General features: G+C 71.4%; 100 protein-coding genes (2 of these 100 only partly in view). 29 read left to right on the forward strand and 71 right to left on the reverse strand.

Going from position 1 to position 115,091, the window contains the following annotated elements; genetic code table 11:
* Together RBR11_RS14885 and RBR11_RS14890 are read right to left on the reverse strand one after the other, a co-directional pair.
* Positions 1–80, reverse strand: partial view of an ABC transporter permease gene (locus RBR11_RS14885; protein ID WP_308490155.1) — the 5' portion only. 847 nt of this gene lie to the left of the window's left edge; 80 of the gene's 927 nt are visible here — the first part of the coding sequence; the start codon lies at positions 78–80; its stop codon lies off the left edge, out of view.
* On the reverse strand, positions 77–931 hold the full coding sequence (locus tag RBR11_RS14890; RefSeq protein ID WP_308490156.1) for an ABC transporter ATP-binding protein: 855 nt from the start codon (positions 929–931) through the stop codon (positions 77–79). The genes RBR11_RS14885 and RBR11_RS14890 overlap by 4 nt, the downstream gene beginning before the upstream one ends.
* 178 nt (positions 932–1,109) lie before the next feature.
* On the opposite strand from RBR11_RS14890, the gene RBR11_RS14895 reads away from it, so the two are divergent.
* On the forward strand, positions 1,110–2,747 hold the full coding sequence (locus RBR11_RS14895; RefSeq protein ID WP_308490157.1) for an ATP-binding protein: 1,638 nt from the start codon (positions 1,110–1,112) through the stop codon (positions 2,745–2,747).
* Entirely contained in the window at positions 2,744–3,436 is a 693-nt protein-coding gene (locus RBR11_RS14900; RefSeq protein WP_308490158.1) for a response regulator, read from the forward strand. The genes RBR11_RS14895 and RBR11_RS14900 overlap by 4 nt, the downstream gene beginning before the upstream one ends.
* 105 nt (positions 3,437–3,541) lie before the next feature.
* Here RBR11_RS14900 and RBR11_RS14905 read toward each other — a convergent pair whose 3' ends face one another.
* The 15 genes from RBR11_RS14905 to RBR11_RS14975 form a co-directional block, all read right to left on the reverse strand.
* On the reverse strand, positions 3,542–4,741 hold the full coding sequence (locus RBR11_RS14905) for a metal-dependent hydrolase family protein (RefSeq protein WP_308490159.1): 1,200 nt from the start codon (positions 4,739–4,741) through the stop codon (positions 3,542–3,544).
* 11 nt (positions 4,742–4,752) lie between these two features.
* Positions 4,753–5,550, reverse strand: a complete 798-nt coding sequence (locus RBR11_RS14910; protein ID WP_308490160.1) for an ATP-binding cassette domain-containing protein — start codon at positions 5,548–5,550, stop codon at positions 4,753–4,755.
* Complete coding sequence (locus RBR11_RS14915) at positions 5,547–6,587, reverse strand: ABC transporter ATP-binding protein (RefSeq protein ID WP_308490161.1); 1,041 nt, start codon at positions 6,585–6,587, stop codon at positions 5,547–5,549. The genes RBR11_RS14910 and RBR11_RS14915 overlap by 4 nt, the downstream gene beginning before the upstream one ends.
* 1 nt (position 6,588) lies before the next feature.
* Positions 6,589–7,476, reverse strand: a complete 888-nt coding sequence (locus RBR11_RS14920; protein WP_308490162.1) for an ABC transporter permease — start codon at positions 7,474–7,476, stop codon at positions 6,589–6,591.
* The gene (locus RBR11_RS14925) at positions 7,473–8,390 is read right to left on the reverse strand and encodes an ABC transporter permease (protein ID WP_308490163.1); all 918 of its coding nucleotides are present in this window, start codon (positions 8,388–8,390) and stop codon (positions 7,473–7,475) included. The genes RBR11_RS14920 and RBR11_RS14925 overlap by 4 nt, the downstream gene beginning before the upstream one ends.
* Before the next feature lie 65 nt (positions 8,391–8,455).
* Positions 8,456–10,018: an ABC transporter substrate-binding protein gene (locus tag RBR11_RS14930; RefSeq protein ID WP_308490164.1), complete on the reverse strand. Its 1,563-nt coding sequence runs from the start codon at positions 10,016–10,018 to the stop codon at positions 8,456–8,458.
* 164 nt (positions 10,019–10,182) lie between these two features.
* Positions 10,183–11,208 (reverse strand): YncE family protein, encoded by a 1,026-nt coding sequence (locus RBR11_RS14935; protein WP_308490165.1) that lies wholly within the window; start codon positions 11,206–11,208, stop codon positions 10,183–10,185.
* Positions 11,209–11,608: 400 nt separating this feature from the next.
* Entirely contained in the window at positions 11,609–13,528 is a 1,920-nt protein-coding gene (locus tag RBR11_RS14940; protein WP_308490166.1) for a S53 family peptidase, read from the reverse strand.
* 265 nt (positions 13,529–13,793) lie between these two features.
* A complete protein-coding gene (locus tag RBR11_RS14945) occupies positions 13,794–15,443 on the reverse strand; it encodes an ABC transporter substrate-binding protein (RefSeq protein ID WP_308490167.1) in 1,650 nt (549 codons plus the stop codon).
* Positions 15,444–15,496: 53 nt separating this feature from the next.
* Entirely contained in the window at positions 15,497–16,297 is an 801-nt protein-coding gene (locus RBR11_RS14950; RefSeq protein ID WP_308490168.1) for an ABC transporter ATP-binding protein, read from the reverse strand.
* Positions 16,294–17,331 (reverse strand): ABC transporter ATP-binding protein, encoded by a 1,038-nt coding sequence (locus RBR11_RS14955; RefSeq protein WP_308490169.1) that lies wholly within the window; start codon positions 17,329–17,331, stop codon positions 16,294–16,296. The genes RBR11_RS14950 and RBR11_RS14955 overlap by 4 nt, the downstream gene beginning before the upstream one ends.
* Positions 17,328–18,197: an ABC transporter permease gene (locus RBR11_RS14960; RefSeq protein WP_308490170.1), complete on the reverse strand. Its 870-nt coding sequence runs from the start codon at positions 18,195–18,197 to the stop codon at positions 17,328–17,330. The genes RBR11_RS14955 and RBR11_RS14960 overlap by 4 nt, the downstream gene beginning before the upstream one ends.
* Positions 18,194–19,204, reverse strand: a complete 1,011-nt coding sequence (locus RBR11_RS14965; protein ID WP_308490171.1) for an ABC transporter permease — start codon at positions 19,202–19,204, stop codon at positions 18,194–18,196. Before RBR11_RS14965 ends, RBR11_RS14960 begins: the two co-directional genes overlap by 4 nt.
* Positions 19,201–20,871 (reverse strand): amidohydrolase, encoded by a 1,671-nt coding sequence (locus RBR11_RS14970; RefSeq protein WP_308490172.1) that lies wholly within the window; start codon positions 20,869–20,871, stop codon positions 19,201–19,203. Before RBR11_RS14970 ends, RBR11_RS14965 begins: the two co-directional genes overlap by 4 nt.
* Before the next feature lie 25 nt (positions 20,872–20,896).
* Positions 20,897–21,967, reverse strand: coding sequence for a C45 family autoproteolytic acyltransferase/hydrolase (locus RBR11_RS14975; RefSeq protein ID WP_308490173.1), 1,071 nt, complete (start codon positions 21,965–21,967; stop codon positions 20,897–20,899).
* A 138-nt stretch (positions 21,968–22,105) separates the two neighbouring features.
* On the opposite strand from RBR11_RS14975, the gene RBR11_RS14980 reads away from it, so the two are divergent.
* Entirely contained in the window at positions 22,106–23,149 is a 1,044-nt protein-coding gene (locus tag RBR11_RS14980) for a LacI family DNA-binding transcriptional regulator (protein ID WP_308490174.1), read from the forward strand.
* A gap of 58 nt (positions 23,150–23,207) precedes the next feature.
* Here RBR11_RS14980 and RBR11_RS14985 read toward each other — a convergent pair whose 3' ends face one another.
* The 4 genes from RBR11_RS14985 to RBR11_RS15000 all read right to left on the reverse strand — a co-directional run bounded on the left by RBR11_RS14985 (position 23,208) and on the right by RBR11_RS15000 (position 25,886).
* Positions 23,208–23,546 carry an SHOCT domain-containing protein gene (locus RBR11_RS14985; RefSeq protein ID WP_308490175.1) on the reverse strand — a complete coding sequence of 113 codons (339 nt, stop codon included), beginning with the start codon at positions 23,544–23,546 and terminating at the stop codon, positions 23,208–23,210.
* 201 nt (positions 23,547–23,747) lie between these two features.
* A complete protein-coding gene (locus RBR11_RS14990) occupies positions 23,748–24,410 on the reverse strand; it encodes a response regulator transcription factor (protein ID WP_308490176.1) in 663 nt (220 codons plus the stop codon).
* Positions 24,407–25,594, reverse strand: coding sequence for a sensor histidine kinase (locus RBR11_RS14995; protein WP_308490177.1), 1,188 nt, complete (start codon positions 25,592–25,594; stop codon positions 24,407–24,409). Before RBR11_RS14995 ends, RBR11_RS14990 begins: the two co-directional genes overlap by 4 nt.
* Positions 25,595–25,694: 100 nt before the next feature.
* Positions 25,695–25,886, reverse strand: coding sequence for a hypothetical protein (locus RBR11_RS15000; RefSeq protein ID WP_308490178.1), 192 nt, complete (start codon positions 25,884–25,886; stop codon positions 25,695–25,697).
* Between the two features lie 108 nt (positions 25,887–25,994).
* Between RBR11_RS15000 and RBR11_RS15005 the strand changes: the two genes are divergently transcribed.
* The 6 genes from RBR11_RS15005 (at position 25,995) to RBR11_RS15030 (ending at position 31,368) form a co-directional block, all read left to right on the forward strand.
* On the forward strand, positions 25,995–26,393 hold the full coding sequence (locus RBR11_RS15005) for a RidA family protein (RefSeq protein ID WP_308490179.1): 399 nt from the start codon (positions 25,995–25,997) through the stop codon (positions 26,391–26,393).
* A gap of 114 nt (positions 26,394–26,507) precedes the next feature.
* On the forward strand, positions 26,508–27,479 hold the full coding sequence (locus RBR11_RS15010; protein WP_308490180.1) for an ABC transporter ATP-binding protein: 972 nt from the start codon (positions 26,508–26,510) through the stop codon (positions 27,477–27,479).
* Positions 27,476–28,300, forward strand: a complete 825-nt coding sequence (locus RBR11_RS15015) for an ABC transporter permease (protein ID WP_308490181.1) — start codon at positions 27,476–27,478, stop codon at positions 28,298–28,300. Before RBR11_RS15010 ends, RBR11_RS15015 begins: the two co-directional genes overlap by 4 nt.
* A 12-nt stretch (positions 28,301–28,312) precedes the next feature.
* A complete protein-coding gene (locus tag RBR11_RS15020; RefSeq protein WP_308490182.1) occupies positions 28,313–29,530 on the forward strand; it encodes a sensor histidine kinase in 1,218 nt (405 codons plus the stop codon).
* Positions 29,527–30,153 carry a response regulator transcription factor gene (locus RBR11_RS15025; protein ID WP_308490183.1) on the forward strand — a complete coding sequence of 209 codons (627 nt, stop codon included), beginning with the start codon at positions 29,527–29,529 and terminating at the stop codon, positions 30,151–30,153. The genes RBR11_RS15020 and RBR11_RS15025 overlap by 4 nt, the downstream gene beginning before the upstream one ends.
* A gap of 72 nt (positions 30,154–30,225) precedes the next feature.
* Positions 30,226–31,368, forward strand: a complete 1,143-nt coding sequence (locus tag RBR11_RS15030) for a xylanase (protein ID WP_308490184.1) — start codon at positions 30,226–30,228, stop codon at positions 31,366–31,368.
* Positions 31,369–31,405: 37 nt separating this feature from the next.
* On the opposite strand, the gene RBR11_RS15035 is transcribed toward RBR11_RS15030, so the two are convergent.
* Positions 31,406–32,581 (reverse strand): glycosyltransferase, encoded by a 1,176-nt coding sequence (locus RBR11_RS15035; protein ID WP_308490185.1) that lies wholly within the window; start codon positions 32,579–32,581, stop codon positions 31,406–31,408.
* A gap of 169 nt (positions 32,582–32,750) precedes the next feature.
* Between RBR11_RS15035 and RBR11_RS15040 the strand changes: the two genes are divergently transcribed.
* Both RBR11_RS15040 and RBR11_RS15045 read left to right on the forward strand, forming a co-directional pair.
* On the forward strand, positions 32,751–33,014 hold the full coding sequence (locus tag RBR11_RS15040) for a glutaredoxin family protein (RefSeq protein ID WP_308490186.1): 264 nt from the start codon (positions 32,751–32,753) through the stop codon (positions 33,012–33,014).
* A 224-nt stretch (positions 33,015–33,238) separates the two neighbouring features.
* On the forward strand, positions 33,239–35,014 hold the full coding sequence (locus RBR11_RS15045; protein ID WP_308490187.1) for an aldehyde dehydrogenase family protein: 1,776 nt from the start codon (positions 33,239–33,241) through the stop codon (positions 35,012–35,014).
* A 22-nt stretch (positions 35,015–35,036) separates the two neighbouring features.
* Here the strand turns inward: RBR11_RS15045 and RBR11_RS15050 are convergent, their stop codons facing one another.
* A complete protein-coding gene (locus RBR11_RS15050; protein ID WP_308490188.1) occupies positions 35,037–35,789 on the reverse strand; it encodes an SDR family oxidoreductase in 753 nt (250 codons plus the stop codon).
* Between the two features lie 72 nt (positions 35,790–35,861).
* Here RBR11_RS15050 and RBR11_RS15055 point away from each other — a divergent pair, with 72 nt between their 5' ends.
* Both RBR11_RS15055 and RBR11_RS15060 read left to right on the forward strand, forming a co-directional pair.
* On the forward strand, positions 35,862–36,734 hold the full coding sequence (locus RBR11_RS15055) for a sigma-70 family RNA polymerase sigma factor (protein ID WP_308490189.1): 873 nt from the start codon (positions 35,862–35,864) through the stop codon (positions 36,732–36,734).
* 137 nt (positions 36,735–36,871) lie between these two features.
* Positions 36,872–37,336, forward strand: a complete 465-nt coding sequence (locus RBR11_RS15060) for a recombinase family protein (RefSeq protein ID WP_308490190.1) — start codon at positions 36,872–36,874, stop codon at positions 37,334–37,336.
* A 65-nt stretch (positions 37,337–37,401) separates the two neighbouring features.
* Here the strand turns inward: RBR11_RS15060 and RBR11_RS15065 are convergent, their stop codons facing one another.
* The 30 genes from RBR11_RS15065 to RBR11_RS15210 form a co-directional block, all read right to left on the reverse strand.
* On the reverse strand, positions 37,402–38,166 hold the full coding sequence (locus RBR11_RS15065; RefSeq protein WP_373889805.1) for a hypothetical protein: 765 nt from the start codon (positions 38,164–38,166) through the stop codon (positions 37,402–37,404).
* Positions 38,154–39,884: a serine/threonine-protein kinase gene (locus RBR11_RS15070; RefSeq protein WP_308490192.1), complete on the reverse strand. Its 1,731-nt coding sequence runs from the start codon at positions 39,882–39,884 to the stop codon at positions 38,154–38,156. Before RBR11_RS15070 ends, RBR11_RS15065 begins: the two co-directional genes overlap by 13 nt.
* Positions 39,881–41,290: an FHA domain-containing protein gene (locus tag RBR11_RS15075; protein WP_308490193.1), complete on the reverse strand. Its 1,410-nt coding sequence runs from the start codon at positions 41,288–41,290 to the stop codon at positions 39,881–39,883. Before RBR11_RS15075 ends, RBR11_RS15070 begins: the two co-directional genes overlap by 4 nt.
* Positions 41,290–42,117, reverse strand: coding sequence for a PP2C family protein-serine/threonine phosphatase (locus tag RBR11_RS15080; RefSeq protein ID WP_308490194.1), 828 nt, complete (start codon positions 42,115–42,117; stop codon positions 41,290–41,292). Before RBR11_RS15080 ends, RBR11_RS15075 begins: the two co-directional genes overlap by 1 nt.
* Positions 42,114–43,334, reverse strand: a complete 1,221-nt coding sequence (locus RBR11_RS15085; RefSeq protein WP_308490195.1) for an RDD family protein — start codon at positions 43,332–43,334, stop codon at positions 42,114–42,116. The genes RBR11_RS15080 and RBR11_RS15085 overlap by 4 nt, the downstream gene beginning before the upstream one ends.
* The gene (locus tag RBR11_RS15090) at positions 43,331–45,784 is read right to left on the reverse strand and encodes a transglutaminase TgpA family protein (protein ID WP_308490196.1); all 2,454 of its coding nucleotides are present in this window, start codon (positions 45,782–45,784) and stop codon (positions 43,331–43,333) included. The genes RBR11_RS15085 and RBR11_RS15090 overlap by 4 nt, the downstream gene beginning before the upstream one ends.
* Entirely contained in the window at positions 45,781–47,055 is a 1,275-nt protein-coding gene (locus RBR11_RS15095; protein WP_308490197.1) for a DUF58 domain-containing protein, read from the reverse strand. The genes RBR11_RS15090 and RBR11_RS15095 overlap by 4 nt, the downstream gene beginning before the upstream one ends.
* 95 nt (positions 47,056–47,150) lie before the next feature.
* Complete coding sequence (locus RBR11_RS15100; protein ID WP_308490198.1) at positions 47,151–48,122, reverse strand: AAA family ATPase; 972 nt, start codon at positions 48,120–48,122, stop codon at positions 47,151–47,153.
* Between the two features lie 46 nt (positions 48,123–48,168).
* Entirely contained in the window at positions 48,169–54,276 is a 6,108-nt protein-coding gene (locus RBR11_RS15105) for an Ig-like domain-containing protein (RefSeq protein WP_308490199.1), read from the reverse strand.
* A 440-nt stretch (positions 54,277–54,716) separates the two neighbouring features.
* A complete protein-coding gene (locus RBR11_RS15110; protein ID WP_308490200.1) occupies positions 54,717–55,211 on the reverse strand; it encodes a hypothetical protein in 495 nt (164 codons plus the stop codon).
* Positions 55,212–55,342: 131 nt separating this feature from the next.
* Positions 55,343–55,789 (reverse strand): hypothetical protein, encoded by a 447-nt coding sequence (locus tag RBR11_RS15115; RefSeq protein ID WP_308490201.1) that lies wholly within the window; start codon positions 55,787–55,789, stop codon positions 55,343–55,345.
* Between the two features lie 251 nt (positions 55,790–56,040).
* Positions 56,041–56,628, reverse strand: coding sequence for a hypothetical protein (locus RBR11_RS15120; RefSeq protein WP_308490202.1), 588 nt, complete (start codon positions 56,626–56,628; stop codon positions 56,041–56,043).
* A gap of 121 nt (positions 56,629–56,749) precedes the next feature.
* Positions 56,750–57,247, reverse strand: coding sequence for a hypothetical protein (locus tag RBR11_RS15125; RefSeq protein WP_308490203.1), 498 nt, complete (start codon positions 57,245–57,247; stop codon positions 56,750–56,752).
* Entirely contained in the window at positions 57,247–58,092 is an 846-nt protein-coding gene (locus RBR11_RS15130) for a hypothetical protein (RefSeq protein WP_308490204.1), read from the reverse strand. Before RBR11_RS15130 ends, RBR11_RS15125 begins: the two co-directional genes overlap by 1 nt.
* A gap of 156 nt (positions 58,093–58,248) precedes the next feature.
* Positions 58,249–58,815, reverse strand: a complete 567-nt coding sequence (locus RBR11_RS15135; RefSeq protein WP_308490205.1) for a hypothetical protein — start codon at positions 58,813–58,815, stop codon at positions 58,249–58,251.
* A gap of 464 nt (positions 58,816–59,279) precedes the next feature.
* Positions 59,280–59,567, reverse strand: coding sequence for a hypothetical protein (locus tag RBR11_RS15140; protein WP_308490206.1), 288 nt, complete (start codon positions 59,565–59,567; stop codon positions 59,280–59,282).
* Between the two features lie 112 nt (positions 59,568–59,679).
* Positions 59,680–60,219, reverse strand: a complete 540-nt coding sequence (locus tag RBR11_RS15145) for a hypothetical protein (RefSeq protein ID WP_308490207.1) — start codon at positions 60,217–60,219, stop codon at positions 59,680–59,682.
* Between the two features lie 104 nt (positions 60,220–60,323).
* On the reverse strand, positions 60,324–64,277 hold the full coding sequence (eccCa, locus tag RBR11_RS15150) for a type VII secretion protein EccCa (protein ID WP_308490208.1): 3,954 nt from the start codon (positions 64,275–64,277) through the stop codon (positions 60,324–60,326).
* On the reverse strand, positions 64,274–65,668 hold the full coding sequence (locus RBR11_RS15155) for an RDD family protein (protein ID WP_308490209.1): 1,395 nt from the start codon (positions 65,666–65,668) through the stop codon (positions 64,274–64,276). The genes eccCa and RBR11_RS15155 overlap by 4 nt, the downstream gene beginning before the upstream one ends.
* A complete protein-coding gene (locus RBR11_RS15160) occupies positions 65,665–67,092 on the reverse strand; it encodes a hypothetical protein (protein ID WP_308490210.1) in 1,428 nt (475 codons plus the stop codon). Before RBR11_RS15160 ends, RBR11_RS15155 begins: the two co-directional genes overlap by 4 nt.
* A 145-nt stretch (positions 67,093–67,237) precedes the next feature.
* On the reverse strand, positions 67,238–67,546 hold the full coding sequence (locus tag RBR11_RS15165; RefSeq protein WP_308490211.1) for a hypothetical protein: 309 nt from the start codon (positions 67,544–67,546) through the stop codon (positions 67,238–67,240).
* A 112-nt stretch (positions 67,547–67,658) separates the two neighbouring features.
* Positions 67,659–67,868: a hypothetical protein gene (locus RBR11_RS15170; RefSeq protein WP_308490212.1), complete on the reverse strand. Its 210-nt coding sequence runs from the start codon at positions 67,866–67,868 to the stop codon at positions 67,659–67,661.
* A gap of 50 nt (positions 67,869–67,918) precedes the next feature.
* On the reverse strand, positions 67,919–69,232 hold the full coding sequence (locus RBR11_RS15175) for a hypothetical protein (RefSeq protein ID WP_308490213.1): 1,314 nt from the start codon (positions 69,230–69,232) through the stop codon (positions 67,919–67,921).
* Positions 69,229–69,558, reverse strand: a complete 330-nt coding sequence (locus RBR11_RS15180) for a hypothetical protein (protein WP_308490214.1) — start codon at positions 69,556–69,558, stop codon at positions 69,229–69,231. The genes RBR11_RS15175 and RBR11_RS15180 overlap by 4 nt, the downstream gene beginning before the upstream one ends.
* Positions 69,558–69,959 carry a YbaB/EbfC family nucleoid-associated protein gene (locus RBR11_RS15185; RefSeq protein WP_308490215.1) on the reverse strand — a complete coding sequence of 134 codons (402 nt, stop codon included), beginning with the start codon at positions 69,957–69,959 and terminating at the stop codon, positions 69,558–69,560. The genes RBR11_RS15180 and RBR11_RS15185 overlap by 1 nt, the downstream gene beginning before the upstream one ends.
* 124 nt (positions 69,960–70,083) lie before the next feature.
* Positions 70,084–71,328, reverse strand: coding sequence for a hypothetical protein (locus tag RBR11_RS15190; protein ID WP_308490216.1), 1,245 nt, complete (start codon positions 71,326–71,328; stop codon positions 70,084–70,086).
* Positions 71,325–72,728: a S8 family peptidase gene (locus RBR11_RS15195; RefSeq protein WP_308490217.1), complete on the reverse strand. Its 1,404-nt coding sequence runs from the start codon at positions 72,726–72,728 to the stop codon at positions 71,325–71,327. Before RBR11_RS15195 ends, RBR11_RS15190 begins: the two co-directional genes overlap by 4 nt.
* Positions 72,728–73,084, reverse strand: coding sequence for a hypothetical protein (locus RBR11_RS15200; protein ID WP_308490218.1), 357 nt, complete (start codon positions 73,082–73,084; stop codon positions 72,728–72,730). The genes RBR11_RS15195 and RBR11_RS15200 overlap by 1 nt, the downstream gene beginning before the upstream one ends.
* Before the next feature lie 137 nt (positions 73,085–73,221).
* Positions 73,222–73,512 carry a WXG100 family type VII secretion target gene (locus RBR11_RS15205; protein ID WP_308490219.1) on the reverse strand — a complete coding sequence of 97 codons (291 nt, stop codon included), beginning with the start codon at positions 73,510–73,512 and terminating at the stop codon, positions 73,222–73,224.
* A 30-nt stretch (positions 73,513–73,542) separates the two neighbouring features.
* The gene (locus RBR11_RS15210; protein ID WP_308490220.1) at positions 73,543–73,860 is read right to left on the reverse strand and encodes a WXG100 family type VII secretion target; all 318 of its coding nucleotides are present in this window, start codon (positions 73,858–73,860) and stop codon (positions 73,543–73,545) included.
* Between the two features lie 244 nt (positions 73,861–74,104).
* On the opposite strand from RBR11_RS15210, the gene eccD reads away from it, so the two are divergent.
* The 3 genes from eccD to RBR11_RS15225 are packed head-to-tail and all read left to right on the forward strand — an operon-like array spanning position 74,105 to position 78,036.
* Positions 74,105–75,436, forward strand: a complete 1,332-nt coding sequence (gene eccD, locus RBR11_RS15215) for a type VII secretion integral membrane protein EccD (protein WP_308490221.1) — start codon at positions 74,105–74,107, stop codon at positions 75,434–75,436.
* 3 nt (positions 75,437–75,439) lie between these two features.
* Positions 75,440–76,756 (forward strand): type VII secretion protein EccB, encoded by a 1,317-nt coding sequence (gene eccB, locus RBR11_RS15220; RefSeq protein WP_308490222.1) that lies wholly within the window; start codon positions 75,440–75,442, stop codon positions 76,754–76,756.
* A complete protein-coding gene (locus RBR11_RS15225) occupies positions 76,753–78,036 on the forward strand; it encodes a S8 family serine peptidase (protein ID WP_308490223.1) in 1,284 nt (427 codons plus the stop codon). Before eccB ends, RBR11_RS15225 begins: the two co-directional genes overlap by 4 nt.
* A 6-nt stretch (positions 78,037–78,042) precedes the next feature.
* On the opposite strand, the gene RBR11_RS15230 is transcribed toward RBR11_RS15225, so the two are convergent.
* The 5 genes from RBR11_RS15230 to RBR11_RS15250 all read right to left on the reverse strand — a co-directional run bounded on the left by RBR11_RS15230 (position 78,043) and on the right by RBR11_RS15250 (position 81,447).
* The gene (locus RBR11_RS15230; protein WP_308490224.1) at positions 78,043–78,492 is read right to left on the reverse strand and encodes a hypothetical protein; all 450 of its coding nucleotides are present in this window, start codon (positions 78,490–78,492) and stop codon (positions 78,043–78,045) included.
* Positions 78,489–79,181, reverse strand: coding sequence for a hypothetical protein (locus RBR11_RS15235; protein ID WP_308490225.1), 693 nt, complete (start codon positions 79,179–79,181; stop codon positions 78,489–78,491). The genes RBR11_RS15230 and RBR11_RS15235 overlap by 4 nt, the downstream gene beginning before the upstream one ends.
* Positions 79,182–79,210: 29 nt before the next feature.
* Positions 79,211–79,528, reverse strand: a complete 318-nt coding sequence (locus tag RBR11_RS15240; protein WP_308490226.1) for a hypothetical protein — start codon at positions 79,526–79,528, stop codon at positions 79,211–79,213.
* 2 nt (positions 79,529–79,530) lie between these two features.
* On the reverse strand, positions 79,531–80,280 hold the full coding sequence (locus RBR11_RS15245) for a hypothetical protein (protein ID WP_308490227.1): 750 nt from the start codon (positions 80,278–80,280) through the stop codon (positions 79,531–79,533).
* A gap of 162 nt (positions 80,281–80,442) precedes the next feature.
* Positions 80,443–81,447 (reverse strand): DUF5684 domain-containing protein, encoded by a 1,005-nt coding sequence (locus RBR11_RS15250; protein ID WP_308490228.1) that lies wholly within the window; start codon positions 81,445–81,447, stop codon positions 80,443–80,445.
* 158 nt (positions 81,448–81,605) lie between these two features.
* Here RBR11_RS15250 and RBR11_RS15255 point away from each other — a divergent pair, with 158 nt between their 5' ends.
* Positions 81,606–82,169 carry a hypothetical protein gene (locus RBR11_RS15255; protein ID WP_308490229.1) on the forward strand — a complete coding sequence of 188 codons (564 nt, stop codon included), beginning with the start codon at positions 81,606–81,608 and terminating at the stop codon, positions 82,167–82,169.
* Between the two features lie 73 nt (positions 82,170–82,242).
* On the opposite strand, the gene RBR11_RS15260 is transcribed toward RBR11_RS15255, so the two are convergent.
* The 10 genes from RBR11_RS15260 to RBR11_RS15305 all read right to left on the reverse strand — a co-directional run bounded on the left by RBR11_RS15260 (position 82,243) and on the right by RBR11_RS15305 (position 93,398).
* Positions 82,243–82,812, reverse strand: a complete 570-nt coding sequence (locus tag RBR11_RS15260; protein ID WP_308490230.1) for a DNA-3-methyladenine glycosylase I — start codon at positions 82,810–82,812, stop codon at positions 82,243–82,245.
* Positions 82,813–82,961: 149 nt separating this feature from the next.
* The gene (locus RBR11_RS15265; protein ID WP_308490231.1) at positions 82,962–85,037 is read right to left on the reverse strand and encodes an acyl-CoA dehydrogenase family protein; all 2,076 of its coding nucleotides are present in this window, start codon (positions 85,035–85,037) and stop codon (positions 82,962–82,964) included.
* A 461-nt stretch (positions 85,038–85,498) separates the two neighbouring features.
* Positions 85,499–87,550, reverse strand: coding sequence for a DNA helicase RecQ (recQ, locus tag RBR11_RS15270; RefSeq protein WP_308490232.1), 2,052 nt, complete (start codon positions 87,548–87,550; stop codon positions 85,499–85,501).
* A 253-nt stretch (positions 87,551–87,803) separates the two neighbouring features.
* Positions 87,804–88,568, reverse strand: coding sequence for an ABC transporter permease (locus RBR11_RS15275; protein ID WP_308490233.1), 765 nt, complete (start codon positions 88,566–88,568; stop codon positions 87,804–87,806).
* Positions 88,565–89,380, reverse strand: a complete 816-nt coding sequence (locus RBR11_RS15280; protein WP_308490234.1) for an ABC transporter ATP-binding protein — start codon at positions 89,378–89,380, stop codon at positions 88,565–88,567. Before RBR11_RS15280 ends, RBR11_RS15275 begins: the two co-directional genes overlap by 4 nt.
* Positions 89,377–89,748, reverse strand: coding sequence for a DUF1048 domain-containing protein (locus RBR11_RS15285; protein WP_308490235.1), 372 nt, complete (start codon positions 89,746–89,748; stop codon positions 89,377–89,379). Before RBR11_RS15285 ends, RBR11_RS15280 begins: the two co-directional genes overlap by 4 nt.
* Position 89,749: 1 nt before the next feature.
* Entirely contained in the window at positions 89,750–90,103 is a 354-nt protein-coding gene (locus RBR11_RS15290) for a PadR family transcriptional regulator (protein WP_308490236.1), read from the reverse strand.
* A 210-nt stretch (positions 90,104–90,313) separates the two neighbouring features.
* Positions 90,314–90,754: a hypothetical protein gene (locus RBR11_RS15295; RefSeq protein WP_308490237.1), complete on the reverse strand. Its 441-nt coding sequence runs from the start codon at positions 90,752–90,754 to the stop codon at positions 90,314–90,316.
* A gap of 357 nt (positions 90,755–91,111) precedes the next feature.
* Positions 91,112–92,275: an acyl-CoA dehydrogenase family protein gene (locus tag RBR11_RS15300; protein ID WP_308490238.1), complete on the reverse strand. Its 1,164-nt coding sequence runs from the start codon at positions 92,273–92,275 to the stop codon at positions 91,112–91,114.
* A gap of 172 nt (positions 92,276–92,447) precedes the next feature.
* The gene (locus tag RBR11_RS15305; RefSeq protein WP_308490239.1) at positions 92,448–93,398 is read right to left on the reverse strand and encodes a M15 family metallopeptidase; all 951 of its coding nucleotides are present in this window, start codon (positions 93,396–93,398) and stop codon (positions 92,448–92,450) included.
* Between the two features lie 97 nt (positions 93,399–93,495).
* Between RBR11_RS15305 and RBR11_RS15310 the strand changes: the two genes are divergently transcribed.
* Positions 93,496–95,640: an intein-containing Rv2578c family radical SAM protein gene (locus tag RBR11_RS15310; protein WP_308490240.1), complete on the forward strand. Its 2,145-nt coding sequence runs from the start codon at positions 93,496–93,498 to the stop codon at positions 95,638–95,640.
* A gap of 160 nt (positions 95,641–95,800) precedes the next feature.
* On the opposite strand, the gene RBR11_RS15315 is transcribed toward RBR11_RS15310, so the two are convergent.
* Positions 95,801–96,634, reverse strand: coding sequence for an aggregation-promoting factor C-terminal-like domain-containing protein (locus tag RBR11_RS15315; RefSeq protein ID WP_308490241.1), 834 nt, complete (start codon positions 96,632–96,634; stop codon positions 95,801–95,803).
* A gap of 251 nt (positions 96,635–96,885) precedes the next feature.
* On the opposite strand from RBR11_RS15315, the gene RBR11_RS15320 reads away from it, so the two are divergent.
* Positions 96,886–97,365: a GNAT family N-acetyltransferase gene (locus RBR11_RS15320; protein WP_308490242.1), complete on the forward strand. Its 480-nt coding sequence runs from the start codon at positions 96,886–96,888 to the stop codon at positions 97,363–97,365.
* Between the two features lie 111 nt (positions 97,366–97,476).
* Here the strand turns inward: RBR11_RS15320 and RBR11_RS15325 are convergent, their stop codons facing one another.
* Positions 97,477–99,672, reverse strand: a complete 2,196-nt coding sequence (locus RBR11_RS15325; RefSeq protein ID WP_308490243.1) for a DEAD/DEAH box helicase — start codon at positions 99,670–99,672, stop codon at positions 97,477–97,479.
* A 284-nt stretch (positions 99,673–99,956) separates the two neighbouring features.
* Between RBR11_RS15325 and RBR11_RS15330 the strand changes: the two genes are divergently transcribed.
* The 10 genes from RBR11_RS15330 to RBR11_RS15375 all read left to right on the forward strand — a co-directional run bounded on the left by RBR11_RS15330 (position 99,957) and on the right by RBR11_RS15375 (position 114,691).
* Positions 99,957–100,859, forward strand: coding sequence for an aldose 1-epimerase family protein (locus tag RBR11_RS15330; protein WP_308490244.1), 903 nt, complete (start codon positions 99,957–99,959; stop codon positions 100,857–100,859).
* A 253-nt stretch (positions 100,860–101,112) separates the two neighbouring features.
* On the forward strand, positions 101,113–101,868 hold the full coding sequence (locus RBR11_RS15335; protein ID WP_308490245.1) for an IclR family transcriptional regulator: 756 nt from the start codon (positions 101,113–101,115) through the stop codon (positions 101,866–101,868).
* 273 nt (positions 101,869–102,141) lie between these two features.
* Entirely contained in the window at positions 102,142–103,449 is a 1,308-nt protein-coding gene (locus RBR11_RS15340) for an XdhC family protein (RefSeq protein WP_308490246.1), read from the forward strand.
* On the forward strand, positions 103,440–104,516 hold the full coding sequence (locus RBR11_RS15345; RefSeq protein WP_308490247.1) for an FAD binding domain-containing protein: 1,077 nt from the start codon (positions 103,440–103,442) through the stop codon (positions 104,514–104,516). The genes RBR11_RS15340 and RBR11_RS15345 overlap by 10 nt, the downstream gene beginning before the upstream one ends.
* Positions 104,513–107,344 carry a molybdopterin-dependent oxidoreductase gene (locus RBR11_RS15350; RefSeq protein WP_308490248.1) on the forward strand — a complete coding sequence of 944 codons (2,832 nt, stop codon included), beginning with the start codon at positions 104,513–104,515 and terminating at the stop codon, positions 107,342–107,344. The genes RBR11_RS15345 and RBR11_RS15350 overlap by 4 nt, the downstream gene beginning before the upstream one ends.
* A complete protein-coding gene (locus RBR11_RS15355; RefSeq protein WP_308490249.1) occupies positions 107,341–107,988 on the forward strand; it encodes a nucleotidyltransferase family protein in 648 nt (215 codons plus the stop codon). The genes RBR11_RS15350 and RBR11_RS15355 overlap by 4 nt, the downstream gene beginning before the upstream one ends.
* A gap of 49 nt (positions 107,989–108,037) precedes the next feature.
* Entirely contained in the window at positions 108,038–109,534 is a 1,497-nt protein-coding gene (locus tag RBR11_RS15360) for a xanthine dehydrogenase small subunit (RefSeq protein ID WP_308490250.1), read from the forward strand.
* Positions 109,531–111,918 carry a xanthine dehydrogenase molybdopterin binding subunit gene (gene xdhB / locus RBR11_RS15365; RefSeq protein WP_308490251.1) on the forward strand — a complete coding sequence of 796 codons (2,388 nt, stop codon included), beginning with the start codon at positions 109,531–109,533 and terminating at the stop codon, positions 111,916–111,918. The genes RBR11_RS15360 and xdhB overlap by 4 nt, the downstream gene beginning before the upstream one ends.
* Positions 111,919–112,057: 139 nt before the next feature.
* Positions 112,058–112,888, forward strand: coding sequence for a xanthine dehydrogenase accessory protein XdhC (gene xdhC, locus RBR11_RS15370; protein WP_308490252.1), 831 nt, complete (start codon positions 112,058–112,060; stop codon positions 112,886–112,888).
* Positions 112,889–113,056: 168 nt separating this feature from the next.
* A complete protein-coding gene (locus RBR11_RS15375; RefSeq protein ID WP_308490253.1) occupies positions 113,057–114,691 on the forward strand; it encodes a phospholipase C in 1,635 nt (544 codons plus the stop codon).
* A 193-nt stretch (positions 114,692–114,884) separates the two neighbouring features.
* Here the strand turns inward: RBR11_RS15375 and RBR11_RS15380 are convergent, their stop codons facing one another.
* A protein-coding gene (locus tag RBR11_RS15380; protein ID WP_308490254.1) for a YciI family protein crosses the window boundary here: on the reverse strand, positions 114,885–115,091 show its 3' portion. It continues 135 nt past the right edge of the window; only the last 207 of its 342 coding nucleotides appear in the window; the start codon falls outside the window, past its right edge; its stop codon occupies positions 114,885–114,887.

A 115,091-nucleotide genomic window follows, 5' to 3' on the forward strand; every position in this document is an offset into this window, starting at 1 on the left:
AAGTTGCGCGGATCGTCGGCCGCATAGCCGAGCTTCCCGGTGATGTCCGTCTTCGGCGGAACGGAGAGCACGTCGTTCATGCCGCCACCCCCGCCGTCTTCGCATAGGCCCGGTCGACCTCGTCGCGCAGCGACTCCCAGATCTGCCCCTGCAGTTCGAGGAAGCGCTCCTCGTGCCGGATCTGCTGCACGTCACCGCGCGGCCGGGGAAGGTCGATCTCGAACACGTCCTTCACGGTGCCGGGGCTCGAGGTCATGATGACCACCCGGTCGGCGAGCGCGACGGCCTCGTCGAGGTCGTGCGTGATGAACAGCACGGAGGGCCGCAGCTCCTCCCACAGGTGCAGCAGCTCGGTCTGCATGATCGCCTTGGTCTGCACGTCCAGCGCCCCGAACGGCTCGTCCATGAGCAGGATCCGCGGCCGGTTGATGAGCGCCGCAGCCATCGCGACGCGCTTGCGCATGCCGCCGGAGAGCTGATGCGGGTAGCGGTCCTCGAAGCCGGCGAGGCCGACGCGGCGCAGCCAGTCGAGGGCGAGCGCGGTCGCCTCCTTCTTCGGCGTCCCGGTGAGGATCGGGCCGATCATGACGTTGTTCAGGACCGTCTTCCACGGGAACAACGAGTCGGCCTGGAACATGTAGCTCACGCCCTGCGTGATGCCGTCGACGATCCGTCCGCCGACGCTCACGGATCCGGCGCTCGGCCGTTCCAGCCCCGACACCTGCGCCAGGGTGGTGGACTTGCCGCAGCCGGTCGGCCCGACGATCGCGCAGAACTGCCCCGGCTCGACGGTGAGGGTCACGTCGCGGATCGCCGTGAAGGTCTCGCCCTTCGGCGTGAGGAAGCGCTTGCTCAGACCGACGATGTCGATCCGTGCGGCCTCGCCCCCGCTGCCTCCAGCGACGTGCGCCGTCGCTCGTGTGTCACTCATGTCAGACCTCTCTGTCTTACCCGCATCGGCTCCTGCGCCGTGCTGTGAAACGATGCTCGCCCCGCGGGTCCACCCCCGTCGCGCTTGCGCGCATTGCCGCCCGTTGTGCGCGTTGCCGTTCTTTTTGCGCGTTCTGCGCAGCCTTCGGGTGCCCGCCGTGGTGAGAGAATCCGATGTGATGCGACGACGGATCCGACGACTCTCGACCCTGATCCTTCTGGCTCAGGTCGGGATCCTCAGCGCCTCGCTGCTGATCGGATTCGTGCTGTTCGCGTGGACCGCACGGGCGAACCTCACCTCCGACTACCAGGCCCGGGCCGCGGACATCGCGCAGGCGTTCGCCGACGTCCCCGACGTGCAGCGCTGCCTCGCGACGCCGACCGCGGACTGCGACCCGGATCTGCAGCGCCTGGCCACCGCGACGTCGAAGCGCACCGGGGCGGCCTACGTCGTCGTCATCGACATGGACCGGGTGCGGCACTCGCACCCGGATCCGGCGCTGATCGGGCAGAAGGTGTCGGAGGACGTGGTCGCGCGGGACGGCAGGGTGCACCTCGGCACCGACATCGGATCCACCGGCACGACCGCGAACGCGCGCGTGCCCGTGTTCGGGATCGACGGCGGGACGTCCGCGAGCGATGTGATCGGCGAGGTGTCGGTCGGCATCCGCGAGTCCAGCGTCGCCGCGGAGCTGCTCGGGCAGCTGCCGCTGTACGCGGCCTGGCTCGTCCTCGCGTTCGGGATCGGCGCGATCGTGTCGTTCGGCCTCGCGAGCCTGCTCAAGCGCCGCACGTTCGGGCTCGAGCTCGACGAGATCGCCCGGCTGCTGCAGGAGCGCGAAGCGACGCTGCACGGGATCCGCGAGGGCGTCATCGCGATCGACCCGCACGGCCGCATCACCGTCGTGAACGACGAGGCGCAGCGGCTGCTGCACCTGCCCGAGGGGGCACGAGGGCGCCGACTCGACGACGTGCTCGCGGCGAGCCCGATCCGCGATGCCCTCACCGGCACGTCCGAGGTCAAGGACGCGATCGCGGTGACCGACACCGGCGTGCTCGTGCTGAACCGGATGCCGGTGACGCTCGCCGGCCGCCCGCACGGCGCCGTGCTCACGCTGCAGGACCGCACCGAGGTGACCGCGCTCACCCAGGAGCTCGACGGCGAGCGCAGCTTCGCCGAGTCGATCCGGGCGCAGCAGCACGAGTTCTCGAACCGGATGCACGCGGTCGCGGGCCTGCTCGAGCTCGGCCGCCCCGAGGAGGCGCTGCAGTACCTGAACGAGATCCGCGGCACCTCCGCCGACCTCGATCGCACGCTGCGCACGCACGTCGCCGCACCCATGATCGTCGGGCTGCTGCTCGGCAAGGCCGCGGAGGCGACCGAGCGCGGGATCGACCTCGTGATCTCCCCGGAGACGGATCTGGGACCCGCGACGGACCGGCTGCAGGCGCTCGTCACGATCCTGGGCAACCTGATCGACAACGCCTTCGACGCCCTCGCCGACTCCCCCGCCCCTCGCCGCGTCGTGGTCGAGGTCGTCGAGACGCCGCGGTCTCTCACCGTCCGCGTCTCCGACAACGGGCCGGGGGTGCCCGACGGATCGGTGCAGCGGATCTTCGAGAGCGGCTACACCACCAAGCGCGGATCCCTCACCCGGCACAGCGGGCTCGGGCTGTCGCTCGTGCACACCACGGCGCTGCGGCTCGGGGGTACCGTCACCGTGGAGAACCACGACGGGGCCGCGTTCACCGTCGTCGTCCCCCGCGGCACCGGGCATCAGCCGGTCGCCGCACCGGCAGAAGGAGGTGCGGAATGAGCGCGACGGAATCCACCGTGCTCGTCGTCGACGACGACTTCCGGGTCGCGAACGTGCACGTGGGGTTCGTGGAGGCCGTGCCGGGGTTCCGCGTGATCGGTCAGGCCGGATCCGCCGCCGAGGCGCTGCGGCAGGCGCGCGAGTTACGGCCCGACCTCGTGCTCATGGACGTGTATCTGCCCGACGGCGACGGCCTGGAGGTCGTGCGGGAGCTGCTCGCGGATCCGGATCCGCCCGCCGTGATCGTGATCTCGGCCGCGAACGACCTGGGCACCGTGCGCCGGGCCGTGCAGCTCGGCGCCCTGCACTACCTGGTCAAGCCGTTCGGATTCGCGGAGCTGTCCGCCCGCCTCACCGCGTTCCGGGACGCGCAGGAGCGGATCGCCGCGCTCGGCGCCGCCGCGACCCAGGACGACGTGAACCGCCTGTTCGATCTACTCCGCCCCGCGCCTGCAACCCCGGTCGAGGAGGGGCGGCGGCTCGCGCCGACGCTGCAGGCCGTGCGCGACGCGGTGGCCGCGAGCGGAGCGGACGCCTCTGCGCAGGAGGTCGCCACCGCGATCGGGATCAGCCGCGCCACCGCGCAGCGCGCGCTCACCCAGCTCGAGCAGTCGGGTGTGCTGCGCCTCGAGCTGCGGTACGGCAGCACCGGCAGGCCCGAGCACCGGTACGCCGTGCGGAAGCAGTGAGCGCGACAGCCCCCTGATGGCCCCGAGACCGAACCCGGCGCGCGAGACCGAGGGAATCGCGCGCGGTCTCGATGCGCAGGTTCGGTCTCGCGGACACCCGGTCGGTCAGGGACGGACGATCGGATCGCCGTCCGTCAGGATGAAGCGCAGCGCGGTGCCGGAGGACAGGACCGTGATGTCCGCCAGCGGATCGCCGTCCACCGCGATGAGGTCGGCGCGGGCGCCCTCGCGGACGACGCCGACGCGGCCGGTCTCGCCGATGATCTCGGCGCCGACGACGGTGGCGGAGCGGATGACGGAGAGCGGATCCTGCACACGGCCGCGGATCGCGAACTCCTCCAGCTGGAAGGCGAGTCCCTCGCCGTGCAGATCCGTGCCGTAGCCGATCTTCACCCCGGCGCGGTCGGCGAGCGCGAGCGACTCGAGGCCGCGTTCGAACACGTCGACGACCGCGGCGCGCTTGCCCGCGTCGAGGTGCCGGCCGGTGTGGCCCTCCACGATGGCCCAGAACGTCGCGAACGTCGGCACGTAGAACGCGCCGCGCTCGAGGAAGAGCGCCACGCACTCGTCGTCGAGGAAGTTGCCGTGCTCGATCGTGCGCACGCCCAGGCGCAGCGCCCGCGCCACGGCCTCGGCCGAGTAGACGTGCGCGCCGACGTAGCGGTGCGCCAGGTTCGCCTCATCGACCGCGGCGACGATCTCGGCCTCGGAGAACCCGAGCGAGTCGATCCGCATCTTCGAGATCACGCCGCCGGAGAGCGTCAGCTTGATGTGGTCCGCGCCGTCGCGGAGCTCCGCACGCAGCGCCCGGCGCACCTCGGCCTCGCCGTCGATGACGCGGGTCAGCGCATGCCCGCCGGTGGGCGCGAAGATCGGGCCGCCGGCCTTGAGGTGCGGCCCGGTGATGAGCCGCTCCTCGATCGAACGGCGCAGACCCGTGTCGGCGCCGCCCATGTCGCGCACGGTCGTGAAGCCGCGCAGCAGCATGCGGTGCAGCTCGCGGGCGGTGCGTGCGGCGTGGTAGCTGGGCGTCCAGGAGAGGATCTCGGTGAAATCGCCCGAGGCCTGCGTGACGTGCGCGTGTGCGTCGATCAGGCCGGGCAGCACCGTCGTTCCGGCGAGCGAGTACTCGGCGGCGCCGGGCACGCTGCGGGTCGACGTCGAGATCTCGACGATCTCGCCGTCCTGCGCGACGATCGTGCGAGGCGACGACACCTCGCCGGTCTCGACGTCGAGGATCGCCGCGTCGCGCAGGACCACCGTCGAGGGGGCGGGAGCGGATCCGGGATCGTTCCTCAGCGGCATCGCGGATCCTCTCAGACGAAGTCGACGTGCGGGATCGAGTCGAGCAGCGTCCGCGTGTACGGGTGCTCGGGGCTGTCGAAGACCCGCTCGATCGGACCCTCCTCGACGAACTGCCCGGCCTGCATGACGACCACGTCGTCGGCGACGTGCCGCACGACGGAGAGGTCGTGCGAGACGAACAGATAGGACAGGTCGAGGTCCTTCTGCAGGTCGTCGAGCAGGTTCAGGATCTGCGCCTGGATCGACACGTCGAGCGCCGACACCGGCTCGTCGAGCACGAGCACCTTCGGGTTCAGGGCGAGCGCCCGGGCGATGCCGACGCGCTGCCGCTGACCGCCGGAGAACTCCCCCGGCCGCCGTGCCGCCATCTCGGCGCTCACGCCGACCCGGTCGAGCAGCTCGTCGATCGCCTTGCGGTCGTAGGTGCCGGTGATCCGCAAGGGCTCGGCGACGATCTCGTGCACGGTCATCCGCGGGTCGAGGGCCGAGTACGGGTCCTGGAACACCATCTGCATCCGACCGCCGAACTGACGGCGCTGCCGCGGCGGGATCCGGGTGATGTCCTGTCCGAAGGCGCGGATCGTGCCCGATGCGACCGGGCTGAGCCCGAACAGCGACCGGATCAGGGTCGACTTGCCGCAGCCGGACTCGCCCACGAGACCGAGCGTGCGGCCCGCGGTGAGCGTGAGGCTCACGCCCTTCACGGCCTGCACTCCGCGGCCGCGGCGGATGGCGCCGCGACGACCGTAGGTGACGTGCAGGTCGGTGACCTCGATCAGCGGTTCGGCGTTGAGAACGTCCGACATCATGCCTCCGATCCGACGGACTCGACGGGCTCGACGGGTGCGGCCTTGCCCACCTCGTCGGCGAAGTGGCACGCGGAGCGCGAGCCGTTGGGCCGCAGTTCGAGCGTCGGGCGCACGTCGACGCAGATCGAGCGTCCGCGGGACAGCTCGCAGCGCGGCGCGAACGCGCAGCCCGAGGGCCGGGACCGCGGGGAGGGCGGGTTGCCCGGGATCGCATAGGCGCGCTCGTCCCGTTCGGTGAGCTGGCTCTTCAGCAGGCCCTGCGTGTAGGGGTGGGTCGGCGACAGGAAGATGTCGCGCGTCGTACCCGACTCCACGATCCGGCCGGAGTACATGATGAGCATGCGCGACGCGTTCTGCGCGGCGAGGCCGAGGTCGTGCGTGATGAGGATGAGCGCGGACGACAGCTCGGCGCGCGCCTTCTCCAGCGTCTTCATGACCTGCGCCTGCACGGTCACGTCGAGCGCGGTCGTCGGCTCGTCGGCGATGAGCAGCGCGGGGTCGTTCGCCATCGCCATCGCGATCACGGCGCGCTGGCGCATGCCGCCCGACCACTCGTGCGGGTAGGCGTGGGCGCGCTTCGCGGCCTCCTTCACGCCGACCCGGCCGAGGAGGTCGTGCACGCGTTCCTTGGCCTCGGCGTGCGACACCTTCTGGTGCAGCCGAATCGCCTCGGCGAGCTGCGATCCGATCCGGCGCAGCGGGTTGAGCGCGGTCATCGGATCCTGGAAGATCATGCCCATGTCGCGGCCGCGGATCTCGCGCATCTCCCGCTCGCGCAGGCCGACGATGTCCTTGCCGCGCCACCTGATGGATCCCTCGGCGACCTCGAGGCCGTACGGCAGCAGGCCCATCACGGCGAGCATGGTGAGGCTCTTGCCGGATCCGGACTCCCCGACGATGCCGACGACCTCGCCGTCGTTCACGGTGAACGACACGTCGTCGATGAGGCGGACCGTGTGCCCGTCCGGGCCGGTGGTGGTGACGACGAGCCCCTGGACCTCCAGGAGCGGGGGCGTCTCGATCATCTCTGCAGGCATGTCACCGCACCTTCCGGAGGGGCTGGGTGCTCTCCGCCGTGAACCGCTGGCTGAAGAAAGTCGTGCCGCCGACGACGAGGAAGATCGCGAGACCCGGCAGGATCACCTGCCACGGCGAGAGGCGCATGTACTTCTGCCCCTCGAGCACGAGCCCGCCCCAGGTCGGCTCGGGCGGCTGGATGCCGAGGCCGAGGTAGTCGAGGCCGGCCTGCAGCAGGATCACGGTGGCGATGCTGGTCACCGCGACGATGAACATCTGCGGGAGCACGTGCGGCAGGATGTGCGTGCGGATGATCCGCAGCGACGAGGCGCCGAGCATCCGCGGGGCCATCACGAAGTCGCGGCCCCGCAGCGAGAGCGCGGTCGCGCGGGCCAGGCGGGCGAAGCTCATCCAGTGCGTGAGTCCGAGCACGAGGATCATCAGCAGCGCGCTCGGTCCGAAGATCGCCGACAGCGCGATCAGCAGCAGCACGGCCGGCAGCGCCAGGCTGACGTCGGTGACGAGGGCGATCACGTTGTCCGCCCAGCCGCCGAAGAACCCGGCGAGCAGGCCCAGCACCGTGCCGACGAAGAAGTTCACGAACACGATCGCGGCGGTGATGAGCAGCGTGGTCTGGCCGCCCGCGGCGACCCGGCTGAGCAGGTCGCGGCCCACGACGTCGGTGCCGAGCGGGTGCTTCGGGTCGATGAACGGCCCGAGGCGGGCGTGTGCGAGGTCCTGGCTGAGGGGGTCGAAGCCCGGCCAGAAGTGCGCGCCGATGATGGCGAGGATCACGAGCAGCACGATGGCGCCGCCGAGGGTCGAGAGCCAGCGCCCCTGCCGGCGGCTGAGCCGCGGACGGCGGCGCACCGGGGCGCCCACCTGGGCCATTGCCACTGTGTCGGTCATGCGAGTTTCACTCTCGGATCGATGAGCGAGTAGAGGAGGTCGACCACGACGTTGACGACCACGAAGAGGAGCACCACGACGAGCAGGCCCGCCTGCACGACCGCGAAGTCGCGCTGGCTGACCGCGCTGATCAGCGCGACGCCCATGCCGGGCCAGGCGAACACCTGCTCGACGATGATCGTGCCGCCGAGGAGGCTCGCGAGGTTGAGGCCGGCGACGGTGAGGATCGGCAGGAACGCGTTCGGCAGCATCTCCGTCGCGACCACGGCCGCGTGGCTCTTGCCGCGCGCGTAGGCGGTGCGCACGTACTCGGCGGTGGTCTGCTCGCTGAGAGCCGAGTCCAGCAGGCGCACGTACAGCACGAACTGGGCCGTCGCGATCGTCGCCACCGGGAGGACGAACGAGGGCAGGCCGGTGTAGCCGAGGCTCGGCAGCCAGCCGAGGGCGACCGCGAAGATCAGCACCAGCAGCACGCCGAAGAAGAAGTCCGGCACGGACGAGCGCAGCGCGCCGCCCCACACGAACATCGCCCGCAGCGTGTGGCTTCCGGTGATGTGGATGAGCACGGCGGCGACGACCGCGAGCACGAGACCGATCGTGAACGAGGTCAGCGCGAGCGTGGTCGTGGCGGGCAGGCGCTCGAGGATGATCCCGATCGCCGTCTGGCTGGGATTGCGGTACGAGACGCCGAAGTCGCCGTGCAGGAGCCCGGCCAGGTAGCGGACGTACTGCACGCCGAGCGGGTCGTTGAACCCGAGCTTGCCGTTCAGGGCGTCGATCTGCTGCGCGGTCGCGCCCTCGGTGAGGATCAGCGCGGCCGGCTTGCCGGAGGCGCGTCCCAGCACGAAGGCGATCGTCACGGCGACGAACAGTGTGACGACCGCCTGCAGGATGCGGCGGATGACGTAAGACATGGGATCTCCAGGGGGATGAGATCAGTGCGGGGACCCGAGGGAGGGAGCAGGCCCCCGCACCGACGTCACTTGCCCGAGCGGCCGACCTCGGCGGCTCGGTAGATGCCGTCGACCGCCGGAGACCAGTCGATCGTGTTCACCGAAGCGTACGTGTTGGTGTTCTGCCAGAGGGGGACGTTCGACACGTTGGTCGCGTTCCACTGCCAGATCCCCTTGAACACGTCGGTGCGCTTGTCGGCCTTGGCCGCCTGCTGGTCGAGATAGGCCTTCGCCATCTCGGGGCTGCGCGCGTAGTCCTCCGGACCGCCGGCGAGGAGCTGGCTGACGACGACGTCGCCGTCCATGCTCGAGGGCGCCCAGGCGTTCAGGTAGAGGCCCGTGATCTGGTGGTTGGCCAGGCTCAGGCTGAGGCTGGACTGCTCGGATCCGACCAGCTTGATGTTCAAGCCGGCCTTGCCGAGGTCCGCCGCGATCGCCTGCGCGACCTCGGGGTCGGTCGGGGATCCGCCGGTGCTCGCGTACTGCAGCGTGATCTGCTCGCCGTTGTAGCCGGAGTCGGCGACGAGCTTCTTCGCGGCGGAGAGGTCGTACTTCGGCACCGGGAAGCCGTCGACGTAGCCGGCGACGCCCTTGGCCACGATCTCGCCGGTGGGGGTGGCGTAGCCGTTGAGCAGGTTCTTGACGATGGAGTTGCGGTCGATCGCGAGCGGGAGGGCCTGGCGCAGCTTGAGGTTGGACAGCGCGCCGGCGGTGGTGTTCACGCCGATGAACGCGACCTGGTTGGATGCGGCCTCGACGACCTTGGCGTTCGCGGCGCCCTTGAACACGGGCACCTGGCTGGCCGGGATGATCGCGGTGTCGAGCGTGCCCGACTCGACGCCCGTGACGCGGGCGTCCGGCGCGCCGACGAACGAGAACGTGATGTCCTTGATCTTGGCCTTGGTGCCCCAGTAGGAGTCGTTGCGGGTGACCTTGTAGTCCACGCCGTGGTCCCAGGCGACGAACTTGTACGGGCCGGTGCCGACCGGCGCGGTCGGGAACTTGTCCGGACCCTCGGCCTCGTACACCTTCTCCGGGACGATGCCGATCGTGGCGACCTGGTTGAGCCAGGCGCTGAACGGGTTCTTCAGGGTGAACACGACGGTGTTGGCGTCCGTCGCCTCGACCTTGTCGACCATGGCGATGGCCACGCGGTTGGTCGACTTCGCGCTCGCGAGGATCTTGTTGTACGTGTAGACGATGTCCGACGCCTTCATGTCGGATCCGTCCTGGAACTTCACGCCCTTGCGGATCGTGAAGGTCCACACGTCCTGGGTGGCGTTCGACTTCCACTCGGTCGCGAGGCCGGGCTGGATCTTGCCCTTGGAGTCGATGCGGGTGAGGCCGTCGAACACGGCGTAGTACATGTTCCACGCCGAGATCGACCGCATCATGATCGGATCGATGTTGGCCGGCTCGGTCGGCATGGCGAGGGTCGCGGTGCCGTTGCTGACGGATCCGCCTCCGCCGCTGCCGCTCGTGCTCGACGGGGTGGCGTTGCCCATGCAGCCGGCCAGCAGGACGGAGCTGACGGTGAGCGCGACGCCGAGCGCCGCAAGGCGTCCACGATGCTGTGTCTTCGTTGACATTCCTGGTTTCCTTTCGTCCGTCACTGAGCTTTGGTGGGGGCCTTGGCGCGTGCGGGAAACTGATCGGGTAGCAGAAGTAGTGTGTAATACATTACCTCTGCTACCCGATAATGGTATACAAATTTCTCGATGTCAAGGGATTCGCCCCTCGGCATCGGAGCCTCTCAGGAGGCGATCAGGACGCCCATCTGCGGCATGTCCGGAACGGCGATCTCGTCGAGTTCGAGCGAGTCCAGGTCGACGATCGCGAGGCCGTTCCACGGGCCGCGGCTGGTGGATCCGCCGGTGAGGATCGCCTTGCGCCGGCCGTCCGGGGCGTCCAGCCACTCGATGACGTTCTCGTGCCCCTTCTCGAGCGGCAGCAGGGTCTCCTCGCCCGAGGCGATGTCGCGGATCGTCAGGCTCGGGCCCTTGGTCGCGCCGCCGATCGGGCCGACGCCGACCACCATCAGGCGGCCGTCCGTGGTGAGGCCCACGCCGTGCTGGTGCGAGTCGCCGGTCATCGGCTGCGTCTCGTAGGTGCGGGTCTCCGGCGAGTACACGACGAGGCCCTGGCCCTGGTAGGGCAGGTAGAGCGTGCCGTCCTCGGCGACCGCGGCGTAGTGCGGCTTGTAGTGCGACATCAGGCCGCCCTCGGTGCCGAACGGCGCGATCTCGGTGCTCGTCACGACGTGCTCCGGGACGGTGATCGTGTTCAGGGTGAACGAGTCGTGGTCGATCGTGTAGACCTCGTGGCCGGACGGCGAGATCTGCACGTCGAACGGGCGCAGGCCCACCTCGAATGAGTCGGTGAACGCGCCGGTCGCGGTGTCGAAGCGCTCCACGGTCGAGTTCAGGCCGGTGCGGGTGATCGCGACGTAGACGGCGGATCCGTCCGGGGTGACGACGACGCCCGTGCCGCCGGGGCGCTCCTCGCCGTACTCGATCACGGAGGGCTGCGCCTGGAACGGGACGAGCGCGAGGCGCTCGCGCGAGTCGAGGTCGACGACCGCGAGGCCCACGGCCGTGCTGACGTAGGCGCGGCGGGACGCGTCGTGCACCGCGACGGCCCAGGGGGCCGCGCCGACGACGGTCTCGGACTGCACCGGGGCGTCGGGGCTGGTCAGATCGACGAACGCGATCTTGTCGCCGTGGCTCTCCGTGACGACGAAGACCGTGCCGTGGCCGGGTCGGGTGGTGCTGGTCACCATGTGTACTCGCTTCCTCGGGGGGTCCCCCCGGATCGACTCGGCTCCGGCGAGCTGCGGAGCGACGGGAGGATCCCGGAACGGAAGATGCAGCGCCGCATGCCGTCGGCGACGGACTTCTGCCCGTCGGTTCGAGTGGTTTCCAAAATGGTATGCCAATTTCGCGCCGGTATACAACGACGCCCACCCCGTCCCCACCGCACCCGCCCACCCGCCCCGTCCCCACCGCACCCGCCCGCCCGCCCGGATCCGCGATCTGGCCGCGAAACCGAACCTGGGTTGCGAGACCGAGGGATTCACACGGGGTCTCGCGACGCAGGTTCGGTCTCGCGGCCAGGGGGGTAGATGAAGAGGGTGCCCGCTCGGGGTCGAGCGGGCACCCTCCGGTCGATCGGGCGAGTGGCTACTGCACCCAGCCGGCGCGGGGGCTGCCCCAGCCGGTCTCGGTGTCCCACCCGGCGCCGACGGTCAGCGTCGTCGTCGCGCCGTTGAACGTGCGCACCGAGTAGGTGTAGCCGCCCGTGGCGTCGACGCCGTTGACGTAGTCGACGCGGATCGCACCCTTGTCGATGTCCGCGCCGGTCACGTCGTGCATGCCCTTGCCGTGCGTGCTGTAGATCACCGGGTTCAGCAGCCCGAGGCCGGTGCCGCCGTTCGCCTGGATCTTCAGCGCGGTGATGCCCGCGAACAGCGGCGAGGCGAGGCTCGTGCCGCCGATCCGGTAGGTGTCGTACGCGGCCTTGCCCGTGAAGGTCTGCGTCTGGCCGACCAGCATGCCCGTGGTCGGGTCGCCGTCCATCGAGACGTCCGGCACCGCGCGCCCGCCGTTCGGGCTGCTGATCCCGGCCGCCGTCTGGTACGCCGGCTCCGGGATGTTCGACGAGTATCCGCCGCCGCCGCCATAGAGGAACGAGGTGCTCAGAGTCCAGGCGCCGCCCTTCAGCACGTACTTCGAGGTCTGCCACCCGGTCTCGCCGGTGACGCCGGCATCCGTGATCGCGGTGGAGGTGCCGCCGACAGCCGTGACGAACGGGTCGGACGCGGGGTAGTCCGTCTGCGGGGAGCCGACCGCGGCCGCCTCGTCTCCCGCGTCGCCGCTGGAGAAGACGTAGCTGATGCCCTGGGTGGCGCCCTGCAGGAACGCCGTCTCATAGGCGAGGAACAACGCCGGCTTCACGACGTCGCCGACCCCGCCCCAGGAGTTGGTGACGATGCTCGCGACGTTCTCGTCGTTGATCTGCGTGAACGTGTCGAGCAGGTCCGCGTCCAGGCAGCTCTTCGCCCCGTAATAGCGGATGTTCGCGGCGGGGGCCATCGCGTGCACGGCCTCGACGTCGAGGGTCTGCTCGCCGTACCAGCCGGGCATGCTGCACTGGTGACCCGACTTGGTGCTGTTCACGTTCGTGAAGGCGTTGGGCAGGTTCTCCGAGAACTGCCCCGGCGCGAACGGCTGGTCTCCGTTGTCGGACGCGTACCTGTTGGCGTCGGCCTCGAGGGTCGGCGAGACGTACGCGTCGGTGATCGCGACCGTGACGCCCTTGCCGTCGAAGCCGCCGGTCAGGCCCGCCTCGTAGGCGTTGCGCAGCTGCGGGCCGGTGTACCCGCACGGCGAGTACGGCAGGCTGGAGCCGTCGAACTTCGGGAGCAGGGTGCCGTCGGGCGTCGGCAGGTTCTGCGGCGTCGCGGAACCGTAGGTCTTGCCGCAGATCGGCGGGTTGCGGAACCCGGCGTCCGGCGGGGCCGGCTTCTGGGTCTTCGGGTCGACGTAGGACGGGGTGGTGTCGAGGCCGTCGACGGCGATGACCGTCCCGGCGAGCGCGGCCGGCGTCGTCGCCGCGCCGTCGGGCGCCTGCACCGTGAGCCCGTCGTGCGTGTAGGTCGAGATCGTGACGCCGAACGCCTTGTTCGCGTTGCCGACGCCGCCGGTCACGTCGATGTAGCGGTGGCTCGCGCCGACCGTGGTCTTGAGGCCCGCGCCCTGCAGCCAGCCGGTCACCGCGTCGACCGTGGACTGGGTGGCGTCGAACTTCGCGTGGTACTGGTCCGCCGAGAGGAACTGACGGTATTGCGCGGATCCGGGCGTCGACACCGCCGTGGCGAGGGCGGAGAGGGCGTCCATCCCGCCCTGCGGGGCGAGGTACACGCGCGCGCTCACCGCGCCGCTGGCGGGGCCCACCTTGCTGCCGTGGCTGAGCCAACCGGGTGTGGAGTTCGGGATCGGGGAGTCGGGCGGCGGGGCGGCGTAGGCCGCGCCGGTCCCTCCGAGGGCTGCGACGACGGTGGCGACGACGGCGAGCGAAACGCCGAGGACTCTTTTGCGCATCCGGGATCTCCAGACATTCGGTTGACGGCCCTCGGCGGTCGCCGGTGACCGATGGAAACGCTAATCCTCCGCAACCGGCGGCGCGAGAGGTATCGGCGCGCCTCGCCCCGGCTCACAGCAGGCCCATCGGATTCTCCCAGCCGGCGCATTTCCGTCGGGGTTCCGCCGGACGGACAGCCCCGGTGCCGCCCTCGCGAACGACGGTGCGCCGCGCGGGAAGAGGATCCCGCGCGGCGCACCGCCGTTCCGTGAGGAGAGCGACCGGCTACTTCCCGGTACCCCCGAGGTAGGCCGCCCACGGGTAGAACGTGTAGTCGAACGCGGCGGGAGCACCCGTGATCCGCTTGCCGAGCCACACGTCGTTGGTGAGGTCGATGCCCGGGAACATCGGGGTCATCTCGTCGTGCAGCTTCTTCTCGATGTCGACCACGATCTTGGCGCGCGCCTTGTCGTCCTTCTCGGCGATCGCCGTGCCGTACAGGTCGTCGATCCCGGCGTACTTGGACTGGTTGAACGACGCCCCGGTGACCGCGGTCAGGCCGAGCCAGTCCAGCGGGTTCGGGATGTTCGGCCAGAACTGCGTGTACAGCAGGTCGGTGTTTCCGCGCGTCGCGGGGTCGTAGAGGTAGTTCGAGTACCCGGTCGCCGGGACGACGTTGAGCTTGAAGGTCAGCCCGATCTTGTCCGCGGCCGCCTTGATCGCCAGACCCAGCTGCTGCGTCTCTGCCTGCTGCGGCACGACGAGGCTGATCTCCTTGGACTTGACGTCGGCGGGCACGCCCGCGAGGAGCTTCTTGGCCGCGTCGATCTGGGCGGTGCCGTCGGTCTTGACGGTGTCGGCGTAGGCGTTCAGCTCGTCCTTGGCGAAGCCGTAGACCGCGCGGACCGTCTGCAGCGCGCTGGGCGTGCCCTGGCCGCCGTAGACCGTCGTGCCGATGCCCTTCCAGTCGATCGCCATCTGCAGCGCCTTGCGCACGTCGGCGTTGCCCATCGCGCCCGTGGTGTTCGCGACGACGAGCGTGACCTCGAGCGGAGCCGGGCCGTTGAACACCTTGCCGGCCGGGGAGGCCTTGAGCTGCGGGAGCCCGGCCGTCGGCGGGTTGTAGGTGCCGTCGATCTGCCCGGACAGCAGGCCCGAGGTGATCGCCGAGTCGTCGGTGAGGAACGTGAAGTCGATGTTCTTCACCTTGAGCGGCAGGTCCTTGTTCCAGTAGGCGTCGTTGCGGGTGACGCTCACCGACTGCCCCTGGGTCCACTTCACGAACTTGTACGGCCCGGTGCACATGAGGCCGACGGCCGGGGTGCCGACCTTGTCGCCGTTCGTCTCGTAGAACTTCTGCTGCACGACGACGCCGGCGTAGCTGGCGAGCTCTTCGTTGAAGAGGTAGTCGGGCGTCTTCAGCTTGACCGTCACCTGGTGGTCGCCGGTCTTCGAGATCGTGTCGACGCTGCCGAACAGGTAGCCGTAGAAGGCCGTCTTGTCGGTCATCGAGTGCTGCAGGCTCCACACCACGTCGTCGGCGGTCATCGGCGAGCCGTCCCAGAACTTCACGTCGTCGCGCAGGTCGTAGACCCAGGTGAGCGGATCCGGGTTCGAGAACGCCTTCGCCAGGTTCGGCTTGATCTGGAAGTCGGGGGTCTGCGCGAGCAGGTTCTCGCACATGTTCGAGTTGATCATGTTCGGCGTGTAGTCGGCGCCGTGGTACGGGTCGATGGTCTGCGGCTCGCCCTGGAAGACGTTCCACGAGATCTTGTCGACCTCGGCGGTGCCCTTCGGGGTGAGGGTGGTCAGCTGCGATCCGGGGGAGGCGGCCGGGCCGGTGTGCGCGCCGCCGGAGCAGCCTGCCAGGGTGAGGGCGAGCGCGGTGGCGGTCGCGACGACCGTCAGCCGGGCGCGCGTGCGTGTGATGTGCATGGGGGTGGTGCTCCTGTTCATCGTCGAGCAGTGGTTATCGGGTCGAGCGGTGGTCATCGGGTGCTGGAGGCGGGTTCCCAGCCTTCGCGCGGCACGGAGTCGCGCAGCAGCCGGGTGTAGGGGTGCTGAGGATCGTCGAGGACGTCGGGGGTGGGTCCGTGCTCGACGACGGCGCCGTGGCGCATGACGATCGTGTCGTCGGTGATCTGCCGGATCACCGCGAGGTCGTGGCTGATGAACACGTAGCTCACGCCGCGGCTCTCGCGGATGTCCGACAGGAGATTGAGGATCTGCGCCTGGATCGACACGTCCAGCGCCGAGACGGCCTCGTCGAGGATGAGGATCTCGGGCTCGGCGGCGAGGGCGCGGGCGATCGCGACGCGCTGCCGCTGGCCGCCGGAGAGGGACCGGGGCAGCGCGTTCAGCTGGCGCTCGTCGAGCCCGACGAGGTCGGCGAGCTCGCGCACGCGCCGGGCCGTCTCATCGCGGCCGAGGTGGAAGTGCGCGCGCACGACCTCGGCGAGGCAGTCCCCGACGCGCTGGCGCCGGTCGAGCGAGGTGTACGGGTCCTGGAACACGATCTGGATGCTCCTGCCGCGCTCGCGCAGCCGCCGGGCGCTGCGGGAGGGCACGGTGCGGTCCTCGCCGCGGAACAGGATCCGCCCCGCGGACGGCCGCTCCAGGCCGATGATCATCCGGGCGGTCGTGGTCTTGCCCGATCCCGATTCCCCCACGATGCCGAGGGATCCGCCGGCGTGCAACGCGAAGCTCACGTCCTGCACGGCCACGGCCTGCGCCCGGCCCCGGCCGAACGTCTTGGACAGATGCTCGACGACGAGCAGCGGTTCGTTCATCGGGCGACCTCCTCGGCGATGGCGGCGTCCGGCCCGGGCGCGGGCTGCAGCAGGGTCCCGCGCAGCTCGTCGGCGCGCACGCAGCGCGTCTGGCCGGCCTCGCCGATCTGCAGCAGCTCGGGCACGCCGGCGCGGCACCGGTCCTGGGCGAACCGGCAGCGCGGGGCGAACGCGCAGCCGTCCGGGGCCTCGTAGGCCGTGGTGGGGTGGCCGGGGATCGCGGGCAGCCGCACGGCGCGGCGGTCGATCTCCGGGCGGGCCTGCAGGAGGGCGGCGGTGTACGGGTGCAGCGGATCGCGGTGCAGCTGAGTCGAGCGCTGCCGCTCCATGACCTGCCCGGCGTACAGCACGATCGTCTCGTCGCACACGGCGCCGGCGAGTTCGAGGTCGTGCGTGATGAAGAGCATCGCCATGCCGTGCTCGCGCTGCATCCGGCGCAGGATCGCCATCACCTCGGCCTGCGTGGTCACGTCGAGGGCCGTGGTGGGCTCGTCGGCGAGGATCAGCCGCGGGCGGGCCGCGACGGCGGCCGCGATCATGACCCGCTGGAGCAGCCCGCCGCTGAGCTCGTGCGGGTACTGCCGCATGCGGCGTTCCGGATCCGAGATCCCGACCGCGTCGAGCAGCTCGACGGCGCGCTGGGCGGCCGCGGCCTTCGGCATGCGCTCGTTCGTGCGCATGGCCTCGGTGAGGAAGTCGCCGATCCGGCGGACCGGGTTCGTGTAGGCGCGGGCGTCCTGGAAGATCATCGCCACGTCGCGGGCCCGGTAGGCCCGCAGCGCCTCCGCGCGCAGGTCGAACACGGCGGATCCGTCGAAGTCCACCCGGCCGGACACCTCGGCGCCGTCGGGCAGCAGCCGGGCGATCGTACGCACCGTCATCGACTTGCCGGATCCGGACTCGCCGACGAGGCCGAGCGTGCGCCCCTCCTCGATCTCGAACGCGACGTCGCGGAGGACCGTGCGCAGCTCGCCGGCGACGGGCAGGCCGACGGTGAGGTCCTCGACCCGCAGCAGCGGCGTGGACGCGGTCATGCGCGGGCCTCCGAACGCTCGGTGAGACGGTCGCCCAGCACGTTCACAGCGGCGACGGTGATGACGATGAGCACGCTCGCGTAGAGCGCCTCCTGCGGCTGTCCCTGCAGCACGCCGGCCATGCCGGTGCCGACCATGGCGCCCCAGTCGGCGGTCGGCGGCTGCACGCCGAGGCCGATGAAGGAGAGACCGGCGAGGTCCATGAGCGCGAAGCCGAACGCGAGGGTCGCGTTGGCGACGATGAGCCCCGATACGTTCGGCAGGATGTGCCGCAGCGAGATCCACCAGCCGTACAGGCCCTGCACGCGCAGCGCGGCGATGTACGGCAGCGAGCGCTCCCGCAGGGCGGCGCTGCGCACGATCCGGGCGATGTACGGGATGTACGCGATCGACAGTGCGACGACGGCGGCGGTGAGGCCGGATCCGAACAGCGCGGTGGCGAGGATCGCGAGCAGCAGGCCGGGGAACGCGAACACGGCGTCGATGACCCGGACGACGGCCTGGTCGAACCAGCCGCCGAACCAGACGGCGGTGAGCGCGAGCGCGGTGCCGAGGATCGTGGAGAGCACGACGACCAGGAACGGCCCGATGAGCGCGGTCTGGGATCCGGCGATCAGACGGGAGAGCAGGTCGCGCCCGCTCGCGTCGGTGCCGAGCAGGTGCGTCGCGGAGGAGCCCTGGTAGGCGCCGGACAGATCGACGGCGTTCGGATCCTGCGGGGAGATCACTGGGGCGAGCAGCGCGATCAGCACGATCGCGGCGAGCGCGCCGACGGACACCCAGCCCGAGGCGGAGATCGAGCCGGGGCGGCGGATCCGGCGCGCGGGGCGCGTGGTCGGCCGGCCGGCGGCGGTGACGGCGGTCATGAGTCCTTCTTTCCCAGCGGCACGCGTGGATCGAGCAGCGTGTAGGCGAGGTCGATGAGGGTGTTCAGCACGATGAAGGTCGCGACGTAGACGAGGCAGATCGCCTGCACGACCGGGAAGTCCTTCTGCTGCACGGAGCTGACGAGGAACTGGCCGAGGCCGCCGAGCTGGAAGACCTGCTCGACGACGACGCTGCCCGCGATGAGGCCGGCGATCGTGAGGCCGGCGGCGGTGAGCACGGGCATCGCGGCGTTGCGGATGACGTGGCGACCGACGACGAACCGGCGCGGGAGCCCGCGGCTGATGGCCGTCTGCACGTGGTCGCTGGAGAGCTCGGAGCGAATCGCGGCCTGCGTCATCCGGGCGACGAAGGCGACGGAGGCGAGGGCGAGCGAGACCGCGGGGAGCACCGAGTGGTACACCGCGTCGCCACCCGGATCGCCGGCCCCGAACACCGGGAACCAGCCGAGGTCCACCGCGAACACGATGATGAACACCACCGCGGCGACGAACGTGGGCACGGCCATGGCGGCGGTCGCCGCGACCATCGTGGAGCGCGACAGCCAGCCCGGCTTGAGCCCGGCGAACGCGCCGAGCAGAAGGCCCACGACGAGCACGATCACGGCGGCCATCACCACGAGCAGCGCGGTGGCCGGGGCGCGGGCTCCGATCAGGGTCGACACGGGCTGGTTGTAGATGATCGACCTGCCGAAGTCGCCGTGCAGCACGCCGGCGAGCCAGCGCAGATACTGCAGCCAGACGGGGTCGTCGAGGTGGTACTCCAGACGCAGCGCCGCGATCGCGTCGGCGCTCATGGTGCGGCCGTGCGTGAGGAACGTGATCGGGTCGCCCGGGGCGGCGTAGAGGGCGCCGAACACGACGAGGCTCGCGACGAACAGGGTGGCGAGCAGGCCCAGGATCCGCCCGGCGACGAAGCGGAAGACACCCCATCCGGGCCCGCGGCGGGTGGCGACCTGCTGGGCCGCGACGACGGTGGTCTCGCTCACGACGCCACCTCCGCGAGGAGGGCTCCCCCGGGTGCGGCGTTGGGTGCAGCGGCAGCCGCGGCGCGGTGCACCGTGCGGCCGCCGACGACCGTGCGCACGACGCGCGCCTCGAGCAGCTCGTCCACCGGGCGCGTGAAGACGTCGCGGTCGAGCACGATGAAGTCGGCGTGCAGGCCGATCGCGAGGCGGCCGTGCGACTGCTCGGAGCGGCTCGCCCAGGCGGCGTCGCGGGTGGCATGCCGGATCGCGTCCGCGAGCGGCAGCGCGTACCGCGCGACGTTCGCCGGCAGCGACGGATCGAACGCCGAGCGCCGGGTCGCGGCGATGAACATGTTGGGCAGCGGGGCGTGCGGCGATGTCGGCGAGTCCGTGCCGAACACCAGCCGCGCGCCGGCCTCGGTCATCTCGGGCCATGGGAAGCCGCGGTCGGCACGCGCGTCGCCGAGCATCCGGCGCCAGTTCTCCAGGTGCGCGGGGTCCGCGTGCACGGGCTGCATGCTCGCGACGATCCCGAGCGCGGCGAGGCGCTCGATGTCCGCGGTCTCGACGACCTCGAGGTGCTCGATCCTGTGGCGGCGCTCGCGCGGTCCGTTGACCGCCACGGCGTGCTCGACCGCGCCGATCGCGATCCGCACGGCCTCGTCGCCGATCGCGTGCATCGCGACCTGCAGGCCGGCGGCATCGGCGGCCGCGACCACGGGGGCGAGCTCGGCGAGGCTCCAGACCGGGTCGGCGTTCGAGCCGTCGGCGTAGGGCCGGCCGAGCGTCGCGGTGCAGCCGTCGACGGTGCCGTCGACGATGACCTTGATCCCGGTGACGCGCAGGAACGGCGTCGCCTGCGCGGCCGCGAGCGCGGCGGCGTGGGCGACCTGGGCGAGGTTCTCGGCCTCGTCGCCGGTCGGCGTCACGCGCCAGAACCCGGCGATGCGGGTGGTCAGCGTTCCCGCGGCGTCGGCGCGGCGCATGGTCTCGTAGTCGTCCGGCCCGAGGGCCATGTCGGTGCTGCCGGTGACGCCGGTCTCGGCGTAGCCCGCGAGCACGGCGCGGAGGGCGGCGTCGCGGTCCGCCGCGGTGGTGAACCCGTCCAGCACGGGCCAGACCAGACGGTGCATCGCGGTCTCGTCGACATAACCGGTGGCGTGGCGGTCCGCGTCGCGGTGCACGGTGCCACCGGGCGGCGATGCGGTGGCGTCATCGATGCCGACCTCGGCGAGCGCGGCGGTGTTCAGCCAGATGGAGTGGAAGTCGTAGGTCTGCGCGTAGACGGGGCGCTCCGCCACGACCGCGTCGAGCATCGCGCGGTGCGCGGTGCCGCCGGGGAGGTCGCCGTGCTTCCACCCGGTCGCGTGGATCCGCGGGGCGTCGGGGTGCTCCTCGGCCCAGGCGGCGATGCGCCTCTGGATCTCCTCGAGCGAGCCCGCACCCCACAGGTCGACCTGCTCGGCGGCCTCGCCCGTGCCGACGATGTGCGCGTGCCCGTCGACGAAGCCGGGGAGCACGGTCGCGCCGTCCAGGTCGTGGATCCGGGCGTCGGATCCGGCCACCCGCTCGGCGGTGGCATCGTCGCCGACGTAGGCGATCCGGTCGCCCTCGACGACCAGGGCCTCGGCCCAGGGGCGCCGGTCGGCGGTGAAGATCCGCGCGTTGCGGTACAGATCGGTGGACATCGTCGTCTTCCTCTCTCTCAGCGGTCTAGAACCGGTCGAGGCCCTCGCGGGCCGCTTCGTCGGGGGTGCCCGCCCGGTAGTCCAGGGCGAAGCCGGGCACGTCGAGCGACACCGTGAGCAGGGTGCCCCACTGCTCGTGGGCGGGGGACGCGGCATCGGGCCGCATGCACACGATCGCGCCTGCGCCATCGGGGCCGCAGAACGCGCCCGCCCGCTCCACGGCGGTGCGGCCGACCATGGCCGCACTGGCCGCGCTGGCGTGCGCGTAGCGCTCGGTGGAGACCGAGTCGGCCGTGATCGCATCGCCCTGCGCCAGCACGGGGTCGAGGAAGTGGTTCGTGTGCAGGATCCAGCCGTTCGGATCCGGATCCACGACCGCGACGCCCGCGGGCGCCATCTCGATCGACGCGGCCCGCGCCGTGCCGCCGTGGAAGGATGCGACGGTGAGCACGGTCGACGCGCTCACGGTGGCCGAGGCGGCGATGTCGTGCGCCTCGGCGATGGTCGCCGCCTCCTCGAGCACGCGACGGGCGATCGCGTGCACGGGAACGCCCGCGCCCGCGCCGTCGGAGCGGTGCCGGAGGATGTTGAAGTGCATTCCGAGACCGGCGTCGTTCACGCCGATCTTCGCCGCGGTGCCGAACTCGGTGAACAGCTTCACGCCGCGTCCGGCGGCGGTCCGGAACGAGAGCAGCAGCCCCTCCGGGGTCAGCGTGTCGTGCCAGTCCCAGGTCTGGATGGTCTCCGGCGCGCCGCCGGCGGGCGGGGCGAGCACCGCGGTCGTGCATTCGCCGACCCCGGGGGCGGTGGCGAGGATCTCGGTGCGCGCGCCGACGGCGGCGACGCGCCAGCTCTCGAGCCCGGCCGCCTCGGCGATCGCGTCGGACTCCTCGGCCAGTCCCGGAGCCCAGGCCCGGAGCGCCGCGTGGCAGCCGTCCGCGATCGCCCGCACGTCCTCGTCGGCGATCCCCAGCAGCGCGAAGTGCGCGAGGTAGCGATCGCTGGTGTCCCGGATCCGCGCGGCGTGGCGCGCGCCGATCTCGAGACCGCGTTCGCGGGGCTCCGTGGCGGACGTGGACAGGGTGTGCAGCTTCATCGCGGGGGGCCGGCCTCTTCTGGTTCTCGCCCGTCGACTGTGGCGGGCGAGTTCACGCTAGAGGTATGAAACGTTTAATACAATCGGATCGAAACACGGTCGCCCCGGCGGCCGGAACCGAGCGGGGAAGGGGCCGCGATGGCGCGATCCAAGGGCGTCACGATCCACGACGTGGCGCGGCGCGCGGGGGTGTCGATCGCCGCCGTCTCGATGGCTCTGAACGACACCGGCACGCTCAGCGCCGCCACCCGGCTGCGCATCCGCGGGGTCGCCGAGGAGATGGAGTACCAGGCCGACGCGCTCGCGCGGGGCCTGCGACGCTCCTCGGTGGGTGCGATCGGCGTCGTGATGCGCTCGCTCGATGCGCTCGGCCAGTACGCCCCGCGCGGCGTCGACGTGTTCACCCGGTACATCGGCGCGGCCTCGTCGCAGGCGATGGATCGCGGGCTCAGCCTCATGCTCGTGCCGGATCCGACCCGCCGGCCGACGCCCCCTCTCGCGCTCTCCCTCGACGGCTACATCGTCGCGATGCCGCACGTCGACGATCCGGTCGTCCGCCTGTTCGAGCGCCGCGGGATCCCCTACGTCACGCTCGGCCGCGATCCGAGCCGGCCCGACTTCGTCGACTGGGCGACGGAGGACGACGCGGTGACGATCCGCCGCGTGCTCGACCACTTCGAGGCGGGAGGCGCGCGCAGCGTCGCGCTCGTGCGCGGCACGGATCCGAACGCCTGGAACATGGACAGCGAGGCCGTCTACCGTCGCTGGTGCACGGACCGCGGGATCGCGTCCCGCGTGCTCGAGGTCCCGGAGGGCGACGGCCAGGAGGGCGGCGAGCGCGCCGCTCACGCGATCGTCGACGCCGCGGTGCCGGACGCCGTGCTCTGCCTCACCGGCCGGCACGCGGCCGGCGTTCTCACGGGGCTTCAGGCCCGCGGGGTGCGCGTGCCCGAGCAGACCATGATCGCCACGGCGTCGGACTCGGAGCACACCCGGCACAGCCGGCCGGCGATCTCGGCCGTCGAGCTGAACCCGGTGGCGACGACATCGGCGGTCCTCGACCTGCTGCAGGCCCGGATCGCCGGAGAACCGAGCGCCGGGCCGATCCTGACGAGCGCGCGCTTCCGGGTGCGGGCGTCGAGTCGTCGTACGCCGCACACGCCGCAGACGGAGGCGCCGTGACATGACGAAGCGCCGGCCCCACTCTGCGTGGGGCCGGCGTCGGTGTCATCCGCCGGGTTCAGGACTCCGGACGGTTGGCGCGCAGCACCTCGAGCCGGGCGCGGTACTCGGTCTCGTCGATGTCGCCCTTGGCGAAGCGATCCGCGAGGATCTGCTCCGCACTGCGGCTCTGCGACTTGCCGACCCAGGGCGCCTGAGCCCCCGGGGCGCCCGGGGCGCCGTGCCAGCCCCACGGTCCGTAGCCCCAGTGACGGCGGCGGACGATGAGGGCGATGAGCAGGCCCACGATGATCAGGAACATCAGCGGACCGATGATGAACAACGGCCAGAAGAAGGGGTGGAACCCCATCCCCATCGGGCCGGGATGCGCGGCGAGGGCCGCGACGGTTGCGAGCATGATGCCCTTCCTTCGAACGGATCGGCCGCATCTCGACCGATACCCCCAGCCTCGCCGTCCGAGCCCCGGAGCGAATCCGGCCCGGGGAGTGATTCCTCCTGCTCCGCAGGGAGTACGGATCCGGTTTCGAGGAGCGATGTTTGCTGTCCAACGGCCGAAAACGGAGCAAACATCGCTCCTCGAACCGGGACGGCGACGCCGCTACTGCCAGCCCGGGGCGACGAGGCCCGTCTCGTACGCGATCACCACGAGGTGCACGCGGTCGCGGGCGTGCAGCTTCGCCATGATCCGGGACACGTGCGTCTTCGCGGTGAGCGGGCTCAGGTACAGCCGCTCGGCGATCTCGTCGTTGGTCATGCCCAGCCCGACGAGGCGCAGCACCTCGCGCTCACGGTCGGTGATCCCCTCGAGCACCGCGGTGGCAGGGGCCTCGCGCAGGCCGACGGCGAGCCGCTGCAGCAGCCGCTTGGTGACGCCGGGGGACAGCAGCGCCTCCCCCTCGGCGACGACGCGCACCGCCCGCACGAGATCGGCGGGCTCGGTGTCCTTGACGAGGAATCCGGCCGCGCCGGCGCGCACGGCCCTGGCCACGTAGTCGTCGAGCTCGAACGTCGTCACGATCACGACGTGCACGCCCGCGAGGCGCGGATCCGCGGCGATCTGCTCGGTCGCCCACAGCCCGTCGCCCTCCGGCATCCGGATGTCCATGAGCACGACGTCGACGGGCGTCTCCCGGATCCGTTCGAGCAGCTCGATCCCGCCTGCCGCCTCGGCGACGACCTCGATGCCGGTCTCGGCGTCGAGCAGCGCGCGGAACCCTGCGCGCACGAGCAGCTGGTCGTCCGCGAGCGCGACCCGGATCATGAGGCCCTCCCCCATGGCAGGGAGGCGACGACGAGCGCGCCCCCGTTCTCGCCGTTCATGAACGCGATCCGGCCGCCCAGCAGCGCCGCCCGCTCCCGCATGCCGAGCACGCCACCGTGACCGGAGGTGCCGGGATCCTCGGATCCGAAACCCTGACCGTCGTCGGCGACCGTCACGACGAGCCTCGGATCCGGATCCTCCTTGCGCTCCAGCGCCACGCGGACGTGCGCGGCCTGCGCGTGCCGGACGGCGTTGGTGAGCGCCTCCTGCACGATCCGGTAGGCGGCGAACTGCGCGGCGCGGCTCGGAGCGCGCTCGCCCAGCCGGTCGTCGAGCGCGATGTCGAGACCGGGGGCGGTGAGGCCGGCGATCAGCCGGGGCAGTTCGGCGAGCTCCGCCTGCGGCACGAGCGGCGCCTCCCCGTCGCGGAGCACGCCGAGCACGCCGCGCACCTCCTCGAGCGCGAGCTTCGAGGTGTTCTTCACGTTCTCCAGGGCCGTGCGCGCCTGCTCGGGATCCCGGTCGAACAGGTGCAGTCCGACGCTGGCCTGCACGTTCATCTGCGACAGGGCATGCCCGAGCACGTCGTGCAGCTCCCGGGCGATGCGCACGCGCTCGCGCTCCTCCGCGCTCCGCTGGCGGTGCTCCGCCTCGACCCGCATCGCGGCGTAGCGGGCTCCGCGCCCGCGGATGAACGCGCCGACCGCGAAGCAGATCCCGAGCGCGACCGTCGCCGCGACGATGATCCCGGGATGCCAGATCCGTCCGACGGCGACGCCGACGAGGATCGCGGCGGTCCACCCGGCCGCGACCGACGCCCCCGCCCACACCGCCGCCCCGCGGGCGACCGCCCCGACGACGGCGAAGGCCAGCGCGACGTACGGCGGACCGTACACGGGGGTGATCAGCACGTCGAGCAGGGCGAGCCCGGTCACGACCGCGACCGTGGGGCCCGGGTGGCGGCGCGCGAAGAGCAGCGCGAGGGGACCGGCGACGGCGAGCGCGAGGTGCAGGATCATGCGCCAGTGCAGGCCGTAAGGACCGGCGTGCGCGGCGATCCAGAGCGACGCGGGAACCTGGATCAGCAGGCTGATCACGACCGGGATGATCAGCCGCACCCGTGCGGGCGGTCCCCACTCCGCTCGGCCCGCGAAGGCGGGGTCGAAGTGCAGCGGATCCGGCATCCTCCGATGCTAATCCGGCCGGCTGCGCGGCGGATCCGCCCGCCGGGTGCTCCCGGTCTACTCCCCGGGGAGTAGGGGGACGGTCCGGGTCAGACCGGACTCAGTTGTCCCAGGAGCGCGTGCGCTTGGTGGCGCCGCCGTGCTCGCGCATCATGTAGGCGAGGGCGCCGCTGATGAGGAGGATGCCCGCCACGAAGACGACGCCCTGCCAGGCGGGCAGGCCGCTGGCGATGCCCAGGCACAGGATTCCGCCGACGAACAGTACGACGAACACGATGTAGTGAAGGATCACGGAACAACCTCCTGCTGTTGGGCCTCTCGATCCTACCGCGCCGCGGGTCCGCCCGATTCCCGTCGGGCGCCCCGGGGAATGTCCGGGGCCGTCGCTACGCTCGCGGGCATGAGCATCTCCTATCCGCACGTCGAGGGGCTCGTGCAGAGCCCGGGTTTCAGCCATGTCGCCGTGATCCCGCCCGGGTCGACGATCATCCACGTCGGCGGCCAGAACGGCGTGGATGAGACCGGCGCGGTCGTGTCCGGCGACGTGGCCGTGCAGTCCGCCCGCGCCGTGGAGAACGCCGAGGCCGCCCTCGCCGCGGCCGGGGCCACGCTCGCGGACGTCGTCGGCTGGACGGTCCTCATCCACCAGGACGCCGATCTCCGGGCCGCGTACGGAGCCGTCGGGCCGAAGCTCGCCCGCGCCGGCGCCCCGCCGCTCGTTACCGCCGCCCGTGTGGTCGGTCTGGGCGTCCCCGGCGCCCTCATCGAGCTCGGCGCCGTCGCAGCGCTCGCGCCCTGACGGCCGGCCGTCGAGAGCCGCAACGGGCCCGGATCCACGTCATGACGGATGTCATAGGAGATCCGTGACATCGTTCATCGTGCGCAGACCCGTGCACGGCGCAGACTGGAGAACATGAACGAGACACAGACGGCCTCGACCGTCACTCCGCCCCGGGCCGGCGCCGCGCCGCGCTCGGCGATCGAGGCGACGGGGCTGACCAAGCGCTTCCGCGGTTTCACCGCCGTCGACGGCGTGGACATCGAGGTCGCGCAGGGCGAGGTGGTGGCCTTCCTCGGCCCGAACGGCGCCGGCAAGACCACCACGATCGACATGCTCCTCGGCCTCTCCCAGCCCGACCACGGCGCGGTGTCGCTGTTCGGGCTCCCCCCGCGGCAGGCGATCGGCCGCGGCCTCGTGTCCGCGGTCATGCAGACCGGCGGCCTGCTCAGCGACGTCACGGTCCGCGACACCATGAAGCTGACCGCCTCGCTGTTCGCGCACACCACGAGCATCGACGCCGCACTCGAGCGGGCCGGGATCGGTGACATCGCCGACCGCAAGGTGCAGAAGTGCTCCGGCGGGCAGCAGCAGCGGCTCCGCTTCGCGATGGCGCTGCTGTCGGATCCGGGCCTCATCGTGCTCGACGAGCCGACCACCGGGATGGACGTCGAGGGCCGGCACTCGTTCTGGCAGGCGATCCACGCCGACGCCCAGCGCGGCCGCACGGTGCTCTTCGCGACGCACTACCTCGAGGAGGCCGACCAGTACGCCGACCGGATCATCCTCATCCGCAAGGGGCGGATCGTCGCCGACGGCACCACCGCCGAGATCAAGGCGATGGCCTCGGGCCGCACGATCGAGGCGGAGTGGAGCGACACCGACGGGTCCGCCCGGGCCGAGATCGCGGCACTCGCCGGCGTCGAGTCCGTCGACGTGCGCGGCCCGCGCATCATCATCCGCGCGAACGACTCCGACGTCGTCGCGCGCCACCTGCTGACCCGCACGTCCGCGCGGGACGTCACGATCACCAGCCAGAACCTGGAGCAGGCGTTCCTCCGCCTCACCTCTACCGAAGAACTCGGCGACGACACGGAGGGGGAATGACCATGGCCACCGTCACCGAGCGCCTGGATCGGATCGATCCGAACTCCCGGCGCGTCCCCGCCCTCGGCGGGTTCAGCCTCACGTTCCTCGGGATCGAGCTGAAGCGGCTGTTCCGCAACTCCAGCGTCGTCGTGTTCACGCTGATCTTCCCGATCGCGATGCTCATCATGATCGGCCTGCCGAACAAGCACACCGCGGTCACCCCGGTCCCGGTCAGCCAGGGCGGCATGTCGGCGGCCGTGCCGATCATGATCTCCATGGCCGTGTACGGCGCCATGGTCGCCAGCACCATGACCGGCGTCTCGGTCGCGGCCGAGCGCGCCCAGGGCTGGAGCCGCCAGCTGCGGCTGACACCGCTGAACCCGGTCGTGTACATCCTGGTCAAGGTCGCCTGCGGCATGGTCCTCGGCGCGATCGCCGTGATCGTGACGATGATCGTCGGCGTCGCCCTCGGCATCACCGCCCCGCTCGGCAACCTCATCCCCGCGGGCCTGCTCGCCTGGCTGAGCTCGCTCATGCTGACCAGCCTCGGCCTCGCGGTCGGCTACGCCTTCCCCGCGCAGAACGCGATGCGCTATCTCGGCCCGATCCTGCCGATCCTGAGCTTCATGGGCGGCCTGTTCGTCCCGCTCGCGATCATGCCGCAGGCGATCCAGATCGGCGCGAAGTTCACCCCGCTGTGGGGCATCGCGAACCTGTCCCAGAACGCGGTCATGGGCGTCGCCCCCGACGGCTGGTCGGTGCCGAACCTGGTGGTCTGGTTCCTCGTCTTCACGGGCCTCGCCGTGCTGATGTTCCGCCGCGACACCAAGCGCGTCTGACGGCGACCGCCCGTGACGCGCGTGCGGCCGGAGACGGGGATCGCGGCTCCGGCCGCGGTTCCCGTCCCCCGCGCGTCCGGGTTCATGGAGCCGCCCGCCGGCGCCCCCGCCGGGGGATGGGGGAGATTCCGCGCCGGGTTCCTCGCTCCGGGATCGCGGTTCTGGTACCCCGGCGCGGTGATCAGCCTGCTCTTCGAGTTCGGGTTCGTGGTCATCCCGCTGCTCGTCCAGGCGCCGACGGCGGCGGCGTGGGCGTGGTCGGGTGCCGTGCTCGTGTTCGGGCTGATGTTCATCGCCTCGGTCCCGGTCGCGATCTGGATCCGCTCGGGCTGGGAGTGGCTGCCGCCGACGGTGCTGCTCGTGGCGTCGGTGCCGTTCATCGTCTCGCTCGGATCCGGCATGACCGGCCTGTGGGTGTACGTCGCCGTGGCCGCGGCCGTATGCCTAGGCGGCACCACGGCCTCGATGCTCGCGATCGTCGCCCTCGCGATCCTGGCGTTCGTGGTCAACGCCGTGCTGATGGCCGGCGAACCGGCGGCGGCGTCCGCGGGGGTGGGGGCCTGGGCGATCCCGCTCATCATCGTGTCGGTCGGCACGCTGATGGCCTCCTTCGCCCGCAACCTCCGCACGATGCAGCAGCTGCGCCGGGCGCAGACGGCCCTCGCCGAGGTCGCCGTCGAGGAGGAGCGCAACCGCGTCGCCCGTGACATGCACGACATCCTCGGGCACTCCCTCTCCGCGATCGCGCTCAAGGCCGAGCTCGCCGCGACGCTGTCGGAACGGGATCCTCGGGCCGCCGCCCGCGAGATCCGCGAAGTGCAGGATCTCGCCCGCGCGACCCTGGGCGACATGCGCGCCGTGGTGTCCGGTCATCGCCAGGTGCGGATCGCGAGCGAGCTCGCCTCCCTGCGCACCCTGCTCTCCGCCGCGGGCATCGCCGCGCACCTGCCGACGACGACCGACGACGTGCCGGAGCGGAACAGGGAGCTGTTCGGCTGGACGCTCCGCGAGGCCGGGACCAACGTCATCCGGCACTCCCGCGCGACCGAGTGCTGGGTCGCGCTGACCCCCGGCCGCATCGTCATCGAGGACGACGGATCCGGTCCGCAGCCCGGCGGCGAGACCGGCACCGGCCTGCGCGGCCTCGCCGAGCGGGCCGCGGACGCGGGCGGCGCGCTGCGGATCGCCCGGTCGGCCCACGGCGGGTTCCTCCTGGAGGTGAGCGCGTGACGAAGCGCGAGGACGCGATCCGGATCCTGCTCGCCGACGACCAGGCGCTCGTGCGCGGCGCGCTCGCGACCCTGCTGGGGCTGGAGGACGACCTCGAGGTGATCGCCCAGGTCGGCCGCGGGGACGAGGTGCTGCCGGCCGCCGCCGAGCACCGCCCCGACATCGCCCTGCTCGACGTCGAGATGCCGGGGATCGACGGCCTCACCGCCGCCGCCCGGCTGCGCGCCGCGCACCCGGGGGTCCGGATCGTCATCGTCACGACCTTCGGCCGTGCGGGCTATCTCTCCCGGGCGCTCTCCGCCGGCGTGACCGGTTACGTCGTCAAGGACACCCCGGCCGCCGAGCTCGCCGACGTCGTGCGCCGGGTGATGCGCGGCGAGACCGTGATCGACGCGGCCCTCGCCACCGACGCGCTCACCGCCGGCCCGTCCCCGCTGACACCGAGGGAGGCGGAGGTGCTCGCCGCCGCCCGCGACGGCGGCACGATCTCCGACGTCGCCCGGGGCCTGCACCTGTCCGAAGGCACCACCCGAAACCACCTGTCGTCGGCCATGCAGAAGCTCGAGGCGCGCACCAGGGCCGACGCGGCGCGGATCGCCGAAGACCGCGGCTGGCTGCTCTGATCCGGGCGGCGGGCGCGTCAGCCTGAGCCTCCTGGTCCGGCGCGTTCAGCGGGATCCCCTACACTCTGGATCATGTCCGGCCCCTCCCCCGCGCCGCGACGCCCCTCCCTCAAGGTCACCCCTCGGCGTCGTGCCTGGATCACCCTCATCGTCGTGCTCTCCATCGCCGTCCTGGCACTGATCACGACCACGACCGTGCACGCACTGTTCGGCCCCGGCCCGTCCGCGAAGGTGGCGGCGCCGCACACGCCGACCCCGACGCTCACCCCGCTCACCCCCGCGCAGGCGCTGCTGAAGACCGCCGCCGATCCGGCGAGGGCGTGCGCCGTGTCGTTCCAGGGCGACGGGATCACGCTGCCGCCGATGCTGCAGACCGATGGTGCGCTGTTCACCGGGCTGCCCATCCCCGAGCGCGCCGGATCCGTGTTCGCCGGCTGGTACCCGACGCCCGCGGCCGCGCAGACGCAGACCGACCGGGTCAACGGATCCCAGCTCACGACCTGCACCGACCACGAGCGCACGCTGTACGCGGCGTGGACGACGCCCGAGCAGAACGCCGCGACGGCCGCGCGGATCCCGATCCTGATGTACCACCAGTTCACGACCAAGCCCGGCGGCGAGAACAACTGGCTCCGCAAGAACTACGTCTACATCGAGGACTTCAAGACGCAGATGGCGTATGTCTCGTCCCAGAAGTTCTACATGCCGACCTGGGACGAGCTGAACGCCTTCATCGACGGGAAGCTGTTCCTGCCGAAGCACTCCCTGATCATCACCGACGACGACGCGGATTCGACCTGGCTGCAGCTCGCGGTGCCGGTCGTGACCGAGAACAGGCTGCTCACCACGTCGTTCGTGATCACCAGTGCGCGTCAGGAGGGCTCTCCCTCCCCGTACGTGCTGCAGCGCTCGCATACGAACGACATGCACCGGCCCGGCGCGAACGGCAAGGGCCTGATGGTCAACGTGCCCGCCGACCAGGTCGCCGCCGACCTGGAGAGGTCCGCGCAGATCCTCGGCGTCAAGGAGGTCGTCGCCTACCCGTACGGCCACTACGACGCGACCGCCGAGGCGGGCGTCACCAAGGCCGGCTTCCTGCTCGCCCGCACGATCGAGTACGGCTATGTGAAGATCGGCACCCCGAAGCTCGAGCTGCCGGTGATCCGGATCAACTACGGCGACACGGTCGACGGCCTGAGGAAGAACATCGGCTGACGGGTTCGGTCGTCGACCGGGGGATCCGGTCGACGGGCTACTCCGCGGCGGCCTCGGCGTCGACCATGGCGCGCTCGACGCGGCGTCCGGCGCGCACCGAACGGCGCGGCGCGTAGACGACGAGCGAGTGGAACACGAAGCGCACGAAGAACGCGACCACGAGCGAGATCGCGGCGGCGAGGATGCTGGAGATGTGCCAGGTCTCGACCATGAGGGCGAGGATCGGGATCCGCAGCGCCGCCTCGACGTTGTTGAACGTGAACGACTGGGCGAACCGCACGCCGATGCTCGACGCCTCGTCGCGCATGTCGTTGAAGACGTAGCGCTCCTGCAGGATGAAGTTGCCGATGATCGTCACCTCGGCGGCGATCACGGCCGCCCAGATGTACTCCATGCCCAGGTGCGTGAGCGCCCACATGATGGCGAGGTTCGCGAGCGCGCCCACGCCGCCGATGATCGCGAAGAGGGACATCTTGCCGAAGCGCAGACGGGCGAGGTGCTTGAGGAAGGCCATGCCCTGCGCGAAGGAGGCCTTGGACTCGCCGTGCAGCCGTTCGCCGAACTCCATCGGCACCTCGGCGATGCGCACGTCGGAGCGCACGAGGATCTCGAGGAGGATCTTGAAGCCGTTCGGCCGCAGCGCGGCGGGGTCGATCCGCCGGCGGTCGACGAGGAAGTACCCGGTCATCGGGTCGGAGGCGCCGGAGAGCCGGATCGGGAACATCGCCTTCGTGAGCGTGGTGGCGCTGCGCGAGACCGCGACGCGCATCGCGCCGGCGAGCCCGCCGTTGTCGCCGCCGCCGATGTAGCGGGAGGCGATCACCACGTCGGCGTCGCCCTCCTGGTGCCGCTCGACCAAGTCGGGCAGCAGCTCCGGCGGGTGCTGCAGGTCGCCGTCCATCACGATGCAGACGTCGTGCGCAGCCGCGCGGATCCCCTCGACCACGGCGCCGCCGAGGCCGCCGACCGCGTCATCGCGGTGCAGGACGCGGACCGGGATGGACGCGGAGCGGGCGATCCCGCGAATCACGTCGGCGGTGTCGTCGGTGCTGTCGTCGACGAAGAGCAGTTCGACCTCGCGGCCGTCCATGGCGTCGGCGACGCGCGAGACGAGTTCGGCGATGTTGTCGCGTTCGTTGAACGTCGGCACGATCACCGTCGCTGAAGGGACGATCGTGGCCGAAAAGACCGCGTCCGAAGACGTGTCGCTCATGCCCCTCCTCTGACTCGTCCCTGACATGCTCCCATGCGAAGTCATGCGGAACCTGCGCCTTTCCTGTCAGCCCACTCTCCTCCGCCCGGGCGAACGGCGGGTGAATCCGGGTCGTCGACGCCCTCTGCGACCCGGCCCCCGCCCAGGAAACCCGCCCTATCCTGGAAGGATGACGATCCCTTCCTCTGACACCATCACCATGTTCGGCGCCGACTGGTGCGGCGACTGCCGCCGTACCAAGAAGCAGCTCGACGAGCTCGGCATCGAGTACACCTACATCGACCTGATCGAGGACCCCGCCGCCGCGGACGTCGCCAAGGAGATCTCCGGCCGCACGAACATCCCCGTGGTCGTCTACCCCGACTCCTCCCACCACGTGGAGCCGTCGAACGCGGACGTCGAGGCCAAGCTCCGCGAGCTCGCGCTGATCTGACCTGTCGCTGACTCCCCGTTTCGGGGCGTCTTCTCCCGTTTGGGGCGCAGTATGCCCGGGAATCCCGGCGTGGCGCGCCCCAAACCGTGAAATCACGCCCCAAACGGGTGAGACCTTCCGCCTGAGCCCCGGTCCCACGATTCGTGCGACCGGGTTCCTCCGGCATGGAGCTCCGCGGAGCCGGGTCGCGTAGGGTGAAAGCGACAGCGTCGAAGGAGATGACGATGCCCGAAACCCTCGCCGATGAGGTCCGTGCGCCGATCGAGGCCGCCATCGCCGCCCTGCAGACGGGCTCCCGCACCTGGTCCGCGCTCACCGTCGGGCAGCGGGTCACTCTGCTGCGCGGAGTGCGCCGCACGGTCGCGGCGAGCGCCCGTGACTGGGTGCGCGCCGCCGTGCGATCCAAGCAGCTGGCCGACGATCACGCCCTCCGCGGCGAGGAGTGGCTGAGCGGACCGTACGCGACGCTCGGCGCCGTGGACGCCTACATCGAGACGCTCGACCGGATCGCGGACGGCCGCAACCCGCTGGACGGGATCCGCGTCGACCGCACCACGAGCGGGCAGACCCGCGTGCACTCGTTCCCCCTCCTCGGGATCGACAAGGTGCTGCTCTCCGGCTACACCGGCGAGGTGTGGCTCACCCCCGGCGTCACGCCGGGCGACGCCCGGGCCCGGGCGGGCCTCGCCCAGCGCCGTCCCCTCGTCCGGCCGACGGCGGAGCCCGCCGAGGGACGGGAGACCGCGACCGGCGGGATCGGCCTCGTGCTCGGCGCCGGCAACGTCACCTCGATCCCCGTGCTGGACGTGCTGTACGAGCTGCTCGCGTTCGACCGGGTCGTGCTGCTCAAGGTGAACCCGACGCAGGACTCGCTCGTGCCCGTGTACGAGAAGGCGCTCGCCCCGCTCATCGCCCCCGGGTTCCTGCGGATCGTCCGCGGCGGATCCGACGTCGGCGCCCACCTGACCGGGCACGACGCATTCGCGCATGTGCACGTGACGGGATCCTCCGCCACGTTCGACGCGATCGTCTGGGGTCCGTCCGCGGGTGCCGGATCCGACCAGACCAAGCGCCGCAAGCGCGAGAACCGGCCCCGCCTGAAGAAGCCGATCACCGCCGAGCTCGGCGGCGTCTCGCCCGTCATCGTCGTGCCGGGCGAGTGGTCCCCGCAGGACCTCCGCTTCCAGGCCGAGCACGTCGCCACGATGCGCCTGCAGAACGCGGGGCACAACTGCCTCGCAGGGCAGGTCGTGATCCTCTCCTCCGACTGGGCGCAGCGCGACCAGTTCCTCATCGAGCTGCGCCGCGCCTACGCGATCGCCCCGGAGCGCCCGATCTGGTATCCGCACTCCTCCGACCGGATGGCACAGGCGTCCCGCGACTACCCGGACGCACTGGTGCTCGCCGATCGGCTGCTCGTCGAGATCCGCGAGGGCGACGACGCCACGGCGCTGGAGACGACGGAGTACTTCGCGCCGGTCCTCGGCGTGGAGCAGCTGCCCGGGCTCGGCCAGGAGTTCCTGGACGCGGCGGTCGCGCACGCGAACGAGAGGCTCGAGGGCACGCTGGCCGCGAACGTGCTGATCGACCCCACGACCGAGACGCTGCTCGGCGGCGGCTTCGAGCGCGCCATCACGGCGCTGCGCTACGGATCCATCGCGATCAACACCTGGACGGCCTTCGGCTTCGTCACCCCGACCGTGACCTGGGGCGCGTTCCCGGGGAACACGATCGACGACGTGGGCAGCGGGATCGGTGTCGTGCACAACGGACTGCTGCTCGCGGACGTGGAGCGCTCGGTCCTGCGCGGACCGTTCCGTCCGTTCCCGCGGTCCGCGTCGATCGTGCGCGACGGCGGCCGGTTCACGATCCTGCCGAAGCCGCCGTGGTTCGTGTCGTCGCGCACCGCGGCCGAGGTCAGCGAGGGCCTCACCCGCTATCGCGCCCGCGGCGGCGTGCTGGCCCTGCTCCGCACGCTCGTGCAGGCGATGCGGGCCTGAGCCGCCGATCCGGATCCGCCCGTCACGCCGCCTGGTCCGCCAGGAACTCGCTCCACGTGCCGGTGCCGCGCTGCACGGTGCCGCCGGCGAGGTTCGCCTCGCTGCGGTAGGCGCGGCCGACCGCGCCGGGCAGGCCGAACCGCAGGTGCGGACGACTCCTGCCGGGAAGCGCGTCGATGAGACTCTCCAGCGAGCGCACCTCGGGTCCGGCGAGGTCGGCGACCCGCCCCTGCGGAGCACCGAGGGCCAGCTCGACCAGCCGTGCCGCGACGTCCTGCACGGCGACGGGCTCGAGCCGCACGTCCTTCATGACCGGCACGATCGGCAGTTTCGCCATCGGGCGCACCATGCCGTACGCGAACGAGTGGAACTGCGCCGCACGCAGCACCGTCCACGGCACGCCGCCCGCGGCGAGGATCCGCTCCGCCTCCGCCTTGCGCCGGAAGTACCCGATCGGCATGCCCTCGGCGCCGATGACCGAGATCATCACGACGTGCCCGACGCCAGCGGCGCGCGCCGCGTCGACGACGTGCGCGGTGCCGACGTCGTCGCCCTTGGGGCCGCCGGCGAGGTGCAGCACGACGTCGGCGCCCGCCATCGCGGCGGCGAGCCCGGTGCCTTCGACCGTGTCCCCGGCCGCGTAGGTCACCCGCCCCTCGTCCGGGCGCGGGTGGCGGGTGAGGATTCGGATGTCGACGTCGTGCGCCGCGAGCAGGGGCACGACATGGCTGCCGAGGCCGCCGGTTCCGCCGGTCACGAGGATGGTGGTGGTCATGATCGCTCCTTCGTCACATCGGGGCCGCGTGCCCCGTCACCCTGATGACGGACCACCGAAGGAGAATGTGACATGCCCATCGATCCGGATCTTCTCGCCGCCGAGTTCGAGTCCCGCCGCCCGCGGCTGCGCGCGGTCGCGACCCGGCTGCTCAGCTCCAGCGCCGAGGCCGACGACGTGCTGCAGGAGGCCTGGCTGAAGCTGGCCCTCGCCGACGTCGACGCGATCGAGAACCTCGACGGCTGGCTCACTACGGTCGTCTCCCGGCTGAGCCTCGACGTGCTGCGGTCCGCCCGGGTCGCGAAGGCGGACCCGTGGGCGGTCGACGCCTGGGAGGAACGCGCGTCGGAGGATCCGGATCCGGCCGCCGTCGCGGCGGGCAACGAGCGCGTCGCCGTCGCCCTCGTCACCGTGCTCGACCTGCTCGCCCCGGCGGAGCGCCTGGCGTTCGTGCTGCACGACGTGTTCGGCCAGTCGTTCGAGGAGATCGGTGAGGCCCTCGGCCGCTCCCCCGCGGCGGCGCGGCAGCTCGCGTCGCGCGCCCGGCGCCGGATACGCGGGACCGACGCCCCGGCGCGCGTGCCCGCGGCACGGAGCAGGGCCGTGGTCGACGCCTGGCTGCTCGCGGTGCAGGAGGGCGATCTGAGCCGGCTGCTCGGCCTGCTCGACGAGAACGCGGTGCTGCACGCCGACTACGGCGCCTCCGCGGTGCGCCTCGAGGGCGCCGCCGAGATCGCCGCCTCCGCGCGCACCGCGGCGCATCTCGCGACCCACTCCGTGCCGGTGCTGCTGGGCGGGCGCCCGGGCGTCGCTGCCGTGCTGCGCGGGCGGGTCGTCTCGCTCATGGCCTTCGAGATCGACGGCGACCGGATCGTCGGCCTGGACGTCCTCGCCGATCAGGCGCGGCTCGCCGGCCTGGACGCCGCGACGCTGCTCGGCGCGTGACCGGCGCCGGAGCCTCGAGCGGACGCGGCGGTGCTCCACCGCACCGGCGGGAACAGCTGAGGGATCCTCTGCGAGCGTCCCCCGCGGAGCGATCCGCCCGCGGATCCAGGGCAGAATGGATCCCGAGGAGGTGCGACATGAGCGAAGCGACGCACGAACGCGACGAGACACTCGACGATGCGCTGACGAGCCCGCTGCACCTGCCGCACGCGGCCGCCGAATGCCCGAAGTGCTTCACCGAGCTGCAGCAGAACCGCGACTGGTGGTCGGCGAAACCGGACGGATCGCGCCTCGTCGGCCTCGTCGTCGCCCGCGAGGGCATGCCGTCCGTCGTGCAGCAGCGCGACGACCTCACCCGCTTCGGCGTGCCGATCGAGGGGTTCCGTCATCCGGCACCCGACATCCTGGAGAGCTGGACGGACCGGATCGCCCGGCTCATCGCCACGCTGCGCGCCGGCGATGTCCTCGTCGTCTCGAACGTGCACGCGCTCGGCCGCGACCGCGACGAGGAGACGAGCACGGTCGCCGAGCTGCGCCGTCACGGCGTGATGGTCAAGGTCCTCGGGCACAACGCGCGCCACCTCGCCGACGCCGGCCGCTGAGCGCCCGCCAGCCTCACCGCCGCAGGAAGCACCACCGGAAGGGACCAGGGCCCGCCGGCCCAGGCTCACTCGGCGTCGTTGCCGTGCAGGGCCTGGTCGAGCGCGACCCGCGCAGGGTCGATGAGATCCAGGTCCTCCCTGGTGACCAGCCGGGAGGCGATCACGTGCTCCACGAGCCGGGTGCGCCGGTTCGTCGCGGATCCGCGGGCACCGCCGCGCATGCCGGGCACACCGATCCGGTCGAACTTGTCGCACACGTTGTCGAGCTTGCGGTTGAACCGGGTGAGGGTCCAGCCCAGGCGATCCGCGGCGGCGGCGCTGGACGGGATCGAGCTCATCCCGCTGCCGTCGCGGCGCAGCAGCGGCTCGGCGAGGGCGAGCAGCAGCTGCTTCTGGCTGACCGTGAGCGGCACCTCGCCGATCGTCGAGTCGCCGATGCCGTCGAGCTCGGGCCGGGTGGGCCGGAACGTCGGCGCGGAGGAGAGGATCGTGAACTCGTAGGTCGTCGGCCCGGCCGAGAACACCACGGTCGTGGTCGCGAAGACCAGCGGCAGCCGGGCGCCCGGGGCGAGCCAGGCCTGCACGCCGCCGCTCGCGTCGGTCACGGTCGCCTGCAGCCGGGTGCCGATGTTCGCCAGCCACCAGAGCCCGCCGGACTCGACGATCTCGAGGAAGTGCCGGTGCAGGAACAGGTTGTCGTCGATCGCGAGATCGCCCTCGCGGCCGAGCACGAACCTCCCTCCCGGCGCGATCGTGAAGTACTCGCCGGCGAACTCGACGGTCACCTGCGAGGGCGCGACCGGATCCGTCCTCCCGGTCACGGGGTGCACCCCCGCACCGGCGACGAGCTGCGTCCGTCGGTGCGGCGCAGCTCCACGAGGATGCAGGTCTGGCCGCCGGTCTGCGCCGCCACGGTGACCGCGGTCGCGTCGACGAGCCTGGCCGGTCCGTCGCCGCTCAGCCTCACCTCGGTGACGGTGAACCGGTCGCCGGACTGCGGCTTCGGGTTCGTCCAGGTGAAGTGCACGCCGCCCGCGCCGTCCGGGGCGCCGGCGATGTCTTTCGGGGTCGGCACGATGTCGGCGAGCGGATCCTGCGGCTCGGACGTGACGGTTGGGCTGGACAGCGGCTTCGGCGGGTTCGCGTTCAGCAGGTCGACCGTCACGATCGACCCGCCGATCAGCACGACCGCGGCGGCCGCGGCGACGAGGCCCCAGAGCAGGCCCCGGCGGGAGCCGGGCGGTTCTGCAGCGGTGAGGGCGGCGGGATCGGCCGCGGTGCCGGGCTCCGGCGCGGCCGGCGCCGGCGGCGACGGCGGTTCGGCCGGGGCGCCGGGCCGGCGGGAGAGGCTCGTGGCGGACAGCGTGTGGCCGGTGGGGGCGTGGCCGGCGGGCTCCGGATCCAGCACCTGCGGCGGGCGCACCCGGGTCGGGTCGTCGTCGTCCGGGAGCGCGGGGGCGGTGGGGCGGACCACGGTCGCATCGGCGGCGTCGTGATCCTCGGCCGGTGCGGCGGGGGCGGGCCGGTCGAAGCGCGGGCCCGGGGCGGCCGGGGCCGCCGGCGGCAGCAGCGGGCTCGTCGTCGCGGAGGGCCGCGTCGCGGTGTGGCTCGGGTCGATGCTGATGACCTCGCGCACCCGGGTCAGACCGTCGTCGTCCTCCTCCGGCTCGGGCTCGAGCTGGTGGTCGTCGACGATGTCGATCGGCGTCACCGAGTGCGACAGCTCGATCTGGATCTTCTGCAGCGCCCGGGCGAAGGCCACCGCGCTCGGGAACCGGTCGGCCGGGTTCTTCGCCATGCCGCGCTCGAGGGCGCGGGTCAGGCTCTCCGGCGCGTCCGCGCGGCCGAGCGGCGGCAGCGGCTCGGCCTCGATCCGGCTGATCAGATCAGCCCCGCTGTTGCGCTGGCCGGGCTTCTCGAACGGGCTCCGCCCGGTGAGCAGCGTGGAGATCGTGGCGGCGAGCGCGTACACGTCGCTGCGGACCCCGCCCTGGGGCGGGTCGCCGAAGGACTCCGGCGGGGACCACGGGATCGACATGCCCGCCGCCTCGCTCACCGCGCCCGTGGTCGAGGCGATGCCGAAGTCGGTCAGGGCAGGACGGTTGTACGCCGTGACCAGGATGTTCGCGGGCTTGATGTCGCGGTGCAGCACCCCGGCGCGGTGCGCGGTCTCGACGGCGCCCGCGACCTGCACGCCGACCCGGAGCGCCTCGGCGACGCTGAACGGCTCCTTGCGGGAGCGCTGCTGCAGGTTCGGACGCGGGCAGTACTCCATCACCAGATACGGGCGGCCGTCTTCGGCGACGCCGGTCTGGTAGATCGTGACGATCGCGGGGTGCGTGGACAGCATCGCCATGACGTTCGCCTCGTCGGCGAACTCCTGGGCGGCGCCGGACGCGAGCCGGTCGGCGAGCAGCACCTTGACCGCGACCCGGCGGCGCGGCATCTGCTGCTCGTACAGGAACACGTCGGCGAAGCCGCCGGTGCCGAGCGGCTCGATGTAGTCGAACCCGTCGAGCCGGGGCGGCGGGGACGGCGGGCGGCTCACGGCAGATCCTCGAAGCCGACGGTGACCCCGTCGCCGAGATCGATCACGTCCCCGGTGACGACGACGGTCTGCTCGCCGGGGTGCAGGCGGACGGGATCTTTCCCCGGGCGCAGCAGTGTGGATCCGTTCGTGGTGTGCAGGTCGAGGACCACGACGGAGTCGGGTTCGGGCCGGATCTCGAGGTGGCTGCGCGAGATGTCCTGCTGCGGGCTGTCGACCGCGACGAGGTGCGGCAGCGTCGCGCCGGTCGAGCGGGTCGCACGCGGGCGGCGGCCGATCACGACGGTGCGGTCGAGCGCGATCACCTGGCCGGTGGACATGCGGATCCGCGGGCCGGCGGCCGGGACGACGGGGCCGGGTGCGCCGAAGCCGGGGACGGCGGAAACCGGCCCCGGACGGATCGGGTCGGGCAGGGCGGATCCGGCGGCCGCGCCCTCGGCGGCCTCGCGCAGGGCACGCGCCTGGGCGAGCGAGACCGTCGCGCCGTCGTGATCGCCGTCGTCTACGGCGTACACCTCGTCGGCCGGGTCGTCGAGGCTGCCGACCGGGCGCAGATCGAGGGTGTGCCCGCCGAGCGGCGGGGCGATCGTGTCGGCGGGCGGCAGGATCGTGTCGGCGGGCGGGGTCATCGCGGCGACCGAGAGGACCGTGTCGCCGGCGTCGTCGAGGTCTTCAGGCGAGGCCGGCGCCTCGTCGCTTACGGCGGAGTCGGTCGCCGAGCCTGTCGAAGCGTCCTCCCGTTCGGGCGACGTCCCTTCGACAGGCTCAGGGACCGGGACAGGCTCGGGGACCGGGGCGGGGCCCTCCTCCGGCGACGTCCCTTCGACGGGCTCGGGGACCGGGGTGGAGTCGTCCGCGAGAAGCGCTCCGAAGTCGGTCGCTGAGCTTGTCGAAGCGTCCTCGCGTTCGGGCGACGTCCCTTCGACAGGCTCAGGGACCGGGACGGGGGACGGCTCGGGGACCAGAGGCGGGGCGCCGAAGGCGGCGCGGGAGGCGCGGACGATGCCGGCCACGATCGGCAGGGCGACGGCATCCCCGCGGTCCTCGACGACGATCTCCGCACCGATCACGCCGGGCACGAAGCGCTCGCTCCACGTGGTGACCTCGGCGCCGGAGATCTCCTGCACGCCGGCCGCCGTGACGACCTGCGCACTGACCCGGCCGCGCACCGCGACCCGGGCGTCCTCGCCCTCGCGCACGATCGCCGCGAACGGCGGGATCGCCGCGAACGAGCCGCCGCCCGCCGCGGAGAGCGCGTCCACGATGTCGGCGAACGCGGTGTCGTCGGATCCGATCCGCTCCCACAGCCCGTCGACGAGCGTGGACGACGCGTCCGGCGGCAGTGCGACCACGGCCTGCGGGCCGATCAGCAGATACCAGGATCCTGCGCGGTACACGGTGTTCATCAGCGCATCCCTCCCATGGCCTCGGCACGCGGTCGCGTGTCGGAATCGATGTCGTCCTCGTCGGCGCCGTCCGCGGATCCTGCTCCGCCGGGGCGTGTGGTCACGTGGGTGGCGTCCACGACGATCGCGGTCACGTTGTCGCGGCCGCCGTGCTCGAGCGCCCGGTCGACGAGCCGGACCGCGGCCGCCTGGGGGTCCTCGATGAGGACGAGCGTCTCGCGGATCTCCTCGTCGCCCACCTCGGAGCTGAGCCCGTCGGAGCAGACCAGGATCCGGTCGCCCGTCGTCGCGGGGATCATCCAGTAGTCGGCCTCGCCGGTGCTGCCCGCGCCGATCGCCCGCGTGATGATGTTGCGGCGGCGGTCGCGCTGGGCGTCCGCGGCGAGCAGCTCGCCCGCGTCGATGAGCTCCTGCACGACGGAGTGGTCGACCGAGATCTGCTCCAGAACCCCGCCCGCGAGCCGGTAGGTGCGGGAGTCGCCGATGTTCATCGCGAGCCAGTAGCCGACGCCGTCGACCTCGGCGACGGCGACACCGCTGAGGGTGGTGCCCGCGCTCGAGGTGCCCTCGCCGGCGATCGCGTCGACCGCGGCGCGCGCCCGGGCGAGCGCGAAGCTCACGTCGTCGATGCTCAGCGTGGGGCGTCCGAGCAGGACGGCGAACTCCTCGACGACCGTGGCGCTCGCGACGTCGCCGGCGCGGTGGCCGCCCATGCCGTCGGCGACGACGAACAGCGGCGCCTGCGCGAGGAGCGCGTCCTCGTTCAGCGTCCGCCGGAGGCCGGTGTGCGTCGCGGATCCGGTGCGCACGACGATGGGTGCGGTCATGCGTAGCCTCCGATGGTCACGATCCGGTCGCCGATCTCGATCGCGTCGCCGAGGCGGATCCGCACGCGCTCCCCGGCCGGGCAGGCGATGCGCACGCCGTCGCGCACGACGGTCGTGCCGTTCGTGGAGTGCCGGTCCATGACCCACCCGCCGGAGGCCTCGGCCCCGGCCTCGAAGTGCGTCTTGGACAGCGACAGGGTCTCGTCGCGGACGACGACGACCGCCGCGCCCGGCTCGGGAGCGGGATTGCGTCCGAACAGCGTGCGCCCGGAGACCGTGGCCCTGGCTCCGTCGTCCCAGACGAACAGCAGGCGGTGGCCGGGGATGCTGATCCGGGTCTCCTCGAGGTCGTCGTCCTCCTCGGCGGGCCGGGCGACGGGCGCGGGATCCACGGCGGTCCACGCCGGGACGACGGACTCGGGGCCGGACGCGGGCGTCGGGGCAGGTGCCGGGACCGAGGGGCTGATCCCGGGGACGACCGTGATCATCGCGTTCTCGTCCTCGTGCGTGGTCTGTGCGGCGTGCGCGACCGCGGACAGCACCGTGGCGTCGTGCGGGTCGAACTCGTCGTCGAGGGCGATGACGGGCGCGTCGTAGGAGCCCGGGGCGGTCGGGAGGGTGTGGCCCGTGGGAGCGTACGAGGGCGCTTCGACGGGCCCAGGGACCGGGAGGGGCGAGGGCCCTTCGACAGGCTCAGGGACCGAGAGAGGGGAGAGCGAGGATCCTTCGACGGGCTCAGGGACCGGGAGGGCGGCGGCGGGGCGGGCGTCGAGCATGAGAGCGCCGGCGGCGCGGTCGTGCCACCCCTGGCTGCGGCCGGATCCGTCCATCAGCGGCGTGAAGCAGCCGACCACGATGGCCGTGCTCAGGCCGAACACGACGTTGCGCAGCAGCGCCCGGCCGAAGCCGAGCGGCGTCCCGGAGTCGGCGTGCACGAGCCGCAGCCTCAGCGCACGCATGCCGACGGATCCCCCCGCTCCCTGCAGGGCGCTGTAGACGAAGAACCAGGCGAGCGCGACGACGCTCGTCACGCCGAGCCCGAGCAGCGAGGCGCCGACCGCCGCCACGGCGCTGCCTGCAGACGCGGCGGTCGCCGTCGAGGCGATCCCGCCGACGAGGAGGATCGCCCACACGATCGCGGCGTCGATGACGTACGCGCCCACGCGGCGCGCGATCGGTGCGACCGGGAGCGCATCCGTTCCGGGGGACTGTGTCATGGGGTCTCGCTCTCGGCTCGGGGGCCTTCGCCCCGGGCAGGGGTGCTCTCGATCGTGTCGGCTCCGCTCGAGCCGCCGCCAGGACGGCGCCGGATCCGCTCCGCCGCGGCCTCGCGCAGGCTCTGCACGCCCGACGATATCCGCGATCCGCCCAGCAGCGAGCGCAGGCTCAACCGGGCGAGCATGCGCTTGCGGAAGCCGGCGGACGCGCTCAGCCCGCCGACGATGTCGTCGACCTCGCGCCAGAACGCGTCCACGTCCTCGACGGTGGGCTCGGACGGGCCGAACACCTGGGCATCGGCGTGGCCGGCGAGCACGGTGACCGCGGGCACGGTCAGCGCGGCCGCGACGGTCTGCGCCTCCTCGGCCCTCGTCGCACCCGCCGGGATCCGCGCGCCGTAGTCGACGGCGCGGTCGGTGAGCTCGTCCCAGCCCCCGCTGATCCGGTCGGCGGTGAGCACGGCGGCGCGGCGCTTGCGCCGGCGCGCGGCCTTCCATGCGCCGATCGCGACGAAGGGCGAGGCCAGGATCGCGAGCACCAGCAGCACGCTGCCGCCGATCGCGAGCACGGCGCCGAGCACGCCGAGGAACGCGTTCGGGCCGTCCTGGCTGCCGCGCTGGTCGGGCACGGTCGGCGGGAGGTCGACCGGCTCCTGCGGCGGGGGCGGCGGCTGCAGCACCTGCGGCTTCGGCACGACCTTGGGCTTGGTGATCTGGTCCTGCGGGACCTTGTCCTTCGGCGGGGTCGGATCGAACGCCACCCAGCCGGCCTTCTCGAAGTTGACCTCGACCCAGGCGTGCAGGTCGTCGCCGTTGGCCGAGAAGCTGCCGCTCTTGTCCGGCTTGTCGGGGTAGAAGCCCATGACCACGCGCACGGGGATCCCGAGGTCGCGGCCGGCGAGCGCCATCGCGACGGCGTACTGCTCGTCGTCGCCGATCATCTGCTCGCCGTTGAGGAGAGTCGCGATGCGCTCCTCGGTGTGCCCGGCGCGGGAGGGCGCCTCGCCCTGCAGACCGTGGCTGTAGTAGCCGCCGTCGGCGAAGTACTTCACGAGGGCGCGCACCTGCGCGATCGGCGTCTTCGCGTCCGCGACCGCCTCCGATGCGATGTTCGTGAGCTTCTCCGGGCCATCCGCCTGCTTCGGCATGTCGACGTGACCGAACGCGAGCCCGTCCAGCTCCTTGTCGCTCCACGTCTTCGGGATCACCGTGTCGACCGTGTACGTGTCGCCCTTGCCGACCTTGCGGGTGGAGACCGCGGTGCCGGTCGACTCGTTGTAGTAGGTGCTGCGGCGCAGCGCGTCGGCGTCGGATCCCGCGAACGCGATCCTGCTCACGTCGCCCGCGTCCGGCAGCCATACGCCCTTGTACGCGTCGATCGACACGGTGAGGGTGGCGTCGGCGCCGCGCGCATCGGCGGACATGTTGTCGCGGATCGGGCTGAACGCGCCGGAGGAGCCCACGCCCTTGTCCGACACGTCGTAGACGACGCCGTTGTAGGCGTCCATCGTGCCGATCCGCACGCGGGCACCCGAGGGCAGGCCCTTCACGGTGAACAGGGTGTCCTGGCGGTGGTCCTTCACGTACCCGCGGTAGGACTGCAGCGGGCTCGCGTACTGGTGCACGTCGAACGGCGGCAGCACGACGTCGCGGAACACGTGCCGCGGCTCGGCGAGCGTGGTCGCGGTCGCGGCCCCCGTCCCGGCGAGGCCCGCGACGACGAGCACCGCGGCTCCCGCGACGATCCGGCGGCGGCGCATGTGGGACGCGCGGGACGGATCCGCCTGGCTCACCGAGACGGCCGCGTCGGCGCTGGAGCCCGTCCCGCGCAACGCCAGCCAGCCAACGGCGACGAGCGCGAACACGACGCCCTGGGCGATGGGGGCGGCGGGATCCGGCACGCCCATCGCGATCACGAGCATGAGGTGCGCGCTCGCGGGGATCAGCGCCCAGGCGACACGCCGCAGCCGCAGCGCGAGACCGGCGGAGAGCACGGACGCCGCGAGCGCGGACAGGAACGGGACGAGCCCGTAGCCGTCGCCGACGGCCACCGGGGCGACCGTGGTGAGCATGGCCTTCCAGCTCGTGATGGCACCCGAGGCCAGCGCGCCGACGGTGCTCCCGGTGGGGACGACCCCGAACAGCGTGGTCTGCGGCAGCGCGAGCGCACCGCCGCACAGGAAGTACGCGACGAGCGCGAGGCCCGCGGTGGGCAGGATCCCCCAGCCGCGCCAGGCGCAGAGCAGGGCGACGCCGAGCCCGAGGACGAGACCGCCGATCGCCCCGGGCAGGTAGGCGGGCCCGGCGAACGAGGGCCACCAGCCGGCGATGCCGGCGCCGATCAGCAGGGCCACCGCGACGAGGTCGACGGCGACGCGGCGCGGCTTCAGCGGCACCCGCCAGGTCTTGGGCGTCTTCCGGGCCTTCTCGGCGGGAGCGGGGGCGGTCATGCGAGCACCTTCCCGAGGGCGAGCGGCAGCTGTTCGAGCGCTCCCACCGTGATGACGTCGGCCTCGCCGATCCGGCGCAGCGACGGGGCGGCGCCCAGGTCGGCGACGATCGTGAGCACCCGGGATCCGAACGGCAGCCGTGCGCACGCGGTGCGCAGCTCGTCGGGCGTCGTGCGGCTGCCGCAGACGAGCACGACCACGCTGGACAGCGGCATGTGCGCGGCGACGGTACCGGCGAGGGCCGACAGGCCGCGCCCCTTCGCGCGCCCCTCCTCGACGCCCGCGAGCGAGTCGAGCAGCTGCTTGCCGGTGCCGGACGGCAGGGCCCGACCCTGCACGCGCAGCTCGACGTGCTGCGAGTCGCGGATCGCGCGCAGCCCCACGGATCCGGCGAGCGAGATCGCCAGCTCGAACTCGTCGGGCTGGGCGTAGTCGGCGGCCGCGCGGCTCAGGCCGATGACGAAGTGCGAGCGCCGGGTCTCCTCGTACTGGCGCACCATGAGCACGCCGGTGCGCGCCGAGGAGCGCCAGTGCACGCGGCGCAGGTCGTCACCGGGCTGGTACTCGTTGAGGGCGTGGAAGGAGACGTCGTCGCGGGAGAGGTCGGCGGCGGGCAGACCGTCGAGGTCGCGCAGGAAGCCGAGGGACTGACCGTCGAACAGGATCGTGCGCGGGTGCACGAACAGGTCGATCGGCTCGTCGCGGCGGTGCGCGCGCTCGAAGAGACCGAGCGGATCGCCGCGCACGACGCTGACCGGGCCGACCGAGACCACACCGCGGCGGTGCGTGGGGATCGCGAAGAGCTCCTCCGCCTCCTCGCCGGGCGCGAGCCGCTTGATCCCGAACTCCCCGCGCCCTCCGCCCACGGGCAGCACGACGCGGGAGGGCAGGATCGCGCGCGTGCCGCGGTTCGCGAGCGTGAGAGCGCCGACCGCCCGCTCCCCCACGACGACCCGGGTGCGGGCGAGGTCGAGAGTGACGTCGTAGGCGGTGCGGCCGATGAGGAACAGCCCGCACAGCACGACCACGATCGCCAGCACGAGGGCGATCACCGCCGGCTCGATCCAGCCGAGCGGCAGGGCGACGAGCACGCAGACGGCCGCCGCGGCGAGCAGCACCCAGGCGAGAGGGCGCACCGCCGACGCGATCAGGCGCAGCCGGGCGCCGACGCGCGCGAGCACGAGGCCGGCGATGTCGCGCCAGCCCGCCTCGCGCCCGGAGGCGCGCGCGGGCGCGGCGCTCCGCGCCTCTGCCGTCGTGCTCGTGGTCATGCGCGTGCTCTCTGTGTCGGTCGGTCCCTGAGCCTGTCGAAGGGACCTGGGTTGGTGGGTGGCCCTACGACAAGCTCAGGGACCGGGGACGGGGATCAGACCGCGGCGCGGGCCTGCGGGGCGGGGATCTGGTCGACGACCCGGATGACGACGGTCTCGGGGGTCGTGCCGGCGAACTCCGCCTCGGGGTCGAGCAGCAGGCGGTGCATCCACACCGGCCGGGCGAGGGCCTTGACGTCGTCGGGCAGCACGTAGTGCCGGCCGTGCGCGGCCGCCCGCACCTTGGCGATGCGGACCATGGCGAGCGCCCCGCGGACCGAGACGCCGAGCCGGATCGCGCTGTCGGAGCGGGTGGCCTCGACGAGCTCGGCGATGTAGCGGAGCACGGCGGGCTCGACGTGCACGGACGCGGCGAGGTCGGCCATGTCGGCGACCGCGCTCGTGGTGATCACCGGGGAGAGCCGGGCCGAGGGGTTGCGCTCCGCAGCGCCGGCGAGGATCGTCGCGGTGACGTCGAGGTCGGGGTAGCCGATCGAGGTCTTGATGAGGAAGCGGTCCAGCTGCGCCTCGGGCAGCTTGTAGGTGCCGGCCTGCTCGATCGGGTTCTGCGTGGCGAGCACGAGGAACGGACGGCCGGTCTCGTGCGCGACACCGTCCACCGTCACCCGGGACTCCTCCATGACCTCGAGCAGCGCCGACTGGGTCTTCGGCGAGGCGCGGTTGATCTCGTCGGCCAGCACGATCGAGGCGAACACCGGGCCGCGGTGGAACTCGAAGGTGTGCGAGTTCTGGTCGTAGATCGTCACGCCGGTGACGTCCGACGGAAGCAGATCGGGCGTGAACTGGATCCGGGTGCTCGTCCCCTGCACGGTCGCCGCGATCGCCTTCGCGAGGCTCGTCTTGCCGGTGCCGGGCGCGTCCTCGAGGAGCACGTGCCCCTCGGCGAGCATCGAGGAGAGCACGAGGCCCACCACGTCGCGCTTGCCCTGCAGCGCCCGGTCGACGTTGTCGACGAGGCGGGCGAAGGTGCCCTGGAACCAGGCGGCCTGTTCGGGGGTCATCGTCATCGTGTGGGTCTTTCGTTGAGGGGTTCTGAGAATCGGACGGTGGGGATCACCAGGTGGCGGGCGTCGAATCGGAGGGATTGCCGCCGACGATCCTCACGAAGTGCTGCCCGGGGTAGCCGTTGTAGCACTGCAGCTGGACCGAGCCGTTGGCCGGGATCCTCACCGGGTAGCCGGCGTTGTCGGTGTAGCCGCCGTCCGGGCCCACGCACTGGATCTGGTACGAGCCGGCGGCGTAGTTGCTCACGTTGATCACGTAGTACGAGCAGCCCGAGGTGGCGCAGCCGGGCATGCCCTGGGCGCTCGAGCCCCGGGTCGTCCACGCCTTCGGCTGCGGCGGCGCGTCGGTCGTCGCCGAAGCGGTGGCGATCTGCGACGACTGCTGCGGGCTGGCCGAGTCGAACGCCTGGACGCGGATCGAGTGCGACTGCGAGTAGCCGTTGCCGACCGTCGTCGTGCCGTTCAGTCCGACGTTCTGCCAGGCGCCGCCGTCGACGCTGATCCTCATCACCTGGATGGAGCGGCCGTTCGGTGCCGGCGCCGACCAGCCGAGCGTGACGCTCGTGCCGTTGTTGGTCGCCGACGCGCCCGGCGTGCCCACCGGCCCGTACGGACGCAGCCCGCTCCGAGAGCCCGCCTGGCCCGGCTGGGACTCCTGCCCTGCCACGACCGAGTACGCGCGCACGGACACCGTGTAGGTGCCGTTGTTCGCCGCCGGGATGTTCCTGCCGTCCCAGTTGCGCGACCACGCACCGCCGGTCGAGTACTCGTAGTGGATCTCGGATGCACTCGCGCCGTTGGCGTCGGCGAGCGAATAGGTGACCGCGATGTTGTTGTTCCCCTCGGTCGCCGAGGTGATCGTCGTCGCACCCGGCTGGCCGAACGCGCGCCGCGCGTTGGAGGCCGCGGACCACACACCGGCGCCGGCCTTGTTGTTGCCGCGCACCTGGAACGTGTAGTCGCCCGTGGAGTTGTCGACGGTGACGTTCTGCGAGGTCGTCGTGCCGGCTATCCCGGTGATCGTCCGCACGACGGATCCGCCCTGCAGCACCTGCAGGTCGTAGCTCGAGATCGCATCGCCGTTCGCGCCGGCAGCGGTCCAGGACACCGTCATCTGCGACTGGCTGCCCACGCTCGGGGCGCTCTGCGCGGTGGGCGTGCCGGGCGCGGTGGGCGGTCCCGCCGGGATCTCGGTCGCCGACCAGCCGCTCCAGCTGGAGGGTTCGGGCGCCAGGTTCTTCGCCTGCACGCGCACCTGGTACGCAGCGCCGTTCTCCAGGCCGTCCCAGGTCAGCGAATTGCCGGTGACGCCGGTCTTCTGCGTGACGCCGTTCGGCGGTGCGGGCGAGATCTCCAGGGTGTACGACGACACCGGAGATCCGGGCGTGGTCGGTGTCGTCCACGACACCTGGAGCGACTTGTCGCCGAATTTCAGGGTCGGCGGGTTCGGGGTGTCGGGGCGCGCATCCGGACGCGCAGGTCCGGACGACGGCGACGGCCTGCCCTCGCCGACGCGGTTCGTCGCGGTGACCGCGAAAGTGTACGTCACGTTGTTGGTCAGCCCGTCCAGGGTGCACGTCGTCGACGCGCACTGCTTGGTGTACGAGCCGCCGCTGGTCGCGCGCACGGTGTAGCCGGTGATCTCGGCGCCGTTGTTCGACGGCGGAGCCCAGCTCAGCACCACGGTGCGGTCCTGCACACTCGTCACCTGCGGAGCACCCGGGGCGTCCGGGACGCCCTGCACGGTGACGACGATGCGGCCCTCGACCTCACGATCCGGATCCTTCGTCGCGTCCTGGATCCGGTAGGTGGCGACGACCTGCCCGATGAAGTCCTTGCTCGGCGTGATCACGACCTTGTCGCCCTGCACCGCGGAGGACGCGGTACCGGTCTGCACGTCGACCGCCATGATCTTCAGCGGCTTGTCCGGGAACGGGTTGATGTCGTTCTCGAGCACCGGGATCGTGACGGCCTTGCCCTGGTCGGCCTGAGGCACGGTGTCCTCGTTCGCGACCGCGAGCGGCCGGGTCGACGCGGCGACGGTGAGCGAGACCGTGCCGTCGACCGGCGTGGTCCTGCCGTCGGTGACCTTCAGCTGCACGGTGCCGGCGCTGCCCTTCGGCGTCGACGAGTCCGCGCTCACCTTCAGGGTGGAGCCCTCCAGGTTCGCCTTCAGGCCGCCGCCCGGCTGCTTGGCGATCTCGTACTTCAGGTTCTTCTCGTCGCCCGGATCCGGATCCTTCGTGAGCGCGGCGAGGTCGACCGACTGCGCGGGCTCGCCGGGCGCGACCGACACCTGCGCGTTCGTGAACGCCGGCGGCTGGTTGTCGGGCGGCAGCACGGTGATCGGGATGCTCAGCGTCGCCTTGCGACCCTTCGGGTCGTCCGGGCCGGTGCCGTCCGTGACCTCGAAGGTGAGCGCGTCGTCGCCGAAGTAGCCCGCCTTGGAGGTGTAGACGAGGGTGTGCTCGTCCTTGATCAGCGAGGATCCGTTCGCGTTCACCGCGCTCACCTTGCCGGCCTCGGTGATGCGCACCTGGCCGCCGCCGGCGACCGTGACGTACTGCGAGAGCGGCAGCTCCTTGGTCTCCCCGCTCTTCACCTCGAGCGGCTTCGTCGACTTCAGCGTGGGGGCGAGCTCGCTCAGCGCGGGGACGAAGACGAAGGCGGAGGCGGTCAGCTTGTCCTGGTCCGTGATCGTGTACTGGATCAGCTGGCGCTGGTCGGTGACCGTCACCTGGATCGTGCGGTCCGGCATGACCTTGGCGTCGCCGTCGGCGACGCTCAGCTGCAGGTCGTCGACCGTTCCGTCCGGGTCCTCGTCGTTCTTCAGCACCGGGACCTCGACCTGCAGGCTGCTGCCCTTCACGTCGGACGCCTGCACGCGGTCGTCGCGGGCGATCGGCGCGACCAGGGGCACGTCATCGGCGACCGTGATCTGCACGGGCGCGGTGGCGGTGGCCCCGTGCGAGTCGGCGACGGTGTACTGGACGGAGGTCTGCACCGGGTGGTTCGGGACCGTGACGAGCACGCGGTCACCGGACACCTTCGCGCTGAGCCCGTCGACCGGCGGCACCTCGAGGCCGTTCTTCACCAGGGAGAGCACGTCGCCGTCCGGATCGGAGTCGTTGGCGAGCACGGGCACGGCGATCGTGCGGCCCGGCCGGGTCACGATCGAGTCCTTCACCGCGTACGGGGGCTGGTTCACGCTGGTCCCGGGCGCGATCCCGACCCGGATCGTCGCGGTGGCCTCCTTGCCGAGTCGGTCGCGCACCTTGTACGTGAACGCGTCGACCCCGGAGGCGTTGTCGAACGCCTGGTAGGTGAGGTAGTTCTCGCCGATCTCGGTGACCTGCCCCTGCTTGGGGGCGGAGTCCAGGCCGACGAGCTCGACCGAGTCGCCCTCCGCATCCAGTCCGTCCAGCGGCACGGCGATCCGCACGCTCGTCCCGCTGAGCGCCCGCACGGTCAGGTCGTGCGGGCGGGGCGCGGTGTTCGTCTTCTCGTCGACGGGGAGGATCTGGATCGTGATGTACCCGGCGGCCTTCTGCCCGTTCGAGTCGACCGCCTCATAGGTGGCGTAGACCGTGCGCGGGGTGGGGCCGGCGCGGAAGCGGACCGTGTCCTGCGAGACGAACGCCTCGCCGTACTTCGGGTCGATCAGCGGCTCGACGAGCTTCGGCGCGACATGCAGGGTCGTGCCGGGGGCGTGCTTGTCGTTGGCCAGGACCGGGATCGTCACCACGTCGCCGGCGCGCACGACCGCGGTGTCGTCGTGCACGACCGGCGGCTCGAGTTTCGCCGGAGCAGGGATCGGGATGACGATGACGTCGCCCTCGGCGGTCTTCGACCCGTTCGAGATCTTGTAGCTGAACCGGACCTCCTGGTTCAGGTTGCCCTGATCCGTGACCCGGACGGTCTCGTGGTTCAGCACCGACACCGAGATCCCGCTGTGCGGAGGCACCGTCACCGACTGCACGACGAGGATCCCGCCGGCCGGGTCGATGTCGTTGTTCAGCACGCCGACGAGGACGTCGCCGCCCGCGGGCAGCAGCGCGACGTCGCGCACCGCGATCGGCGGGGCGGCCTCGGCGGTCTTGTCGAGCACGTCGATGCGGACCAGGCCCGGCACCGCGTTCGGGCCGGCGCTGGCGAGGTACTGCGCGTAGTACACGCCGGGCAGCGCCGCCTGGAACGTGAACGTGCCCTCGGCGAAGTTCGGGGTGAGCACGGCGCCGGGCACCTCGTCCACGCGGGCGAGGCGCAGCGGCTCGCGACCGGAGCTGGAGTCGTTCAGCAGGGGCGACACGGTGACCTGCTCGCCGGCGCGGGTGACGACGTGGTCGGCCTCGGTCTTCGGCTCCGTGGTGCCGGCGGGGCGCACATCCAGCCGGACCGTGCCGGTGGTCAGCTCGCCGAGCGCGTCGGCGACGACGACCTTGATCTCCTTGCGTCCGGGCATGCTCGCGATCGCGTGGTAGGTGAACTGCCCGTCGGGGGTGAAGTCGACCTGGTCGCCGGGGGCGGCGATCACGTCCTTCAGGTACATGTCGTCGCCGTCGGGATCGATCCAGTCCGGCAGGGCGTTGTACTTGACCGAGCCGCCGGCCTCGACGATCAGACCGGGCACGCGCTGCTGCTTGGGCGGGGCGTTCTGGCTCCAGTCGTGCACGTCGATCGTGACGGTCGCGGTGGCCTTCCCGCCGCGGCCGTCGTCGGCCTGGTACTGGAACGTGCCGGATCCGCTGGCCTTGTCGGGCACCGCGATCTGCAGTGCACCGCCGTTGTTGATCGGCTGCACCTCGCCGATCGAGGGCTGCGCCTGGGCGAGGGAGGCGACGAGCACGTCGCCGTCCGCGTCGCTGTCGTTGTCCAGCACGGGCAGCATCGTGGTGCGGCCGGGCCGGACGCCGAAGGTGTCGTCGCGGGCGACCGGCGGGGTGTTCTCCGGTGTGCGCTTGGGCAGGGTCGTCTCGACCTGGTCGTCGGCGGTCTGATCCTGCTTCTGGGTGTCGCCCTCCGGCGGCACGATGTCCTGCCAGTTGTCGACGCGCTGCAGGTTGTCGGTGGCGAGCCAGGCGGCGCCGCTCGCCGTGTCGTTGAGCACGACCACGTCGCGGTTCACCCGGAACACGAGCGACGTGCTGTGCTCGGCGCCTTCGATCGAGGTCTTCAGATCGTCCGCGGTGCCGACGCAGTCGCGGAGGAAGGTCGCGGATCCGCCCCACGCACCGTAGGTGCAGCCCTTCACGAACACCGGAGCGGCCGGGGCGCCGATGCCGCCGGCCTCCTTCACAGAGGGAGCGGATCCATCCAGCGGGACCGAGACGAGCGCATCGGCGGTCGCCAGCGCGACGGACGAGTTCTCGGCGGAGGCCTGCTGCAGCACGGCCGCGTCGGTGCTCTTCAGGCCCGCGCCCCTGGCGTCGGCGCCGTTCAGGTCGGTGCGGTGCCCGGCGGCGTAGACGGCCTTCGCCTCGGCGTCGAGGACGACCGGGGTGGCGCCGACGACCGTGATGCTCGGCTTCGCGCCCTGGCCGAGGTCGATCCCCTCGGTGGACGGCTTCTGCGGGGCGCCCTGCGCGTCGACGTGCACGGTGACGATCGCGCGGTCCTTCGCGGAGACGGCGTAGACCGTGCCGTCCTGGCCGACCGTGACATCGGCGTCGGGGCCGAGCACGGCGGACGGCCGGCTGCCCGTGGCCTTGAAGCCGCCGAGGGCGGAGGCCGGCAGCACCCAGAGCTTGCCGTCCTTCGGGGCGAGGATCGCGACGGTGGTGCCGCCGAGGGCCGTCTTCGCGCCGCCGGGCACCGCGACCGCGTCGCCCAGCGAGACCCGGGCCGGGTCGACCGCCGTCAGGGTCGAGGAGCCGTGGTCGGTGACGAGCACCGTGCCGCCGGCCTGCAGCACGTCGTAGTTCTCGCTCGCGGCGCGCAGGCCGCCGTCGAGCACGCGGGACTCGTTGTTGAAGTGCCCGACGAGCAGGCTCGCCGTCTTCGTGAGCCACACGCCGCCGTCATGCAGGTCGACCTCGGCAGTGGGGTTGCCCTCGTAGGCGAACGCCATGCCGGCGACGGCGATGGAGGCGGCTGTGACCGCTGCGGCGGAGGCGAGGCTCTTCGGACGCAGACGCAGCCACGCGAACGACTTCACCACGAAAAATCCCCCCGGACGTCACAGCGATCCCCCGACCGTGCACAGGAGGGGGATACGCGGGCGAGTCTACCCGGCGCCCCTGGACGCCCCGCGATGGGGAGAACTCCCCATGCCGGGGGCGCGCGATGCAAATCGGGGTCGTTGAGCGAGGACGGCGGAGCCGACCGAGACGAAACGCTGTTCTCCACTGTGCCTGCCGCTTCGCGCGCGACGAAGCAGATCCGCGACGATTCGGTTCACCTCCATGAAGGTGATCCTGTAGACCTCCATGCTGCCCATCTTCGGGAGGCCGACGAACCGATGCCTCGTTGTCGCGGAGATGAACCATCGGAACGGACCGTTCGCAAAGGCCGAGATCAGGCCAGCGGTGTGACGCGAGCCCCCAAAGCCACGGTCTCCTGCATCACGCAACGCCTCAACACATCAGCGCATGCGCCTAATCACTTCGAATGTGGCATCGCGTTCACGATTTCTTCGAGTTCAGATCGACGCGCGCCCCGTACAGCCCAACCATCTTTCGGCGTGATCTCGATCTCAACTTCCCGCCCGTCGTCAAGAACGAGCAAGATGTGATTGAAGGTGACTCTAGAGCGTCGCCCAATCGATACCCTCTCGATCTGGGAGCTGCTGAACGAGTGCGCCAGACGCGCGTTGGATCGCGTCGAAAGGGTTGTGCGTACGGAGAACACATCTACCCTGTCCGCATAGATGAACAGCCAACCGGGTGAAAGAACCTCGTTGACGGCGTCGCTCTTGGCGACATATGCCGTTCGAAGCAGCGCCCATTCACGAGGACTGGCAACAATCGCGGCGCGCCGGGCGTTGATCGACAACAGTCCCCATTGCCAAAGCTGACCAAATGCGCCGAGGAAGCAGATCGGAGCAAGACTGAGGCGAAGCCAAACCGGGACTTCCATCTCCGCGAAGATCGCCACATATAGGCAATATAGGCCAATGAGAAACGTTAGCCCAGCAAATGCAGTTCGTGCCGCAACACCAAGGGTGAGTCCGGGCTCAAATTCGCCACATTCTTAACTAAACTAAGCACCCCTGACCAATCGCTACTTCACACACGGTCGCTGGAACCGCCCGACGCCTCCCTAATCGCACTCGCGATCTCTTCCAACTCCCCTCGACGTGCTCCTCGTACCGTCCACCCATTCTTCGGAGTGATCTCGATCTCGACCTCGCGCCCGTCAGCGAGATTCATGAAGACATGGTCGAAGCCGACTCGGACACGTCGATCAACCGATACCTCCTTGATCGCGTCACCCGACAACGAGTACGCCCTTCGCGCCTTCGACCGGACAGAAAGGATCATCCGCACATCGAAGATCTCCAAGTGATCTGAAAAAACAAACACCCATCCCGGCTTCAGTCGATCAACGATCATGTCGTCTTTCAAGACGTAACCCATGCGGACCAACGCCCACGCAACTGGTTGCGCAAGACTCGCCGCATTGCGTGCATTTGTGGACATAAGACCCCACTGCCGAAGCAGCACAAATGCCATGACAAGAAACAAGACACCAACAACGAGAAGGTACCAGTCAGGATCTCCGGTCCCGGCAAAAAATGCGGCGGAAAAAAGAGCCCCACACGCGAGCACAAATATGCAGGCAAGAACTATTCTTGATACCACGGCCCAGGTCGCATCCGGAATATATGACGTCACAATCGTTCACCCTTTGCCCTGCAAGTCGGGCGCCCGTTCGCTCTCCGCCGCGAAGCGCCCGGTCCCCGCCGCACCCGACGCTCGCGCCATCAATACCGGCCGTACATGCCCACGCGAATCCAGCCGCGGCTGGCGTAGGGAACACCGGGGGCGCTCGCAGGTCGCTGCACCAAGACAGGACCGATCATCGTCCGAAGCGGGCCCGTCTCGGCCACGTCTGCCGAGGTCGGATCGGATGCTGCGATGTTTTGCGATGTCGAATCCTGGGCCTCGCGAGCTCCGTCTGGACGTGTGAACTTGCCGACCACCGAGTCCTTCGCAGCAAGCAACCAGGCGGCTGCCTCGGGTGACACGTCGAACTTCGGAGCGGGCGCGTTGGGCGCCGTGGACGTGTCGTAGATCGTCCGGTCCGGCAGCGGACGCGCCGGCTCCGACTCCCCGACCGGCACTTGCGGCACCATCGACGGCAGGTCTCCCACCGGGAGCGCCGGCAGATCCGTCACATCGAAGGGGCGTGCCGGTTCCTCGGACGGCGCCGGTTCGGGGGAAGCCGCAGGGTCCTCGGACGAGCGGGCCGCCGCGACGACCACCGACGCCGACGCCGACTCGGCGACCGTCAGTCCTGCCAGCACGGCAAGCAACCCAACAGCCGTAACGAGCATCGATCGGACCTTCATCACGAATCCCCCGTTCTGGAGCTATCCCCTGACGATCCATCCAGCGAACACCAAGGTTACACATAGTGAGCTTCCAGGTTGGCCACGTGGTGCCACAAGATGACAATCAAGAAGGCGGCGGTCATCCCTCAAGCAGCACGAACGCGACGCCCGCGACGAACCCGATCCCCCCGTATGCGAGCAGTGCCGTCCCGACGCCGATCATCACTCGATCGCGGGCGGGGATCACCACGCGGTCACCGACTCGCCAATCTTCGCGCCGCCTCCACGATCGGAAGATCATGCGGACGCCGGCCAGGACCGAGACGACTGCCGTGGCGTTCACGAGAGCCGCAATCGGCATCGCCCACTCACCGAGGCCCGCTGCCACCGCATCGAAGACCAACCCGGAGTGCCGCAACGATGCCCGGACGGACGGAAATGCCGGGAGCGTCACAAGAAATACCCCGAGCAAGAGCTGCATGACACCGATCACGACCGGATACCACGGCCGCTCGCTAATTCCCCCCGGCACAGCCCCGGCGCGGACCATGTTTTCGGTTACGCGCCGGCGGAAAATGACCATCAGCACGCTCGACACCATCAGGACAACGCCGAGAACGACGAGAACGACCGACATCACATCTCCTGGGATTCATCCAGAAGCCGAAGAACCGCACCGACCTCGCGCCTGCCTCCGCCGTATCGCGGGGAGAACCGGTGCGGGTTCACGAGGACGACCTCGAGCCGGGTCCCTTCATGCCCGACGAGAACGAGTGTGGGGTAGCAGCCAAACCGCCGCGCGTGCTCCGCTTGTCCCATCGACTCCGGAAACGACGAGAGGGCCGGTCGTTCGTCTGGCACGCCGAACGGATACTGCTGCACGCTGACTCTGCACCCATCGAACGTGAGGACCCCGCGCGCATAGGACGCCACCAGGGTCCGATCCCGCCCGACGAGCTGTGCCGAGTCGTAGGGGATGGCCACGGCTCCGCTCGTTGCCGCGACCCGCCGCGCCCAGCGACGCAGTCCGTCCCCGCGCAGCATCACGACGGCGAGCGCGACCACCGTGTAGAGCAGCATCACCACGGTGGTGCCCATCTGAGCGGTCGTCAGTCCTCCGGTGACGACGAACGGCGCGGCCGACAACGCAGCCAAACAGAGGGGCACCGCCCAGAGGGCGTAGTCCGAGATCCGAGTCCGATACTGCAGGGGCACTGTGCCTCCGCCAGTGGCGATCTCCGCACCCCACCAGAGCCGGTAGTTCCGCGCCTTCTCTGCGCTGAAGAACATCAGCCCGATGAGCAGCGGGCTGATCGACACGACGGCACCGCCCCGATCCGCCGATCGAGACCATTCCGCGAGTACTCCGGCGAAGGCAAGGATCCCCGCTGCGATCGCGCACACGACTCCGAACCAGTGGAAGATCCTCCACCGCCGGTACAACCACCCCGCGTACAGCGCCGAGCCCTGCTCATCGACCATCCCCTGGTTACCCGATGCTTCCATTCAGTGCCTCGACTCAACTGGTCCGGAGCATCTCCATTGCCCCTGGATATCCTGCGCGTCCGCCTGTGTCGCAGCGAACTTCTTCGCGGGCGCGACCTCGGCGCCGAGAAGATCCGTTTGGCACACTCGCCGTTAGCTACTTCCGACACGGCCCCGAGAACCACCCGCTACCTCCTTAATCGCGCTCGCAACCTCTTCCAACTCCTCTCGACGTGCTCCTCGTACCGTCCACCCATTCTTCGGGGTGATCTCGATCTCAACGGTGCGCCCGTCTGCCAAGTCGACGAAGATGTGATCGTACGAGAGACGAAACCGGCGCGAGATAGAAACTTCACGGATATCTGCGGCTTCAAGACTAAGCACGTTACGAGACGGCGACCTGGGCGTCATTGCGTATCGCACATCAAAGATATCGACCCGGTCATGAAACACGAATATCCACCCAGGCCGCAAGAACTGAATAACGACGTCGTCGCTTTCGATATACCCGGTTCGGATCAATGCCCACGCAATAGGACGTTCCTGGCGCACCATCCGGCTTGCATTGATTGACAGGAAGCCCCATTGCCAGAGCTGCAGTGCCGCACCAGCCAACAGCAGCAGCCCTATGAGGGCGAGCTGCCAGGGCATTGAATCAGGGGTTTGGAACAACGCGACATACAGGCAAGTTAGGCCGCCAACGGCGACGGTTCCCATCATGACGGTTCTCACTACAACGGTCGGCGGGCCGTCCGGGCTTAGAATCCTCATCTGTTCCCCATTCTCACCAAGCAACTCGCTCTCTTCCGTCCGGAAGGGGTTCAAATATTCCAGCGACCAGCTCAATGGCCGTTGGAAGCCCCATGGTAAGGCCAAATACGGCACCAACTAGGTAGCCACCGAGCCCTGGGATGAGAGCCGATATGACTGTCGTGCTACTGCGAACCAATGGAAGATCCTCCACCGCCGGTACAGCCACCCCGCATACAGCGCCAAGCTATGCTCCGTGCCCTGGTTACCCGATGCTTCCATTCAGCGCCTCAACTCAACTGGCCCGGAGCATATTCATGGCCCCTTGGATATCCTGCCCGCGCGGTAAAATTCGCCCCAGGTCGGGTGGTCACCCCAACCGCAATAATGGCGACTCGTGCAGTATGTGCTGGTACCAGAATCATGGTCGCAATCTAATTGAAAGTGAGCAAGGTGATCCTGTTCGGCTTGATCTTTCCCATGTCCGCGAGGCCGATGAACTGAGGTCGCTCGCTCGGCAAGATGAGTAGGCGGAACGGCCCGTTCGCCAAAGCGGAAACGACGTTGCGGTCATACCACGTCACGGTCTGACTTGGCGACGCATCCTGGGCCCATGAATGAACGGAGATCCAAGCCAGCCAAGCAAAAGCAATAAGAATCCAAAGCAGACAGCCGCGTACGAGCAGTATCAGGAACCAAGAAAGCACGGTGAGAAACTTCACGGGAGCGCTCCAATTCTCCTCGCCCACCCCGTCAGAGTAGCTGTGCCGCGGGGGACACCACAGCAACCGGGCGACGACGGCGCCACGGTGTCGGCTGACGCACGACCAGACATCACGACGTGCCGGATCCGTGTTCCGTCCACTGTGCAAGGTCTGTTGCCGCACGCTGGAGAATCCAGTCGTAATAGGCGGGCTCGCAGAGGACCTCCTCCGCCGCGTCCCGAGCCGCAGCGGCGTCCCACTCCACAACGGCCTCCGCGGCGATCAGCTGAACAACGGGCGAGGAATCTCTGAGCAATGCCGTCAGCGCAACTCGTCCCTCAGCAGTCGATTTCAGGTTCTCAACCCTCTGATCGACATGGGCCGCCGATCGAAACGCCGTTCTGTCGCCTCGATGCGAGATCCACATGTCGCCGGCGGTCCTCAGGTGTCGTACGTCTTCTTCGACCTGGTCCCGTAGGGGAACCCGGCGATCGTATCCATTCTCCTTGCGCTTCGAGATGACCGCCCATTCCATGGCCTGCACAAGCAGCAAGATCAGTGCCACACCGAAGATCGCGAAGACCTTCGCGGACACCGGCCCGGGAATCAAGACGACAATGACGACGGGTATCGGCAGGGCGATCGACGCCCTCCGCGCGAACTGCTTCAAGAACGCGCCTACCAACGGATCAGGCACGGGTCTCCGCCGCCCAGTCTTTCCGAGCTTCTGCCTGCAAGAGGTTCGACCTCACGATCACCCAAATTCCGCCGCTCCTAGCTGTACCGCGGGGGCACCCAGAGCAACTGCGCCGCGACCACGCCGCGGTCGCGGCTCACGATCTGCGCGCGGCCCGGGATCGCGGGGATCGGACGGACCTTGCCGATCAGCTGCCCCTCCTCCGGGTTGCCGCTGAGCAGGATGCCGGTCGCGCCGAGGTCGGTCATCCGCTGGATGATCGGGTCGTACGCCGCGCGGCTGGCACCGCCGGTGCGCCGGGTCAGGATCACGTGCAGGCCGAGGTCGGCCGCCTGCGCGAGCAGCGGCGCGAGCACGGCGATCGGGTTGCCCTGTGAGGTCGCGACGAGGTCGTAGTCGTCGACGAGCACGAAGCCCTCCGCGCCCGTCCACCAGGATCGGGTGCGCAGCTGCTCGGGTGTGACGTCGGGCCCGGGGATCCGGCTCTGGAAGAACGCGGCCAGCTCGCCCATGCCGCCCTCGGCCAGCTCGTGCGAGGTGAGGTACGCGCCGAGGTAGTCCTGCGGGATCTCGCCGAGCAGGGCACGCCGGTAGTCGACGACGAAGATCTTCGCCTCGTTCGGGCCGTACAGCCGCGTGATCTCGTGCACGACGCCGCGCAGCATCGACGACTTGCCCGAGTCGGCGTCGCCGTACAGGTACAGCAGCGGCTCGGCGACCGGGTCGATCGAGAACGGCGCGAGGTTCGCCTCGTCGATGCCGAGCAGGATCTCCCGCGGCTCGGTGCCGCCCGCGTTGCGCGCGGCGAGCGCGCGCAGCTCGTCGTGACCGATCCGATCCGGCAGCAGGCGCAGCTTGGGGCCGGACGGTCCGCGCCAGGCCGCGGCGACCCGGCGGAGCAGATCGTCCACGCCGTCGGCGAGGGTCGACGCGTCCTCGACGCCGTCGACGCGGGGCAGCGCGGTGAGCATCTGCAGGCCGCGCGGGTTCAGGCCGCGACCGGCGAGCGAGGTGACGTTCGCGGCCGCCTTGCGGTCGATCTCGGAGTCGCTGGCGTCGCCGAGGCGCAGCTCGATCCGCGTGCCGATGAGGTCCTTCACGTTCGCGCGGATCTCCATCCAGCGCGCCGCGGTGAGGATCACGTGCACGCCGTAGGTGAGGCCGCGAACGGCGATCGCCTGGATCTGCCCCTCGAGGCTCTCGAACTCGCTGCGCAGCGTGCCCCAGCCGTCCACGACGAGGAAGATGTCGCCGTAGCCGTCGTCGACGGATCCCTCGGCGCGACGCCGGCGGTACGTGTCGATCGAGTCGATGCCGTTCTGGCGGAAATACACCTCGCGGGTGTTCAGCAGCGCGGTGATCTCGCTCACCGTGCGGCGCACGACGTCGGGCTCGGATCGGGTGGCGAGGCCGCTCAGATGCGCGAAGCCCTGCATGCCGGCGAAGCTGCCGCCGCCGAAGTCGATCACGAAGAACTGCACCTCGCGCGGGGTGTGCGTGAGCGCGAGCGCGGCGACGGTGGTGCGCGCGAGCGTGCTCTTGCCGCTCAGCGGGGCGCCCACGATCGCCATGTGCCCGGCCGCACCGCCGAGCGAGATGACGAGGTCCTCGCGGCGCTGCTCGAGCGGCACGTCCACGACGCCGATCGGCACGGTGAGCCCGCCGACCGCACGCCAGCGCGGCGAGACGAGCCCGAGCTGCGGATCCTCCACGAGATCGCCGAACAGGGCGCCGAGCGTCGGCGGCACCTCGAGCGGCGGCAGCCACACGCGGTGCGCCTCGGGGCCCCGCCCGCTCATCCGCTCGACGGCGAGCTCGAACGTGTTCCGCTTCTCCTCCGGCTCGGCCGGCAGCTGCTCGACGGGTGCGTCGACCGGCTGCTCGCGGATCCGCACCGGGGCGGCGGTGAACAGCTCGACGGCGGCGTCCTGGCCGCCCTTGCGCGCGGATCCGATCGCACGGCGGCGGCGCGGCGGGGTGCCCGAGACGTACGCGGCGCGGAACTGCGTCATCGTCTCGGTGTCGCTCTTCAGGAAGCCGACGCCCGGCTCGGGCGGCAGGTGGTAGGCGTCCGGTACGCCGAGCACCGCGCGCGACTCCGACGCCGAGAACGTGCGCAGGCCGATCCGGTACGACAGGTACGTGTCGAGCCCGCGGAGCTTGCCCTCCTCGAGGCGCTGCGAGGCGAGCAGCAAGTGCACCTGCACGGATCGGCCGACGCGGCCGATGTTCACGAAGCTCTCCACGAACTCGGGCTTGGCGGCGAGCAGCTCGCTGAACTCGTCGGCGACGATGAGCAGCGCGGGAAGCGGTGCGAGATCCGTGCGGCCGCCCCGGCGGGCCTTCTCGTAGTCGGAGACGTTGGCGAAGTTGCCGGCGGCGCGCAGCAGCTCCTGCCGGCGCACGATCTCGCCCTGCAGGGCGTCCTGGAAGCGATCCACGAGGGAGAGCTCGCTGCCCAGGTTGGTGATGATCGCGGACACGTGCGGCATCCCGGCCATGCCGGCGAAGGTCGCGCCGCCCTTGAAGTCGACGAGCACGAAGTTCAGCTGCTCGGGCGAGTGGGTCAGCGTGAGCGCGAGCACCAGCGTGCGCAGCACCTCGGACTTGCCGGATCCGGTCGCGCCGATGATGAGGCCGTGCGGGCCCATGCCGAGCTGCGCGGACTCCTTGATGTCGAGGATGAGCGGTCTGCCGTCCTCGTCCTGGCCGATCGGCACGCGCAGCCGGTCGCGCTCCAGCCGCGGCGCCCACGCCGTGTCGAAGTCGATGTCGCGCACGTCGGGCAGCCCGAGCATCTCGACGAGCTCGGCCTGACCGCGGCTGACCGCCCCCTCCGCCGTGGGCGACAGCGCCGTCGGGTTCGCGGAGATGAGCCGTCGCGCGGTGGCCTCCGCCTCGACGATCGTGATCCCGTCGACCTGGAACGGCTGCGCCACCATCTGCCGGCTGACCAGCTCGGCGGAGCCCTGCGCCGCGGCGGAGAGCGCGACGCGCAACGTGCTCTCGTCGTACAGATCGCCCCACCGCGACGGCAGGTCGATCACCGTGATCCCGGCGACGCCGTCGACGAGCGTGGATGCCTGCACGCCGTCGGTGAGCACGACGATGTGCGGCAGCTCGGCCGGGCCGGCGCTGCGCGTGAAGCGGGCGCGCTCGCCCAGGTCGGAGGGCAGCAGCTCCTCGAGATCCGCCATCCGGGATCCGATCATCCGCGCCGCGCCCAGGGCGTCGCGGCCGGTGCGGGAGTGGGTGTGCGGCATCCACTTCGCCCACTCCCACTGCGGCAGCGCGGCCTCGTCGGCGGCGATCACGATCTGGACGTCCTCGGGGTCGTGCATCGTCGCGACGTGCAGCAGCATGGCCCGCGCGAGGCTGCGCGCCTCGTCCTCGTCCCCGGTGATCTCGACCCGCGCGTAGTCGCGCAGGGACACCCCGAGCGGCAGCTGCGACTGCGTGGAGTGCGCGAGCATGAACCGGTGTGCGGCGGAGGCGGCGACCGGATCCAGCTGCGCGAGCGGCGGCAGCTCCGGCGCCTCGAGGGTGATGCACAGCGGCTGGTCGCTGAGACCCACGCGCACGGAGAGGAAGTCGGCATCGGCGGGCGAGCGCTCACCGATCCGGGTGCGCTCCTCGGCGACGTACGGCAGCGCGGACGGCGCGGGCAGCTGCCAGTTCGCGGCACGGCGCTGCTGGTGCGCGGCGACGCGGATCGAGGCGCGCAGCTCGGTGAGGTAGGCGAGGTACTCGCGACGGGCGGCGAGGGTCGCGGCCTGCTTCTGCGACCGCTGCCGCCAGCCGTTGACGAGCACGAAGCCGAGCGAGGACACCAGCACCATGCCGCCGATGAGGAAGCCGCCGGGGCCCTGGTTGGTCATGCCGACCATGACGACGGCGCCGACGCTGCCGAGCATGGGCAGCATCGAGGTGAGCAGGTTCGATCCGCCGTCGCTCGGCTGCAGCTCGGGCGGGGCCTGCACGGTGAGGGTGCCGGAGGGGACCCGCGGAGGTGCCAGTCGCGGACCCGTCATGCGTTCCCGCCTCTCTCGTCGTGTGCGCTGGGCATCAGCTGGCTGACCGTGAACATGCGGTCGCCGACGCGCACCCGGTCGCCGTCGTCGAGCAGCGTGCGCGCGCCCGGGGCGAGCTCCGTGCGGCGCCCGTCGTCGGCGAGGATGCCGGACCCGTTCGTGGATCCGAGGTCGGTGGCCCAGGTGCGCCCGCGGGAGTGCTCGAGGCGCAGGTGGGTCTTGGACACGGTGCTGTCCGGGTCGTCGACGACCACGAGCAGGTCGCCGGGATCCGACGGCGCGGGGCGGCGGCCGAGGTTGACCACCGCGGGCAGGTCGATCCGGATGCGCTGCCCGGTGTCGAAGATGAGCAGCATCGCACCGCGGGCCGGGTCGGCGGGGCGGGGCGTGAGGGTCGCGGGGGAAGGGGCTGCGGGAACGGCGGCGGGAGCCGGGGCTGCCGGCTGGGGGATCGGGGCAGGTGCCGGCGGCGCGGCCGCGGCCGGCGGAGCGACCGGGGCGGGCGGGGTCGGGACGAACGCCGGCGGCGCGGCGGGCGCGACCGGAGCAGCCGCTGCGGCGGGAGCCGTCGGGCGCGGGGCGGCGAGTCCGCCCGGTGCGAACGAGACCACCGCGGGGCCCTCGTCCTCGTCCACGGCGGGGCGAGCGGAGGTGCTGAAGACGAGCGGCGGCGCGACCGTGGCCGCCGGTGCGACCGGGGCGGCGACCGTGCCCCGGCGGGGCGCCGCCACGACGACGGTGCCGGCGGCGCGATCGGCCCAGGACCGGCGGCGACCGCCCGCATCCCAGGCGCTCGAGGCGACGACGATCCAGGATCCGATCCCGACGACGAAACCGGCACCGGTGACCAGCGCACGCACGAACGCGCGGCCGGTGCCGGGGGAGAACGGGGCGTCGTCGCGGGAGGCGCGCAACCGCAGCAGCAGGTTGCCCGGGGTGGCACCGGTGCGGGCGAGCGCGACGCCGAACCCGATCGCGAGCTGCAGCGCGACGACGGCGGCGAGGGTCGGGCTGCGCGTGCCGGCGAAGACGCCGCCCGCGACGAGCGCGACGAGCACGACGTCGATCGTGAAGGCGACCAGGCGCGCACCCGTCGAGGCGGGGCGGCCCGCGAAGGCCCGGCCGAGCGGATCCGGTCCCGAGGCCGGGCCTCCCGAGGCCGGGCCTCCCGAGGCCGGGCCGGAGGAGCCGGGCGCGGGCGGACGAGCCACGGCCACCCCGGCCGGGGCCAGCGGCCGAGCGGCCGAGGCGGGCGCACCAGGATCGGCGACCTGCTCCTCGCGCCTCCGCCGGCGGGACACGGCGGGGGTGCCGGGGTCGATGATCGAGCGGGGCTGGGGAGCGCCCGCGGAGCCGCCCGGAGCACCCGGATATGCGCCGTTGCCGCTCACGTCGCCACCAATCCACGCAACAGGGTGAGCACATCGGCGTGCAGCAGCGCCGCCGGCAGGGCGAGCGCCACGGCGAGGGCCTCCACGACATCGCCGACCCGGGACCAGGCGAGGGAGCCCGCGCCCCGCGAGACCGGGCGGGTCAGCGCGACCGCGACCACGGCGGCGACGAACAGGACGGCGGCGAGGGGCAGGACGACGCTCGACGGGAGCGCTCCGCCGAACAGGCCGCGCCCCGCCGGTCCGGTCGCGAACGCGGCGACCGCGACGAGGAGCACGACGACCGCGGCCGCGCGAGGCGACCAGCGCAGCACTCGCGCGCTCGTGTGCCGCGGGATGAGCAGCAGCGCCAGCACGACGCACGCCGTGAGCGCGATGCCGCCGGAGACGACGAACGGATCCTCGCCCCACTCCCCGAGCAGGGCGATCGGCGCAAACACGGCCGCCGCGGCCGCGAGCAGCACGGTGCCGGCGGTGAGCCGGGCCGACGACTCGTCCACCACCCGGCGCACGCTCTCCGGACGCACCTCGGTCACCGGCTCCGGGATCGTGCCGCGCACGGTCCACCGGCTGCTCATGAAGTGCTCGTAGTCGATGAAGGATCCCTCCGGCAGGTTCACCAGGGCGCTGGGCAGGCCGCGCAGCAGCAGCGGCACGAGGCCGAGGCAGATCGCCGCCGATGCGGGCGCCCCCCAGTGCACGAGCAGGGCGAAGCCCCAGACGGCACCGAACGCGACGAGCAGGATCGCGATCGTGCCGGCGGCCGCGCGGATCCGGCGGGCGGTGAGCAGCGCGATGAGCGCGGTCGTGATCGCGGCGGCGAGCAGGCCGGCGGCCGTCGACAGCTGCACCGCGCCGGGCAGGGCCGTCCCACCGAGGGACGCCGGGATCAGCAGCGCACCGGCCGCGAATGACAGTGCGGCGGGTGCGAACACGCCGCGCAGCGCGAGCGCACCGGCCGCGCGCTCCGTCCGGGTCCAGACCACGGCGGTGACGGCGGCTCCGGCCGCGGCGAGCAGGGCGGTGGCGAAGCGGATCCAGGTGTCGAGCAGGGTCGTGCCGGTGACCGCCGCGAGCAGCAGCACGGCGCAGACGACGAGCAGCAGCCAGCGCGAGCCGTGGTCGACGCGGTCGGGCCCGTGACCGCCACGACGCCGCTGCTCGGGCTCCGCGGTCCGCGCGGGCAGGTCGACGACCGTGTACAGCCCGCCCTCGACGAGCTCCTCGCCGAGGGTCGCCGCGTCGACCTCGTAGCCGAGCGGATCCAGCACGGCGAGACGTCCCCCGGGGACGGAGATCTCGCCGAGCCCGCTCGTGCGGAGCACGTCAGCGAGGGTCTCGTCGAAGGGCAGCGCGAGATCCACTCTCGCCCGCTCGCCCGCCAGCGCGATCCGCCGACGCTCGATCACCCCTCCGGACACCACTGCACCACATCTCCTGATCCACTCGCGGCTCGAATGAGCGCGCGAATCACCCCCTCCGGACGATACCTCACCGGATCACCCCCGCACGGGAAACCGTCCATGCGGCCACGAGACCCACGTGTGAAGAAGCGAGCCGGGCGAGGGGTCACTGGCCACGGCTCGCACGGCGCGCCTCGAAGTCGCGCCACCACAGGGTCTCGTTCCAGATCCATTCGCAGGCCTGAGCCTCGGTGGCGAAATCCAGGGGCGACTCGCCGTCCTCCGACGTCGCCTGGGCCAGACCGCCGCGCTCATCGCCGCGGAAGACGGTGAACGCCCCCTCCCAGCCCCGGACGAGCACGTAGCTCGTCGGCACGGAGGGCGCACCATCGGCCATGGAGAGCGTGTACGACACCCATTCCGAGGTCGCGCCCGGCAACGACAGAAGACGCTGGCACAGTTCGTCGTAATTCATGCCGAGATCATCCTAGATAGCCGTTGCGGATGTACCACTGGATCCCCTTCGGGAGAAGTACTGCACACCCCCGCCGCTCCTCCCGCACCGTGGGGAACGGCGGGATCCTGTGTCACACCGGCGTCCCGCGGTTCCATCCCGGTTTCTGAATCAGCCGGTCGTCCTGTTCATGCCGGCGGCACTGCTCGGCGAAGCGCGCCGCTTCCTGGGGGGAGCCGAGAAGGCGGTCGTACTCGATGCGCGAGAGCTCGTAGAACTCCTCGTAATCGACGAGCCCGTTGCTCACGGGGATCGACAGATACAGCTGATCGGTGCCGTCCACCCGGCCGAGAGAGTACCGATCCTCGCGCGAGAAGAACTCATCGTGGACTTTCACGGCTTCCCTCCTGACCCCATCGGGTTCACATCGTATCCACCGGGCCCCAAATGCCCCACATCGATCACGCCCTCCCGCAGACCGGTCGGCAGTAGACCTCCCGGGATCCATTCGTCGTTCGCGCCCGCTTCGTTCCCGGACGGCATGCGCAGCCCGTTCCCGGCAGGATCACGGACGTCGACACGGACAACGTCGCCGTCCAGGAAACCGTCGGGGAGCCCGAGCGCCTTCTCCATGAGGCGCGGATCCGCTCCCGTCGACGTCATGAGGGCGTCCACTTCGCTCTTCGGCATCACGAACGCCGTGCCGTCGCGCTGCCCGATGCCGTACTTGGTGAAGTTCGCATCCGTCATGAAACGTGTGGCGCCTGAGTCGAACTCGGCCAGATGAGCGTCGATGTAATCCGAAGGCAGATAGGTCGATGGATCTGGTCGCGATCCTTTCGCGGTCGCGACGATGTCGGCCTTATGCGCGTCGGTGAGAGGGACCTCTGGCGGGCCGCCCTTTCCGAGGACACCACCGCGCTCGCCCGGAGCCCCGTGCCGTCCGCCGCCCTTCAAAGCGTTGTCGGCGACGTCGCCGAACTTCTTGAACAGGGCCTTGAGCTTCTCGAGCAGACCCGCGAGCCGCCGGATCGCGTCGACTAGATCCGGGATCTTCTTCGAGAACTTCCCGACCAGCGACGCCACCCGCGTCGACGCCTGCTCGATCACGAGCGGAGTGGCGAGGCCGAGGGTGAACACCAGCTCGGCAGCGTAGGAGATCAGCGAACCGACCAGCTGAGCGAGCGCGTCCCGCACCAGGTCGTGCACGACCTGCACGATCGTCGACGCCATCTGCATGCCCGCGGCCATGCCGTCCGCCCACGACGCCGCACCGTGCAGGTGGTCGACCACGTCCTTCTGGAACCGCAGATACGCCTGCACCGCAGCGCCGTCGGCCGCGTCGAGATCCCCGAGCACGGACGCCAGGTCGGCCGCCGAGGCCCGCAGCTGACCGCCCACGTTCGTCCACGTCTGCGCGAAGCCCGCGACCTGCCCCGAATCACCGGTCAGATCGTTCAGCCAGCCCTTCAACGGTTCGAGGTGCTCCATGAGCCAGCCGAGCCCGGCCGCGATCAGCGAGCCGAGCGGATCCGACACCGCCGCGACCGTGTCCATCGCCGCGGAGAACGCCGCGAAACCGCCGGCCACCCAGTCGCCGGAACGGATCGCCTGCACCAGCGCCTCGCCGTCCTCCAGCAGGAACGCGCCCTGGAACGGCGTGGACGTGTTCACCGGACCCGTGACGAGCGGGTTCGGCGGCGTCATCGCCGCACCCCGTCGACCTCGCCGTGCAACTGCGCGTACCGGGAGGAGAAGTCCTCCTCCATCGCCTCGAAGTCGGCAACCACGCCGAGGAACTCGGTCTCGGCCCGACCGAGCATCGCGGACACCGACGAGATCGTCCCGACCGCGACCTGCGACACGAGCACTGCGGGCGGCACCAGGAAGGAGCACATCACCCCGAACGCCCCGCCGGCGAGATCCAGAGACGACGCGGCATCCTGAGCCATGCGCACATCCGACGCGACGCGTCCGACCCGGGCGGCGTGCTGCCGGCCCAGGTCGAAGTCCAGCGCGATCGAGCCGCTCATCAGCGGTACTCGATCCCGTCGGCCTTCGGCGCGCGCTCCTCGATCTCCGAGCGCAGGTGCGCGACCGCCGGGTCGTCCTCGCCGAACGCCTCCGCGGCGATCCGCGCCGCGCGCTCCCCTGCCGCCTGCTGCGCCTTGTTCGCGGTCTCCACGAGCAGCCGGCCGAGAGCAGCCGGGCCGAGCTGCAGCGCCGCCTCGGTGAGGCCCACATCGAGCAGGCGCCCGGAGGCGTCCACCACGACCGTCAGCTCGCGCCGCGGCGAGGACAGCCGCTCCCGCACGGCCTCGATGTCCGCCCGCACACCTGCCGCCGCCGCCGCACGCTGCTGCGCCTGCTCCAGCTCCCGGGCGAGGCGCTCACGCACCTCGCCCGGCGTCGCCCCGCCGAAGAACCCGCTCATCGCATCCGCTTCCCGTCCACGCTCACCCGATCCACGGTACGGAACCCCGCCCGGAGCGTCGATGGGGAGCACTGCCCATCGATGCGCCCCGGGGAGAAGCCCGCCCCGTGCATGTTTCCCACGGTCAGGCGCGTTCGTCGCGGGATCCGGCCCGCGCGCTCTGGGACATCGGGATCGGCGCCTCGTCGTCCTCCAGGTGCGGCGCCGTCGGGCCGGCCGACGCGCGCCGGCGCTTCTCCTCCTCGGAGCCGCCCTGGCCCTGACCGCCGACCATGCCGCCGCGGGACCCCATGCCGGTCGCACCGGCCTGGCCCGGCGTGGTGACCACACCGGATCCGCCCGCACCGCCCGAGCCGAGGAGCCCGCCCGGCTGCACGCCGGACAGGCTCGCGCCCGCCCCGCCCACACCGGTCAGCTTCCCGCGAGCGGCGAAGGCGAGCGCCGCCGCCGCGCCGCCGCCGAGAGCGCCTCCGCCCAGGCCGCCCGGCAGCAGACCGCCGCCGTGGCCGTGACCGGATCCCGCCGATCCGCCGTCGCCACCGCTGCCCGGTACATGGCCGCGCAGGTTCGGATCGTCGACCGTCACCCGGCCGCCGGGGTATCCGCCGCCGGGGTGTCCGCCACCCGGATAGCCCGGGTCGCCGGGGTGCCCGGGGTAGCCGGGCACAAGCGGGGCTTCGGTCCAGATCGGCGCGCGGTGCGAGCCGACGCCGCCAGAGCCCCCGGGGTAGCCCGGGTACCCGGGGGCGCCGGGGTAGCCCCCGGGCCCGCCGCTACCGGAGACACCGGTCCCGTCCGGCCCACCGGACCCGGAACCGCCCAGGATGGTGGGGGATTCGTAGGCCATCTGCTGGCGCGCTGCCGCGATCTGCTGGGTGGGCTCGACCATCGCCGTGCGGACCGCGTCGACGGCCTTGCGCGCATCCGCCTCGCGCTGGTCGCCGAGGAAGTTCGAGATCACCGAGAGCGCAGTGTCGGCGGCGAGCTCGCCGAGCACGGGGTGCACGATGACCGACGCGGTCTTCACCGCATTCGCCCAGAACGGGTCGACCTGGGCGCTGGGCAGCTCCGTGCCGTTCAGCACGTTCCGCCGCGCGGAGTTCGCCGAGTCGATCGCCTTCACGATCGTGTCCACGTGGCCCGCGATCGACGCGAAGTCGGAGCGCATCTGCGCGACGCGGGTGCGCGCGGCGTCGCCGGCCGCACCCTGCCACGACGACTTCGAGTCGACGAGCGCCTGCAGCGCACCGTCCAGGGAGTGCAGCGCGCTCAGCAGCGCGGCCGCGTTGGTGATGTGCCAGTCGTCGATCCGCCGGATCGCGTTGAGCTCGTCCTCCGCCTTGGCGTAGCAGACGTATCCCTCGGTCATCGTGTTGCCCCTTCGTCCGTGTGCGGAGCGGATCCGTGCGCGACGCCCGCCGTCTGCAGCTGCTCGCGTGTCGTGCCGTCCGCCCCGATCGGCGCGGCTCCGTCGCGGCCTCGGGCGGTCCGCCGCGTCAGCACGACCCCGCCGACGACCAGCAGCACGAGCAGCGCCCCGCCCCCGATCACCCAGGGCAGCCACGCCGCGCCGCCGCCCGTTGCCTTTCCCGCGGCGCTCTGCCCTGTCCGCGCGGTGGTCGGCGCGGGTGCGGTGCCGGTTCCGGCCGCGCGCACGTCGGCGGCGCTCGGAACGGCGTTCGGATCCTTCGTGTCCAGGAACGGGTTCACGTCCGGATACGCGAGCGGGTCGTCGGCGAGCATCGCGGTCAGCGAGATCGACCCATAGCCGAAGTCGTTGCCCCACTGCGGCTCGTGGTGGCTGTTGCCGGTGTTGCGGATCATGCTCTGCAGCAGCTGGTTGCCCGTCGCCTTCGGGTACTTGCTCTTCAGCACCGCGAGGAAGCCCGCGACGATCGGCGTGGCGAACGATGTCCCGTTACCGAGCCTCTGCTGGTCCCAGGATCCGTTCGCGCCCTGCAACAGGATGCCGACACCGGGCGCGGCGACCTTCACGTCGTCCGTGAGGTTCGCATGCTGCGAGTCGGCGGTCACCCCGCTCGTCTGGATCTTCCCCGCGGCGTCGAAGGCCTGCACGGCGACGGCGCCGTTCGCCGAGGCAGGGAACCCGGTCCAGGTCACGGTCAGCTGATCGTTCTCCAGGGCCGCCATCACGGGGACGCCACGCGCCTCGGCACGCGCCACCGCGTCGATCAGGTCTCGGGAGATGCTCGCGCTCTGCGAGATCGAGATGATGTCGGCATGCGCGTCGAGCGCCGCGTCGATCGCCGCTCCGAGGGCGCCCGCGTTGTCCTTGCCCTGCTTGTCGAGGCACGTGGTCTCGTTCTTCGCGTTCGCGATCGCGGCATCGGCGAAGAAGAGCACCCGGGCGCCCGGCGCGACGCCGCGGATGGGCAGCTGCCCCGGATCAGCCTTGCCGGTGCCCGCGATCAGCGACGCCACGTTCGTGCCGTGGGATCCGGCCGCGAGGTCGGTCGTCGTGGGCATCATCGGCGTGCCGTCGGCGCCGTAGCAGAACGACGTCTGGGAGACGTCGAGGTTCGCGTCGCGCAGCGTCGGCACCGACGGGTTGATCTGCGTGTCGATGACCGCGACGGTCACGCCCTTGCCGCTGTATCCGGCGTCGTGGGCCTCCTGAACGTGCCCGCGGACGTAGTACCAGGATCCCGAGGAGAGGTCGTCGGCGTACGCCGGGGCCGCGAGGACCCCGCCCGCCGCGGCGAGCGCGACGGCGGCGCCGGCGATGCGGAGCAGACGAGCGTGCCGCATCAGTAGTCCGTGTGCGTCGAAGCGGTGCCGGCCGGCGCCTGCTTCTCGGTCGTGTCCAGGATCGACAGCAGGAGCTTGCCCTCGTCGGCCATCGCGGCGTCGGTCTCCATGAGCTTCGTCACGGCGGCACGGATCTCGTCGTGCATCGTGTTGACCGAGGTGACGATGCTCTTCGTCGCGTCGCTCATCGCGGCCGCGGCGAGGGCGATCTCGTCGCGCAGCGCCGCGGTGGTCTCGGCGTTGCCGCCCTCCGCGTGCTTCGCCTGCCAGGCGTTCGGAGCCTCCGTGATCTCCTGCGTGACCTTCTTCAGCAGATAGAAGATCCCGTCCATGTCCGTGGCGATCGGTCCGTTCATGGCCCCCCTCTTTCCCTCCGTCGATGATTGCTCATCACCGCTGCCCGTCCCCGCGCCATGTGCGCGGGGCTCGAACACCGGAAACGCCGCGGATGCGGATCCGTCGCCGGACCGCATCCGCGGACATCATCCGTCGCTCACGCGAAGCGGTTCGCGGACGACTTGTCCCGCGACACGTACTCCTGCGACATCTGCTCGGTCTTCGTGGCGATCTGCTCGAGCAGCTGCTGCAGCTCGGTCAGGGACTTGTTCCACTTGGCCTGGGCCTGGTCGTACGCGGTCTGCGCCTCGCCGTTCCAGGCGGCGCGGAGCTTGCCCACCTCGGACTCGAGACGGTCGAGCTCCGAGCGGATGCCGTTGGCACCCGTGCGGATCTCGTTGGAAAGAGCGGTGACCTGCTCCGGACGCACCGACATCGACTGCATCATGTTCTCCTTAACGTCTTCCGGTCTCGGCGCTCACGCGCCCGACATCATCGAGCCGAGACCCGAGATGGTGGAGCGGTGCTGCTCCTCGGTGGCGGCCTGGTCGCGCTCCGTGCCGGAGAGCGCCTCTTCGAGCGTGACCAGCACCTCGTTGAGCTGGCGGGTGTTCTGATCCCAGCGATTCATCAGACCCGTGAACGAGTCCGCGGCGCCGCCGGTCCAGAAGCCCCGGACCTGCTCGATCTCGCCGCGCACCTTCTTGACCTGCTGGTCGATGCCGGCCTTGGCGGTGTTGACCGCCTGTGCGCCCTTCTTGAGGGCGCCTTCCTCTGCAGAGATGACCTCAGCCATAACTCACACTCCTCCGGTTAGCGGTGGACTCGTGATCGGTCTCGCCGACCGGCGCTGCCGGAACCTTCCGGCGGCCGTCCCCCGCTCAGCAGGTTAGACGAGGCCTCCGGAGGGCACCAATGGGGAGGACTCCCCATCGCCGTCCCCCGTACCCTGGTGGACCCCCCGGGTAGAGTGAAACGCGGTGATGCCCGGCCGCCTCGACGGCGGGGCATCCGAGGAACGGGTGGGGGGACTGCGTCCTATGGAGCAGAGCAGCACCGCGGCAGGTGCCGTGCTCAGGCTGTCGATCGTCAGCGACGACCGGCGGCTCGACGCCGGCGTGCCCGCGCAGGTGCCCCTGGTCGAGATCATCCCGGGCTTCGCGCGCAGCCTCGGCGTGCTGGATCCCACCCTCGCGCACGGCGGCTACGCGCTGCATCGCGCGGACGGCACCGCGCTGGATCCCGCCCGCGGCGCGCTCGCGCAGGGCGTGCACGACGGCGAGCTGCTGACCCTCGTCCGAGGCGGTCTCGTGCCCGCGCCGCGCGTCTACGACGACGTCGTCGAGGCCGTGATCGACGCGACCGGCGAGCAGCACGGCGTGTGGACGCCGAAGGACGGCGCCCGCACCGCCCTGTTCATCAGCCTCACCTTCCTCGCGCTGTGCGCGCTGCTGCTCGTCGCGAGCGGCGCCGGCGTGCTGTCGGCCGCGATCGCCGGCGGCGGCGCCCTCGTGCTCGCCGCGGCCGCGGCCGTGCTGATCCGCCTCGACCAGGCCGAGGCCGGGCACGCGCTCGGGCTCGCCGCCGCCGCGTTCGGCGGCCTGTGCGGGTACCTCGCCGTGCCGCAGGCGACGCTGTGGGGCTGGCCGCTCGCGGCCGCCGGTCTCGGCATGCTCGTCGTCGGGGGCGCCGGGCTCGCCGTCACGAACGACAAGCCCGAGATCCACCTCATCCCGATCGCGCTCGGCGGCGCCATCGGGATCACCGCGACGGCGAGCGCGCTCGTCGGATCCGTCGTCGCCCCGTACGCCCTCATGCTCGCGATCACCGCGACCCTCGCGAACGGTCTGCCCTGGCTCGTGCTCACCTCGACCCGGATCAGGGTGATCTCCCCGCAGAGCGACGCCGACATCTTCAGCGTCCCGGATCCGATCGACGGCGACGAGGTCAAGCGCCGTGCCGCCGCCGGCACCCGCGCGCTCATCTCGCTGCGCGCCGCGCTCGGGATCGCCGCACTCGTCGCCACCCCGCTCGTGGCCGCGCAGGGCCTCGCCGGCGCCGGCCTGTGCCTTCTCGCGTTCGTGGGGATGATGTTCCAGTCGCGGCAGGTGCACGCGCGGCGCGGCGTTCTCGTGCTCATGCTCATCGGCGCGCTCGGTCTCGCCGCGACCGGCCTCACGGTCGCGCTCGCCCAGCCGGACCTCCGCCAGAGTCTGCTCGTGGTGCTGCTCGCCGCGACGATCATCCTCATCGGGCTCACGCTCATGCGCCCGAAGGCCCGGCTGCGTCTCGCCCGGGCCGCGGACACGATCGAGGTCGTCGCGATGGCGCTGGTGCTGCCGCTCGGCGTCGTCACGGCCGGGCTGCTGTAGACGATGGCGACGAAGAAGGACCTCATCGAGGCGCAGGGCTTCAGCCGGCGACGGCTGCTCTCGGCGTTCACCTCGGGCGCCCCGGGCGGCAAGGAGCTGGAGCCGGCGAAACCGCTGCGCGCGGTGACCGCGGGTGTCGCGCTCACGGCCATGCTGCTGCTCGGCGGCCTGTTCTACGGCCTGCTCCGCCCCGGCCTGCCGCAGGGCTGGCAGGACAACCGGCTCATCGTCGCGACCGACACCGGGGCGCGCTACGTGTCGATCAAGGGGCAGCTGCACCCGGTCATCAACACCGCGAGCGCCCGCCTGCTCATCCCCGCCGGGAAGTTCTCGGTGATCAAGACGGATCGGGCGACGCTCGCGAAGATCCCCGTCGGCCCCGCGATCGGCATCGTCGGCGCACCCGACGACCTGCCCGCTCCGGGATCCCTGGCCAACGCCGGCTGGACCGCCTGCGTGGACGGATCCGCCGGCGTCGCCGTGTCGATCGGCGGCGGATCCGTGCAGGCCGCGACCGCCGATGCGGGAGCGGTCGTCCGCCGCGGCGACGACCTGTTCGTGATCTCGGGCGGAGTGCGGCACGCGGTCCCGAAGGCCTCCGCCGATGCGGTGCTGCGCGCGGTCGGCCTCGGCACGGCCCGCATCCGGTCCGTGGACGGCCGATGGCTGAACCTGTTCTCGCCCGGCAGCGACTTCGCCCCGCTCGTGCTGAGCCGCACCGGCACGCGCATCCCGAACAGCGACCTGGCCAGCGGCGATGTCGTGCACGTGCAGGGCCGCCCGGCCGAGGAGCGCTACGTCCTCACCGCCGATGGCAAGGCGGCCCCGCTCACCCCGCTCGCGTACCAGCTGTACCTGCTGGGCAGCGGTGCGGCCGGCGGGACGGTGAAGGACCTGCCGCCCGCACAGCTCGCCGCGCTGCCGACCGGCGCCGCCGCCGGCGGATCCGACTGGCCCGCGAACCCGCTGACCCCGCTCGCCGCCGACGCCGCGCCGTGCGCGCTGCTCGACAAGGACGCCGAGACGGTCCTCGCCGCGAGCACGGCGCCGCTGCCGGACGACCGGAGGACCCCGTCCGTGCGGGTCGGCACCGGCGCGCTGGTGCGGATCGGCGAGGGCTCCGCGGCCCTGCACATGCTGATCGACGGATCCGGCACCGCCTATGCGGTCCCGGGCGGCACGGACGCCGTCCAGCGCCTCGGCTATGCGGCCGGCGACGTCGGTCGCGCCCCGGACGCCTGGATCCAGTTCTTCCCCGCCGGCCCCGCCCTCTCCAGTGCGGCCGCCGGGCGCACCCCCTCGGCCGCGAGCGGCGGATGAGACGCACGACCGGGATCCTCGGCGTCGCGGCGCTCGTGGCGGCGGGGCTGCTGGCCGCGCCGGCGGCGTCCGCGGCGGGCGAGGCCTGCCGGCCCGGCCAGGTCGTGCTCACGCCGAGCACCCCGCCGGCGCTGGTGTCGCTGGGCGCGGCGGAGGCGAACAAGCGCGCGACCGGGCGCGGCGTGACCGTCGCGGTGGTCGACTCCGGGATCGACGCGGGCAACCTGCACCTCGCCGGTGCGGTGGCCGGCGGCGTCAACCTCGTCGGCGACGGCGAGCGCCCCGACGGGCTCAGCGACCCGCTGGGCCACGGCACCGTGATCGCGGGCGAGATCGCCGCACGTCCCGTCGCCGGATCCGGGGTGGTCGGTCTCGCACCGGATGCATCGCTGCTGTCGGTGCGGGTGTTCCGCAGCGACACCGACGATGACGCGAAGAAGGGCTTCGGCCCCACTCCCGCCCGGATCGCGGACGGCATCCGCTGGGCCGCCGACCACGGCGCCCGCGTGATCAACGTCTCGCTGAGCACGCAGCAGGACGCGCCCGAGCTCCGCGCCGCGGTCGCCTACGCCGCCGCGCAGCACAGCCTCGTCGTGGCGAGCGCCGGCAATCGCGCCGCAGCTCCGGACGCGCCGAACGGCGTGCGCTACCCCGCCGGGTACCCCGGCGCGCTGGGCGTCTCCGCGGCCGCGGACGACGGCCGGAGCACCGACGACTCGATCCACGGACCGCAGGTCGCCCTCACCGCGCCGGGGGCGAACGTGCTGAGCACCGCCACCGGGGCCGGCGACTGCCAGTTCGACGCGGTCCCCTCGGCGAGCTTCGCGACGGCGTATGTGAGCGGCGCGGCGGCGCTCGTGGCCCAGGCGCACCCGTCCGAGCCGGTCACCGGCTGGGCGTACCGGCTCACCGCGACCGCGCTGCGCGCCGACGCCGACCGTCGGGACGACCGCGACGGCTGGGGCTTCGTGCAGCCGGCGGCCGCGAACACGCTCCTGCCGGACGCCAGCACGCGCGGGCCGGCCGGCCCGTTCTCCGACGCGGGGAGGAGCGCGATGCGTCCGCAGGGCGCGCAGGCCGGATCCGATCCCTCGGCCTCGCCGTTCGTGCGCACCCAGGAGACGGCGATCCTCGCCGCCGTGGTCGCGGCGGCCCTGCTCGGCCTGTTGACGACGCTCCTGCTGCTGCGCCGCCGCCGGTCGGAACGGGCAGAGGCGTCCGCCGCCACCCCGCCCCGCCCCGGCGGCCTGTTCGGCCAGGAGAAGCCCGACCTGTTCTGAGCCGGTCTACGCGGCTGCAGCCGTCCCGCGCACCAGCGATCCGAGAGCCCCGACGAGCAGCGCGATCGGCACGAGCACGCCGCCGGCGGCGAGGCCGAACGTGCTTCCCGCGATCAGGCTGAGCACGATGGCGATCCCTCCGCCGAGGACGCCGAGGGCGAGCACGAGGATCGTGAACAGCCGGGCCGGCCCGGTCAGCGCCCGCCGATTCGGGCCCTTCCGGGCGAGCTGGAACGCGAGCACGGCGAGCAGGAGCGTGAGCACCGCGAGCAGCGCCGCGACGAGACCGCCGCCGACCAGCGCGCCGTCCGAGCCCGACCCGCCGAAGCAGAGTGCCGAGATCGCGGCGTTGACCACGGCGAAGACGAGCAGGATCCCGCCGAGCGCCCCGGGGCGCCGCGCGCGGGCGGGCCCCTGGCTGTCCGACGGCGGCATCGCGGATCCGTTCCCGGTCATTGCGTGGCGATCTTCGGCCAGGTGGAGATGCCGGCGCTCGTCGAGGCGAGCGTCGACTTGGACGACCCTGCGGCGGTGGTCAGCGTGTAGACGCCGAAGCCCGCGGCGGCCAGGAAGGCCACGATGCCGAGCGTCACCAGCACCGGCACGGCGGGGAGCCCGATGATCGTGCCGGTCGCGATGGCCGCGCCGGCGAGGGCTCCCAGCAGGGTCAGGATCGCGACGACGACCGCGGCCCAGAACGCGACGATCGCCCCGGCCAGACCGCTCAGCGCGCTGGCCACGTTCTCCGCGTAGTCCGCGAGGATCGACGTGTTGGCGCGCCGCTGCGGCTCGAGCGACTGCTCGTACTGCGACGCGGCCCGGCCCTTCCAGCGGTCGTCCACCGACAGCTGCGAGGCGGTGATCGTGTCGTTGATCTTGGAGACCTTGCCGGCCGCGCTCCGCCACGTCTCCGAGGCGCTGTTCAGCAGCCCGGGGTTGCCCACGTAGCTGAGCTTGTCGGTGAACCAGTCCCAGAACTCGCCGAGCTTGGCGATCATCCTGTCCCAGGCCTCGTGGAGCTTGTCGACGACCCACTTCAGGAAGAACGGGATGTGGTCGAGCACGGCGTTCACGAGCCGGGTGATCTCGTCGATCTTCGCCCGGATCTTGTCGAGGAGCTCGATGACCTTCTCTGCGGGATTCATTGTCTACTCTCCGGTCGTCGCGCAGCGGCTCACTCGGCTGGCTGCCACATCTTGTAGTACTCGGACTTCGAGATGTCCTCGAAGCGCTGGAAGTCGTCGCGGACCGCACGGAGGGCGGTGGCCCCCGCCCTCACCTCGCGGGCGCCGTCGGTGAGCAGCTGGACGACCTGCGTGTGCAGCTGCGCGTACTGGTCGGCGACCTCGAGCGCACCGAACGAGAACGCGCCCCGGTAGACGTCGACCCCGTCGATCGTCCGGGACGCCGTCTCCAGCGTGTTCCCGGCCTCGTCCCAGATCGAGGCATCCTTGCCCAACGCGTCGAAGCAGAGCTTCAGCTCCGGATCCATCGTCATCCCCTCCCGCTGATGTAGTCGACGAAACTGTCCGGATCGTCGAGGAAGCGCTGATACTCGGCCAGCGGCGTGCCGGCGAACGGCCCGGCATCGCGGCTGGTCGCGGTCGCCGCCCGCGCCTCCGCGATCGCGGCGTTGAGCTCTCGGGAGATCTGCGACCCGCTCGTGCGGGCCAGCCAGTTCTCGGAGAACGAGACCGAGACGAGCTCCCCCATCGCGCTCACCTCGACCGTGAGGTTCCGCGACAGCGGCGTGGTCGAATGCGTGGTCCGCCCGCGGCGGAACGCCTCGGCGAAGGTCTCGTCGATGTTCGCCGAGATGTCGTCGAGCATCGCGAGCACGTTCTCCAGCGACCGTGTCACGGCAGCGCCGCCATCCGGCTCCGCTTCGAGCGCCGCCTGGATCCTGGCCGCAGCCGACTCTCCCGCGGGCGGGGTCGGGGACGGCCGACGGGTCTCCTCTGCCGCCTCGCCCAGCCCTTCCGCCCAGGCCGCGGTCCGGGCCGCGGCGAGCTGCTGCACGGTCTCGACGATCGCGGAGCCGAGCTCGCCCGGACGGTAGACGTCCTGCCAGTTGTCTCCCACCACGACGGTGGTCCCCTCCGTCTCGGACAGGGTCACCTCGATCTGCCCCGCCTCGTCCGTGGTCGAAGCGGGTCGCTCCCGCCCGGCCGCGTCGGCGTAGGTCTGCGCGTCACGGGACACCTCGTCCCGCAGTTCGAAGAACATCTCGGCGTCGTCCGACACACCACTCCCCCCTCGACGCGCAGCGCAATGCGCAGCGCGTCCTGCTTCTCCGGTCGGGGAGCCCGTCACACCGTGACGCGGTTCCCTCCGTCTTCACAGTAGGCGAGTGCCCGGACCGTCGCCAATGGAGAGAACTCCCCATCCCCGCGGAGGGGCGCCCGGTCAGCCTGCCCCGTCGAGCACGATCAGCATGCCCACGTCGCCGAGCAGGATCCGCCCCTGCACCGGCGCCGGAACGCCGGGTGCGGGCACGGTCGTGCCGCCGTCCCGGGCGAACACGCGCACGCCGTTCGTCGAATTCAGGTCGGTGAGCCGCCAGCCGGATCCGTCGCGGTCGAGGCGTGCGTGGGTCTTCGACAGCGTGCGCGTCGCGTCGGGGATCCGCACGGTCTGATCCCCGGCAGCGCCGGCGGGGGCGCGGCCGAGCACGATGCCGGATCCGGTGAGCGGCAGGCGGGTGCCGTCGTCGAGGACCAGGACCCAGCGCTCGCCCCGCGGAGCTTCGGCGACCGGGACGGGCTGGGCGGAAGCCGGGACGGGCTGGGCGGAAGCCGGGGCGGGCTGGGCGGGAGCCGGCGCGGGTGCGGGCCGCGGATCCGATGCGCGCGCGGATCCGTCCGTCACCGGCGCCGATCCGCCGGGCACCGCATCGATCAGCGCCGACTCGGCCGGCACCGCCGCCGGGATCGCGTAGCCCGATGCGTCGCGCGCGAGAGCGGCGCGCGGCGACACGACGCGGGTGCGGATCCCGCCCGTCTGCGGGCCGCCCGGCACGGCCGTGCCCGCCTCCGCGACCGGATCCTGCCCGGCCGCGAGCAGGGTGGCCCAGAGCGGCGGGAGGACGATCGCGAGCAGCGTGAACCCGCCGCCGTGCCGGAAGCGCCCGTTGATCCGGTGCGCCGCGACGATCTTCAGGTACAGGCCGTAGAGCTGCACGACCGGGATGAAGAAGAACACCGCGCCCCAGGCCGGAACGCCGCCGCGGGAGAGGACCTCGGCCTCGTTGAGCACCGGGACCCAGCCCTTCCAGCCCTCCCCGCCGATCCGTGGGAACAGCTTCGCCAGCGCGGCCGCGTACCAGATCCACAGTCCGACGCCGAGCGCGAGCCCGGCGGCGCCGCCGACCGCGAGCGCCGGCAGCAGAGCCGACCCGACGGGCAGTGCCATGAGCGATCCCCCTCCGTATCGTCCGCCGCTCAGCCTAACCGGGCACCGGATGGGCCTCCGCGGTCCCCGGATCGGCGGCCCTCCATCCTTCGATCGATTTCGCGCCTGACGGGGCCTTCACGCGGCCCGCGCACAAGCGTCCGCCGTAGGCTCGGAGCATGATCCTCGACCCCCTCCTCCGACGCCTCGAGCCGCTGCTGCTGCGCGTCGACCGCATCGCGGGCGGGCGCCAGTCGCACGTCCTGATCACGGAGGAGGATCGCGACCACCACCGCACGGTGCGCGCGTTCCGCGGGGTGTTCTGGCTGCTCGCGGTCGAGCTCCTGATCGGCGTGGCGGCGGTGGTCGTCGCCGTCGTGATCGCGGTGCAGGCCCGCAGCATCCTGGCCGTTCCGTTCGCGGTCTGGATGCGCGCGCTCATCGTGCTGGCGATGACGGTCACGCTCTTCTACTTCGCCTGGCGCGCGGCGCTCGGCTGGCGCTGGGCGTACCAGCGACTACGGCTGTTCGCGCAGATCTTCCCGGTGATCACGCTCGTGATGGCCGCGATCCCCGGCCTCTACCCGGCGTGGATGGTGACCGAGCAGATCATCTTCAGCCTCATCATGATCGGCGTCGCCGACTTCCTCCTCAGCGACCACATGCGCCAGGTCTTCCGCAAGCCCGACACCGGGTCGGACGGCACCGCCGAGCCGGGCCCGGAGGCCCCGGCCGCCGCCTGACGGCCGCCCCGAGCCTCCTCCCCCGGGCTCGGGCCCCGAGCTCGCCGAAGGGCGGCCCGGAGGCTGTCGAAGCTCAGGCGGCTCGCCAGCACCCCTCGACGTGGTCGTCGACCATGCCGGCCGACTGCATGAGCGCGTACATCGTGGTCGGGCCGACGAAGCGGAACCCCTTTTTCCGCAGCGCCTTGCTCATCGCGTCCGACTCGGGCGTGACCGCCGGGATCTCCGCGATCGTGCGGGGACGGGGTCGGCGCTTCGCGGGCGCGAACGACCACATCAGCGCGTCGAGCTCGCCCTCGGCCAGGTCGCGCACGATCCGGGCGTTGCCGATCGTGGCCTCGATCTTGGCGCGGTTGCGGATGATCCCCGGATCCGCCATCAGCCGGGCGATGTCGTCCTCGCCGAAGCCGGCGACCGCCGCAGGGTCGAACCCGGCGAACACCTCGCGGAACCGCGGACGCTTGCGCAGGATCGTGATCCAGCTCAGTCCGGCCTGGAAGCCTTCGAGCGCCATCTTCTCGAACAGCGGGCGATCGCCGTGCAGAGGCCGCCCCCACTCCTCGTCGTGGTACCGCAGATAATCGGGGTCGTCGCCGACCCAGGGGCAGCGGGTGCGGTCGTCGGCGGTCGGATCCGAGGTCATGCCGACCAGCGTAGGCCGGGCCGGCGACATCCCGTCCCGATCCCTGCGCCGGTCCACCGCCCGTCCATCTCCGCTCGCTGGTCGCGACACGCCCTCATTTCTGAGGTTCGGCGACGATTCGCGACCAGCTAGCGGAAGGGGAGGGCGGGTCAGAGCTGGCGGGCCTTCTTCAGCGCCTTCTCGTCCGCGGGCGCCTGACCCGAGGCGCGCAGGTCCTCGTAGTACGCGCGGGCCTCGTCCTGGCGGGTCTGCTCCGCACCGGAGGCGAGGGGTGCGCGCACGTGCTCGGGCGCGTAGCCGAACGCGTTCACGAGGTCGAGGGCGTGCGGGCGCAGGCGCGTGCAGAGCCGGTCGATGTAGCGCGAGACCGAGGCCGCGCGCTGGGCCGACAGGCGGCCGTTGATGAGGTACCAGGCGAGGTGCTTCTCGATGAGCTGCAGCCCGAACAGGTCGCGCAGCCAGGTGAGCACCGTGCGGCTGCCCTCGTCGGTCGTACGGCCGACCGCGTCGCTGAACGCCTCCCACTGCAGCAGCTCGCCGTGCGCGCGGGCCGCCTCGATGAGCTCGGCCTGGTTCTCGTTGAACAGCTTCTCGCCGAGTGCCTTGTCCTTGCCGGCGGCGCGGAGACGGCCGGCGACGTCGGCGATCATCTGCTGCACGCGGTCGGTGAGCAGCTCGTGCTGCTGCTCACCGCGCAGGCCGTTCTCGACGGAACGGGCGATGGATCCGAGGTCCGCGACGGACTGGCCGAACTGCCGGAGACCCGCGCCGTGGAACACCTTGCCGGCGGTCTGCTCGACGGCGTACCGGGCGAGGGCCGCCGCGTCCTTGCCCTTGAACTGCTTCGCGAGGTCGGTGAGCAGGCGCTTGCCGACGAGCTGCAGCAGCACGTTGTTGTCGCCCTCGAAGGTCACGTAGATGTCGAGATCCTGGCGGAGGCCGACGAACCGGTTCTCGAACATGAAGCCGGCGCCGCCGCAGGCCTCCCGGCACTCCTGCAGGGTGTCCAGCGCGTGCCAGGTGGACAGCGGCTTGAGGGCGGCGGCGAGCGTCTCCAGATCCTCGCGGTCCTGCGGGGTGTCGGTGCGGCCGGAGAAGACGCCGTCGAACTTCTGCAGGAACTCGTCGTGCGCGAAGAGCTGCGCGTAGGTCGTGGCCAGGCGCGGCAGGAGCCGGCGCTGGTGCTTGCCGTAGTCGAGGAGCGTGGTCTCCTCCCCGCTCGCGCCGGTGAACTGGCGGCGCTGGCCGGCGTAGGTGATCGCGATGTACAGGCCGAGCGCGGACGCCCAGGAGGAGGCACCGTCGAGCGAGACCCGGCCCTGCACAAGGGTGCCGAGCATCGTGAAGAAGCGGCGGCCGGGGCTGTCGATCGCGCTGGTGTAGGTGCCGTCGGCGGCGACGTCGCCGTAGCGGTTCAGCAGGTTTGTGCGCGGGATCCGCACGTGGTCGAAGCTGAGCCGGCCGTTGTCGATGCCGTTCAGGCCGCCCTTGAGCCCGTCGTCCTCGCGAGAGATGCCGGGCAGATCCTCGCCGGCGTGCTCTCCCTCTGTGCCGCGCAGCGGCACGTAGAAGCAGTGCACGCCGTGGTTGACGCCGTTCGTGATGAGCTGCGCGAACACGGTCGCTGCGACGCCGTGCAGGGCGGCGTTGCCGAGGAACTCCTTCGTCGCCGCACGGAACGGCGTGTGGATGACGAACTCCTCGGTCTCCGGGTCGTAGGTCGCGGTCGTGCCGATCGAGGCGACGTCGGATCCGTGCCCGATCTCGGTCATCGCGAACGCGCCGGGGATCTCCAGGCTCATGATGCCGGGCAGCCATTTGTCGTGGTGCTCCGCGGTGCCGAGCTGCAGCACGGCGGATCCGAACAGGCCCCACTGCACGCCCGACTTGATCTGCAGGCTGGGGTCGGCGGCCACGAGCTCCTCGAAGCCGGCGATGTTGGCGCCGTTGTTCTCCTCGCCGCCGAGGCGCTGCGGGAAGGCTCGGTGCACGGCCTTGTTCTGCACCAGCAGGTGCATCTGGGTCAGCACGCGCTCGCGGTGCGCGTCCTTGCCGAGGGAGTCGTCGCGCCAGAACGCCGGATCCTTGATCATCTCGCGCGCTTCGCGGCGGGTGTCGGCCCACGTGCCGAGCAGCAGATCGCCGACAGCGGCGACGTCGATGCGCGTGGCGGGGCCGTCGGGAGTGCTTTTCGCGGTGGTGGTCCGAAGGGCGGCGTCGACCATGGGGATCCTCTCGGGAGCTATCGGGATGTCATCATGGTAGGTCTCTCACAACACGGCATGAAGTCGGCTGTGGAGATCCGCCAACCATTTCCGGCGGCGAGGTTCCGGCGGGTTGTGGCGATGCCACAGGACAGGCGGTCGCGGGGCCGTCCGGCCGGATCTCGGATCCTGCACGGGCGGTCGCCGACCACACCGGAGATGGATTTCGCTGCCCGCACGGTGTGCGCCGCGGCGTTTTCCATCTTTTCGCGAAACGGGGCGGTCCGGGGAGATGGATTTCGCCCGTAGCGGCCACCCGGGAGCAGCGCTTTCCATCTTCGACGAAAGGCCCGCGACCGCGCGGCGAACCGACCGCGACCGCGCGGCGAACCGACCGCGACCGCGCGGCGAACCGACCGCGACGGCCGCGGGCCGCGGTCCGTGGGCCGTGGACTGCGGACCGGACGGCGGTCGAGCCGGGCTCAGCCCTCGGCGGCGATGACCTCGAGCACGGCGTCGCCGTACGCCTCGCGCTTCTTCTCGCCGATGCCGCTGATGCCGACCAGGTCCTCGGCACGGACGGGCCGGTGCTCGGCGAGGGCGCGCAGCGTCGCGTCGCCGAACACGACGTACGCGGGAACGCCCTGCTCGCGCGCGGTCTGCGCCCGCCAGGATCGCAGCGCCTCGAACAGCTCCCGGTCGCCCTCGGCGAGCGCGTCGGCGGCCGAGCGCTTGGCGGACCGGCCGGATCCGGAGGCCCCGGCGCGGACGACGACATCGTGCCGCAGGTTGACCGGTGTGGACCCGCCCAGCACCCCGGTGCTGGCGTCGCTCACCGCGAGCGTGCCGTACTCGCCCTGCGCCTGCATGAGCCCCTGCGCGAGCAGCTGCCGCACGACCGAGCGCCACTGCGCGTCGGTGAGATCGGATCCGATCCCGTAGGTGGCGAGCTCGTCGTGCCGGAACTTGCGAATCTTCTCGGTCGACGCCCCGCGGAGGATGTCGATGAGGTGCCCGGCGCCGAACGACTGCCGCCGCTCGCGCTGCAGCCGCACGATCGTGGACAGCAGCTTCTGCGCGGGGATCAGCCCGTCCCAGCTGTCGGGCGGGGTGAGGCAGGTGTCGCAGTTGCCGCACGGCTCGGACGCCTGGCCGAAGTAGCCGAGCAGGTTCTGCCGACGGCAGTCCACGGTCTCGCAGAGCGCGAGCATCGCGTCGAGGTGCTGGTTCTGGCGCTGCTTGATGACGCGGTCGCCGTCGGACTGCTGGATGAACCGGCGCTGCTGCACGACATCGCCGAGGCCGTACGCCATCCAGGCGACCGAGGCCTCGCCGTCGCGGCCGGCACGGCCGGTCTCCTGGTAGTAGCCCTCGACCGACTTCGGCAGGTCGACATGCGCGACGAAGCGCACGTCGGGCTTGTCGATCCCCATCCCGAACGCGATCGTGGCGACGACGATCACGCCGTCCTCGCGGAGGAACCGCGACTGGTGCGCGGCCCGCGTGCCGGCGTCGAGGCCCGCGTGGTACGGGATCGCGTCGAAGCCCTGCGCGCTGAGGTATTCGGCGGTCTGCTCGACAGACGAGCGGCTGAGCGCGTAGACGATGCCCGCGGAGCCTTCGGGCTGACTGCGGATGAACGCGACGAGCTGCTTGCGCACGTCGACCTTGGGGTCGATCCGGTACTGGATGTTCGGCCGGTCGAAGCTCGCCACGAAGTGCTTCGCGGCGGGCAGGTGCAGCCGCTCGGTGATCTCGCGATGGGTCTCGCGCGTCGCCGTCGCGGTGAGCGCGATGCGCGGGACGCCCGGGAATCGCTCGGCGAGCCCGCCGAGCGCGAGATAGTCGGGCCGGAAGTCGTGGCCCCACTGCGACACGCAGTGCGCCTCGTCGATCGCGATGACGCTGAGCGATCCGCGCTGCAGCAGCGCCAGGGTCTGCGGGTTGGAGAGGCGCTCGGGCGCGACGTAGATCAGGTCGATCTCGCCCGCGAGATACGCGCGCTCGACGTCGCCCCGGTCGGCCGAGGTCTGCGTCGAGTTCAGATGGGCCGCGCGCACGCCGTTGGCGCGCAGGGCGTCGACCTGGTCGTGCATGAGCGCGATGAGCGGGCTGACCACGAGCCCGGTGCCCTCGCGCACGAGCGCCGGCACCTGGTAGCAGAGGCTCTTGCCGCCGCCCGTCGGCATGAGGACGACCGCGTCGCCGCCGGCGACGACCTGGTCGATGATCGCGGCCTGGTCGCCGCGGAAGGCGTCGTAGCCGTAGACCGTGCGCAGCGCCTCGAGCGGGGTCGGGAAGCGGCTGGGAGCGGGCGTCACCGCGGACGGTCCCTGAGCCCGTCGAAGGGCGACGGGCGCCGGGAAGCTGCCCTGCGGCACGGCCCCGGGGGATCCGGCCCATTCGCCCTCCTCGGGCGGCGGCGCAGCGTCCCACGGCTCGTCCCCGTACGGCATGTCGGCGTACGGATCGTCGAGCGGGGCGTCGGACCACGGCAGATCCGCGTAGGGGTCTCGCGGATCGTTCTGAGGCATGGATCCAGCGTAACCAGCCCCGCGGACATCACCGGCCGCTCTCCACAGCCGGACCCGGATCCGTGCCGGCGCCGGCGCGGAACGGGTCCCGTTTCGAAGAGTGCGAAGTGTTGCATCTGAGGCCGCGGACGACACTTTGCGCACTGCGAAACGGATCGATCCCCCGAACCGCCTCGAACCGCCTCCGGGTGCGCGGGGCACCGAAGGCGGTTCGAGGGGGTTCGTCCTTCGACCGGCTCAGGAACCGACCTGATCAGCTGATCTTCTTGCGGTAGATGGCGATCGCGAAGCCGTAGGCGATCGCGAGGATCCCGACCATCCAGGCCAGGGCGATCCAGATGCTGGATCCGACCGGGGCCCCGGTGAAGAGCGCCCGGACCGTGTTCACGATCGACGTCACCGGCTGGTACTCCGCGAACCAGGCCACCGGGCCCGGCATCGACGACGTGGGCACGAACGCCGAGCTGATGAACGGCAGGAAGATGAGCGGGTAGCTGAACGCGCTCGCGCCATCTACGGTCTTCGCCGAGAGCCCCGCGATGACCGCGAGCCACGTGAGCGAGAGCGTGAACAGGATCAGGATCCCGGCCACGGCCAGCCACGCTCCGACGGACGCGCCCGTCCGGAAGCCCATGAGCAGAGCCACCCCGACCACGATCGCGACCGACACGATGTTCGCCACGAGCGAGGTCAGCACGTGCGCCCAGAGCACGCTCGAGCGGGCGATCGGCATCGACTGGAACCGCTCGAAGATGCCTCCCTGCAGGTCGAGGAACAGCCGGTACGAGGTGTACGCGATGCCCGAGGCGATCGTGATGAGCAGGATCCCCGGCAGCATGTAGTCGATGTACGACTGCGAGGATCCGGTGTGGATCGCGCCGCCGAGGACGTAGACGAACAGCAGCATGAGCGCGATCGGGGTCACCGCGGTGGTGATGATCGTGTCGGGGCTGCGCAGGATGTGTCGCAGCGAGCGTCCGGTGAGAACGCCGGTGTCGCTGAGGACGTGAGCGGTCATTTCACCGCCTCCTTCTCTGTGGAATCTTCGACCGGCTCGGGGACCGGTGCCGCGCTCGGCCCGACGAGGGCGAGGAAGACCTCCTCGAGCGTGGGCTGCTTCTCGACGTACTCGACCTTGGCCTGCGGCAGCAGCCGCTTGAGCTCGGCGAGCGTGCCGTTCTGGATGATGGTGCCCTCGTGCAGGATCGCGATCCGGTCGGCCAGCTGCTCCGCCTCGTCGAGGTACTGCGTGGTGAGCAGCACCGTGGTGCCGCTGTCGGCGAGCTGCTTCACGGTCTGCCAGACCTCGATCCGCGCCTGCGGGTCGAGCCCCGTGGTCGGTTCGTCGAGGAAGATGACCGGCGGGTCGCCGATCAGGCTCATCGCGATGTCGAGCCGCCGGCGCATGCCGCCGGAGTAGGTGCCGGCGCGGCGTCCGCCGGCCTCGGTGAGGGAGAACCGGGCGAGCAGGTCGTCGGCGACGGATCCGGGATCCTTGAGGTGCCGGAGCCTCGCGACGAGCACGAGGTTCTCCCGGCCGCTGAGGACCTCGTCGACCGCGGCGAACTGGCCGGTGAGACTGATCGCCTGGCGCACGTCGTTCGGCGCCGTCGCGACGTCGAAGCCCTGTACGCTCGCGGATCCGCCGTCGGCCTTCAGCAGCGTGGAGAGGATCCGCACGAGCGTGGTCTTGCCGGCGCCGTTCGAGCCGAGCAGGGCGAAGATGCTGCCCCGCTCGACGTCGAAGTCGACGCCGCGCAGGACCTGCAGGTCCTTGAACGACTTGGTGACGCCCTGCACGCGGATCGCGGGGGCGGCGGAGGTGGTCATGATCGGTTCCCCTTTCCTTCGGCCTCGTCGATGGCCTGGGTGAAGCGCTTGCGCTCCTTGTCGATCCACTCGCGGCCGGCGTACGCCTTGGCGAACGTCTCCGCGAAGTCGACCGGGTCGTCGCCGACGATGTCGCGGACCGGGGTGCCGTCGATCGCGGCGCGCTCCCAGAGGTCCGCCAGGTCGGAGAACATCCGCACCATGGTGTCGCCGTCGGTGATGCCGCCGGCGTACATCAGGTAGCGCTGCATCGCGGTCGCCGCCGCCGCATACGGCGCCGGGAGACCCTCGATGCGGGCCTTGTCCTGCTTGTACTGCTTCTTCTGCTCGAGAGACCCGGTGAGGGCTTCGATCCACTTCGCGGCCATGTCAGGCTCCTTCGTTCGTCTCGGTCGTGCTGTTCGTGTGGTGGAGCTGTTCGATGCGCTCTGCGAGGAAGCTCCACGTCCTCCAGAACTCGGCGAGCTGATCCCGCCCCTGCGCGTTGAGCGTGTACACCTTGCGCGGCGGGCCCTTCTCGGACGGGACCTTCTCCACGTCCACCAGGCCCTTCTGCTCGACCCGGACGAGCAGCGCGTACACGGTGCCCTCCGCGATGTCGGCGAAGCCCGCATCGCGCAGCCAGGTCGTGATCTCGTATCCGTAGGCCGATCGCTCGGCCAGGATCGCCAGGACGATGCCCTCGAGCGTGCCCTTGAGCATCTCGGTCATCTGACTCGCCATCGCGATCGCCTCCTTCTACTCAGTGATGTTGACTACTGGTAGACAGTAACACTGAGTACCGGTACCTAGCAACAGTGAATACCAATTTTTTCGCGGCCCGCTCCCGAAGCTCCTGTGTTCGCGGGCGGACCGGCCGGACAGCGCGATGCCCCCGGATCCGAGGATCCAGGGGCATCGCGGTCCGCGGGTCGCGACGGGCGACAGGGACGCTCAGAGCCCGTCGTCGGGGCGGAGCGGGCGCACTCCCTGCGCGTGCAGGAGATACTGTGCGCGCAGCGGGATCCCGAGCAGCGACATCTGCCGTTGCATCTCACGCGCCCAGGATCGCGTGTCGTCGTCGAGGGTCTCGCCGACGACCTGTTCCCAGACGAGCACGACGGAGGCATTGCCGGTCAGCTCCCGGAGCATGCCGATCCTGTGTGCGATCAGCCCGCCATGGCTGACCTCACCGAGGTCGTCCACAGCGACCTCCTCGTGCGGATCCTCGGGATAGTCGGCCATGGGCATGAGCGGCTCGCCGAGGCACCCCCGCCCATCGATGAAGAGCAGCCAGAGCTGACGCTGATTCGCCCGCTGCAGCAGCAGCTCGATCGCGTCGCGGAGGTCGTCGTCGCCGGCGAGCACGTGGTCGCGGAGTGTTTCAGGGTTCATACCCGCCAGCGTGACCACGTCCGCACGTCCGTCGGCCGCCGATCACGCAACCGGTGCAGAACCCGCCTCGCCCGGCGCCTGTGCAGGAAGAACGGACCGTGGCCGAGCTGTCGTTCCCTGATTGCGCGGCCGATTCCTGCGCGATGCGCGAGCCGCGCTGTCCCTTTCTGCATGCGCTGCACACCTTTCTGCAGCGCATGCAGGATTCGACAGCGCGGATGGTTCCGCCGGATCTCAAGCGGCGCGAACCGGTCCGCTCTCCGGACACGCGGAACGCCCGGACACGCGGAACGCCCGGACACGCGGAACGCCCCCGGTCCGCGGATCCGGGGGCGTTCGGACGAGGGCGACGCGGCGTCAGCGCTTGCCGGCGATCTGGCGGGACACGATGTCACGCATGATCTCGTTCGTGCCGCCGTAGATGCGGTGCACACGGGCGTCGAGGAAGGCGCGGGCGATCGGGTACTCGGTGATGTAGCCGTAGCCGCCGTGCAGTTGCACGCCCGCGTCGAGCACCTCCCACTCCCGCTCGGTCGCCCAGAACTTGACCTTCGCGGCCTCCTCCGCGGAGAGCTTCCCGTCCTTGTAGGCGAGCAGCGCGCGGTCGACGTAGGCCCACAGCGCGTCGACGGTCGCCGACATGTCGGCGATCTGGAAGCGGGTGTTCTGGAAGTCGATGATCCGCTCGCCGAAGGCCTCGCGGTCCTTCGCGTACGCGACGGTCCAGTCGTAGCCGGCCTGTGCGGCGGCCGCGCCGGCGACGGCGATCGAGAGGCGCTCGAGCGGCAGGTTCATCATGAGCTGGACGAAGCCGAGGCCCTCCTTGCCGCCGACGAGGTTCTCGTCGGGGACGAACACGTCGGTGAAGCTGAGCTCCGCCGTGTCGTGACCCTGGAAGCCCATCTTGTGCAGCTTCTTGCCGTGCTCGAAGCCCTCCATGCCGCTCTCCACGAGCACGAGGCTGAAGGCGTCGGGGCGGTTGCCCTCCCCCGTCTTCACGAAGGTGACGAGGATGTCGGCGGTGGCGCCCGAGGAGATGAAGGTCTTGGAGCCGTTGACGAGGTAGCCGCCGTCGACCTTCTTCGCCGTGGTCTTGATGCCGCGCAGATCGGATCCGGCCCCCGGCTCGGTCATCGCGAGCGCACCGATGATCTCACCCGTCGCCATGCGCGGCAGCCACTTCGCCTTCTGCTCCTGCGTGCCCATGTGCACGAGGTAGGGCACGGCCAGGTCGTCCTGGATCCCGAGCGCGCCGGCGAGGGATCCCGCCCCCGCGGCGATCGTCTCCTCCATCACCACGGTGCGGAAGCGGTAGTCCTGCAGCATGCCCGCGCCCCCGAACTCCTCCGGCACGGAGAGCCCGATGAGGCCGGCCTCGCCCGCCGCGAGCATGGTCGCGCGGTCGATCTCACCTTCCGCGTTCCAGCGCTCGATGGCCTCGTTCGTGACGTGGCGCTTGATGAAATCCTTGACGAGGTCGCGGAACGCCTCGTGGTCCTCGTCGTAGATGTCGCGTTCCATGCCCGCTCCTCCAGATCGTCGTGTGCATCTTCGCACTGGCGATCCTACGCGGAAAGACGGGGATCGCGGCGCCGATTGTGGGAATGCATCTCACGATTGATGAGACTCGGTGTCACCGTTGTGGGAACGCTCACGCAGCCCAGGGCCGGGCCGGGCCGGGGGTGCGCGCGTCTCAGCCCGGGTAGGAGGGCGCGGCGGGCAGCCCGAAGAACTGCTCGAGGGTCGTGAAACCGCCGTCGTGGTACGCCGTCGCGAGGGGCACGCCGATGTAGCGGAGGTGCCACGGCTCCGGGTCGTAGCCGGTGACCGGGGTCTGGCCGGCGACGTAGCGGACGATGAATCCGTACTGCCAGGCGTTCTGCGCGACCCAGGCGCCGCCGGACGTGTCGCCGAAGTCGTTGATGCCGCCGCAGTTGCGCGCGCACGACACGACGTCGGCCGCCATCCCGGTCTGATGCTCGCTGTGCCCCGGGCGGGCGGAGAGCGCGTCGCCCTGGACCCGCCCGTACATCTGCACCTGCCCGGAGTAGGTCTGCACCTGGGTGTCGTACGAGCGGTAGCCGCTGCCGAGGCCGATCCGGCCGACCCCTGCGGCGGCCGCGCCGGCGGAGAGCTTGTCCAGCGCCTGGGCCACATCGCTGCGGACCGGGCCGGCGCTGTCCTCGGCGATCAGAGCCGGCTCGCTGAGCGAGGCCGGGGCGAAGGTCAGCGGAGCCAGCGGGCGGGCCTTGTTCACGACGAGCCAGTCACGGGTGGGATCGCCGAGGTTGATGCACGGCGCATTGCCCGCAGCCACGGCCGCACGGAACGCCGCACCTCCGCCGAAGGCCGCGACCACGGCGTCGTCCCCGCCCGAGGCCAGGGCGGTCTGCACCGCGGGCTCGGCGCACGGGTTCGCGGCCCGCACGGCGCGGAGCATCACCTGCGGCAGGCTCTTGGCCGCGGCGGGCATCGCGATCCCGGCGGCCTTCCCCTCCCCACGAGGACCCGCGGCGGCCGAGCCGTCGGCGAGCGACCAGAGAGCACCGATCAGCGCGACAGCCAGGCCGACCGTCACGAAGAGCCGGAACACGATGCGCGGGTCCGTGCCGCGCCCGCTCGTCGGGGTCTTCGGGTCTGCCACCCGTCCATTCTGTCCGGCGGACCTGAGCGTCCGCGACATTCGAACATCATCCCGAACACGCCTTGACCTTTCTTCGTCGTTATGTTCGAATATGGTCATGAGGTGGCAGGGGCAGAGGATCGACGAGGCCGACGAGGCGGCGCTGCCGGGCATGGAGAACCGGACCGGGTTCCTGCGCACCGTGACGACGCCCGAGTTCGCCGGGATGACCTTCCACGAGGTGCTCGCGAAGTCGGCTCTCAACCACGTGCCCGGCCCGTCGAAGATGCCCTTCGCGTGGACGATCAACCCGTACCGGGGGTGCAGCCATGCGTGCGTGTACTGCGTCTCGCCAGAGACCCTGATCCTGTGCGCCGACGGACGTCAGCGACCACTGCGTGATCTGGAGGTCGGCACGGAGATCTATGGGACGGAGAAACGCGGGGCATATCGGCGCTACGTACGCACTCGGATCCTCGCGAAGTGGTCGACGCGGAAGCAGGCGTACCGGATCACACTCGCCGACGGAACGGTACTCACGGCGAGCGGCGATCACCGCTTCCTCACCGATCGCGGCTGGAAGCACGTCACCGGCGGCGAGACCGGACAGCGACCACATCTCACCCTCAAAGACCGGCTCTTGGGATTCGGCGGAGGAGCTCCGCCGAAAGTCGCCACTGACGGCCTCGGTTTCCGGCACGGCTACCTGTTCGGGATGATTCGCGGCGATGGCATGATCTTCCGTCGGACTGACGACGACGGCATCCGCAAGCGGAAGATGGCCGTGTTCCGCTTGGCCCTTGCCGACGAGGAGGCCCTGGAGCGCACCCGTTCGTACTTGAGAAAGGACGGCATCGACGTTCGAGAGCGCCCATTCTCGACGGCTAGTCCCACCCGCCGAGCCCTGAACGCGCTGCACACGGCCGCGGCATCTTCCGTAGCCGCCATCGAGGCGATCGTCCGCGACGCGAACCCGGCCGATCCAGAGTGGTGCGCGGGCTTTCTCTCCGGAATCTTCGATGCAGAAGGCAGCTGCTCACGAGGCGTCCTGCGCATCTCGAACAAGGATCCAGAAATCCTCGACCTCACCTCTGCGGCCATGTCTGCTTGGCAGCTCGAGCACGTGGTCGAGCCTCCTCGCCCGAATGACGTACGCGATGTCCGACTCGTGGGCGGACTTCCTGCCCGCCAGCGCTTCTTCTCCCTCACGAAGCCCGCGATCACGAGGAAGATGGATCTCGAAGGTCTGGCAGTGAAGACCGTCGCCGACCTCCGAGTGCGATCCATCGAACCGCTCGATGGCGAACAGGATCTGCTCGATATCACGACAGGCACCGGCGACTTCGTCGCGAACGGCGTGATCAGCCACAACTGCTTCGCCCGGGGGACGCACACGTATCTGGATCTGGACGCGGGGCACGACTTCGATTCGCAGATCGTCGTCAAGGTGAACGTGGTCGAGACGCTGGAGAAGGAGCTGCGGCGCGGATCCTGGCAGCACGAGACCGTCGCGCTCGGCACGAATACGGATCCGTATCAGCGTGCGGAGGGCAGGTACCGACTGATGCCGGGGATCATCCGGGCGCTCGCCGACTCGGGGACCCCGTTCTCGGTGCTCACGAAAGGGACGCTGATCCGGCGCGACATCCCGCTGCTGGTCGAGGCGGCCGCGCGTGTGCCGGTGGACGTGCAGCTGTCGATCGCGATGTTCGACGAGACCCTGCGCGAGGCGATCGAGCAGGGCGCCCCCTCGACACAGGCCCGACTGGACACGGTGCGGGCTCTCAGCGACGCGGGATTCCGGGTCGGGGTGTTCCTGATGCCGATCCTGCCGCACCTGACCGACTCGGTGGACGCGATCGACCGAGCGCTGCTGCGGATCAAGGAGTCCGGCGCCGACCACGTCATCTACGGCGCACTGCACCTGCGCGCCGGGGTGAAGCCGTGGTTCCTGCAGTGGCTGTCCCAGCACCGGCCGGATCTGCTGTCGTCGTACCGGGCGCTGTATCCGGGGACGGCCGCGGAGGCGCCGAAAGACTACCGGCGATGGCTCGCGCGCCGGGTGCGACCGCTCATCCGGATGCACGGGCTCGAGGCCCGACACTCGGACGACCGACCCGCACGGCGGAGCATGCAGGGCCCCGATCCGGAGCCGACGGGGGCGATGCCGCTGTGGCTGTTCGAGCAGCCGTCGGCGGAGCGATCCGCCCCGTCCCGGATCGGAGCGCCACGGGCGCCCGAGCCGGCGCCGACTCTGTTCTAGAGGATGCTCGGGCCTGGCGGATGCTCGGGCCTGGCGGATGCTCGGGCCCGGAGGACGCTCGCGGCCCCGGGAACGACGAGACGCGGCTCCCGGAGGGAAACCGCGTCTCGTCTCGGCCGGCCGTGCCGGCGTGGCTCGCCGACCCCGCGAGGGGTCCGGATCAATACCAGTTGGTGGCCTGCGAGTGGCCCCACGCGGAGCAGGGGGTGCCATACACGCTGTTGATGTAGCCGAGGCCCCAGCGGATCTGGGTGGCGGCGTTGGTCGCCCAGTCGCCGCCGGCGCTGGACATCTTGCCGCCGGGCAGCGACTGCGGGATGCCAGTCGCCCCGGACGAGTTGTGCGCCTGGTAGTTCCAGCTGGACTCCTTGTTCCACAGCGAGTTCAGGCACTGGAACTGGTCGGAGCCCCAGCCGTACAGGTCCGCGGCCATCTGCCGGGCCGTGGCACGGGCGCCGTCGGGGGTGTTCGCCGCGGCGAGGGCGTCCGCCGCAGCCTGAGCGGCGGCGGCCGCCTGCTGCTGGGCGACCTCGGCCTCGTACTGTGCGGCGGCGTTGTTCAGGCTGGTGCGGAGCGCGGCGACCTGCGACTCCACGCGCTCGGCGTAGCCGGCGAGGTCGACCGCGACCGGGCGCAGCGCGTCGCGCTCCGCGGTTCCGGACTTCACGAGGGAGTCGTACGCGTTCTGCAGTCCCGCCGTGTCGACGGCGGGCTTCGCGGCACCGAGGTTCAGGCCCGACTTCTGCACGTCCGAGGCCGCGGCGGCGGCATCCGTCAGCGCGGTCTGCGCGGTGTCGAGCGCTGCGCGCACCTGGAGCCGAGCGCTCGCGAGCGGAGTCTCGTCGACCACCACGTTGCCGGGCAGGACGGCGGCGTGGGCCGCATTGACGGCGGTGGTCCCACCGATCGCGACGGCGCCGAGAATGGCGGCGGCGGTGAGGACGGCGGCCGTCTTCCGACGGCGGACAAAACGAAGCAACGAGTTTCTGGGCATGACGAACGTAACGATCCTTTGAGTCTTCTTGCCGCTCAAAACGGCCGGTACACCCTCGGGTCGGGCGCACAAGGTAACGATCCTGCATCACTGACCCTGGGAGCTTCCCTGTTTTCCCGGGATCTACCAGAGTGTTTTGCTCAAACTCTCAGGTTGCGCTTACCGCCGAATATCGCCGCGGAAGGCGATCTCCCGACGCCCTTGGAGGGGATGTCGGAGGCGATGTCGGAGGCGCCGGATAACGTGGCGGAATGATCACGCTCCGCCCCTGGCAGCCCGAGGATCGCCCGCTGCTCGACCGGTTCAACACCCTCGAGATGACGGCGCACCTGGTCGCGCAGGAGAGCGACGAGGAGCTCGAGAAGCGACACCGGCGCTACCTCCGCACCGACCTTCCCGGACGGATGCTCGTCATCTGCGACGGGGACGACGCGGTCGGCTCGATCGGCTATTGGGAGACGAGCGAAGGTGCCGACGACGCGGTCTGGGAGGCGGGATGGAGCGTGCTGCCTGAATTCCAGGGCCGCGGCTACGCCGGTCAGGCTCTCGCGGCGCTCCTGGACGTCGTGCGGGCGGACGGGCGCCATGCCGAGATACACGCCTACCCCTCGGTCGACAACACTGCGTCGAACGCGCTCTGCCGCCGGGCCGGTTTCACGCTGCGCAGCGCCCGGCCGTTCCCCTTCCGCGGCGAGGAGATCCTCAGCAACGACTGGGCCCTGATCCTCTGAGGCCGGCGGGCGGGTTCCGGAGACGACGAAGGGCCAGAGATTCCCCGGATCGATGCCCGGATCAGGGATTCTCTGGCCCTCGACAGTCGTGCCCGCGCGGCGGGCGCGCCGTCAGGAGGTGAGGTCGGCGGCGGTCGGCACGCGACCGGCGATCTCCTCGATGAGGTCGTCGCCGAGGCGCGCGTCCTCGAACGGCGCGTCGATCTCGGCGCGGTCGAGCAGCTCGGTCATGCGGCGGCGGCGCTGACGGGTGATCAGCGTCACGACGCGACCCTCGTTGCCGGCGCGGCCGGTCCGGCCGGCACGGTGCAGGTACGTCTTGTACTCGTCCGGGGCGTCCGCCTGCACGACCAGGTCGATGTCGTCGACGTGGATGCCGCGGGCGGCGACGTCGGTCGCGACGAGGACGTTCACGCGGCCCGAGGTCAGCTTCTGCAGGTTGCGGGTGCGCTTGGCCTGGTTCAGGTCGCCGTGCAGCGAGACCGCGGGGATCCCGGCGTCCTCGAACTGCTCGGCGAGCATCTCGGCGTAGGCACGGGTGCGCGCGAAGACGAGGGTGCGACCGTCGCGGTCGACGAGGGAGGAGAGGATCTCCGCCTTGTCGCGGTGCTCGATCACGAGCACGCGGTGCTCGATCGTCCCGGAGTCCTGCGTCTCACCGGCGACCTCGAAGACGGCGGGGTCCACGAGGAACTCGTCGACGAGCGCGGCGACCTCGCGGTCGAGCGTCGCGGAGAACAGCAGCTTCTGGCTGCCCTCACCCGTGTGCCGGAGGATCCGCTGCACGGGCTCGACGAAGCCGAGCTCGCACATGTGGTCGGCCTCGTCGAGCACGGCGATCCGCACGTCGGAGAGGTCGAGCTTGCCCTGGTTGATGAGGTCCTCGATGCGACCGGGGGTGCCGATCACGATGTCGACGCCCTTCTTCAGCGCGCCGACCTGACGGGCCTGCGGGACGCCGCCGTAGATCTGCGTCGTGAAGAGGCCCACGCTACGCGCGATCGGCTGCACGGTGCGGTCGATCTGCAGCGCGAGCTCGCGGGTCGGCGCGAGGATGATCGCGCGCGGCGAGCGGCCGAACTCCCGCTTCTTGCCCTTCTGCGACTGCAGGATGCTCTCCACGAGCGGGGCGCCGAACGCGATCGTCTTGCCGGATCCCGTGCGGCCGCGGGCGAGCACGTCGCGCCCCTCGAGCACGGCGGGCACGGAGGCCGCCTGGATCGGGAACGGCGTCTGGGCGCCCATGTTCGTCAGGATCTCGACGATGTTGGACCCGAGGCCGAGGTCGGCGAAGGTCACATCGGCGACCTCGGCCGCCTCGACCGTCTGGGCGACGAGGCGCTCGTGCACGACGTCCTCGATCGCCTCCTGCTTCGGAGCGCGGTCGGTGCCGCGGTTCCAGTCGTCGCGCGCCGGACGCTCGGTGCGGCGCGGTCGGTCATCGCGCTCGAATCGCGGGCGGTCGTCGCGCTGCGGGCGGTCATCGCGCTGCGGGCGGTCATCGCGCTGCGGGCGGTCATCGCGCTGCGGGCGGGCCGGGCGCTCGTCGCGGCCGAACCGCGGGCGGTCGGTGCGGTCGTCGCGGCGCGGGCGGTCATCCCGCTCGAACCGCGGGCGGTCATCCCGCTCGAACCGCGGGCGGTCGTCGCGCTGCGGACGCGGCGAACGGTCGTCCCGGTCGTAGCGGGGGCGCTCGGCGCGGTCGCCGCCGAACCGCGGGCGGTCGTCGCGCTCGAACCGGGGCCGCTCGGCGCGGTCGTCCCGACGCGGACGGTCGTCACGGTCGTCCCGACGCGGACGGTCGTCACGGTCGAAACGGCGGGCACGGTCGTCCCGGTCGAAGCGCGGACGGTCGTCACGGCGGTGCGGCGCGTCGACGCGGCCGGACTCGGCGCGGCTGCGGATCGAGCGGGCCTCGTCGCGACCGGCCCGCTCCTGCGACGACCAGCGCTGCTTGGGCGCGCGCTCGCCGGCGGCCGGCTCCGCACGGAAGCCGCGGTGGCCCGGGGACCGGCTGCCGGGACGGCTGTCCACCCGGCGGTCGTCGCGGGCCGGACGGGCGTCGCGGTCGAAGCGCGTGCCGCGGTCGGCGCGATCGGTGCGCTCGAAACGGTCCGTGCGGGCCGGACGGGCGTCGCGGTCGGTCCGTCCGAACCGGTCGGTGCGGTCGGCGTAGCCGCGGCCTGCCTCGCCGTCGCGGGCCGGGCGACCCTGGTTGTGCCGGTCGTGGAACGACGTCTTCTTGGCGTAGCGCGGCTCGAAGTTCGCCGAGGGGCGACCGCCCTTGGGCTTGTGGTTCTTGGGCATGGGTGTGTCCTTGTCTGGTTCTCGCACGAGAACAGCGCCCGTCACCCTCGTGGGGACACGGACATACCCGGGCAGTCTTCGGCCGGGGGCCATTCATGTGATGGATCTCGCGACCGGCGAGGTTCACCGGCGCTCCATCGGCCCCTGGGCTCACACGTTCGCACACATCCCGCGTCCCCCGGAGATCCCGTGGGGCCGCGGCTGCCCGAAGCCGACCCTCGATCCTACCGATCGCGGCTGGGAACCCGCCACACGAGCGCCCCCGTGCACCCTACGATGGCGGCATGACCACTCCCACGGGTGTCCAGATCCATCTCGCGGCGGCCGGCGTCAGCGCCCAGCTCTCGCAGGTCGGGGCGTCGCTGCGGCACCTCGTCGTCGACGGGACGACGGTCGTCCCGCCGTATCCCGAGGACCGCCCCGCGCCGTCCTGCTCGGGCGTGGTGCTCGTGCCGTGGCCGAACCGGATCCGCGACGGCGTGTGGATCGACGGCGACGAGACCCGCGCGCTCGCGGTCACCGAGCCCGCGCTGCACAACGCGAGCCACGGGCTGATGCGGTACACCGCGTACGAGATCGCCGAGCAGGACGATGCGACGGCGCTGCTCCGCGCAGACGTCGTGCCGCAGACGGGCTACCCGTACCTGCTCGAGACGTCCGTCCGGTACACCCTGACCGAGGACGGGATCGCGGTCGAGCACACCATCGTGAACCGCTCGACGACCCCCGCGCCGGTCGCGCTCGGCACACATCCCTTCCTCACGATCGGCGACGCGGATCCGCGCGAGCTGCGGCTGCGCGTGCCGGCCGAGACGTTCTTCGAGACGGACGGCCGGATGCTGCCGGTCGGCGAGTCTCCCGTCTCCGGCGGCACGGATCTGCGCACCCCGCGCCGCCTCGGCGAGCTGCAGCTCGACACGGGTTTCGCGACCCTGCGCCGCGACGCCGACGGCCGGGTGCGCAGCACGCTCGCCGCGCCGGACGGCCGCACGGTCACACTGTGGCAGGGCGAGGGCATGGACTACGTGCAGGCCTACACGACGGATCGCTACCCCGACCAGGACCTCGTCGTGGCGATCGAGCCGATGACGGCTCCCGCCGAGGCCTTCAACTCGGGTCGCGGACTGCGTCGCCTCGCGCCCGGCGAGAGCTGGATCGTGGACTGGGGCATCACGCTCACCCGATGACCTCCGGAGACCGTCGCCCGAGGGCGCGGCGGAGCTGATCCCGACCGGGCAGGATGCGCGTCCGCGCCACGGATTCCCCCGATGAATCCCGCGGATCGTGGGTGATCCGCCCGCCCTTTCCGGGTGGATCCCGCGGTCCTCGCTTTCCCAGGAAAAATTCATCGGACGAATCCGCTCCGGCGTGCGATAATCTTCGAAAAGATGTTTCCGAGATGCGGATAATTCGCAGTCTCGAGCGCGAAAGGGTCCCCGCATGGGCGCAGAGGCTTCCACCGGCGTCAAGTCGGTCTCCCGCGTGTTCGATCTCCTCGAACTCATCGCCGATGCGGGCGGTGACGCCACCCTCAGCCAGCTCGCCGCGGCGGCCGGACTCCCGCTGCCGACCATCCACCGCTTGCTGCGCACGCTCGTCGGGCACGGCTACGCGCGCCAGCTCGCGAACCGCCGCTACGCGCTCGGCCCGAAGCTCGTCCGCCTCGGAGAGGTCGCCAACCGCCAGTTCGGGCTCATCGCGAAGGTCCAGCTGCAGGGGCTCGTCGACCGCCTCGGCGAGACCGCGAACCTCGCCACGATCGACGGCGACCGCGTCGTCTACATCTCCCAGGTCCCGTCGCCGCACGCGATGCGCATGTTCACCGAGGTCGGCGGGCGGGCCCGACTGCACTCGACCGGCGTCGGCAAGGCGATCCTCGCCCAGCTCTCCGACGACGAGGTCCGTGACATCGCCGCGCGGGCCGGCCTCCCCCGCGCCACGGCGCGCTCCCTCGGATCCATCGAGACCCTGCTCGCCGACCTCGCGATCTGCCGCGAGCGCGGCTACGCGATCGACGACGAGGAGCAGGAGCTCGGCGTGCGCTGCTTCGCGATGCCCGTGCCGGATATGCCCGTGCTCACCGCCGTGTCGGTGTCCGGCCCGATGTCGCGCGTGAGCGAGGAGTTCGCGGACCTCGCGATCCCGATGCTGCGCGACGCCGCCGCCGACATCTCCGCCGCGGCCAGCGCGGCCTGACCGGGCGATCACCGGCCCCGCGGATCCGATCCGCGACTTCCGTCATGCGGACGTAAGGATCCGTGCAGCGAAATTCCCTCTTGCGGCTCGTCTCGGCCCCGGGTTATCCTGACTGCACAGCCTAGGCGGGTTACGACAGTGAACCATCTACCGGGCAACCACGGCGATGTCGCCGCGGATCACGCCCGGGTTCCACGCCCGACCTCCTGATCTTCGCGCATCGCCCTTTGAACGGGCGTCGCTTCCGGGGCGCCCTCGATGAGGAGGTGCCCCTTGCTCGACCGCATCCAGGACTACCGCGAGTGCTTCGCCGAGCCCGGGCGCTGGGCGATCGCGACGATCGCCGAGGTATCCGGTTCCGTGCCCCGGCCGGCCGGCACGTCGATGGCCGTGCGCGACGACGGCCGCACGATCGGGTCCGTCTCCGGCGGCTGCGTCGAGGGGGCGGTGGTCGGCGCCGCGCTGACCTGCCTCGAGACCGGCGAGGCCGCGCTGCACTCCTTCGGCTACGCGGACGACGACGGCCTGTCGGTCGGCCTGATGTGCGGCGGCGATGTGCGCGTGCTCGTGCAGCCGCTCGCGCAGATCACCGCGGCAGATGAGCTGCTGCGGGCCGACGCCGGCCTGGCGATGGTCCGCGAGCTGCCGCTCGCCGACGCCGGCCGGAACGGCGGGATCGTGGCCGGGGCCGCGCCGCTCCCCGCGGATGCGCTGTGCGCGGTGATCGACGCCGCTGCCGGGATCCCCGCCGCGCTGGCGCTGGAGATCGGCTCGGCGCGGGATCGGGTCGCGGCGGCCGTGCGTGCCGGCGGCGCGCACATCGTCGAGATCACCGACCGCAGCGCGCCCGAGTGCGCCGTCGTGCGCCGGCTGCTCGTGGAGTCGACGACGACCCCGGCCCGGCTCATCATCTACGGCGCGAACGACTTCTCCGCCGCGCTCGCGCACGCCGCCGCGGTACTCGGGCGACACGTCACGGTGTGCGACGCCCGGCCGGTGTTCGCCACCCGCGACCGGCACCCCGGCGCGCACGAGGTCGTGCTGCGGCACCCCGCCGAGCACTTCGCCGACGAGCTCGCGGCCGGTCGCATCGACGGCCGCACCGCGATCGTGCTGCTCACCCACGACCCGCGCTTCGACCTGCCCGTGCTCGAGAGCGCGCTGCGGCTCGACCTCGCCTACGTCGGGGCGATGGGCTCGCGCAGCACGCACGAGAAGCGGGCGCAGGAGCTCCGCGCCGGCGGGCTGCCCGCCGACCGCCTGGCGCTGCTGCACTCCCCGATCGGCCTCGACCTCGGCGCCCGCACGCCGGCCGAGGTCGCCGTCTCGATCCTCGCCGAGCTGATCCTCGCCGAGAGCACCACCCGGGCCGCGCTCGCGCCCCGGCCCCTGGAGGCTTTCGAAGAAGCCCGCACGGTCCCGCCGCGGTTGTGCGACACCGCCGGCGACGTGCACGATCCGCGCCGCATCTGCGCGCCGGATCACCCCCTCGATCCGGATCCGGCCCTCACGGACCTCTTCCCGGATCCGGATCGAGGCCTCCTGACCGCCGCGACGACGGGAGCCGGATCGTGGATGTGACCAGCGTCGACGAGGTGCGCCTGTGCGCCGACCCCGCCGAGTGGCGCCCGGGCGACTCCTGGCTGGCCGGGGGCACCGTGCTCTACTCCTACGGCACCGACATCACCCGCGGTGCCCCGACCCGGCTGCTGGACATCACGGCCGCCGGCTGGGAGCCGTTCGCCTGGCGCGCCGTGGACGGCGGGTTCGGTCTGGAGATCGCGGCGACCTGCCGGATCGCCGACCTCTACGCCCTGCCCGCGCGTCCGGATCTGCCCGCACCGCGCGCCGAGCTGCCCGGGCTGGACATCGTGACCCGCGCCTGCGACGCGTTCGTGGCGTCGTGGAAGATCTGGCACGTCTCGACGGTCGGCGGCAACGTCGCGACCGCGCTGCCCGCCGGCCCGATGATCTCGCTGCTGTCGGCGTGGGACGCGACGGCGCTGATCCTGCGCCCCGACGGCACCCGGCGCACGGTCCCGGTCGCGGAGCTCGTGCTCGCCCCCGCCCGGACGGGTCTCGGCGACGGCGAGCTGATCCGCAGCTTCCACGTGCCCGCGCGGAGCCTGCGCGAGACCGCGGCGTTCCGGCGGATCTCGCTCACCGAGCGCGGCCGTTCGGCGGCGCTGCTCGTCGGCCGGCGCACGTCGGACACGTCGGTGCGGCTGACCGTCACCGCGTCGACGTCCCGCCCGGTCCAGCTCGACCTCGCCGTCCCGGGGACGGATCCGCACGCGATCCCCGCCGACGGCGCCGCCTGGCGGGGCGCGATCGACGCGGCCGTGGACGGCTGGTACGACGACATCCACGGGGATCCGTCCTGGCGGCGGCTGATGACGCACCGGCTGGGCGACGAGATCCTCGCCGAGCTGCTGCCCGGGCTCGCCACGGGCGTGGACGACGCGATCGGTCGCGTCAGCGGCGACCTGTCTTCGGGGTCGTTGAGCGAGCACCGCGCAGCGGAGCGAGACGAAACGGGGCGAACCAGAGGAGACCACGTTTCGTCTCGGTCGCCTTCGGCGTCCTCGCTCAACGACCCCACATCCACCGCCCCCTACGCGATCGACGACGACAGGAGCACGCGATGACCGACCACACGATCGCCACCGTCGACGGCCGATCCATCCCCGTCGACTCCGCGCCGGGGCAGTGCCTGCGCACCTGGCTGCGCGATCAGGGATCGTACGGTGTGAAGAAGGGATGCGACGGCGGCGACTGCGGCGCATGCACCGTCCTCGTCGACGGCGAGCCCGTGCACAGCTGCGTCTATCCGGCGCACCGCGCGGCGGGGCGCGACATCGTCACGGTGCAGGGCCTGGGCACCCCGGAGGATCCGCACCCCGTGCAGGAGCGGTTCCGCCAGGCGGCCGGGTTCCAGTGCGGCTTCTGCACGGCCGGCATGGTGTGCACGGTCGCCGGCATGAAGGACGGCATGGCGGACGACCTCGACCGGACGCTCAAGGGCAACATCTGCCGCTGCACGGGCTACCGCGCCATCGAGGACGCCGTGCACGGCCGCGTCAACATCGACGACCGCGCCGGCGGCGTGGGCAGCCGCACCGGCGCACCCGCCGCCGTCGGCGTCGTCACGGGCACCGTCCGCTACACGATGGACATCGATCCGGACGAGCTGCCCGCCCCTCTTCTCCACGCCGCCGTCGTGCGCAGCCCGCACCCGCATGCCCGCGTGATCCGCGTCGACGCGACCCGCGCGCTGGCAGCGCGGGGCGTCGTGCACGTGCTGACCCGCGAGGACGCCCCGCGCGCCCTCTTCTCCACCGCGCAGCACGAGCTCGAGGAGGACGACCCCTACGACACCCAGGTGTTCGACGAGTACGTGCGGTTCATCGGACAGCGGGTGGCCCTCGTGATCGCCGACTCGCAGCGGAACGCGGATCGCGCCGCGCGCCTCGTCGACGTCGAGTACGAGATCCTGCCGTTCAACCTCGACCCCGAGCGCGCCGACCACCCCGACGTGGTCGCCCTGCACGGCCCGGCCTCGCCGAGCGGACGCGTCGCGGATCCGCTCCGCGGGCCGCGCGGGATCGCCCGCGCCGAGGCCAACGTCGTCATGGAGATGGACTCCGAGGTCGGGGATCTGGCGGCCGAGCTCGCCGCGTCCGACATCGTCGAGGAGCGCGAGTTCCACACGCACCGGGTCTCGCACACCGCTCTCGAAACGCACGGATCCATCGCCTGGCGCGACGCCGACGGACGGTACGTCGTGCGCAGCAGCACGCAGGTGCCGTTCCTCGTGCGACGGACGCTCGCACGGGTGTTCGGCCTGGACCGTGAGGATCTGCGCGTGTATGCGGCGCGGGTCGGGGGCGGCTTCGGCGGCAAGCAGGAGGTGCTCACCGAGGACCTCGCGCTGCTCGCCGCGATCGCCACCGGGCAGCCGGTGCGCGTCGAGTTCTCCCGCAAGGAGGTGCTGACCGCGACGACCGTGCGGCACCCGTTCCGGATCCGGGTGCGGATGGGCGCGACTCGCGACGGCGTACTCACCGGCATCGGCGTGGACGTGCGCTCGAACACCGGCGCGTACGGCAACCACGGCCCCGGCGTGATGTTCCACGGCGTCGGCGAGTCGATCGCGGTGTACCGCGCGGCGGCGAAGAAGATCCACGCCGACGTCGTCTACACGAACACCGTGCCGTCGGGCGCGTTCCGCGGCTACGGGCTCAGCCAGATGATCTTCGCGATCGAGTCGACGGTCGACGAGATCGCCCGCCGGCTCGGCCTGGATCCTCTCGACGTGCGCCGCCGCAACATCATCGGCGCCGCAGACGCGATGATCGCCTCGCACGAGGAGCCCGACCTCGTCATCGGCAGCTACGGGCTCGACGAGTGCGTGCAGATCGTGCGCGACGGCCTCGCCGTCGACCGCGCGGCCGATCAGGCGGGGCTCGAGCCCGGGTGGCGGATCGGGGAGGGATCCGCGATCGCGATGATCGCGACCGTCCCGCCGCGCGGCCACCACTCGCACACCCGGATCCGGCTCGACGACGACGGCGGCTTCACGCTCGACGTCGGCACGGCCGAGTTCGGCAACGGCACCTCGACCGTGCACCAGCAGATCGCGGCGACCGTGCTGAAGACCACGACGCGGCGGGTGCGGCTGCGCCAGTCGGACTCGGATCTCGTGGAGCACGACACCGGCGCGTTCGGGTCGACGGGCACGGTCGTCGCGGGCCGGGCGACGGCGGCCGCCGCGACCGAGCTCGCCGCGCGCATCGTGGCGAAGGCCGCGGCGGTGCTGGGCCGCCCGAGCGCGGATGCCGTGATCGTCGGCGACCGGGTGATGCACGGCGAGCTCTCGATCGGGCTGGCCGCGCTCGCCGCCCGCGCCCGCGAGGACGGCGAACCGCTCGAGGCCGCCGGCTACTGGGGCGGCACGCCGCGCTCCGTCGCGTTCAACGTGCAGGGCTTTCGGATCGCGATCAACGAGGGCACCGGCGAACTGCGGATCCTGCGCTCGCTGCACGCCGCCGACGCGGGCGTCGTCGTCAACCCGGAGCAGTGCCGCGGGCAGATCGAGGGCGGCGTCGTGCAGGCGATCGGAGCCGCGCTGCACGAGATCGTCCGCGTGGACGAGCGCGGCGTGGTGACCTCCGACATCCTGCGGCAGTACCACGTGCCCACGTTCGCCGACGCCCCGCGCACCGAGGTGACGTTCGCCCAGACCTCGGACGTGCTCGGCCCGCTCGGCGCGAAGTCGATGAGCGAGTCGCCGTACAACCCGGTCGCACCGGCGCTCGCGTCCGCGATCCGCGACGCGATCGGGATCCGGATGTCCCGCACGCCCTTCACCCGCGACGCGATCCACGCCGCGATCGTGGAGCGCGACGCGGCGGCCGCGGAGATGCCCGCGGCGATGCCGGCGGCGCTGCCGGAATTCGCCGAGGTCGGCCGATGAACGCCCGGCACGCGATCGTGCTCGCCGCCGGCCGCGGGTCCCGGCTCGGCCGCGGACCCAAGGCGCTGCTGCCGTGGGGAGACGAGGTCCTCGCGACCCGGGCCGCACGGGCGGCGCTGGGCGCGGGCTGCTCGGTCACGGTCGCAGTGGGTCCGGGCGCCCGGATCGCGCGGCGACGGCTGCGCGAACGCTGCCCGGCGGCGCACGTCGTCGCGGTGCACGACGCCGCGCTGGGGATGTCCGCCTCGCTGCGGGCTGCGGTCCTGCCGCTCATCGCGACCGGCGTCTCGCCCGAGGCCGTGATCGTGCTGCTCGTGGATCAGCCGGGCGTCGGATCCGCGGTGATCCGCGAGCTGTTCCGCGCGCACGTGCCGGGCCGGGTCACCCGCGCCGTGTGGGCGGGCGTCCCCGGCAACCCGATCCTGTTCGACACCGGCCACCTGCTCTCCGCCGCCGCGCGCGCCGAGGGCGACGCGGGAGCCCGGGCCTGGATCCGGATGCATCCCGACCTGGTCGACGACGTCGAGTGCGGGAATCTCGGCCGCGGCGACGACATCGACACCCCGGAAGACCTGCTCGCCTGGAACGATCCGGACACCTCGCGTGCGCCTTCGTGCGGGACCGCCCTGCACCCCTTGCCCTGACCCTGCCCACGCGGCACGATCGAGAGTGTCGCCAGACCGAGGAGATCACATGACTGACACCGCCGTCACCGTGAACGGGGAGCGCCGCGCGCTCGCCGGCGTCCCCACCCATACGACCGCCCTGGACTGGCTCCGCGACGGCGGGCTCTCCGGCAGCAAGGAGGGCTGCGCCGAGGGCGAGTGCGGCGCCTGCGCGATGCTGCTCGCGACACCCGGCCCGGACGGCGGCACGGCCTGGACCCCGGTCAACGCCTGCCTCGTGCCGGTCTACGCGCTGGACGGTCAGGAGGTCGTCACCGCGGAGGGCCTCGGCGGCGTCGAGGATCTGCACCCCGTGCAGGAGAAGCTCGCGGAGGCGGGCGGATCGCAGTGCGGGTACTGCACGCCCGGCTTCGCCTGCAGCATGGCGGCGGAGTACTACCGGGCGGACCGGACCCCTGTCGCTGAGTCCGCCGACGCGTCGACCGGCTCAGCGACCGGGGAGCCCTGCCCGGTCCACGACCCGGAGCACGGCCCGAACGGCTTCGATCTGCACGCCCTGAGCGGCAACCTCTGCCGCTGCACCGGCTACCGTCCGATCCGCGACGCCGCCTATGCGCTCGGCGCGCCCGAGGCCGACGACCCGCTGCAGCAGCGTCTCGCCGAGCCTGCCCCCGCCCCGGTCCCCACCGATGCCGTGGTCGACGGGGCGCGCTTCATCCGCCCGGCGACCCTCGCCGAGGCCCTGCGGATCCTGCACGACGAGCCGGACGCGCTGCTCGTCGCCGGATCCACTGACTGGGGCGTGGAGGTGAACATCCGCGGCCGCCGCGCCCCGCTCGTGGTCGCGATCGAGCAGCTCGACGAGCTGCGCGCGCTCACGGTCGGCGACACGGTCGTCGAGATCGGCGCGGCCCTGTCGCTCTCCGAGGTCGAGAAGGGCCTGGGCGGGCGGATCCCCCTGCTCGCGGAGCTGTTCCCGCAGTTCGCCTCGCGGCTGATCCGCAACCGCGGCACGTTCGGCGGCAACCTCGGCACCGGCTCCCCGATCGGCGACACCCCGCCCGCGCTGCTCGCCCTGCGCGCGAGCGTCGTCCTGGCCTCGGTGAGCGGGGAGCGCGAGGTCGACCTCGCCGAGTACTTCACCGGCTATCGGCAGACCGTGAAGCGCCCCGACGAGCTGATCAAGACGATCCGGATCCCGCTGCCGCTCGCGACCACGACCGCCTTCCACAAGATCGCCAAGCGCCGCTTCGACGACATCTCCAGCGTCGCCGTCGCATTCGCTCTGGACATCGAGGACGGGATCGTCACCGCCGCGACCATCGGCCTGGGCGGCGTCGCCGCGACCCCGCTGCGCGCCCGCGCCACGGAGGCCGCCCTGGTCGGCAGCCCCTGGCACATCGACACCGTGCGCGCCGCCGCGGAGATCCTCCGCGGCGAGGGCACTCCGATGTCCGACCACCGGGCGAGCGCGGAGTACCGCTCGCTCATGCTCAACACCGCGCTGCTGAAACTGCACAGCGCGACAGCGAACCAGAACGACAAGAAGGAGGTGTCGGCATGAGCACTCTCGCCGACCGTCCGGAGAACCCCGTCGTCGGCCTGCCGGCCGCGCACGAGAGCGCGGCGCTGCACGTCACCGGCGCCGCGATGTACACCGACGACCTCGTCGGCCAGATGGCCGGCGTGCTGACCGCGTGGCCGGTGCAGTCCACGAACGCGCACGCGAAGGTGCGGATCGACGTGTCCGGCGCCTATGACGTGCCGGGGGTCGTGCGCGTCCTCACCGCCGACGACGTGCCCGGCCTCAACGACGCCGGCATCCGCAACGACGAACCGCTCTTCCCGTCCGAGGCCATGTTCTACGGCCACGCGCTGGTGTGGGTGCTCGGCGAGACGCAGGAGGCCGCACGCCTCGGCGCCGAGCGGGTGCAGGTCGAGTACGAGCCGCTGCCGTCGATCGTCACCGTGCAGGACGCGCTGGACGCCGGATCCTTCCAGGGCACCCCGCGCACCGTCCTGCGCGGGGACGCGGCCGTAGGCCTCGCCGCCTCGGCGCACGTCTTCGAGGGCGTGACCGAGTTCGGCGGGCAGGAGCACTTCTACCTCGAGACGCACGCGTCGCTCGCGATCCGCGACTCCGAGGGCCAGTACTTCATCCAGTGCTCGACGCAACACCCCTCCGAGACGCAGGAGCTCGTCGCGCACGTGCTCGGGATCCACTCCAACGAGGTCACCGTGCAGTGCCTGCGCATGGGCGGCGGCTTCGGCGGCAAGGAGATGCAGCCGCACGGGTTCGCCGCGATCGCGGCCCTCGGCGCCAAGCTCACCGGCCGCCCGGTGCGGCTGCGGCTGAACCGCACGCAGGACATCACGATGACCGGCAAGCGGCACCCCTTCCACATCGCGTGGAAGGTCGGCTTCTCCCGGGAAGGGTTGCTGCAGGCGCTCGACGCCGTGCTCACCTGCGACGGCGGCTGGTCGATCGATCTGTCCGAGCCGGTGCTGGGGCGCGCGCTCTGCCACCTGGACAACTCCTACTGGATCCCGAACGTGCGCGCGTACGGGCAGATCGCGAAGACGAACAAGCAGTCGAACACCGCCTACCGCGGCTTCGGCGGCCCGCAGGGCGTCTTCCTCATCGAGGACATCCTCGGACGCGTCGCGCCCCTGCTCGGGATCGACCCGATCGACCTGCGCCACCGCAACTTCTACAAGCCGGGGCAGACCACCCCCTATGGGCAGGTCGTGAAGGACGCCGAGCGGCTCGAGACGATCTGGGGCCAGCTCAGCGGCGAGGCCGACGTGGCCGCGCGGCGTGCGGAGATCGCGGAGTTCAACGCCGGGAGCCCGCACGTGAAGCGCGCGCTGTCGATGACGCCGATCAAGTTCGGCATCTCGTTCAACTTCGCCGCGTTCAACCAGGCCGGCGCCCTCGTGCACGTCTACAAGGACGGCTCGATCCTGATCAACCACGGCGGCACCGAGATGGGCCAGGGCCTGCACACGAAGATGCTGCAGGTCGCCGCGACCGCGCTCGGGGTGGAACTGCACCAGGTGCGGCTCGCGCCGACCCGCACCGACAAGGTGCCGAACACGTCGGCCACCGCGGCGTCGTCGGGCGCCGACCTCAACGGCGGCGCGGTGAAGAACGCGTGCGAGCAGATCCGCGACCGGATGGCGAAGGTCGCGGGCCGTCTGCTCGGCGTCGACGAGCGCGACGTGCGCTTCGGCGGCGGGTTCGTGACCGCGCTCGGCGCGCCGGTCAAGCGGGTGTCGTTCGCCGAGGTCGCCCAGGCCGCCTACCTGCAGCGCGTGCAGCTGTTCGCGGCGGGCTACTACCGCACCGAGGGCCTGCACTGGAACCCGGAGATCATGCAGGGATCCCCGTTCAAGTACTTCGCGTACGGGGCCGCGGCGACCGAGGTCGAGGTGGACGAGTTCACCGGCGCCTACAGGGTGCGCCGCGTCGACATCGTGCACGACGTGGGCGACTCGCTCTCGCCGATGCTCGACATCGGCCAGATCGAGGGCGCGTACGTGCAGGGCGTCGGCTGGCTGACGCTCGAGGAGCTGCGCTGGGATGAGAGCGACGGCCCGAACCGCGGCCGTCTGCAGACCCAGTCGGCGTCGACGTACAAGCTGCCGAGCTTCTCCGAGATGCCCGAGGAGTTCCACGTGCGACTGTTCGAGAACGCCCGCGAGGAGGGCGCCGTCTACGGCTCCAAGGCCGTGGGCGAGCCGCCGTTCATGCTCGCGTTCAGCGCCCGCGAGGCGCTCCGCGACGCCGTGGCGGCGTTCGGCCCGGCCGGTCACTCGGTCGAGCTGGGCTCGCCGGCGACCCCGGAGGCCGTGTTCTGGGCGGTGCGCGCCGCGCAGGAGGCGGCCGTCGCGGCCGGTGCGGGGACGGTCGACGGACGTACGCTCGTCGCCACCGCCGGCGACTGATGCACCGCACCCCGGGGCCGTTGAGCGAGGACGGCGAAGCCGACCGAGACGAAACGCCGCCCCCGCAGCGCGACCGCGTTTCGTCTCGGTCGCCTGACGGCGTCCTCGCTCAACGACCCCTGATCTTCAAGGTCTGACCATGGACTGGCTCGACGCTCTGCAGGAGCTCCGATCGCGGCGGATCCCCGCCGTGATCGTGACCCTGGCGACCGTGCGCGGCCACGCCCCGCGCAACGGCGGAGCGAAGATGGTCGTCTCCCCCGACGCGCTGCACGGCACGGTCGGGGGAGGCAACCTCGAGCAGACGGCGATCGAGCAGGCGCGGCGGATGCTCGCGGACGGATCCGCCGAGCCCGAGCTGCTCACGCTGACACTCAGCGACAAGGCGGTCACCGAGTACGGGGTGCAGTGCTGCGGAGGAGAGGTCACCATGCTGCTCGAGCCGATCCGGGTCGTCCCGGCCGTCGCGATCTTCGGCCTCGGCCACGTGGGCCTCGAGCTCGCGCGGATCCTCGCCCGGCACGAGATCGAGCTGACCCTCGTCGACTCCCGCGCCGAGATGCTGGATCCGTCACGCCTCGGCGTTCCGGGCGAGCGGGGGATCCTCGGCGACGCGGTGGCGCAGGTCCGCGTCGTGCACGCCCCGGTGCCCGAGGCGGCGCTCGTCGAACTCACCCCGGGTGCGCACGTGCTGGTGATGACGCACGACCACGTCGAGGACCTCGCGATCGTCGACCTGGCCCTGCGGACCGAGGGGATCGGATCCATCGGCCTGATCGGATCCGCCTCGAAGTGGGCCCGGTTCCGGAAGAAGCTGCACGAGCTCGGTCAGACCGACGAGGACCTCGCCCGCGTGACGACCCCGATCGGCATCCCCGAGGTCCCGGGCAAGCAGCCCGCCGCGATCGCGGTGAGCGTGGCCGCGCGGATCCTGCAGCTGATCGACGAGGCGGCGCCGGCCGGGTCCTGAGCGGCCCGACGGGTCTCACCGACTCCTGAGGCTCGCAGGGCCCTGCCCGGGGGACGGCCCACGTCGGGGAAGGCACAGAGTGTTCATCCGGAGTTCTCCGGCGACGTCACCGAGACCTGGTTGGGTTGCGGTGTGCTCCGCGACCGGCGCGGGCAGAACAGGAGTGTCATGATCCCCCGCATCCGAACCCGCCGCGCGGCGGGTGTGGCGCTCGCGACCGCAACGGCGGCGGCCTTGCTGCTGTCGTCGGCCCTTCCGGCATCGGCGGCGCCGGCCACGGACACCAAGACCCCGATCAAGCACGTGGTCGTGATCTTCCAGGAGAACGTCTCCTTCGACCACTACTTCGGCACCTACCCGAACGCCGCGAACACCGACGGCACGCCCTTCCAGGCCGCAGCCGGCACTCCGGCCGTCAATGGCCTGACCCCCGCGCTCCTGACCAGCAACCCGAACCTGGCCAACCCGCAGCGACTCGGCGGAACCGCTCAGCAGGTCACCTGCGATCAGGATCACGAGTACACCGAAGAGCAGAAGGCCTTCAGCGCCAGCGCGATGGACAAGTTCGTCCAGTTCACGAACGTCAGCTCCGGCACCTCGTGCAAGGCGCCGACCTACGGGCCCTCGGGCCTCGTCATGGACTACTACGACGGCAACTCGGTGACCGGCCTGTGGAACTACGCGCAGCGGTTCGCGATGAGCGACAACTCGTACGGCACGACCTTCGGCCCGTCCACGCCGGGCGCGCTCAACCTCGTGTCCGGACAGACCTACGGCGTCGCCAAGACGGCCATGCCCGGAGGCAAGCCTTTCCCCGAGGGCGAAGTCCTCGACAACGCCGGCCCCGCCGGGCTCGGCACCGTCATCGGCGACCCGCAGCCGATGTACGACGACTGCTCCACGCGCGACACCGCGGCGATGGACTCGAAGAACAAGAACATCGGCGACCTGCTGAACGACAAGGGCGTCACCTGGGGCTTCTTCCAGGGCGGCTTCGCGCCGTCGTCCCGCAAGGCCGACGGGACGGCCGTCTGCGGCACGGTCCACAACGTCGGCGCGGCCCTCGGCGGAACCGGCAAGACCGGGGCTCTGCCGTACGGCACGAAGGGCGACTACATCGCCCACCACGAGCCGTTCCAGTACTACGCGTCGACCTCCAACCCGCACCACCTGCCGCCGTCCTCGGTCGCCATGATCGGCAAGACCGACCAGGCCAACCACCAGTACGACCTGAGCGATTTCTGGAACGCGGTCTCGGCGAACAACCTGCCCGCGGTCAGCTACCTGAAGGCGCCGGGCTACCAGGACGGCCACGCCGGCTACTCCGACCCGATCGACGAGCAGAACTTCGTGGTCGACACGGTCAACCGGCTGCAGCAGTCGCCCGACTGGGCCAGCACCGCGGTGGTCATCGCCTACGACGACTCGGACGGCTGGTACGACCACCAGGCGTCGTCGATCATCAACGGCTCGAGCTCGAGCTTCGACGCGTTCAACGCGGCCGGCCTCTGCGCGAGCGCCGGACAGAGCACCGCTGCGATGGCGGACCAGCAGGGCAAGTGCGGCCACGGCCCGCGGCTCCCGCTCATCGTGGTCTCCCCGTACGCGAAGCAGAACTTCGTCGACCACACCGAAACGGACCAGTCCTCGATCCTGCGATTCATCGAGGACAACTGGCACACCGGCCGTATCGCGCAGGGATCCTTCGACGTCAAGGCCGGATCGCTGTCGAACCTGTTCGACTTCGGCAACCCGCAGACCGCGACGCTGATGCTCGACCCGCAGACGGGCGCCAAGAAGTAGCCGCTCTCGTCTGATCCCATCACAGGAGGCTCGGGCCGCGAGGCCCGGGCCTCTTATGATCCGCGAGCGGACCGTCGCGCTCGGGAATCATCGCCGCGATTCCGCGCGCCCGCCGTCACGCCCGGCTGACGCATCACGCGATACGACCCCGAGCCCCGCCCGAGCGGCACGGAATCGGGATCAGCAACACGGCCTAGCTTGCCGGGTCGTACGCGAAGGCGCGCAGCTCCTGCGCGCATCGGCAGGCCGTCGCGATCTTCGCCGCCCATACCACCGCGTCCTCATACGACGGCAGTTCGAGCACGGTGTAACCGCCCTCGATCTGCGCCGTCTGCGAGTAGGTGCCCGCCGTCACGGATCCGTCGGCGCCGACCCTCACCGGCGGGATGCTCTCGTCGAT

Origin of the sequence: Microbacterium capsulatum (genome assembly GCF_030865425.1) — a bacterium.
In the GTDB taxonomy this organism is placed as follows: domain Bacteria; phylum Actinomycetota; class Actinomycetes; order Actinomycetales; family Microbacteriaceae; genus Microbacterium; species Microbacterium capsulatum.

Coding starts and splice junctions, on each gene's coding strand:
- RBR11_RS15120 (WP_308490202.1), bottom strand. CDS start 56,628: ATGAAGGTCCGATCGATGCTCGTTACGGCTGTTGGGTTGCTTGCCGTG.
- RBR11_RS15335 (WP_308490245.1), top strand. CDS start 101,113: ATGGGCGCAGAGGCTTCCACCGGCGTCAAGTCGGTCTCCCGCGTGTTC.
- RBR11_RS15095 (WP_308490197.1), bottom strand. CDS start 47,055: ATGACCACGAGCACGACGGCAGAGGCGCGGAGCGCCGCGCCCGCGCGC.
- RBR11_RS15250 (WP_308490228.1), bottom strand. CDS start 81,447: ATGGCACTGCCCGTCGGGTCGGCTCTGCTGCCGGCGCTCGCGGTCGGC.
- RBR11_RS15055 (WP_308490189.1), top strand. CDS start 35,862: ATGCCCATCGATCCGGATCTTCTCGCCGCCGAGTTCGAGTCCCGCCGC.
- RBR11_RS15255 (WP_308490229.1), top strand. CDS start 81,606: ATGATCCTCGACCCCCTCCTCCGACGCCTCGAGCCGCTGCTGCTGCGC.
- RBR11_RS15240 (WP_308490226.1), bottom strand. CDS start 79,528: ATGGATCCGGAGCTGAAGCTCTGCTTCGACGCGTTGGGCAAGGATGCC.
- RBR11_RS14935 (WP_308490165.1), bottom strand. CDS start 11,208: ATGGTGACCAGCACCACCCGACCCGGCCACGGCACGGTCTTCGTCGTC.
- RBR11_RS15190 (WP_308490216.1), bottom strand. CDS start 71,328: ATGACCGAGGGATACGTCTGCTACGCCAAGGCGGAGGACGAGCTCAAC.
- RBR11_RS14945 (WP_308490167.1), bottom strand. CDS start 15,443: ATGCACATCACACGCACGCGCGCCCGGCTGACGGTCGTCGCGACCGCC.
- RBR11_RS15315 (WP_308490241.1), bottom strand. CDS start 96,634: ATGCCCAGAAACTCGTTGCTTCGTTTTGTCCGCCGTCGGAAGACGGCC.
- RBR11_RS15165 (WP_308490211.1), bottom strand. CDS start 67,546: ATGAATTACGACGAACTGTGCCAGCGTCTTCTGTCGTTGCCGGGCGCG.
- RBR11_RS15205 (WP_308490219.1), bottom strand. CDS start 73,512: ATGATGCAGTCGATGTCGGTGCGTCCGGAGCAGGTCACCGCTCTTTCC.
- RBR11_RS15355 (WP_308490249.1), top strand. CDS start 107,341: ATGAACGCCCGGCACGCGATCGTGCTCGCCGCCGGCCGCGGGTCCCGG.
- RBR11_RS14950 (WP_308490168.1), bottom strand. CDS start 16,297: ATGAACGAACCGCTGCTCGTCGTCGAGCATCTGTCCAAGACGTTCGGC.
- RBR11_RS15360 (WP_308490250.1), top strand. CDS start 108,038: ATGACTGACACCGCCGTCACCGTGAACGGGGAGCGCCGCGCGCTCGCC.
- RBR11_RS15350 (WP_308490248.1), top strand. CDS start 104,513: ATGACCGACCACACGATCGCCACCGTCGACGGCCGATCCATCCCCGTC.
- RBR11_RS14925 (WP_308490163.1), bottom strand. CDS start 8,390: ATGTCTTACGTCATCCGCCGCATCCTGCAGGCGGTCGTCACACTGTTC.
- RBR11_RS15130 (WP_308490204.1), bottom strand. CDS start 58,092: ATGGTCGATGAGCAGGGCTCGGCGCTGTACGCGGGGTGGTTGTACCGG.
- RBR11_RS15290 (WP_308490236.1), bottom strand. CDS start 90,103: ATGGCGAGTCAGATGACCGAGATGCTCAAGGGCACGCTCGAGGGCATC.
- RBR11_RS15115 (WP_308490201.1), bottom strand. CDS start 55,789: ATGGCATTTGTGCTGCTTCGGCAGTGGGGTCTTATGTCCACAAATGCA.
- RBR11_RS15210 (WP_308490220.1), bottom strand. CDS start 73,860: ATGGCTGAGGTCATCTCTGCAGAGGAAGGCGCCCTCAAGAAGGGCGCA.
- eccB (WP_308490222.1), top strand. CDS start 75,440: ATGGCGACGAAGAAGGACCTCATCGAGGCGCAGGGCTTCAGCCGGCGA.
- RBR11_RS15050 (WP_308490188.1), bottom strand. CDS start 35,789: ATGACCACCACCATCCTCGTGACCGGCGGAACCGGCGGCCTCGGCAGC.
- RBR11_RS15295 (WP_308490237.1), bottom strand. CDS start 90,754: ATGAACCCTGAAACACTCCGCGACCACGTGCTCGCCGGCGACGACGAC.
- RBR11_RS15265 (WP_308490231.1), bottom strand. CDS start 85,037: ATGGTCGACGCCGCCCTTCGGACCACCACCGCGAAAAGCACTCCCGAC.
- RBR11_RS15075 (WP_308490193.1), bottom strand. CDS start 41,290: ATGAACACCGTGTACCGCGCAGGATCCTGGTATCTGCTGATCGGCCCG.
- RBR11_RS15280 (WP_308490234.1), bottom strand. CDS start 89,380: ATGACCACCTCCGCCGCCCCCGCGATCCGCGTGCAGGGCGTCACCAAG.
- RBR11_RS15035 (WP_308490185.1), bottom strand. CDS start 32,581: ATGAGCGACACGTCTTCGGACGCGGTCTTTTCGGCCACGATCGTCCCT.
- RBR11_RS14915 (WP_308490161.1), bottom strand. CDS start 6,587: ATGCCTGCAGAGATGATCGAGACGCCCCCGCTCCTGGAGGTCCAGGGG.
- RBR11_RS14900 (WP_308490158.1), top strand. CDS start 2,744: ATGAGCGCGACGGAATCCACCGTGCTCGTCGTCGACGACGACTTCCGG.
- xdhC (WP_308490252.1), top strand. CDS start 112,058: ATGGACTGGCTCGACGCTCTGCAGGAGCTCCGATCGCGGCGGATCCCC.
- RBR11_RS14920 (WP_308490162.1), bottom strand. CDS start 7,476: ATGACCGACACAGTGGCAATGGCCCAGGTGGGCGCCCCGGTGCGCCGC.
- RBR11_RS15045 (WP_308490187.1), top strand. CDS start 33,239: ATGCCCGAAACCCTCGCCGATGAGGTCCGTGCGCCGATCGAGGCCGCC.
- RBR11_RS14960 (WP_308490170.1), bottom strand. CDS start 18,197: ATGACCGCCGTCACCGCCGCCGGCCGGCCGACCACGCGCCCCGCGCGC.
- RBR11_RS15085 (WP_308490195.1), bottom strand. CDS start 43,334: ATGACACAGTCCCCCGGAACGGATGCGCTCCCGGTCGCACCGATCGCG.
- RBR11_RS15185 (WP_308490215.1), bottom strand. CDS start 69,959: ATGAGCGGGTTCTTCGGCGGGGCGACGCCGGGCGAGGTGCGTGAGCGC.
- RBR11_RS14890 (WP_308490156.1), bottom strand. CDS start 931: ATGAGTGACACACGAGCGACGGCGCACGTCGCTGGAGGCAGCGGGGGC.
- xdhB (WP_308490251.1), top strand. CDS start 109,531: ATGAGCACTCTCGCCGACCGTCCGGAGAACCCCGTCGTCGGCCTGCCG.
- RBR11_RS15030 (WP_308490184.1), top strand. CDS start 30,226: ATGTCCGGCCCCTCCCCCGCGCCGCGACGCCCCTCCCTCAAGGTCACC.
- RBR11_RS14990 (WP_308490176.1), bottom strand. CDS start 24,410: ATGATCCGGGTCGCGCTCGCGGACGACCAGCTGCTCGTGCGCGCAGGG.
- RBR11_RS14955 (WP_308490169.1), bottom strand. CDS start 17,331: ATGACCGCGTCCACGCCGCTGCTGCGGGTCGAGGACCTCACCGTCGGC.
- RBR11_RS14930 (WP_308490164.1), bottom strand. CDS start 10,018: ATGTCAACGAAGACACAGCATCGTGGACGCCTTGCGGCGCTCGGCGTC.
- RBR11_RS15320 (WP_308490242.1), top strand. CDS start 96,886: ATGATCACGCTCCGCCCCTGGCAGCCCGAGGATCGCCCGCTGCTCGAC.
- RBR11_RS14905 (WP_308490159.1), bottom strand. CDS start 4,741: ATGCCGCTGAGGAACGATCCCGGATCCGCTCCCGCCCCCTCGACGGTG.
- RBR11_RS15175 (WP_308490213.1), bottom strand. CDS start 69,232: ATGACGCCGCCGAACCCGCTCGTCACGGGTCCGGTGAACACGTCCACG.
- RBR11_RS15010 (WP_308490180.1), top strand. CDS start 26,508: ATGAACGAGACACAGACGGCCTCGACCGTCACTCCGCCCCGGGCCGGC.
- RBR11_RS15060 (WP_308490190.1), top strand. CDS start 36,872: ATGAGCGAAGCGACGCACGAACGCGACGAGACACTCGACGATGCGCTG.
- RBR11_RS15235 (WP_308490225.1), bottom strand. CDS start 79,181: ATGAATCCCGCAGAGAAGGTCATCGAGCTCCTCGACAAGATCCGGGCG.
- RBR11_RS15275 (WP_308490233.1), bottom strand. CDS start 88,568: ATGACCGCTCACGTCCTCAGCGACACCGGCGTTCTCACCGGACGCTCG.
- RBR11_RS14985 (WP_308490175.1), bottom strand. CDS start 23,546: ATGCTCGCAACCGTCGCGGCCCTCGCCGCGCATCCCGGCCCGATGGGG.
- RBR11_RS15285 (WP_308490235.1), bottom strand. CDS start 89,748: ATGGCCGCGAAGTGGATCGAAGCCCTCACCGGGTCTCTCGAGCAGAAG.
- RBR11_RS15015 (WP_308490181.1), top strand. CDS start 27,476: ATGACCATGGCCACCGTCACCGAGCGCCTGGATCGGATCGATCCGAAC.
- RBR11_RS15040 (WP_308490186.1), top strand. CDS start 32,751: ATGACGATCCCTTCCTCTGACACCATCACCATGTTCGGCGCCGACTGG.
- RBR11_RS15310 (WP_308490240.1), top strand. CDS start 93,496: ATGAGGTGGCAGGGGCAGAGGATCGACGAGGCCGACGAGGCGGCGCTG.
- RBR11_RS15080 (WP_308490194.1), bottom strand. CDS start 42,117: ATGACCGCACCCATCGTCGTGCGCACCGGATCCGCGACGCACACCGGC.
- RBR11_RS14895 (WP_308490157.1), top strand. CDS start 1,110: ATGCGACGACGGATCCGACGACTCTCGACCCTGATCCTTCTGGCTCAG.
- RBR11_RS15260 (WP_308490230.1), bottom strand. CDS start 82,812: ATGACCTCGGATCCGACCGCCGACGACCGCACCCGCTGCCCCTGGGTC.
- RBR11_RS15005 (WP_308490179.1), top strand. CDS start 25,995: ATGAGCATCTCCTATCCGCACGTCGAGGGGCTCGTGCAGAGCCCGGGT.
- RBR11_RS15230 (WP_308490224.1), bottom strand. CDS start 78,492: ATGACCGGGAACGGATCCGCGATGCCGCCGTCGGACAGCCAGGGGCCC.
- RBR11_RS15135 (WP_308490205.1), bottom strand. CDS start 58,815: ATGATGGGAACCGTCGCCGTTGGCGGCCTAACTTGCCTGTATGTCGCG.
- RBR11_RS14940 (WP_308490166.1), bottom strand. CDS start 13,528: ATGCGCAAAAGAGTCCTCGGCGTTTCGCTCGCCGTCGTCGCCACCGTC.
- RBR11_RS15200 (WP_308490218.1), bottom strand. CDS start 73,084: ATGAACGGACCGATCGCCACGGACATGGACGGGATCTTCTATCTGCTG.
- RBR11_RS14970 (WP_308490172.1), bottom strand. CDS start 20,871: ATGTCCACCGATCTGTACCGCAACGCGCGGATCTTCACCGCCGACCGG.
- RBR11_RS15325 (WP_308490243.1), bottom strand. CDS start 99,672: ATGCCCAAGAACCACAAGCCCAAGGGCGGTCGCCCCTCGGCGAACTTC.
- RBR11_RS15300 (WP_308490238.1), bottom strand. CDS start 92,275: ATGGAACGCGACATCTACGACGAGGACCACGAGGCGTTCCGCGACCTC.
- RBR11_RS15195 (WP_308490217.1), bottom strand. CDS start 72,728: ATGCGGCACGCTCGTCTGCTCCGCATCGCCGGCGCCGCCGTCGCGCTC.
- RBR11_RS15225 (WP_308490223.1), top strand. CDS start 76,753: ATGAGACGCACGACCGGGATCCTCGGCGTCGCGGCGCTCGTGGCGGCG.
- RBR11_RS15375 (WP_308490253.1), top strand. CDS start 113,057: ATGATCCCCCGCATCCGAACCCGCCGCGCGGCGGGTGTGGCGCTCGCG.
- RBR11_RS15090 (WP_308490196.1), bottom strand. CDS start 45,784: ATGACCGCCCCCGCTCCCGCCGAGAAGGCCCGGAAGACGCCCAAGACC.
- RBR11_RS14995 (WP_308490177.1), bottom strand. CDS start 25,594: ATGCCGGATCCGCTGCACTTCGACCCCGCCTTCGCGGGCCGAGCGGAG.
- recQ (WP_308490232.1), bottom strand. CDS start 87,550: ATGCCTCAGAACGATCCGCGAGACCCCTACGCGGATCTGCCGTGGTCC.
- eccCa (WP_308490208.1), bottom strand. CDS start 64,277: ATGACGGGTCCGCGACTGGCACCTCCGCGGGTCCCCTCCGGCACCCTC.
- RBR11_RS14975 (WP_308490173.1), bottom strand. CDS start 21,967: ATGAAGCTGCACACCCTGTCCACGTCCGCCACGGAGCCCCGCGAACGC.
- RBR11_RS15100 (WP_308490198.1), bottom strand. CDS start 48,122: ATGACGATGACCCCCGAACAGGCCGCCTGGTTCCAGGGCACCTTCGCC.
- RBR11_RS15125 (WP_308490203.1), bottom strand. CDS start 57,247: ATGTCGGTCGTTCTCGTCGTTCTCGGCGTTGTCCTGATGGTGTCGAGC.
- RBR11_RS14910 (WP_308490160.1), bottom strand. CDS start 5,550: ATGATGTCGGACGTTCTCAACGCCGAACCGCTGATCGAGGTCACCGAC.
- eccD (WP_308490221.1), top strand. CDS start 74,105: ATGGAGCAGAGCAGCACCGCGGCAGGTGCCGTGCTCAGGCTGTCGATC.
- RBR11_RS15180 (WP_308490214.1), bottom strand. CDS start 69,558: ATGAGCGGCTCGATCGCGCTGGACTTCGACCTGGGCCGGCAGCACGCC.
- RBR11_RS14980 (WP_308490174.1), top strand. CDS start 22,106: ATGGCGCGATCCAAGGGCGTCACGATCCACGACGTGGCGCGGCGCGCG.
- RBR11_RS15330 (WP_308490244.1), top strand. CDS start 99,957: ATGACCACTCCCACGGGTGTCCAGATCCATCTCGCGGCGGCCGGCGTC.